Below are 115,343 nucleotides of genomic sequence, written 5' to 3'. Positions count from 1 at the left end.
CAAAACCCGCGCCTATGGCCGTTTCACCCACACCGGTTGCTATACCACCACCATCACCCGCCCGCATCTGTTCCGCCATTATCTGACCGAACAGTTGACCATGCTGGCCGGGGAGTACGATGCGCATATCGAAGTGCGGCCGTCACAGCAGGAAATACCTTTCCCTTACGTGATCGACGGTTCAAACCTGATGCTGGATCGGTCGATGAGCGCCAGCCTGGCGCAGCATTTCCCCACCACCGAGCTGGCGCAAATTGGCGATGAGACTGCCGATGGCCTGTTTCACGCCACCAGCACCTTCCCGCTTTCGCACTTCGACGCCCTGCGCGCCGACTTTTCGCTGGCGCGGCTGCGGCACTACACCGGCACCCCGGTGGAGCATTTTCAGCCCTTCGTGCTGTTCACCAACTACACCCGCTATGTGGATGAGTTTGTCCGCTGGGCCTGCGCCGAAATAGCCGATCCGGCCAGTCCTTATATTGCGCTGTCGAGCGCCGGCGGCATCTATATCACGCCGGAAACCACCGCACCGGATCAGGCGGTCTCCGACCTGGCGTGGAAAAACCACCAGATGCCGGCCTACCACCTGATCTCGCGCACCGGCCAGGGCATCACGCTGATCAATATCGGCGTCGGCCCCTCCAACGCCAAAACCATCTGCGACCATCTGGCGGTGCTGCGCCCCAGCGCCTGGCTGATGATCGGCCACTGCGGCGGCCTGCGCGAAAGCCAGTCGATTGGCGACTACGTGCTGGCGCACGCCTACCTGCGGGACGACCACGTGCTGGATTCGGTGCTGCCACCAGATATCCCGATCCCCAGCATTGCCGAAGTACAGCGTGCGCTGTATGACGCCACCAAAATGGTCAGCGGCATGCCCGGCGAAGAGGTAAAACAACGCCTGCGCACCGGCACCGTGGTCACCACCGACGATCGCAACTGGGAGCTGCGCTATTCCGCTTCGGCGCTGCGTTTTAACCTCAGCCGCGCCGTCGCGGTAGATATGGAAAGCGCCACCATCGCCGCTCAGGGCTACCGTTTCCGGGTGCCTTACGGCACGCTGTTGTGCGTATCCGACAAACCGCTGCACGGTGAAATCAAGCTGCCCGGCCAGGCCAACCGCTTTTATGAAGGGGCCATTTCGGAACACCTGCAGATCGGTATCTGCGCTATCGACCTGCTGCGCGCCGAGGGCGATCGCCTGCATTCCCGCAAGCTGCGTACCTTTAACGAGCCGCCGTTCCGCTGATGATGAAGGATCTGGGCCCGCTTCGGCGGGCTTTTTAACTTTTCATACTCAGATCGTTGATGTACCGACCGCAAATCTGTTACAACAGCGGCTCTCATTCCCCAGACATCACCACACATATGATTGTCAGACCTCAGCAACACTGGTTCAGGCGGCTCTTCGTCTGGCACGGTTCAGTGCTATCCAAAATTCTGTTTCGCCTCAGCCTTAACGTGGCGATGTCCATCGTCGCCGTGCTGTGTTTTCAATGGTACGAACATCTGGGGGTCAAACTGACCCTGGCACCTTTCAGCCTGCTGGGCGTGGCGATCGCTATCTTTCTCGGCTTCCGCAACAGCGTCAGCTATGCGCGTTTCACCGAGGCGCGGTTGCTGTGGGGCAGCCTGCTGATCGTTGAGCGCTCGCTGCTGCGCCAGATCAAGAGTCTGCTACCGCAGCAGGATCAGGCGGCGCGCGAGTTTGCCGCCCTGCTGATCGCGTTCAGCTACTGCCTGAAACACCAGCTGCGCGGCACCGATAGCAGCGCCGACCTGCAACGGCTGCTGCCCAACGTCGATCTGCGAGCGATAGAAAACAGCATGTCCCCCTGCAACCGGCTGCTGTTGATGATGGGCCAATGGCTGGGCGAAAAACGACAATCGGCACAGCTGTCGGACATGCTGTTTCACAGCATCGACCAAAACCTCAACCGGCTGTCGGAGATCCTCGGCGGCTGCGAACGCATCGCCAATACGCCGATCCCCTTTGCCTACAGCCTGATCGTTCATCGCACGGTCTACCTGTTCTGCACCCTGCTGCCTTTCGCGCTGGTGCCGGATCTGCATTACATGACGCCGCTGGTGTCGGTGTTTATCTCCTACACCTTCATCTCGCTGGACTCGCTGGCAGAGGAACTGGAAGATCCGTTCGGCACCGCCGCCAATGACCTGCCGCTCAATGCCATGTGCAACGCGATTGAGATCAACCTGCGCGAAATGAACGACGAAACGGATTTACCGGCGGCCGCACAGCCGGACAGCCGTTACCAGCTCAGCTAACCGGCAACCACGTCAGGCGCGGTGAAGGCCGCGCCTGTTGGCAAAGCCCTTACTCGCGCCACCCGCCGCCCAACGCACGGTAAAGATCGACGAGATTGGTCAATCGCGCCAGGCGCGTATCCACCAACACCTGCTGCGCCGCATACAGGGAACGCTGGGAATCCAGCACGGTCAGGTAGTTATCCACGCCCTGCTGAAAACGCTGCTGCGACAGGCTGTAAGCGCGTTGATTGGCCGCCACCAACTGCGTTTGCGCCCGGATTTGCTCATCCAGCGTGTCGCGACCGGCCAGCGCATCGGCGGTTTCGCGAAATCCCTGTTGTATCGCCTGCTCATAACGCGCCACCTCAATGCGTTTTTGCACCTCCGCCAGATCCAATCCCGCACGCAAAGAGCCGCCGGAGAAGATAGGCAGCGAGAGCTGCGGCACAAAACTCCAGGCACCGGAACCGGCAGAAAATAAACCGTCCAGGCCGGCGCTGGCCGTGCCGCCGAAACCGGTCAGGCTGAGGGACGGAAAGAACGCCGCCCGCGCCGCGCCGATATTGGCATTGGCGGCGCGTAGCTGATGCTCTGCCGCTCGGATATCCGGCCGCCGGGTCAGCAAATCTGCCGGCAGCCCGGCCGGAATGGTTTCCGGCAACAGATCGTCCGGCAAGGTGCTGGCCTGCGCCAGACGCGAACTCATCGCCGAGCCCAACGGCTGCCCAACCAACAGCGTCAGGGCATTGGTGTCCTGCCGAACCTGACGCCGATACTGAGCCAAATCACGCTGCGCCGTCCGTACCCCAACCTCCGCCTGGCTGCGATCCAGTTCGGTCGCCACACCGAGCTGGAAGCTTTGTTCCACCAGCCCAAAGGCCGCCTGCTGTGAGCTCAGCGTTTCCTGCGCCAGCGCCAGAAGTTCGCTATCGGCGCGTAGCGTAAGATAAGCGTTGGCGGTTTCGGCGATCAGCGCCAGTTGCGCGGCGGCCCGGGTTTCATCCTGTGCCAAATACAATTCCAACGCCTGCTGGTTGAGGCTGCGAAGCCGCCCGAACAGATCCAACTCCCACGACAGCGCTCCCCCGACCTGATAGCTGCGCCCCACCGCAGACTGCCCGCCTGCGGACAGACTGCCCGGGGTACGCTGTACCGAACCACTGCCCTGCGCCGCCAGGGTGGGCAGCGTATCTGCCCGTTGAATGCGGTAGTTGGCGCGAGCCGCCTCCACGTTCAGCGCCGCAATGCGCAAGTCACGGTTATTCGCCAGGGCCTGCGTAATCAGCGTTTGCAGCAGCGGATCGCGGTAAAACTCACGCCAACCGATAGCCGCTGCCGTTCCGTCGACCTGCGCGACGCCATAATCCGGATAGGCTGGCGCTACCGGCGCAGCGGGGCGTTGATAGTCCGGCGTCAACGAGCAGCCCGTCAGGGTGGCAGTGGCCAGCATGATAGCCAAAAGTTTTATCATGGCTCGGCTCCCGGCGCCGGGGCAGTTATCTCCGCTTCATCCTCCGCCCGGCGGCGTTCGCTGAGCCGTTTCACCCGAAACAGCCGCAGCATGATGACGAAGAATGCCGGTACGAAGAAAATGGCCAGGAAGGTGCTGGTCAGCATGCCGCCGATCACCCCGGTGCCGATGGCATTCTGACTGCCGGAGCCCGCCCCGCTGGCAATCACCAGCGGCACCACGCCGAGAATAAACGCCAGCGAGGTCATCAGGATCGGCCGCAGCCGCTGTCTGGCGGCCTGCACCGCCGCCTCTACCGGACTGGCGCCGGCTTCGAAGTGCGCCTTGGCGAACTCCACGATCAGAATGGCATTTTTGGCCGCCAGCCCGACGGTGGTCAGCAACCCCACCTGGAAATAAACGTCGTTGGCCAGCCCACGCAGCAACGTGGCCACCACCGCGCCAATCACCCCGAGCGGCACCACCAGCATCACCGCGCTGGGCACGCTCCAGCTTTCATACAGCGCCGCCAGACACAGGAAGACCACCAGCAGTGAAATCGCATAGAGTGCCGGTGCCTGGGCGCCGGACAACCGTTCTTCAAACGACAGTCCGGTCCAGTCGTAGCCCACGCCGGGCGGCATGGTGGCGGCAATGCGTTCCATTTCTGCCATCGCGTCGCCGGAGCTGAAGCCCGCCGCCGGTTCGCCCTGCAGGTTAAACGACGGTGCGCCGTTGTACCGATTGAGTTTCTGCGCACCGTAGGCCCATTCGGCGCTGGCAAAGGCGGAGAACGGCACCATATCGCCGTTGTCGTTACGCACAAACCACTGTTCCAGATCCTGCGGCAGCATGCGTGACGAGGCATCTCCCTGCACATAAACCCGCTTCACCCGACCGCGATCGATAAAGTCGTTCACATAACCCGAGCCCCAGGCCAGCGACAGCGTGCGGTTAATCTCCGTGATCGGCACGCTGAGCGCCCGCGCCTTCTCGCGGTCGATCAGCAGTTCATACTGGGGCGCATCCTCCAGACCGTTGGCACGCACGTTGTTCAACACCGGACTCTGCCGGGCAGCGGCAAGGAACCTGTCGCGCGCCGCCAGCAATGGCTGATGCCCAATGCCGCCACGATCCATCAGTTGGAAGTTAAAGCCCGCCACGTTGCCCAATTCACGTACGGCCGGGGGCGAGACCACAAAGATACGGGTATCGCGAAAGTCGCGTGCGAACATGGCGTTGAGGCGGGCGGCGACCGCGTCGGCCTTTTGCGAGGCGTCCGGCCGTTGGTCCCAGTCATGCAGGCGAATAAACAGGGTGCCGACGTTCTGCCCGCGCCCGCCGAAGTTAAACCCGGAGATAGCGAACACCGAACGCACACTGTCCTTCTCCATTTTCAACAGGTACTCCGTGGCACCGCGCAAGGTGGCCTGCGTCCGTTCTGCGGTGGCCCCGGCCGGTGCCTGTACCTGCGCGAACAACATGCCCTGATCTTCCTGCGGCAGGAACGAGGTCGGAATGCGGGTAAACAGCCAGCCGGTGGCAATGGCAATCACCAGATAAATCAGTATCAGCCGACGCGGGCGGCCCAGACCGCGCATTACCGAAGCCGCGTAATTGCGGTTGGCCCACTCGACGCGGCGGTTAAACCAGCCAAAGAAACCTTTGCGTGCGGCATGCTCTCCCGGCTTTACCGGCTTGAGCAGCGTAGCGCACAGCGCCGGGGTAAACACCACCGCCACCATCACCGACAGCACCATCGAGGAGACAATGGTGATGGAGAACTGCCGGTAGATCACGCCGGTTGAACCACCAAAAAACGCCATCGGCACAAATACCGCCGACAGCACCATGGCGATGCCTATCAAGGCACCGGTGATCTGGCTCATCGATTTACGGGTTGCCTGCTTCGGTGAAAGCCCCTCCTCATGCATCAGCCGCTCGACGTTTTCCACCACCACGATGGCGTCATCCACCAGCAGGCCAATCGCCAGCACCATGCCAAACATGGTCAACGTATTGATCGAGTAACCGAAGGCCGCCAGCACGCCAAAGGTCCCCAGTAGCACCACCGGCACCGCCAGTGTCGGGATCAGCGTGGCCCGGAAGTTCTGCAAAAACAGGTACATCACCGCAAACACCAGCACAACCGCTTCCACCAGCGTACGCACCACGTTTTCGATCGACAGGCTAATGAATGGAATGGTGTCATAGGCATCCACGGCTTCCATTCCCGGTGGGAAGAAGGGTTTCAGCTCCGCCAGCGTGGCACGCACCGCCTGCGCGGTTTGCAGCGCATTGGCACCGGTTGCCAGACGCACGCCCAGCCCGACCGCCGCATTGCCGTTGTAGTAGCTATCAATCGCGTAGTTCTGCGCGCCCAGCTCAATGCGCGCCACGTCGGCCAGGCGAACCCGCGAACCGTCCGGATCGGTTTTCAGCAGGATTTGACCGAACTCCTCCGGGGTCTGCAAGCGTGAGGGGCCAATTACCGTGGCATTCAGCTCCTGGCCGGGCAACGCCGGTTGTCCCCCCAACTGACCGGATGAAACCTCAACGTTCTGCTCCTGAATCGCATTGCTGACGTCGGTGGCGGTCAGGCTGTAGTTCACCAGCGCAGCAGGATCCAGCCAGATGCGCATCGCATAAGGCGCACCGAACAATTGGAAGTCTCCCACGCCGTTGGTGCGGCTGATCGGATCCTGTACATAGGAGGCGACGTAATCCGCCAGGTCCTGCCGGGTCATGCGACCATCCGTCGAGACAAATGCCATTACCATCATAAAGTTGGCGGTGGACTTGGTGACGCGGATCCCCTGCTGCTGTACCTCCAGCGGCAACAGCGGCTGTGCCAGCGCCAGCTTGTTTTGCACCTGTACCTGCGCGGTATCGGCATCGGTGCCCTGCGCAAAGGTCAACGCAATGCTCATGCTGCCGTCGGAATTACTTTCGGAGGAAATGTATTGCAGATTGTCGAGACCGTTCATCTGCTGTTCAATCACCTGCACCACCGTATCCTGCACCGTCTTCGCCGAGGCACCGGGATAGTTGACCTGAATGCTGACGGTGGGTGGCGCGATGCTTGGGTACTGCGCCACCGGCAGATTGGCAATCGACAGCAGGCCACACAGCATCATGATGATGGCCAGCACCCAGGCAAACACCGGGCGCTCGATAAAGAATTTAGCCATGCGCCGGCTCCTTACGAGTGCTGCTTAACAGCGTTGTGGCAGCCGGAGCCCACTCCACCGCATTGACCTGTGCGCCAGGCCTGACCTGCTGCACGCCTTCGACAATCACCCGATCGCCCGCCGCCAGCCCGGTCGACACCAGCCAACTGTCCCCCATCGCCCGTTCGGTGGTCAGTTCGCGCAGCTCAACCTTGCCCGCCTCGTTCACCACCAGGGCGGTCGCTTCACCGCGCGGGTTGCGGGTAATGCCCCGCTGCGGCACCAGCAGCCCACCTTGCGCGGCCATGCCCTCTAACAGCCGGGCTCGCACAAACATGCCCGGCAGCAGCTTGCGTTCCGGATTGGGGAATACCGCGCGCAGCACCACCGAGCCGGTGGAGCGATCCACCGTGATTTCTGAAAATTGCAATTTGCCGCCGTGGGCATAGCGAGAGCCGTCTTCCAGTGTCAGAGTGACCGCCGCAGAGTGAGGGCCGTCGGCCTGCGCAACCGCGCCGCTTTCCAGCGCATTTCTCAACCGCAAAAGTTGGACGCTGGACTGGGTCACGTCCACATAAATTGGATCTATCTGCTGCACCGCCGCCACCGCCTCGGCCTGCTGCGCCGTCACCAGCGCCCCTTCGGTCACCAGCGAACGTCCAATAATGCCGTCGATGGGTGACAGCACCCGGGTATAAACCAGATTGATACGTGCCGTTTCCAACTGCGCCTCCGCAGACTGCACGTCGGCCACCGCCTGCTGATGAGCGGCTACGGCGTCGTCATACACCTGACGACTGATGGCCCGGCTCTCTGCCAGCGGCCGGTAACGTTGAATCAACAACGCGGCGGTACGCAGCTGTGCCCGCGCTCGCGCCAAGGCCGCATTGCCGCGATCGTATTCCGCCTGAAACAGCCCCGGGTCGATTTGGTAAAGCGGTTGCTGCGCCTTGACCTGTTCCCCTTCGGTAAACAGGCGTTTTTGCACTATGCCCCCGACCTGTGGCCGCACTTCCGCATTGCGAAAGGCGGCAACCCGTCCCGGCAGTTCACTGGTCAGGGGTATAGGTTCGTTTTTCAACGTTACCACCCCGACCCGTGGCGGTGGCGGCGGTGCCGTTGGCGGCGTATCGCGAGCGGCCACCACCAGCCACAAAGAGAGCGAAGTAGCGGCCACCACCACGCCGACAGCAAGAGAGGCGATTTTGAGGCTCATGAGTCCGTATCCTTTTAGATGCTGGGTCAAGGGTTGCGCGGCGCGCCATAAAGCGGCCAAAGGTTACTGTACGAGCGGCAAACTGACCTCAACGTGACCCGCAGATAACATTCGTGTCAGTTAACGCGTTTTTTATCCGGCGGCGGCGTTAGCTGACAAAAATGTCAGCCAGCCGTCAGCTTCACGACCGCATGGCTGTCATAAACTCATCACTGAACATGATGTCTTGTGGCAAGGTGGCGGGTTTCATGATTAATTAATCATCAGGTGATAATGACGGGAGTGGCCATGCGATTACTGTTGGTTGAGGACGAAGAAAAAACCTCGTCCTACGTTAACCGCGCACTGAGCGAACTGGGCTACACCGTAGACGTCGCCGGCGATGGCATTGAGGGCTTGCACCTGGCGGTGCAGCAGGACTATGACGCGGTGATCCTGGATGTGATGCTGCCGGGCAAAGACGGCTATGCGGTATTGGAGGGCCTGCGCGCCAGCAAACAGACGCCGGTGTTGATGCTGTCTGCCCGCGGTTCGGTAGACGAACGCGTCAAGGGCCTGCGCCACGGCGCGGATGATTATCTGCCCAAGCCGTTCTCGCTGATTGAACTGGTCGCCCGCATCCAGGCGTTATTGCGCCGCCGCACCAGCGACGGCATTGACGTCACCCAACTGCAAATCGACGATCTGCACGTGGATCTGCTGGCGCGGCGAGTGACCCGCGGCGGGGAGCGTATCGATCTGACCGCCAAAGAATTTGCCCTGCTCAGCCTGTTGGCTCGCCATCAGGGGGAGATACTGTCCAAAATGATGATCGCCGAACAGGTTTGGGACATGAACTTCGACAGCGACGCCAACGTGGTTGAAGTGGCGATTAAGCGCCTGCGCGCCAAAATCGACTCCCCCTATCCGCAAAAGCTGCTGCACACGGTGCGAGGCATGGGCTACGTGCTGGAAAATCGTCCGCTGCATCGCGATACGCCACGGATAATCGCCTGATGAAAATTTCCATTTCCAGCCGGATGGCATTGATGTTCGCGCTGACCATGGCGCTGATCATGCTGGTGCTGGCGCTGTTTCTGCGCAGTTCGCTGCTGACCTCGTTGCAAAACCAGATGCACAACGAGCTGCACTTTCGCCATTCGCTGGTCTCCCCCTTTATCGAAGCCAAAGGGACCACTCGCGACTGGCCAATGGTGCAACAAAAGCTCAATACCCTGTCCAACAGCGAAGGCAGCCAGGTGAAATACTGGGTGATCAGCGAGGATCCGCGTTACCGCTTCGGCGGTGTTCCCCCGCCGGGAACCCACTGGTCAAAACTGGCGGACGGTTTCGCCACTGCCGCTAATCCTGACGGCGATTGCCCGCTGTATATGCTGATCGCGACGCTGCCGCCGCTGGGCGCTCGCCCAGAGGTGCGCTATGTGGTGGCGATTGATTCTGCCCCCTATATGGGCACGCTGAGGGAGTTCACTCAGGCGCTGGTGGTGATTTCGCTGCTGGGGATTGGGCTGGCGGCACTGCTGGGCTACGCCATCTCGCGCTTCGGTATGCGACCGGTGCTCAATCTCAGTGAACAGGCGCACCGCTTGGTGCCCGGCACTACCGGCCAGCGGCTGGACAGCGCCACCTTACCGGCCGAACTACGCAACCTGGCGGAGTCTTTCAATGGCGTGCTGGCGCGCCAGGAAGTGGCCTGGCGGCAGTTGGAGAGCTTTAACGCCGACGTGGCGCATGAGTTGCGCACCCCGCTCACCAATCTGATTGGTCAAACCCAGTTGGCGCTGGCTCGCGAACGCAGCGTACAGGAACTGGAAGAACTGCTGCAGTCGAACCTGGAAGAGCTGGAACGCATGACCTCGATCGTCAACGACATGCTGTTCCTGTCCCACGCTCAGGCCGGACAATACGCTACCCAACTGAGCGAAGTGTCGCTGCGGGAAGAATCTCTGAAAACGGCGGAATACGTCGAACCTTCGTTTATGGAAAACGATTTGACCATTGAGATTTCCGGAGAGGTGCGGGCGCAGGTTGACCGGCGGCTGTTCCATCGTGCGCTGGCTAACCTGCTTGAAAACAGTGCGCGCCACGCCGTCGCGGGCAGCGCCGTTTCGGTACTGCTGCAGGAGCAGCGGGGATTTGCCGTCGTCGCCGTTGCCAACCAGGGCGAAACCATCGCCCCCGAGCACCTGAGCCGGCTGTTTGAACGCTTCTACCGCGTCGACTCTTCGCGCGTTCGCAGTGACATGCACCACGGTCTGGGGCTGTCCATCGTCCGCGCCATTGCGCTGATGCACCAGGGGGAAGCCTTCGTCCACAGTCTCGACGGCGTCAACACCTTCGGTTTCTCGCTGGCGCTGTCGCGGCCAGAGGAAAACCCGGCGCCACCGGCGCCAAAACCGCTGCCGGCGGCTCCCGCCATCGCCGAGGTTAAGCGGGAAAGCCTGTCGTGATTTATTGTACCAACGCCAACACGCGTTTTTCCTGACTGCGACTGGCGGCGATCGACAGCAGGATCTCTTTCACGACCAACGCCGGCGCCGACAGGGAGTGCTGTGCGGAAATGCACAGCGACAGCGGCACGCTAAGCGACGGAGCGTTGATTCGAGCCATCCAGGCCTTGGCCGGGCCAATCATCGCCCGCGCCACCGACTCGGGTAAAATGGTGGCCCCCAGGCCGCTGGCGATGGCCGCGCTCAAGGTGCTGGAGGACTCGATTTCACCAATCACATTGGCGGCCAGCTTGCGCACCGCCATGGCTTCATCCACCTGGGTGCGTACCACATCACCTTCGCGCGGCAGGAACAGATTCAGGCGCGCAACGTCCAGCAGATCAACGCTGTTACCCGGGTTCGGCACCGCACGCGTCGCCACCAGATAGAGATCTTCTCGCATCAGCGCGGTGGCCTGAAGGCCCGCAGGCATTTTGGCACCGTAGATCACCGCCATATCCAGACTTTGACCGGCAACCTGTCCGGCGAGCGTAGAGCCGATGTTCTCATTCAAACTGAGTAAGATACCCGGATGCTGATCGCGTACCGCCTGCAACAGCGGCAGCGCCAACTGTGATGCCAGGCTACCCGGCGCCAGCCCGATGGACACCTGACCGCTCATCGCCTGGCCGGCGCTGTTGACCGCGCTCTGCGCCTGTTCGCACTGGCGCAAAATGGTCTGGGCATGGGCATACAGGATGTTTCCGGCCTCGGTCGGCATCACGCCGCGCTTGGTGCGGATCAGCAGTTGCTGTTTCAGTTCCCCTTCCAGGGTGGCCAACTGCTGGCTGAGCGCCGGCTGCGCAATATGCAGCACCTCCGCCGCCTGGGTCAGGCTGCCGATATCGACGATTTTCACAAAATACTTCAGACGTCTGAAATTCATATTGCCTCCGTCATGCCGCTGAACTGCGTTGACAGAACGGCAGCAAGATCCGGGCCAGACCGACGAAATAAGAGAAGCCGTTAACTAATCACAGGAAAAATAAGAAAAAATGATGCTGGTGCTCAATGCCTCCCTGCGTTGGGCGACCCAGAACGGAGAAGGTTTGCACCAGCGTGAAGCACGCGGAGTGCAGCCTGTGGTCGCTCCTGAACCATTGCGCAGCAGAGCATCAATAAAAGCCATAAAAAGCAGCAGGTTGAATAATCTTGCAGCAAACGAAACGGCAAGGCGTTTTCAGGCTTTACAAGCCCGCATCACCCCGCTATTATTCGCCCCGTTCACACGATTCCTCTGTAGTTCAGTCGGTAGAACGGCGGACTGTTAATCCGTATGTCACTGGTTCGAGTCCAGTCAGAGGAGCCAAATTCTTGTTTTCATGCCTCTTTGCGAATCCTTATGTGATTTAGATTCAATAAGTTAGCGCGAAAAATCTTCCCGATGCATTTTTAGTTTTTCCTCCGCATCGGGAGAATTTGGTGGTCAGATTTGGGGTCATGTTGGTTCGATGACGGAGTGACCCCCAAATGTCTCTTAACGACACAAAAATCCGCAACTTAAAACCATCCGCTAAACCCTTCAAAATTTCCGATTCCCATGGTCTGTACCTGTTGGTTAATCCAGGCGGTTCACGTCTCTGGTATCTCAAATATCGTATCAATAGAAAAGAATCTCGCCTTGGCTTAGGCGCCTACCCTGACGTGTCTTTAGCTAATGCTCGTCAACAGCGTGATGGTATCCGTAAACTCCTCGCGCAAAATATCAATCCAGCACAACAGCGCTCTGCTGAAAGAACCACTTCCACACCAGAAAAAACCTTCAAACATGTGGCACTGGAGTGGCATAACAGCAACCGAACATGGTCTGAGAACCACGCATCCCGCCTGCTTGCCAGCATGAACAATCATATATTCCCTGTGATTGGACACTTGCCGGTAGCTGAACTGAAACCTCGTCACTTTATCGACCTGCTGAAAAGCATTGAGAAAAAAGGTCTGCTGGAAGTCGCAGCACGTACCCGGCAGCATATGTGCAACATAATGCGTCATGCTGTGCATCAGGAGTTGATAGAGCACAATCCCGCGGCAAATCTGGAGGGTATCATCGCCCCGCCAGTTAAACGTCATTACCCCGCCCTTCAGTTGGAGCGACTACCGGAACTGTTGACTCGCATTGAGGACTACAAGCAAGGACGAGAGTTAACCCGCCTGGCTGTCTCACTCACCCTTCACCTATTCATCCGTTCCAGCGAACTGCGTTTCGCCCGTTGGTTTGAGATCGATTTCAAAAATAGAATCTGGACCATTCCTGCCACTCGCGAGTCCATCCCCGGCGTCCGCTACTCTGGCCGTGGTGCAAAAATGCGTACTCCACATATCGTTCCACTCTCCTGTCAGTCTATTGCTATTCTGAAACAGATACGGGAAATATCCGGACATCAGGAACTTATATTCCCCGGCGATCATAATCCGTATAAACCGATGTGCGAAAACACGGTCAATAAGGCGCTACGCCTGATGGGCTATGACACAAAAGATGAAATCTGCGGCCACGGATTTCGGGCAATGGCATGTAGTGCCCTGATGGAGTCTGGCCTATGGGCGCAGGATGCGGTTGAACGGCAGATGAGTCACCAGGAGCGTAACAGCGTTCGAGCGGCTTACATCCATAAAGCAGAATATCTCGATGCCCGTAAAGCGATGATGCAATGGTGGTCAGATTATTTGGACAGATGCAGAGAGGAATTCGTGCCACCCTATGTCAGGGGCCGCCAGTAGCAGATGGTATGAACCTTAGGATGTGACTAATTGGTAATTTTGAAAAAGGGTTCAGCTAATGGACCCTGTTTTAATTTGCATAAACAGCCATAGAAATGATCGGTCCACAGTCATTTCTCATAGCCAGATAGGCATTCTCACCACGCATTTTTTGCCGCAGGATATCTCGGTAACATCAGAAATGTGGAAACAAGATCTGGTTGAGGCGAAAAGTTCATTTAACTCAACAATCCCCCTGAGGTTATTATCATAGTGCCGTTTGATTTCGGATAAACCATGGCATACTGCCAATGTATGCGGGAAATTGCTTTTATTAACCGTCTCTTAAACATTGAGACCATTTATTATGAGCTTTCTGTATCACATCCCCAGCACGTTCATCTCACTTGATTATTTGCAAATAAAACCCCTTCAAATAACTGCCCTTGCCAAAATAAACAATCTTAAACTCCATACAGAAGATCAAGCTCAGAGCTAATTTCTACCAGACCGCAAAAAATCAAGGTTATTTCACTGTTCAAACGAACATACCATCAGAGCTGCCAGGTGAAACTAAAAGTGAGAGCTACGTAACGTTCCCTTAACACGACAATTGACGAATTTATTACGGTGGGTATTGTTTATATCTCACAAACGAGCAAACAAAACTGATCATATGAGCAAAAAACTGAGTATCTAAAACCATAACCCAGTTTGCTTGTCATTCAGTTATCGCTTTCAGCTCTGTCATTTCTTAACGATAGTTCAGAGGTAGTTCAATGAAACAGGACCTTGTTGCGGGTATAGATTCCTCCACCCAGTCTTGTACCGTCATGCTGCGTAGTCTTGAAAATGGCAAGGTGATCGCACAGGCTCGTAAGTTGCATCCACCGACCACACCGCCGTGTAGCGAGCAGGATCCGCAAGCCTGGTGGGATGCATTAGTCTCCGCGCTCACTGAATTAAAACAATGGTGGCCACGTATTGCAGGTCTGGCTGTCGGTGGCCAGGGGCACGGCCTCGTCATGCTTGATAATCACGATCGCCCGCTGCGTCCTGCGAAGCTGTGGAATGACACGGAGTCTGCACCGCAAGCGCGTGAATTGTGCGAGAAGATTGCTCCGGAAGAATGGGCACGCCTGACGGGCTCCGTTCCGGGGCCAGCAATGACCATTTCTAAACTGGCCTGGACAGAACAAAATTATCCGGGGCTGCTGGAAAAAGCCCACCGCATCATGCTGCCGTTTGATTATCTGGTTTACCGTCTGAGCGGTAGCTTTGTGTGCGAGCGCGGCGGGGCATCCGGTACGGGTTACTTCAACCCCTTCACCAATAGCTGGGAACCACAGCTGGCAGCGGTGGTTAACAGTCAAATTGACTGGATTTCCCGCTGGCCCACTATCATCCCGTCGCATCAACCTGCAGGCGTGGTGAAGTTGATGCCTGAGCTGGAGGAACTGGCGGGTGCAATCGTGGGTGTCGGGACCGGCGATAACATGTCTGCCGCACTGGGTATGAACCTGAAAACCGGTGATACCGGTATCTCTATCGGGACCAGCGGTACGTTATATGGCATCACCAGGAAAGGGATTACCGACAGCACCGGCACCATCAACGGTTATGCCGATGCGGCCGATCGCTTTATCCCCATGATTACTACACTGAACTCCGCCAAAGTCACCGATACATTTCGCAAAATGCTGCGCGTTACCCCTGACGAATTCGACGAGCTCGCGCTGAGTTCGCCACCCGGCGCCAACGGTCTTCAGCTTGTTCCGTGGCTGGACGGCGAGCGCACCCCCAACCTTCCTGACGCCACGGGACACATGCGCGGATTACGTACCACCACAACGATGCAGGATATGGCTCGCGCCACCGTGGAAGGCGTACTGTGCGGCCTTCTGGCGGGCGGTCTGGTACTGAAACAACATGGCTTCACTGACGACGGTCGCATTGTTGTCACCGGCGGCGGCGCAAAGTCACGAGCCTATCGTCAGATTCTGGCTGACCTGACGGGCAAGCCCGTTTGGATTTCTCCGGTGGGTGAAACGGCAGCCGCGGGTGCAGCCATTCAGGCTGCTGCTGCCGTGCTGGGATGCACAAATATTGAAATGGCCGATCGCTGGAGTGTGCCGCTTGAGAAAGTGGCCGAGCCACAACAAGATGCGCGCCATGTCCTGGACGCTTACGTTACCTATGCCAATGCATTATCAGGAGAGCTGCAATGAGTTCAATAACTACCCCTGCAAAAATCAAACCGCCTAAGCAGCCGCTCAAAGTCCCTGCAGAAGCGGGTATCGCCGTTGTTTTCTTACTGGTCATGCTGGGCGGGTTTATCGCCACGCCTAACTTCCTGACTGTTTCGAACATGATGGTGTTGCTTCTGAACGGCGCGGTCATCGGCTTCCTTTGCCTGGGACAATCCTTTGTCCTGCTGACCGGGGGTATCGACCTCTCCTGCGGTTCCATCGTGGCGATGACCTGCGTGGTTGCAGCTTTGCTGATGGAGAAATTTGGCATTCCGTGGCAGCTTGCCGTACCCATCGTTTTGGCGGTGGGTGCGCTGAGTGGGCTGGTAAATGGTCTGATAATCGAACGCACCGGCGTGCCGCCATTCATTGTCACTTTTGCGATGATGGGGGTTGCGGCATCCATACCACAAATTATCACCGGCGCCGAATCGATACGCGTGACGCAAATTGGTTACAGCCTCATCGGTCAGTCAAAACCGCTGGGTATTCCGTTCCCTGTCATAGCGCTGCTGCTGGCCATTGTTATTGGTGTCATCTTCCTGCGCCGCACCATCACCGGGACTCACATCTATGCGGTAGGCGGTAACGCAGATGCTGCACGCTTATCGGGGATCAGCATTCCACGCATCACCCTGTTGGTGTATGCAATTTCCGGGCTTTGTGCGGCATGCGGCGGCCTGATTTATGGATCGCGTCTGATGACAGGCTATCCGACGGCGGGCCGTGGTGACGAACTGTTCTTCTCAATAGCGGGTGCGGTGGTAGGTGGCGTCAGTCTGTTTGGCGGCACTGGCAGCCTTATCGGCGCGATGATTGGCGCCATGCTTATTGCCTCAATATCGAATCTGATGAACGTGCTGAACGTCAGTGCCTACTGGCAGCCGCTGGTCATCGGCCTGATCATCCTGTTCGGCGTCACTTTCGATACCTTACGTACCTCGAAAAAAATCGTGATCCCCTGGCTCAAAGTCAGGAAGTCACGCAAAACACAACAATAACGCTTCTTAAACCCTGACCTACATATATCCAGGAGATAAACATGAAACTCCGTACCACAATCACCGCAGGTGCAGCGATAGTCGCACTGTCCTGCATGCTCGCCGGCTGTAACCGTGAGGATACTGAAAGCACCGTGGGTGCCGGCAAAAAAACATTGGGCGTTACGCTGCCGAACCTCACCAACCCTTATTACGTTGCCATGAAAAAAAGCTTTGAAGACAATGCAGCGGCACAGGGCTTGAACGTAAAAATTTCGATTGCTGATAATGACGACGCCAAGCAACTTTCGCAGGTGCAGAACTTCATTGAACAGAAGGTGGATGCGGTCGCAGTGAACTGCGTCTCCTCAGGCCCGTGCGTGTCGATCATAAACCAGCTTAATCAGGCAAAAATTCCGGCGTTTGCCATCAACATCCTTCCGGATACCGAGGGGATGAAGCAGCAAAACGTCACGCTGGTTCAAGGTGTTCAGACCGATCAGCGTGAAGGCGGCAAGCTCATTGGCCAGCAGCTGTTGAAAGACATTGGTGAAAATGGCACTGCAACAGTGGGTATCGTGGGAGAACCAACATCCATTGCCGCAAATGCACGTGATGAAGGCTTCAAGGAAGCCGTGGCATCCAACAAAAACATTAAGTTCGTCGCGCTGGTCAATGGCAAAGTAGAAGAAACAACCTCCCTGAAAGTCACCACTGAAATGCTGCAGGGCAGGCCAGAAATTAACGTCGTGTACTCAGACACCGAACCTTCCGCGCTCGGGTCACTGGCGGCAATCCAGCAACTGGGGGTCAGTGACAAAGTGAAGCTGTATGCGTTTGTGGATAAAGAAGGCGTCAAAGCCGTTCAGAACAACAGCATATTGAAAGCCGGTGCGATTCAGGAGCCGGTTAAACTGGCTCAGTTGCTGGTTGAAAATGCCAGGAAGAGTCTGAACGGTGAACAGGTTCCAGCCATGATCAACAACCCACCGCTGCTGGTCACCAAAGACAACGCAGCATCGGTAATGGGTTCAGCATACTGACTTAAGTGAAAGGCGAAGAATGATGAATTATGTGGCGAAGCAGGTCAAAATCGGTTTTTCGGGTGTGCAGGTTCTCCACGGTGTGGATTTCAGCGTAAAGCCTGGCGAGATCCACGGCCTCTTTGGCCATAATGGAGCGGGTAAATCAACGCTACTGAAAATCCTGGCGGGCGTTAACACGCAGGATAGTGGAGAGCTGATGATCGGCGAAACGCCGGTGCACCTTGCTTCGCCACGGGATGCACTCAACAAAGGTATTGCTTGTGTGTATCAGGAACTCCGTCTCATTCCCGGCATGAGCGTCTGGCAAAACCTTTTTCTCGGACGTGAATGTCGTAAAGGCAGTGGCTTTATAGATGATGCAAGTATGATCGCGCATACCGAGAAAGTACTAAATGATTACCATCTGAGTTTCAGCGCTACCGCGCTGGTCAAAAATCTGTCACATCCTGAAAAGCAGATGCTGGAAGTGGTTTCTAACCTTGATCGCGACGCCCGTTTTCTTTTCCTCGATGAACCGACGACCGCGCTGGAAGGTGCGCAGGCAGAAGAACTGCTACAGGCAGTACAACGTATCGCACGCGAAAAGCAGATTGGCGTAGTACTGGTCTCTCATAAATTAGACGAAGTGTTGGGTGTTTGTGATGAAGCAACCGTAATGTGCGGCGGCCGAGTGATTTATAACGAAGGCAAAAAGACGCTGAGCAAAAGCGCCATCATTGACGCTATTGTGGGCGATGCAAATGCTTATCAGGCGCCGTCTAACAGCCGTAGTCTGATCCGCGGCGCGATGGGCAAACCCTGGCTCTCGGTCACAAACCTGCAGACTGATCGCCTGAAAGGCATCAACCTTGAGGCATATCGCGGGGAAATTTTGGGTATATACGGGCTGGCTGGTGCAGGCCGAACGCGCTTGTGCCAGACGCTGTTTGGGTTGGAAACCGTTACCGGTGGTGACATCCGGCTGGGTCACAAAGAATACCATCCTTCTTCACCGGCAAAAGCCATTGATAAGGGGATTGCTTACCTGACAGAAGAACGTAAAAAAGATGGCTTCATTCCTCAGATGTCGAGCTATGCCAACGCCATGCTGCCGGTTCTGAAAAAATTCCGTTCTGGCGGATTTGTCAGTCACAGCGCTGCGCGGCAGGCCGCCGCTGAGTTGCTGAGCAAGATGAATACGCTGGGAACGCTGAGCGGACCGATTAAATCGCTTTCCGGAGGCAATCAGCAAAAAGTTCTGCTCGCCAGGGTCATTGCGCAAAACGCCAATCTGGTATTGCTGGATGAGCCGACCAAAGGCGTCGACATTGGGGCAAAAGCGGATATTTATCGCATCATCCATCAGTTGGCAGATAAAGGCTGCTGCGTCATCGTGGTATCGAGTGAGGAAGAGGAATTGCTGGACGTGGCAGATACCATTACGGTGTTCCGACAGGGTAAATGCGATGGTGTGATCATTCCTGCACGCGACCTTAAACCCGCAGATCTTCGCAAAGCCGCATGGGAGCATGCTGAAGCCCAGGCTTAGGGCACTCATTCCGAACAGAACGCATCCAACGGCCAGCTAAGCTGGCCGTTTTTGTTTCAGCATTTGATTAACGTTATAGTTGCCCTCCTGCAGAAGACCCAAACAAATTGCATCAAGTGAGTTACCCCGCATACAGGCTCTGAGCGCTGGCGCAAAATGAGTGGAAAAATTGTGCAATCTGTCATTGGCATATTTGCAACAGGGCAGATATTAAGTTGTGCAAAGTGGCTATACGGCATAGCGCAGAAGGGGCAAGAGAAATGGCAGACTTTTACATCTCGGGTATACGCAGAGACAATGCAGGGCAACACATTCAGTACGTTAAAATCATCAAAGCCGGTAATGGGGAGAAGGACGTATCAATTAACTCGCGTCAGTTTGTCGCTGAGTTGATAAATGCCGGTAAGACAAGCTTTCAAACAATTACCTACGTGAATGACAAGTGGGTTTATGGGGCAATGGTTCATGTTATTGATGGGATTTATCTCACGACTGATCCTAATGATACCAAACGCGATAACTTGGGTAATTTGCTCACTTTTTAATGATGCGATGTTATAAGCGAATGAGCGCTTCCAGCGAAGCGCTCATTGTCATTACTCAAAATCAGCGTGTCGTTTAAACATGGTTTCACTGGTTTCACGCAGTTGGTCCATGAGTTCCAGCACGATGGCATCGTAGGTGATAAAGCAGAGTTGCTCGAAAGAGGAACCCATTGGCTGCGAAAACTGGCCCGGAGTGCGATCGTTTTCAGTTTTGACCGTTCCCGGTAATACCAGCACGCAGTTGGCCAACTGGCCAATCGCAGAGTCTTTCTTCATGGTGACCAGCGCCACGTCGACACCACACTCAACGGCTTTCTGCGCAAGGCTCTTGAGACTGCCTGTTTCGCCACTGCCTGAACCAATAATTAACAAATCACCCGCTTTCGTATGAGGTGATGAAATTTCCCCGACTACGCTGACCGAAAAGCCTAAATGCAATAAACGGTTAGCGAACGCGCGGATGGCAATACCGCTGCGCCCTGCACCTTGCAGGAAAATATGCTTCGCATTACGGATCTTCCCGATAAAATGCTGTGCCTGATCATTGTCGATATTGAGCGCGTTTTGTTCTAGTTCCCTGAGAATACTGACAGTATTTTCTTGAACACCCATTTTCTTTTCCTCCGGTCAGGCAATTGTACGGCCACCATCCATGAGGATCGTCTGTCCCTGGATGTAAGAATTTGACTTATCAGCAAGGAAGATGGCCAGGTTTGCGACATCATCGATTGTGCCCAGACGACGGACCGGAATTTTCTCCAGTACTGCGTCTAAATCTGCCTGCGTCGGGTAATTAACACGCATCATTTCGCCGGTGTCGATAAGACGCGGCGCGATAGCGTTGACGTTAACACCTTTTGGACCCAACTCCTTTGCCAGACCACGAATAAGGCCTTCCCCCCCGCTTTACTGGCTGGATAGCTCACCCCCCCGCCGGTACCTGACAGCGCAGAACCGGAGGAGATGTAAACGATTGAACCCTGGTTAGTTAAGAAGTCATCGTAGAAGGCTTTGACCGTATTGAATAAACCCGTCAGGTTGATTGAGAGTGTTTTGTTCCACTCTTCGAAAGTAATGTCTTTGACTTTATTAGCAAAAGCGACACCTGCGTTCAAAACCAGAATGTCGATACGGCCATAAGCCTCGATAACTTCTCTGCGCACTTCAGCCAGTGCCTGCGGATCAGATACGTCCGTTTTGACAAAGAGCGATTTAACATTGCCAAAGGTCAGTTCTTCCGCAGTTTTGATGCCATTAGCCTCGTTATAATCGACAATGACGGTATGCGCACCGCGTTCGGCGAATTGTTTTGCAATTCCTTTACCAATCCCATGCGCACCACCGGTAATTAGCGCAACTTTACCTTCAAAATGACTCATCGGTTGTTCTCCTGAATCTTTGTACTTAACGTGAGAGAAATCCCCACGTCTGCGGTCTACATAATGATTACGCGCTCAATTAAGAGCGCGTGAATGTATGTTGGATACTTAATGCATGACAGACTTTAATGCCTGATAGCTTGCTTTAGGGTTGTCATTAAATAATGCGCCACCGACAACAATTAAATCAGCACCCGCCTCCTGTACTTTTTTTGCTATTTCCAGATTAACGCCCCCGTCGACTTCAATTTGAATGTGCCGGCCAGCAATCATTTCTCTGGTTTTCTTAATTTTCTCGAGGCTTTTCTCGATGAAAATCTGCCCGGGTTTCCCCGGGTTAATGGTCATAATCAGGATGTAATCAATATCGTCCAACAAATATTCCAGAACGCTTTCAGGCGTACCCGGATTGATGACCACACCGGCTTTTCGCCCGGCCTTTTTTATTTTCTGTAAAATAAAATGCACATGCGGCGTTGATTCATAATGCACTGAGATCATTTCTGCACCAGTATTGATAACATCATCAATATGTCTTTCAGGATTAGCCAGCATCATATGTACGTCGAAAGTCATTTTGCTGGCTTTTTTCATTGCAGAAATTTGATTCGGCCCAAAGGCAATATTATTTACAAAGGTTCCATCCATTAAATCAACATGCAATATTTCAGTGTTCTCTTCTTCTAAAAAACGGAGCTCATCTTGTAGACTTAAGATATTCGCGCCAAAAATTGATGGTAAAATCTGTGCCATGGTAAGCAAACCTCATTTTTAAAATCAATGGAATACAGTGCTCAACCAATACGTCAATACTTCCCACGGGCCAGTCAGTACAAAGTCCGTACCCTGCCCCTGCAAGCCGACGCCTGCGCCATGCAGGAATTGGGTTGCACCCGGAGCCACATACCCTCCTAAATACATCACGACAATACTGAACAGTAAGGTTGAAATAATTGAGCGGATGACGTTTCCGTTGCTGGCCATTACGGTCATGGTTGTCATATAGATGATTGACATCAGAACGCCGATTGGGAAAATCATGATCCCCGGTAAAATCAGTGCGCAAAGCATGGTCAACGGAATGGTGATAACGGTGACGGTGATGGTCGCTGGGTCGCCCAGTGCCAGTGCACAGTCCATACCGATGTTCAGTTCGGCGTCTTTACCCATCTGCTTTTGCATAATCTCTTTGGCACTTTTCCCAATTGGAGACAGTCCTTCCATCAGGACACCCACCACTTTAGGCAGGAGCACCATTACCGCAGCCACCCCCATTGCCATCGGGACAATAGTGGTCACAGGCTGTTTAGTCAGCAGTCCAAGCAGACAACCTACAATGACACCGATGATAGCGGGTTCACCAAAAACACCCAGACGTTTCTGTACGCTCTCCAAATCAACGTCGAGCTTGTTCAGGCCGGGGATCAGGTCGATAATTTTATTGACCAGCAGTGCAAAAGGTAATGTCCAGCCTATATGGATCATGGTGGTACAGGTCGTCCCTTCCAGGCCATAATATTTCTGCCAACGGGGAGCAATTAAATCGCCAATAAACAGAGCGATAACGCTAAGTGCGACTGCCACGCCAAAACCGATAAAGAAGCTGTCAAACACGAAATAGGCCAGCGCGCCGGGAACCAGGAAGTGCATATAATTCCAGATATCAACGTTCAGCGTTTTGGTTAATTTAAGCCGAACAAGTAGCAAATTAAGAATAATACCCACTGGAACAACTAAAGCGGCAAAGGGTGCCACCCATGCGGCCGCTCCCACCGCAGGCCATCCGATATCAGCCACAGTGAATCCGCTTCCCAGTTTTGAATAGTAGGCAATTGCCGGCTGCAGGGATGTACTCAACAGATTAACAACCAAACCTAAACCAATGAAACCGATACCCACGGTGATGCCAGACTTAATGGCAGCACCGACTTTCATGCGGAAAACCAAACCCAAAATGAAGATGACAAGTGGTAGGATTGCCGTTGCCCCCATGCTTGTTATCGTTAGCATTATGTTTTTTAACATGTCCATCTTGTCATCCCCTGTGTTTTCTTATTAGTTTTTAGCCAGCTCTGTTAATAAATCCCCTAGTTTTTTTCGTAACACAGCTTCATTAATCCCGGTGATAAACCCGGCCACACTCATATGCGGTTTTCCGATATCACCTTTGTAGTTATTCGTGGTTAAAATCACATCAGCATTCTGTAATTCAGAAGGAAGTTCTGACATGCTGCATTTATTTATTTTGAACTGAGTAATGCCATATTCTGTACACACGGATTTCACTTCATCAGCAGCGATAGTTGACGTTGCGACACCGCTCCCGCAGGCTACGAGGATATTAATCATCATTATGCTCCTGAACTCTTATTGCATGACGGTGGAAATAAAAAGTGCCTGCGCTTTCTCGGAAGGAAGCTCAAGTAAATTTTGATAAAAGTCTTCCATTTGAAGATTACTAAAAAGGGCCTTCAGCAGTTGCAACTGATTAGCCGGATCGGTAACGACCAAATTGATAATGAGTTTGACCCACAATTTATCGTCGCCATCAGCCTGATCAACCTGAACCGGTTCAGGTAAGCGAATAATATAAATCGACGGGCTGTTGGCTTGGTTGCTGTCGCAATGTGGGATCGCCACAGAATAACCATCAAGCAAAATACCGGTTGGATACATGGCTTCGCGTTCGCGCAGTGCTGCCAAATAGGTCTTTTTCACTATCCCTTCTGAATACAGCTTTTCATGGATGTGCTGCAGCACCTCATCGTAATTTTTGAATGCTGCACCATCTGCAACATTAATAGCGACTGTACTCACCTTTTCACCTCGCTTTTTGCTCATTGGAGCAAACACTATCGATCACATGAGCAGTTATAGCATGCCAATTTTGCGCGCAAACAGAAAACATGCAAAAGTTGTAAGCTGATCACAAAATAAATGCATAAGTGCACGCAAATAATTGCTCATATGAGCAATATCGAGTAATTCATCTTTTAGATCAATCAAGTCAACCGGAGAGGGGAAGTAAAATTTTTATTATAAATCAGACGGATAATAGATTTTTTGAAGGTTTATATATGCGAACTGACCTATGTCAGAGGATTTGGCCATGCTCTGATCTAAGTCATGAGGGTTTACAGAATGACTGATAGCAGTGCCTAATGCATGCCTGAGAGGAAGGTGATCAAGGGCGCGGGCTACGCCCCTGTTGCTGATGTTCCGGGATCTATTTCAATCAGGAATTGACAAGCTTCACCGCAGTATCGAAGTCAGTGATTAACACATCTAAAAGGCCTGACTTCAGGGAAGCGACGATGCCTTCATACTTCTGTTCTCCCCCCGCCACACCAATCACGGTTTTCGTGTTACGCAATTGTTCGGTTGAAATACCAAACCCAAGACGGCTCATCGGGCTATCAAGGATCTCGCCTTTACTGTTAACGAGAGTAATGCAGACATCCGCAGCGATATCTTTCTCAAACAGATTTTTTTGCCACGACTCGGGAAAAATATCACACAAACTGGATGAGCCCGTTTTCCAGGCGCCAATACCGGTGATGACAACATCCAGCTGAGAATAATATTGTTGGGTATCCACCACAGCCGGATCACTGGCCAGTTTTTGGGCCAGGCTTTCATCATCCACCCACATCGGCACATACATAGGATGTGCCTTGCCCTGAGAGATAGTCGACAGTCTGTGGATAAGGTCGATCGGGCCCTGGCTAAATTCAATGCCCGGATGAACGCCAGATAGCTGCACAACATCTAATGCCGGCAAGCTGGTGAGTTGACTCACTGTGCTGGATAAAACGCGTCCCCAGGCAATACCAACCTTCATTCCCTCAGCGAGATTATTGTTGAGATAACTTGCAGTGATACCCCCCAGCTTCTCATTCAGTTCTTCCTGATTGGACCAGGATTCTGACACGGAAAGCACGATTGCCTTCTGCAGACCATACTTTCCGCAGAGATTAAGTGCGATCTCTTCGTCAAGCAGTTGCTGCTTTGGAAAGAGAAACTTCACATACTCTTCCTTTATTGCCTCATCGATAAGACGCGCCGCTTTAAATCTCGAAATCTCGAGTTCTTCAGCAATCTCAGTTTTGGTCTTCATCTCAACAAAGTAACGTCGGACGACGAGAGAATAGATATAGCGGGGATCGTAACCTGACCAGCGGCTGTTTTTTATACGTTTAGGCATAGAGCATTCCATCTTCATCCAAAGACAATATCAGCTGAGTTAAACTGTTACCCCTGCAATTTACTCATAAGAGTACACTTTTACCTGCTCTTTTGACATGAGCAAATGAGTCTTATCTTTTGGCGGTGTGATAGCTGACACATCTGATGATAATGGGTGAAGAGACCAGCGTTTTTTAGACGGTGGCAAGGCTTTACATTATGTGCTCTCAATCAGTGACGCTGTGGCCTGTGATTTCTGTTTTTTGGCGTGAAACGGGTTACATTGCTCATGTGTTCCTCGCAGATAAAAATGCCCATCGGGTGCGGCCTGAGTTCCACCGGGACAACCATTCATCCCAGATTTTCCGTTTTTTCCATTAAGACCAGCCCCACCGTTTTGATTACCGATTACCACGGATCCCCCTTTTCCTCCAGTTCCGCCTTTCCCGCCTTCACCTCCCTGACAGGCAAACGCTATAACGGAAAATCCCGTTAAAAAAAGATAAGAAAACAATTGAGCTCTGTTCATGTCTTTTCTCCAGGTTGCATCGGGTTTCGTTAGTTAGGGTAGCTGATTTACATTTCAATCCGTTCACTTTGCGCTGCGCCATTCTAAAGCAGTACAAAACACATAGCGAAAAGATCTGATAGCCACATAAACACAAGATAAAAATAGGATTTTAAGGGGTGTACTCATAAAATCCCCACATCCATGTGTGAATTTACCCATTTCGTAGCCAGTGACTAAGAAACTATTTACACGCTATAAGATTGGCCATCTGTTGCTGGTCCGGCAGACCGACGATCTGTTGAAGCATGTTGGCGTGGTTAAGATAATAAATTGCTGGCGTACCGCTTGCCCCCACATCCTCCATCAATTTCTGGTTGTATTGGATCTGCGAGAAAATCGGCTGCGGCGTTTTCTCCAAAAGTGCAGGCTTGTTTTTGCCACCCGACAACTCGAAATCCTGCCAGACCTTCGCGGGGTTTTCAGAAGACAATATCGCAGCCGCGTAACGGCCACTGTCGGGCTGCATGACACCCACTAACTGCGTTTTCATAGCGATTTTATTGTCCTTAATATAGGGCTGCACGTCCTGTCTGAATTTTGTACAGTAAGGACAGAAAGGATCGGCAAACACGACAATCTGACAATTTGCATTATTACTGCCTTCCGTGATACCGGCAGCTTTGGACAGTGTTTTCCACATCTCGCGGCCAGCAGGGATGTAAATCTCCTCTTTTATGACCTGTTCGCTGAGGTTACTTCCATTCTCATCGTACATATAACCTGATATGGCATGTTTTTTATCGGGGGTCAGATAAATTGTCACCCCCGTTCCCTGATATTTTCCCAACCAGCCCTGGACCCCGCCGGGAGCCGTGAAGGGTTTGATTATTTCTATACCTTGTTTTTCCAACTGCTTGATCGGTGCGGGAAGCGCTGCGGGCGTTGCTGCCTGAACCTGCGAGCCGATAAGTGCAGCAGATAACGCGAGGATGTATTTGTTCATTCTTATCTCCATATAATACGGCCCTGTTACGAACCGTTGTAGGTACTGCTGCTTTCAAAATTCAGGTAGCATCGCCAGAACTGGCACTCAATGCCTTGCTTATGCGGTTGAGCCCCTCAGCAAGCATAGCGCGTGGACAAGCCAGATTAAGGCGGATGTGCCCGTCGCCGTTACTGACAAACATTTGCCCCCCTTCAAGCAATACACCCGCATGTCTGGCGAAAAAGAGGGTTACCTCTTCCTGATTACTGACATCTACCAGACGAGAGATATCAATCCAGGCAAGATAAGTCCCTTCAGGAATGATAAAACGGGCCAGCGGATGATATGTCCCCAGGTAGTCCTGCAGAAAACGGAAGTTCTCGTCAATGTAGTGCCTGACCTGAGTCAACCACTCATCGCACTCGGACCAGGCGGCCTTGTTAGCCACCAGGCTCAGCGGAGAGATAAAATCATCATGCAGGCGAAGCCATTCGGCTCTCACTGAGGCATCAGGGATCATGATGTTTGCCAGCAGGTTACCCGCCAGGTTGAACGTTTTGCTGGTCGACATGCAGGTGATAATTTTATGATTTTCAGGAAAAATTGACGCGGCGGGAATATGCGTGACGCCCGAGCGGGATAAATCACAGTGGATTTCATCAGAAATAACCCACACATCATGTTTAAGGCATAACGCTATCATTTTCTGCAACTCATCACGTCGCCAAACTCGCCCGGTGGGATTATGCGGGTTACAGAGAAAGAAGGCTTTAATTCGCTGCTGGTCATCGCTCAGGGCTTGTTCCATTGCCTCAAAATCTACCGCCCAGTGGCCTTCGTTATTTCTAAGCGGGCAATCGACGACGCGACGACCGCTATAGTCTCCGGCTTTTTTAAACGGTGCGTAAGAAGGGGTCAGGATGAGGATGCTGTCTTCTTCGTGGGTCAGTAACGGCACCAATCGGTTAAGCGCAGGGATAATACCCGGGGAGAAAACAATGCTTTCTTCCTGAAACCGGTATCCGTAATTCCTTTCACACCAGGCCCCAAAAATCTCATAGTAATCCCTGTCATAAATGCGGGTGTAGCCAAGAATTTTTTTATCTAACCGGGAACGTATGGCTTCAAGCACCGGCTCGGGGGTGGAAAAAGCCATGTCTGCTACCCAGAGGTTTATAAAACCATTGGCCGGTACTTCCGGCGCGGGGCCTTCATGGGCACCAAACATATATTCACGCCAGCCGTCGATGGTTAAGCTGTCTGTCCCTGCCCTGTCCACTGCTTCATCAAAATCGTATTTCATAGAGGTTACCCGATTAGTTTATCCAAAGAGGTCACAGCGTCACTGATTATGCTAACGATTAGATATTCCATTGCTTTAAAACCTAAAAAACCATTTGTAGAGTGATCAAGTCATGACTGGCACGTTGATATCACTGCCGTATTTTCTGACCCGGTGCCTTGATCACCAACAGAATGCCCGCAAGGACTGCCAGCGTTGAAAATGCCATTCTGAGGCTCAATGACTCGCCCAAAAATGTTACGCCTCCCAGCATCGCCAGACAGGGCACACTCAACTGAACCGTACTGGCTGCAACAGACTCAAGACGAGGTAAAAGTGAATACCACAGCACATAGGTTCCTGCAGAAGCACCCGCACCAGAGAGCACTGCCAGGAGAATTCCGATACCGTCGAAGTGCGCTCCCTGGCTAATGAACGGCGACAACACCAGGGCAAAAGGTACAGCAAGGATGAAATTTGCCGCAGTGGCCTGCGCTGCATTGGGAGAGCGCTTTCCGCAAAGGGTATAAGCCGCCCAGGCAAGGCCTGAAAGCGCCATCAGAACAGCGCTGCCCAAGGGGGGCATTTTGGCACCAGGTAAGAGAAGAGCAGCCATGCCGGCTACAGCCAGCCCAAGCCCCGTTGCTCTGGAAAAAGACAGCCTTTCCCCATGGAAAAGGCCATGAGCCACCATCGCCAGTTGCACAACGCCAAACAAGAGCAAAGCACCTGTTCCTGTATCCAAATGGATATAGGCAAGGGAGAAACACAGGGCGTAGGCCATAAGAAAGAACCCGCTTTTCAAGCTCCAGACGCCCTGCTTTTTCCCCTCACGTCTCAACAACAGTGGTAACAAGACCACCGCCCCGCTCATCAGGCGAAGGTCACTGAACGTCACCGGGTCAATATGTTCGCCTTTCAACGCAATCCGACAGAGCACAGAATTGGCTGCGAATGCCATCATTGCTATCACTATCTTGAATCCAACAGACCGCCCCATCAGCGTGACGCCTCAAAATTAACAAATTACGTGATAATCTATCAATTAGTAGGTAGGATGGCAATGTCTACTTATGGCAGCCAGACACTAAAATGGTACGCCTTTTCAGGTCATGCCTGGAGCATTGGCCTTTATCATTGCCAGATTTATGTGAAGCCGTAGACCTGTTACTAATAAAGGAGAACATATGCAAGATTTCAACGTACTGCTCGAAGCAGCATCAGATTATAACGAATTTGTTGGCAGCGGAGCAGAAGAAGACCGCAATGCATTACGGCATTTTGAGGGGCTTGCCAACGAGGCATTACCTGACGATGTCATCAGTAAGCTCTCGCAACTTCCGGGTTCGTACAGCATTCTGGTAGCTGCTGAAATGTGGTGCCCCGACTGCCATAAAAACTTGCCTGTAATCCATGCCATTGCCGCGTCAGCGCCGGCAATACGTCTGGGTATTATCACCCGCGACAAGGCTGAAGCCGTCTTTAAGGCACACTTTGGTGTCGATAAAGTCAAAATTCCGTTTGCCGTGGTACTGGATGAGAACGCGACTCCGCTGGGGCAGTTTATTGAACGACCTGAAAATGCTACCGGCAACAATGGAGAAGTGAGCGAGAGGTACAAAATCGGTGAGCTTCTGGTCGATACCGCCCGCGAAGTGACTTCAATTTTTCCAGGAAAATAAGAGAGCGTTAAAGTTAAATTAATTGAATCTCAACTTGAAGGTAATAAACCTGGAAGTTGAGCAATGCCAGGGAAATAATAAAAATAAACCATAGCAACAATGCCCTTAGCCCTGCATCTAAGCAGGGCTTTTTTCGCGTAAAGAAAGCATGCTACGCAGTTTTGTATGTGCAATCAAAATGCTACACCCGTTTATTCAGTGGCCAACGACAGCACCAGCAGCTTCGCGAAGCTTTACACGCCCTCTAAATGTAAGCAGAACTCCAGGCAACGATAATCCCGGCAACATATTCCGCATCCTGAGGATGCGTCAGAAGATGATCTGCTTCACCCAGTGAGATAAAGCTTTTGGGGTGTCTGGCGGCTTTAAAAATTTTCTCTGCCTGTTCAATCAGCACGGTATCATCATTGGGAGCATGAAAAATCAGCAGCGGCTTATTCATGGTAAATACCTTCTCCGCTATTTTATGCTCCTGAATGTTATCCAGCATTTGCTTTTTGAGCGTGAATACCCGGCCTGCAAGCTCTACCGGGAAAGCGCCATGGTTCCTGATATCTTCGATATTGTCTTTGAACAACCGCTGTACATGCGTCAATTCGCCTGGCGAACCTATGGTTACGACCGCTCTGGCTTCAGGCACTTTGGCTGCAATAGAGAGGATTGCCGAACCGCCAAGGCTGTGACCGATCAGCAGCGAAGGAGCCTCGTATTCCCGACGAAGATAATCGACCGCGCACAGCAGGTCAGAAATATTCGAGGAAAAATTGGTATTGGAAAAATCGCCTTCGCTGTTGCCTAACCCGGTGAAATCAAAGCGAAGCACCGCAATTGAATTTTCTGTCAGTTTCCTGGCAATGCGTGCAGCACCTTTCAGATCCTTCCCGCAGGTAAAGCAGTGCGCCAACAGGGCAAAGGCTTTTGGATTTTCTGGCAATTCAAGCAACCCGGCAAGTTCCTCACCTTCTGCATTTTTGAAGGTAAATTTCAATTTTTTCATTATGTTAACTTTAAGAATGGTTGAATTACAAGCAAGATGCCTATCAGCCGCCCCATCATGGGGCGGCTTTGCGAGGTTACGACGAGCTTATCTGCGAACGGCCATGATACCGGCATCGACATCCCAGATTGCGCCAGTCACCCAAGAGGCTTTGTCGGACAACAGGAAGAAGATGGTATTGGCCACATCTTCCGGCGTGCCGACACGCCCCAGCGGATGGAAAGCGTTCAGCGATTGCATTGCGCCGGCAATGTCTTCTTTCGCCATGAAGCCTTCATAAATCGGGGTATGCACGATCCCTGGCGAGACCGCGTTCACGCGGATACCCGCACTGGCCAGCTCAATGGCCAGGTTGCGTGTCAAGGCGTGGAGACCGGCTTTGGCCATGGAGTACGCGGAAGCCGGTGAGTCGCCGAGTGCGGCTTGCGCGCCAATGGAGCCCACGTTCACAATCGCCCCTTCACGGCCGTCGGCCAGCATGTTCTTCACCACGTCCTGCGTGATGAAGAAGGTTGCCCGGTTCAACATCAGGTACATGTCGTAATCGGCTTCCAAATGCTCGGTAAAGCCTTTCGGCATGAAGATCCCGGCCGCATTGACCATCAGGCTAATATCGCGATGATTAGCATTAATCTCCTGACGAATGGCGTTCATGCCCTCTTCGGTCATCAGGTTTGCCGCAATCACGGACACGGAACCCAGTGGGCTCAGCTCTTTCTGAACCGCTTCTGCCTTGTCTTTTTTATTGCCCGTCAGTACCACGCTGCCACCGGCTTTCAGCACCATACGCGCCGTTTCCAGACCCATGCCGCTGGTGCCACCCACGACAAGCATTTTTTTGCCTTTAAAGTAATCGCTCATTTTGAACTCCGTTATTTGCAGGGTAGATTTGCCGGCAGTCATGCAGCCGGCTCGTTCAGGTTTCAGATGCTGCAACCGTCAGCGCCGCAGGTCTGGCCGTCGGTTTTTGCCAATTCAGCCGCTTTTTCTTCCCAGACTTGCTTCAACGCGTTCAGGAAGTTGTCCGCAGATTGCGCGCCGCTGATGGCATATTTTTCATTGAGCAGGAACAGCGGGACACCGCTGACCCCGATCGACCGGGCATGGGCTTCATCTTCAGCCACCGATGCACGGAAGGCCTCATTGGCAAGGGCACTTTCAGCGTCGGCTCTGGACATGCCCACTTCTGTAGCTAACGCAATGAGCTCCTGCGGATCGAAAATGGAACGCCCCTCAGTCACACTGGCCCGATAAAACCGTTCTGCCATGGCGTCGCCCATATTGGCGTGACGTGCAGCCGCGAGCAGCGTATGGGCATCTTCGGTATCGCCAAAGAGCATGGTGTCAAAGTTATACTGGAGCCCTTCTGCCTTCCCGGCCGTGCCCACCTGATTCATCATCAGTTCCGCCCCATGTTCCCCGCCAAACTTCTTGTAAAGGGCTTTGCGGAACGGCACGGCAGGCCGGTCGCCGGAAATACGGAAACTGTGGTGGCGGACCACGACCTGTTCCTTGTGTTCAAAGGCGGCAAGGCCCTGTTCGAAACGCTTTTTGGCAATCCAACACCAGGGGCAGACCAGATCTGACCAGATATCTATCGTAATAATCGGCTTAAGGGTTTGCATATTGGCTCCTGAATACCCCATTAATGTCGTCTGGCGGTGCCTCTTTATGTGAGCACCGCAAATACCACCGGCTTCGTGGCGTTAGTTGGCTTCCCAGGTGGGATAATCGGTGTAGCCTTTTTCCGGCGACCCCGTCACGCCGTAATACGTCGTGCGATCGCTTTCAGCCAGCGGCCAGCCGTTCTGCATTCTTTCGACCAAATCAGGGTTGGCGATGTACGGCACGCCAAACGCAACAAGATCCAGTTCGTCTGCCTCAAGTGCGGTTTCGGCAATCTCGCGGGTGAAGCCGCCGGCGGCAATAACGGTGCCCCCCAGAGTTTTACGGAACGCGGCTTTGAAACCGGCAGGTACCGGTGCCTGGGTATAAACAGGTTGATAATAGAGGTGCACATAAGCCAGCTCACGTTGGCCGAGGGCCGCAGCGATACTGGCCCAAATCTCTTCTTCACCTTCATAAGGCGCCAGGTCGTAAATCCGCCCGAACGGTGAAATGCGCAAGCCCACCTTATTGCTACCAATAGCCGCAGAGATGGCATCAACCGTTTCCAGCAGGAACCGCTGACGGTTTTCCACAGAGCCACCGTATTCATCAGTGCGAGGGTTCAGTTCACTGCTGAGGAACTGGTCGAAAATGAAGCCGTTCGCCGCCATGATTTCCACGCCGTCAAACCCGGCCTCCATTGCCAGACGCGCTGAATGGACAAAGTCAGCGGTAACGCGTCGAACTTCTGCGGTTTCCAGCGCACGCGGCTGGCTTGGAACGACAGGCCCCGGTTCGCCAGAATCGGTCAGTGCAAAGACGGTGGTGTTAACCGCTTGTACGGTACCGGCGGAAACTGGCGCGATGTTGCCCGGCTGAATAGAGGTATGAGACATCCGCCCCACATGCCACAACTGAGCAAAAATACGACCGCCCTTCGCATGTACCGCATCGGTCACTTTGCGCCAGCCCTGAACGTGTGCAGCGTTGTAGATCCCCGGGGTATACAGATAGCCGCGCCCTTCTTCAGAAACAGGCATGCCTTCGGTGATAAGCAGCCCCGCAGAGGCGCGCTGGGCGTAGTAAAGTGCAACGACGTCATCCGGCACGTCGTTCATTGTGCGGGTGCGGGTCATCGGGGCCATGACCACGCGGTTTTTTAACTGCATGCCTGACAGATTGTAGGGGGTGAACAACTTACTCATCGTATACCTCGCAAGGCGAAAGAGAGAAAAGCCCCGCTGGGGCCGGAGTTAATACTTAGCGGGCCGGGGAGCTGACGATCGCTTCCTGATGCCGGTTAAGCGTATGGCTGCACTATACCTACCTACTAGTTGATTGGTCAATAGATAAAAGAACAAATCATGCTGTCCTTTTGTCACCGGATACAGGCACAGGGAATGCTGTGTAAGGTGAGCTCCCGTCGGTGAGATGGTCGTCATCCTGTGAAATCAGGGAATTACAAATATCATTATTGGGCGTTATGGAGCTAAGACTGGCCGGTTCAGGGCGGCGAGGAGTCTTTCTCTCCCCTTATCATTGGGATATTAATCACCCCGATGGAGAAGAGTAAATGTCCAAACTTCACCTTACTGTTATCAGTACATTATGCTTGGCGTTGTCGAGCCAGGTCGCTTTTTCAGCCAGTTTTACGCTGACAAGTCATGAGCTTGAAAAAAACCGTTTCCCCGCAGCTCAGACCCTGAGTTCACCTTATGGATTTGGGTGCAGCGGTGGAAACCTTGCCCCCTCTTTTAACTGGAGTGGCGCGCCGGCAGGAACTCAAAGCTTCGCTCTCAAAATTTATGATAGGGATGCGCCGACAGGCCTCGGTTGGATCCACTGGCAGGTGGTGAATATTCCCTCATCTCTTCACTCGTTACCGGCTGGGATAACGGCGGATAACAAAAATCTCCCGCAAGGGGCTCTTCAGACCCGGACTGATTTCGGTATCCCGGGTTATGGCGGCCCTTGCCCGCCGAAGGGTGAAACGCACCGTTATGAGATCACGCTGACGGCACTTCGTGTCGACAAACTTCCGGGAATAACGGCGGACTCGACGCCCGCCCTGGTCGGCTTTATGGCAAAAGCGAACTCACTGGGCGAAGCGCATCTTCAGATTACGCAGGGCCGCTAACCGCAGCCAGGTTGCCGATAGCCTGGCCGGAAACCCGGACCAGGCTGGGGCTGAATCCGAAGCGAGTTCGAAATCTGGCGGCGAACTTAGACGGATTTTCATAGCCGACTTCCAGGGATATGCGGGTGACTGAAAGATCGGTCACCTGCAAAAGTGTCAGGGCGCGGCACATGCGAATGTCAGTCACCAGATGGGTAAATGACGTATTTTCGGCATGCAGATGGCGTCTCAGGGTGGTGGCCGACATACCCAATTCAGCCGCTACCTGCGCAGTATTCCAGTCTTGTGATATGTCTGCTGCAACGAGTTTGCGGATTTTTATCGCCAGTCCGGTATGTTGTTTCAGCGCGAAGAAAATGCGGTATTCATCCAGCCAACTCAGCATCTCTTCCATACGCCTGGCCACGATACTTTCAGGTATGTTTTCAGTATCTGTAATGGCCTCCGCGGTGTGATAAAAGGCCCGGCGAAAACTGTTGCCTGGCTCCGCCATTTTATTTGCTTCGTGCATGCTCATACGTGGGGCATGCATGAAGCAGTAGTTTTGGACGAAATCGGCACAAAAACTCAGCCATGATGCTTCGTACGTACCCGTTAAAGGTGATGGTGTATTGATGATATCAAAAGAGTGCCCCTCCCCGATGACCACCGCGTCCCCCGCTTCCAGCGTTATCTCCTCTTGCGCCCAGCGGATTATTTTCCTGCCATGGCGGACCAGGATGATTGTGGGTTCATCTATAGTGATATGGCGCATCATCAGGGGCTGCGTATGCAGTACATGCGCTGTACTCCCCACATTAATACGACTGGATAATGTTCTTTCCATCATCGCCTTACGAAAAGGAATAGGCCTGCCCTGTAGGCCGACACTTTATGGATGGGCTTGCTTTTTTATAAAGTAATCCCGATTTTACAATACGTCAGTGTTCTTATTCAGATGGAGTGAAATATCATAATCCTCAGCACGCCGTCCACATAAGATGACGCTTAGCCAATGATAAAACATGGCATTGTCTTCGCTTAAGCACCTTTATATCGATGATAGCTTTTTATGTTAATTAAACCTACCAACTGGTAGGTAGTATCACTGCAAAGTTACATCCTGCAGGAGTGAATGATGCGTGAATTAACCCTTTACAATGAAGATAATTTTAGAGAAATCGAGAGGCATGAAGGAGTTGCTGTGGTGCGCTTCTCTGCCCCCTGGTGCCCACCTTGCCAGATGAGTGAAGACATTTTTAACCATTTTGCCGAGCAGATTGAAAGCGACGTCAAAGTCGGCAAAGTGAATGTGGATCTGGCACCGGTGCTGACCACCAAATATGAAATTTGGGGCCTGCCGTCCGTACTGATGTTCAAGGATGGGCAGTTGGTCCAGCGTATACCGGGTGTTAAATCGGCAGGGTTTTATCAGCAAGCATTGTCAGAGCTGAAAAAAGGGCAGTAATGCCCTTTTATCTATGTTTAAAAAAGTCTCTTAGCGGTCTGATGCCTCATCGGCAAGCGGTTACCCCTCGTTCAGAGTGATAACCGCTTTGTTATAAAATAACCGACCAGTCTGCTTAGCGTTATTTATTGCGTTGGAAGGCCGGCATCAACGCTTTGTTATGTTCGATCACTTCATCCAATGCATTTTCAAGCAGTTGGCCGCTTTTGACCAGGGGATTAATAACCAGAGCGCGCCATGCCGTATACCGATTGCCACTGATGGCCGCCTCAATGGTTAATTGCTCAAAGCTTTTCATCAATTGAATCAGACGAAGTACATCTTCCGGGAAAGGTTCGACATTCAGTGGTATCGGTCCTGAACGGGTGATCATTGAACTGACCTCAACCGCACAGTCATCCGGCAGGCCCGCAATCGCACCATCGTTTCGCGTATTGACATGCATGATGATGCGTTTGTCGTTATATATTGCGCTCATCAATTCACATGCCGCATCCGAATAGTACTGCCCTCCCCGACCTTCCAGCGCTTTCGGTTTCTCGGCGAGTTCCGGGTTTCGATAAATTTCGAATAGTTCTCTTTCGAGCTCCTTTACGATCTCACCACGAGTCCCTTCCCCTTGTGCTTCGCCAAGCTCCTGACGGTACATGTCGTCGCTCATGTAGTAATAACGCAGGTAGGGGCAAGGTATCATTCCCATATTCGCCAACAACCGATCCGGCCATTTGAAAGGAGGAATATTTTTAGGCACCAAAGGATCATTCCCCTCTGAAATCAGCTCAATAACCTGAGGCAGCTTATCCTTACCTTCATGAAAAATATGGCGCGCAAAAATGAAGTGATTAAGTCCCGCGACCTGTATGATAAATTCATTGATGTCACTGACACCTAAAGCACTGGCAATACCTTTTTGCATGATAACAGGCACATTGCACAGCCCTACGGTTTTGACTTTGCTGTATTTCAGTATCGCTTCAGTGACCATTCCCGACGGGTTGGTAAAGTTCAGCAACCAGGCATCCGGGCACAGTTGTTCCATTTCTTTCGCTATAGCCAATGCAATCGGGATAGTGCGGCATGCATTGGCAAACCCACCCAGCCCATTGGTTTCCTGACCGATCATGTCGTATTTCAGCGATATCCTTTCGTCGCTGATCCGTGCTTCCAGGCAGCCGGCCCTGAACTGAGAACAAACAAAATCGGCACCGAGCAGTGCTTCTGTGCGGTCAAGGGTTTCATAAACCGGTATATCCAGCCCATTTTTTTCCAGCATCCGTCGGGTGAGGCCAGCAATGATCGCCATTTTTTCACGGCCATCCTCAATATCAACCAGCCATAACTCGCGGATCGGAAATTCATTTTGACGCTTGATAATGCCTTCCATCAGTTCAGGTGTGTAGCTTGAACCCGCTCCAATAACCACTAACTTAAGACCCTTCATTAGATATTCCCCTCATCGTTGTTGTCAGGACGTCTGTTGGGCCAATTAAAGAGGACAAGGGGCTTAGTGGACAAACGATCAATTCTGGGGTATGCATTACTGTAAATAATGCATAAGAAAAATTAAGAAGGAAAATGATGAATGCTCGCTCAACAGAACATACTGGCACTATTGCATACGTTTGAAACGGCAGCACTGCATATGAGCTTTACTAAGGCGGCGACTACCCTCAATCTGACGCAAGGGGCCGTTAGCCAACGCATTCGTTCTCTTGAATCCATGCTCGGATTCAGACTATTTATCAGAATGACCAGAAAGCTTCAGTTGACCGATGAAGGGGAGCGTTTACTTGGCGTACTCGCGTTTTCACTTAAACGCATCAGTGATGAAATAGAAGATATTCGCGTGCAGGGGCTGAGAGGAACCTTGTCTGTCGGCCTTCCACCTACCTTCGCTTTTCTCTGGCTGATGCCGCGCTTACCGGTATTTACCGAACGGTGGCCGGGGCTGAATATCAATTTCAGAGTGAGAGCCGGTCTGGTAGATTTTAATCTTGAACGGGTAGATGTCGCTATCTACTACAGTAATCTGAAATACCCCGATCTCTACTGCGAACGGTTATCTGAAGAGACGCTGGTTCCCGTCTGTATTCCATCTCTTGCAAAAAAAATCAGGCAAGCAAACCATTGGTTAGCTGAAGTCCCATTCATTCATACGTCTGAATCCGTTGACTCCCAGAATGTTTTTTCCGAATGGCGAGAATGGTGCAGGGAGTCTGGCAAAAACCTGCCTGTTGAAGATAATTTTTTGAGCTTCAACAATTGTCAGATGTCTATTGAAGCGGCACTCAATGGCGGCGGTATCATCATGGGCAGAAAACGACTCATTCGACATTACCTCGATGAGGGCCGACTGATTGCCCCTTTTGAAATAGAAATACCCGCCGGGCGAGGATATGACCTCATTATGCCACGAGAAAACCTTAACCGACCGGGCGTTCAGGCTTTGGCCGAATGGGTAAGAAATGTGTTTAACGAGGAATAAAGTCTGTTTTCGTTCTGATAAAGGGCAATGTAAGCCATATCAGACCTAATGCCAGAGAGCATGATGAAAATGTATGTCAGAGCTGAAAAAAGGGCAGTAATGCCCTTTTATATTTTCAACGCGATAACTATTGCGCTTTCAGTTGCTTAATCGCATCCAGCGTACGTGCGGAATAGACAACGGCAGCGCCTGCATTCAGGTTGATTGCCACACCCAGGGCTTCAGCAATTTCTTCTTCTGTGGCGCCAGCTTTAACGGCAGCTTCGGCATGGACGGCGATGCAACCATCACAGCGAGTCGTCACCGCACAAGCCAGTGCAATCAGTTCACGCACTTTCGCGCCCAGGAGGTTGGTCTTATTGCCGGCGTTGCCCAAAGCCATGACGCCTTTTAGTGTTTCCGGGGTCAACTTACCCAGATCACCAACACGTTGCATCACTTCTGAGCGGTATTCATTCCAATCTAACATGGGGTCATCTCCAGAATTATTTTCTTTTAACAATCATTAGGATCTGTTCAAGCGTATCGTTGAAAAGCTCAGGCTTATTAATCGCCCGGGAAACAACGCTAGCGCCCTCGCATAAATTCAAAATAAGCAGAGCCATTTTTGATGGCAGCAGGTCAGCAGTCAGCTCCCCTGCATCAACACCACGGCTGACAATCTTGGTCAACCAGGCAATCTGCATATCGAAATATTCGGTCGCCTGTACTCTGATATTCGGTGGCAGATTGGCCATTTCCGAAGACAAAGCACAGCACAGCGGCATACGCGACGTGCGATAGCTTTCGATGAAAAGCTCTACATAGGCGGTAAGCATCTGCGCAACCGTATTCTCCGTCGCTTCAATCTGTTCAAATCGGTTTTTGGTATCGGTATGGGCCTGAATCACCACTTGTTCGCCCAAAACGTCTTTTGTTGGGAAGTGGTGATGAATACTGGCCTTGGTGATACCAATGCTCTTTGACAAATCAGCATAGCTGAATGCAGAGTAACCCCGTTCGCGCATCAGATGGTCCGCTTCATTCAGAAGCCTTTCTCGTGTCATGACTGACATATAATCCTCACAATTATAATCTACTAGTTGGTAGATATTATCTGCGCCTGTTGTTCCCTGCAAGGGGACATCAGTTCACAACAGCGATTTAACCTTCTCTGATAACGCGTTTTGGTCGGGGTTAATAGCCATCAGGCATTTCCCTCTCTGAGGTTTACCTACACCAACCGGGTATCAATACTGACCGGGTTCGCCAACGTATCGTGGATCGGCGAGCTTTCTGGCAGTGCACGAACCATTTCTTCAAGCTGTTCACGGCTGGCGGTCGGACTGGAGAGCTTAACGCCAACACGGATCGCTTTCGCCCCGTTGCGAACTTTTTCGTCAAGACCCAGGAAACCGTTCAGATTAATGTCGAAGTTCAGGTCAAGTTCAATACCATCAAGCTCAATGCCCTTTTCTGCCGCCATCACAGTCAGAGTCGCGGTATAACAGCCGGCAAGTGCCTGCAAAATGTACTCAGCTGGGCCCATACCGCTATCAGTACCCGATAAATCAGCAGGTTCATCGCCAACATTAGCAAATTTTCCGGAGCGACTGGTATCAACCTGGCCGTTCTGGATAGTCGCATGAGTTTCCACACGGACGGATACCCCACCGTTGGATTTACTCTTCATGTTAAAGGTGAGATTGCCCAGCTCTGGCTGCTGGCGAATAGCTTCTCGTGTACCGCGAATAACATTAGCGTCAGCAAAAGGTTTTTTTGAATTAGTCATGACAACTCCTGAAGTGTCGAGTGATCTCAAAGATAAGGTTGGTGCCAAACGCAATCAACCTACTAGATGGTAGATTACTTTAAGATTGAGGTGTTGTCTACCACTATGGGGGCAACTTCTTAAGATAGAGCTACAAACAGGGACGTAAACGCTGCGATATCTACATTATGCGATGTATCGTGCTGACGTCCGAGTTCGGCATCTTGCTAAGCATCTTAATCGCTTGTGAGCTATGACCTCCTGACGGCATAGAATCTATGCATCTTTAACAGTACCCAAGTATAGAAGCATAGTTTTCAGTAATTATTGAGTATGAAGGACTGATCAAAAGAAACAATATAGGCAATCATCATAAAAGTTATTTCTCTCGTACTAAATAACCGTTATAGACTGAAATCACAGAACGATTGACCGAAGTGAAATCAACATTCAGCAATTCAATTAGCGGGGGAGCGACCATATGGAAATCCACAACCGGACTCCAAATGTATATGACTTGCTTGAAATAAACAAAATTCTACTTTCAACTTCAAATAATGGTGAGTCATTTGAGAAAGACTTACATCTCAATGGATTCATAGAAAAACCATGGGGATATGAGTATAGAGTTTATTGTGATTCTATTTTTGATGTATGGCGCCTTCATATATCAAAGAATCAATCCACGTCAATGCATTGTCATATACTCAAAGACACCGTCCTTATATGCCTACATGGTGATGGCGAGACCAGATTTCTTGATGGTACACATCAGGCGTTAAAATCTGGGGACAGCATATATATTGCAAAAGGTGTATTCCATCAGACTATTTCGGGAAAATCAGGCATCGAATTAATCGAAGTTGAAAATCCAAGAAACAAATTCGACTTACTCAGACTTAAAGATAATTATGGCCGGCAAAATATGGCATATGAAAAGAAATCACAGGAACATGATCTTTTACCTCCTTTGCAACAGATAGCTGCAGGCACATTGATCAGAGAACATGACCTACACAAATTAGCATACTTTTCCGTCAAAAATCTTGATAGAAAAATGTTGAATGACGAGGATGATTTTATTTTTATTTCATTAGATGTAAAAAGCCATCTAATGGGAAAGATCCATATCCTACGAGCTAAAGATGCCATCTCAGAAATGTACTGTGGTCAGAATGTATTTTTAATTAACGTCCCGTAACGCAATAAGAAGGAAAATAACATGTCTAATCCGACACGAGTAGTGATAATCACTGGTCCAGGTTTTCAGGATCACGATGTAGTTTATACTTACTATCGTTCTAAAGAGGAAGGATACGATATATCTATTGCAACAAAGGATGGAAGTGCAGTGACAGGGAAATATGGCATCACTGTTCCTATGGATAAAAGATCCAAAGACAATATTAATTTTGATCAACTCAACGCCACTGATTTTGATGCTGTTATTCTCACTGGCGGTCATGAAGCGCCTGATAGAGTTCGCCAAGATCAGAGAGTTAAAGATTTTCTAAAGCAGATGGTAATACAGGGGAAAGTTGTGGCTGGGCTCTGCCATGGTCCCTGGATTATGATTTCTGCCGGTATTCTAAGAGACAAACTCACCTGCGCTTATGTTGGTCTGAAAGACGATATGGTTAATTCCGGCGCCAATGTAATTGAAGCAGATGTAGTTGTCGACGGGAATATCATAACTTGCTCCTATTATGCTGAATGTGGAAAATTTATGCGTCAGACATTCGATGCAATAGATAGATGGAAGCGCGGCGAAACTCTTAAAGAACCGCTGGTGGTATAATTCGATGTTAATAGCAATGGATTTCGACGGGGTCGTGGTTGATGGAGTAGACGAATGCATGCTAATTACATGGAATGTATTACATGACAGACCTCTCAGTGATTTTAACCAAGATGTACTTCAAAACATCCCACGCCTGATGGCTAAACGATTCAGGAAATTAAGGAATTTTGTGCGCCATGACGGTCACTTTATTGCCTCATTCACTGAATTTGGTAATGAAGCTATAGATAATGACAGATTCACTGCTATATATGAATCAATTCCAACTGAAGATAAGAAAATATTCAGGGATAAGTTCATCCATTATAGGAAGCTGGCAAGAAGTCTCTACCCTGATTTTTGGGCTGAACTACACCGTCCGCTATTGGATGTTTCAAATTTATTTGAAACAGCTAATGATATCTATATTGTATCAGGAAAGGATGAAGAGTCTATATTATACATTCTAAGTAAATATGGTTTAAACATACCCGCGAATAAAATATATGGGAGGATGACTGACAAAAACAAGACTCTTACCTTGCTAAAATCAATAGCCTTCGATAAAAACGAGGATATTCTATTTATTGATGACAATATCCAAAATGTTATTGATGCATTAGATCATGGCATTCAATCATTTTGGGCTAATTGGGGATACAACATCCCTGAGCATAAATTAATGGCACTTCAAAAAGGAATTAATGAATTAGATACCGAGGATCTCTTGAAATTAGTCAAGAAACCCTCTTAACGCAATATTATTTCAATTTTTTCTGTATGAGGAGTAATAACTCATGGCGAAAGAAATACTATGTGGTTTTGGAGTGGGTGTAGATGCCGTTGCAGGCTGGCTATCTTCTTATGGGGGAGAAGATTCTCCAAGCGATATATCTCGCGGTATGTTCGCTGGCGAAGTAGGTACTCCACGTCTTCTGAATCTATTTGACCAGTTTAATATCCCCACCACCTGGTTTATGCCTGGTCATTCCATCGAAACCTTTCCTCGGCAAATGGAAGCAGTTGTCAATGCTGGACATGAGGTAGGGGTTCATAATTACAGTCATGAAAACCCAATATCTATGTCGCCTGACCAAGAAAGAGAAGTCCTTCTAAAAGGCATTGACATGGTCACAAAATTAACAGGGAAGAGACCTACTGGGTATGTCGCTCCATGGTGGGAATTTTCTCCTGTAACCACAGATCTTCTATTAGAAAATGGCATCAAATATGACCATTCACTAATGCATCATGATCATCAGCCTTATTATGTCAGGAAAGGTGATTCCTGGACCAAGATAGATTATTCCAAGACACCGACCGAATGGATGAAACCGCTGGTACGCGGAGAAGAGACGGACCTTATTGAATTACCCGCCAGTTGGACAATCGACGATATTCCTCCTTTCATGTTCATGAAAACAAAACCCAACAGCCAAGGTTTCATGAATCCCAGGGACATCGAACAGTTGTGGAGAGATCAATTCGATTGGGTCTACCGTGAGCATGAATATGCGATCTTTACTTTTACGATTCACCCGGACGTATCTGGACGCCCGCACGTGTTAATGATGCTCGAACGCCTCTTAACTCATATGCTTGGTCATCCAGGGGTGAAATTCCTAAAATTGAATGACATTGCAGATGACTTTGCCAAGCGATCTCCACGGATAAAATAATGACACGGCAGCCGATAAGGCTGCCTGTTTTATGTATCTCAAACCATAAATCCGCTATTTTTTGATAGTTCGAGAATTCTGTCTCTTATTCCTGAAACGAGTGGGTTACGTAATGAGCTATCAATCCATACCAAATAAATTGAATTTATAGGGAGTCTCTCATGGACATTCACTTCAACGATCTGACCTCCTGCTATGCTTTGGGCGCATAAATACTCAGGCATCACAGTCCAACCAATATTTTCTCGGATCATTCTTTCTAAAATCCGCAAATCCGGTACAGTAATAGACGGACGAAGCAGTGCAAAAAATCGCGAAGAATCCTGGAAAACTTCCCTTATCAAGGGTAACTGTTCATCGTAAGCTATTAGAGGAAGCTTCAACAGCGTATCAATCACGTCCTCATTTTCTTTGAAGTTGTCTGCTATGAGTGACGCTACCACAACTATTAACTTTTCCATTCCAATTTCAGCATATCCAAATTTTTGTTTATCCGGCATAGAAGTTGTGAAACCTAGTTGACAACTTCCGTCCAGAAGACAGCTGTATATGCGCTTCCTATTTCCTGTCAAAACTTTAAATTTAATACCTTCATTGAATAATATTTTCACCAAGTACGGTAATTTTGACCACATTAATTCTGCTGGCCCGATGAAAGATACTGTCCCCGAGGACTTTCTTGTACGTGATCTAAGCATCGACAACTTCAGTTCAATCGTTTCTAAATCTGAAGCCACCAATCTCGCCAATTCCTCCCCATCCACTGTAGCCACCACACCATGTGAACGACGAGTAAAGAGAACACACCCGGTAAAAGCCTCAAGTGAATGAATGTGGGCAGACATTGCAGGCTGGCTTATGCCCAACCGCATTGCCGCTTTTGAAATCGAACCAGCTTTGTATACTTCAACAAAACTTCGTAACTGAACCAGATAGCTCATACTGCGCATCCTTAAGAGCCTGAAGCTCTCCGATTACGACATAAAATCGAAAGCCTGCACAGTATTATGTTATAAACATGTTCCGTTAATGCTTCTATACATATTAACTTATTTTAACAATTAAAGGATTTTATAGGGCAAGGATAGAACATATCAAGATAACCCATTGATATACCTATATTTTACGTGCGTTATACTGGTTGGCATTAAGGTTTCAAGCATGCCATGAGATTCGGATTGGCGTGTTGTCTTCTATTACATTCTCTGGGGAGTGATAGTCGCTAAACCTTTAAATTGACTAAACAATCATTGTATTTTTATCTATTAACGTTGACGACCTCAACTCAAATCGAGTTATCACAAATTCCGTTGGTCAGCGAAGCGGTTAGCTTCTTTTAGACCGGTTCGGACTACCTCTCGGAACATTAATCATCATCCCATGGTGCCCGTTTCCATTTTTCAGTCATGAAATCAATAAATACACTTAGCCTACGGGGTATTGGTTCTCGCCGCGCCCGGACAACACTGATCTGAGATGTGTTTGCTTCCCAATCAGGCAGAACTCGGCAAAGTTTCCCAGCTCTCAATTCATCATGAATATCCCAAGTTTCTCGAAGAGATATGCCAAGCCCCGCCAAACTCCAGGCATGCAATACGTCTCCGTTGTCACTGATAAGGTTGCCAGTAACGCTGATGCTTCTTTCATGACCGGCTTTACGTAACGTCCATGAATTGTGTAAAAAACCCGGGTAAGCGAATACTAAGCAGTTGTGATTTAAAAGATCTTCTGGTCGCTCAATGGGTGGATGATTCTTCAGATATTCGGACGATGCGATGAGAATACGTCTATTATTTGCTATTTTTCTGGCCAGAAGGCGAGAATCAGCCAGATCCCCCATACGAATAGCCAGATCGAAATCACCACTGTAAAGATCCTGGATTTGGTCAGATAACCTTAAATCAAAGCCCACCCTCGGATGTACTTGGCAGAATGCAGCGATCGCAGGAGCAACATATTTTCGGCCAAACGGTGCGGGCGCAGTCAAACGAATATTTCCGCTTAACTCCTCACTATCCCCTCGGGAAAGTTCCTTCATCTCATCCAGAACGGCCAACGCTACGCGAGCCCTCTCAGCTATAGCTCTGCCCTCGTCTGTAATACGTAGATTACGGGTGTTTCTTTCAAAAAGTGTAGTGCCAAGTGCAGTTTCCAGCCTGGCTATCTGCTTGCTCACCATCTTGGGGAGTATCTGTAGGTCTCGTGCTGCGGCAGAGAAATTGTTTCTGTCGACGACGTGTAAAAACACTTCAAGGTCGTCATTTCTCAAGTTTATTTTGTTCATTTTGGGGTAAGTGTTTGTCCGTTTAGGTCTATTTAAAGGATAAATAGATTGTTCCACAATAAGACTCAATATGACAAGTCTGTTATGTCGCATGCAGTCAGAAGAATTTTGCTTTAAGTCCCCCCATATAGAGGAAGTTAAAATGCCCAAACGTATCCTGTTTGTATTGACCAGCCATGACCGTAAAGGTCAAGCCGAGAGTAAAGATGCCGCACCCAGTGGTTTCTATCTTTCTGAGGTGTCTCACCCCTACGATGTACTCACAAAAGAAGGATATGAAATTGATTTCGTGAGTCCCAAGGGAGGCAAGACACATGTTGACGGTTTAGACCTCAGCGATCCGGTTAACGCCTCCTTTTGGAATAATGATTCCTTACGCGAGGCAACTAAAACCACATTAAAACCCTCGCAGATTGATCCTGACGTCTATGACGCCGTCTACTATGCAGGAGGGCATGCGACGATGTGGGATCTCCCTGACAATATAGAATTGGCGGGTGTTTCATCACGAATTTATGAAAAGGGTGGCGTTGTCGCTGCGGTTTGTCATGGCCCCGCCGGATTGGTGAATATTCGGCTTTCCGATAATGAATATCTGGTTGCGGGCAAAAAGGTGTCAGCTTTTACCAACGATGAAGAACGTGCTGTAGGGTTGTACGCCATTGTTCCATTCTTACTTGAAGACACGCTGAAGCAAAGAGGTGCTGAGCATCTTGCAGCCGCAAATTTTCAGCCACAGGTGATTGTCAGCGAGAGATTAGTGACCGGACAGAATCCCGCTTCCGCAAAAGGAGTCGCTGAGGCAATGCTGCCTTTGTTGGCTTCTATTGAAAATAGAAGAGCCTGAGTTATGAAAGAACGCATGCCTTTTGTTATATATGTCTTTGCACTCTGCGCTTTTGCTTTGGGATTCACTGAATTTGTCACGATCGGCTTAGTTTCCAGGATATCAGCTGATCTAAACGTCAGTGTCAGTCATGTAGGTACAGCGGTGACAGCCTACGCCCTCGGTGCCGTAATTGGTGCTCCGGGATTAACTGCGTTGGCAACACGATGGCCTCGTAAAAGATTATTACTTGTTGCTATGGGCCTGTTTACAGTTGGCAATGGTATCGTCGGTGCGTCTGAGTCCCTAACGCCTATGTTGATTGCACGATTTGCTTCCGGTTTAGGGCACGGAGTGTTTCTTGCTGTTGCTTCAAGTGTGGCAACCCAACTGGCTGGGCGACATCGTGCTGGCGCCGCTGTTTCGGTCGTTTTTGGCGGTCTTACAATTGCGTTGGCATTAGGCGTACCACTTGGTACCTACATCGGTAGTCTGTTGAGTTGGCAGTCTATATTCATGGCAGTAACGGCAAGTGGAGCGATCGGTTTCATTGGATTGGCAATGCTGATGCCCACGGATCAAAATGATCCCTCCTTGCAAGCAAATGCCATGGACGGTTTAAAAGCCATGTTCAACCCACTACTGCTTGCGGGAGCAGGAATTACAGTTTTGGCCTATGCAGGATCTTTTGCCCTGTATACGTATATTTCCCCGATTCTACTTCAGGTAACGCATGTAGACGAGCGTACGAGTAGTTTGCTTATGTTGGTCTACGGCGTGATGGCCGCTATCGGGAATGTCTGGGGTGGTCGCCTGACTGACAAGCAAGGTGCAGATCGTGCCGTGATGACAATTCTTATTGGTCTGGCGATCGTCCTCTTTGCTATGTGGTTCTCTGTCTCATCCTTAATGTTAATGGCACTGTTTATTGGGTTGCTTGGAGCATTGACATACGCAGCGGTCCCCTCAATGCAAGCAAGAGTGATAGGGCTATCTCACATACATGCACCTGAAGCTCCAGCTGTGGCAGCAGGACTGAATATTGCCGGTTTTAACGGAGGAATTGCATTAGGGTCGCTATTGGGGGGGGTAGCACTGGATGTTACTGGTCTTACAAGCCCTACTTGGGTTGGAGGCGGAGTAGTAGTCGTTGGTATTTTATGGATGTTATTACAAATAAATTCTAATAAAAGACGCACCACCTCCGATTACTCCTGATAGTACACATAGCATTTAAAATGGCTCAGTGAACACCAAATCACTGAGCCATTTTATTTTACCTCTTTGAAAAATGTCACAACCAAACATAGGTTATTTTTTATTTTATAAAATCAGCCCATGTCATTCTGATCTATTTCATATCAATCAGAATTTTAAACATCTTTCAAAAACACAGCGAAATTCATCAGCAATATCATTGTGTGAAAGGAGATGTATTATGTCAGACAATCCAACTTGCCTAAACATTAGAGATGGAATTCCAGACTGGATAACTATAAGGGAGGCGGTAAGACTTCTCAATGCATTGAATGGGTGTAAAATAAGAAAAAGTGATTTTTATCGATTTGCTCTGCAAGGGAAAATTCGGTTTTCAATATATTTTCAATCCCCAGTAATATTGAGGAAAATTAAATCACGAAATCATAAATTAAAGCTAAGACCAATAAAAAATTCGTCAACGATGAAATCATTCATGCCTGCCGAAAGTTCCTTTGTCAACGAGAACAATTTAACTTTCAGTACTGAAGGAAGATATATCCACCCTGTACAAAGAGTCATTGACACAACATTACTCGGCTATGAATATGTCCTTATACAGCGTTTACTTGCACATTCATTAAAGATACCATCACCTGTAACAGGAGCAAAGTCGAATAATTATGGTATTACCGTCTGTTTATTGGGGGAATCGTTTCAACTTTTCGAAAAGATGACATGGCATGAAAGAATCGAACGACACGTAAAAAGGCTACCTAAAGATATTTCATCAGATGATTACGAAGATATAATACTAAACGCTACAAAGAAAGATTCGCATAAATATTATTTTCCTATGCATGAATTACCGAGTGATGCCTGCTTTGTCCTCAGAAAAAGTGAACTTGATAAGTTGATCAACAAACCGATCGAAAAAGAAATACTTCAACCGTCTCCAACTCGGATATCCACCCCTCTATCACGCCTCTTCTGGCTTGCCTGCAAAAATAATGAAACTATCAGTCCGTTAATCATGCAACCGTATAAACTACTGTCCATTTTTGAACAATGGGCATCTGAGGAAGGCATTACCGATCGATTCAGTGGCGACACGCTCAAGACTGCGCTTGAGCGCGGCTCGCCCCCTTCCCTGCCAACACAAAAGTAAGATGATGCCCTTCGCTATGAAAACCCGTATTAAGGATTGTATTTCCCGTAATACGGGCTAATCAACTTTCTCCACACCACGACTTTGTGTTGTCGTGTTATCTCCCGGCTAGCGCTATATCTGCCACAGGAGAATACCGTGACATCTCATCAGTTATTACGTCTGAAACAGGTTGAGGAAAAAACGGGCCTGAAGCGCTCTCAAATCTATCTGTATATGAAAGACGGCACCTTCCCCCGCTCAATCAAGATTGGCCCGGCCAGTGTCGCCTGGCTCGAATCGGAAATTGACGAATGGATCAATATTAAATTAGTCCGCCGCTCAATAGGCTGAAGGGAGAAAATACCATGATTATCCCATCACTTAATTACGCCGTATTAACCGATGCCCTGCATGCATTGAAGGATGGCAACATTCGTTACTGTGAATCGCTCGGATTCACTTTCGATGAAATGAATGCCCTCAACCAATTATCACTGGACGAGCTGTTTATCATCAGTCGGGAGTCTGCGCAGTTTTTGGCTGTGACGGTTCATCACGACGCATTACACCTGCTTCTGGCTAAATCCCGTGAGGAGGTTCTGCAGCAGCAACGTATCAATCATGCCATCCGGCTCGGCGGGTCAATTGCGCTCCTCAATAAGTATTTTGGCCTCACCTCCAACGAAGTTTGCCTTCGTCGCCGGTTACTGGGCGTCCGTGTGCCTTATGGCCGGACGCCAGAACCGGACGAAGAGACGGATGCGGCCATCTGGCGGCAATGGCAACAATGCCGGGTGGCCAACCTGGAATCGACCGATGCGTTGGCCGCCATGATGCAGGTAACGCAAACCCTGCTGCCGAAAGTCGAAGGGTTATCACTGACCATCGTCTGGAAGCGTATCGCACTTTGCGAACAGGAGGCGTCAGACCGGAGGGCCACACATGCCGGATGAGATCGACCGCGATCAGGAATTTAATGAGCAACGACTGGAAGAGATGATTGAACAGAGTCGTTTTAAGCCAGGGTCTACACCATCATTATTCAATTGCCGTGTGTGCGGAAAGCCCATTCCTGAAAAGCGACGGCAGGCACTGCCGGGCATAACCACCTGCACGGAATGTCAGGAAAAACTTGAACGCCGAAGACGTTAATAATGGTCACAGAGACATGCAGGAATATTTCCCCTGCATGTCTCTATCATTAACTATAAATCCACAGTCGTCTTTATTAACTATTTCACTTCCTTTTATTCCTCGCAGAGTTTTAGCCTCTCCACCGTTAATTTATCTCTCATTTTAAATTTGAATTTATCGTTTATATACCGCCCCGGATATCTGATCATGAAGACGTCATTACATAATAGTTACCCGTATTGACGTTAATTCGCTTGGAACGGGTATTGTTCTTTAAAAATAAGGTTCGGGCTGTCACATAACCACAATTCAGGGTGCCGCTGAATGTTCTCGCTGACCCGTTAAAACCGGAATGCAGAATTGGGATGTGACATTTATTTAACTCATCGTTGTTTTTATTAGAGGAGGCGTCATGCGAAAACCCATTTATCACGTATTTGTCACCCAGGAAAGTCAACCCGATGCACAGGGCGAAATAAACACGTATTGGACCAGGGTTGGCGTGGCGTTCGCTCATAACGGTAAGTCTGGCCTGAATATCATGCTGACACCCGGTATTGCTGTCTCCGGCAAGCTGGTGCTGCTTGAACCCAGAGAAGATAGCGGCATTTCGCAGGATACCGCCTCTGCTTAATCCGCTTTTGACCTTCCTCCGGCAGGGGCTTGGTATACACCCGCCGGGCTGACTGTTAAGAGACCACCATGCTATCCACCACAGCCTTTCTTACGCTGTCGATGCAGTGCGCCGCCAGCGTTCACCCGTCGACGGCACTTGATGTGGCGCGGGTCGAATCCGGTTTGAATCCGTATGCCATCGCTGAAATTCTGCCCGGTGGCAAAGGCGTGATTTCACATTTCCCCACGAGCAGGGATGAGGCCATCAGCCTCACCGGACGGCTGGCAGCACAGGGCCGACGCTATTCGGTCGGGCTGATGCAAATCACCAGCACCAATTTCCGTCATTACGGCGTGAACGCCCGTGACCTTCTTGACCCCTGTACCAACCTGTCCGTCTTTGAGCACATCCTCACCGACTGCTACCGCCGCGGCGGTTCCCTCAAGCGTGCGCTCAGCTGCTACTACTCGGGAAATTTCACGACCGGCCAACAGCCGGAATCCGCGTTTAACCAGACCAGCTACATCCAGCGCATCGGCTACGCCGTACCGTCAACGCGGGAAGACCGGCAGCGACCTCCCGCCGAAAAGCTTGTGCCTGAAATCCGTTACCCCACCGCCGTCATGCGTGGCGAGCTTACCGATAACGCCACGTCAGTTCTGACATCCCTGCGCTACCCCAATGCCGTGATACGCGGCGCGTTACCCATCCCCGGCCCCCAGGAGGAACAATGATGAAACGAAAACAGACTGACTGGCCCGTCCTCTCTTCCTTGTTAATGGCAAGCCCGGTGCTGGCAGCAGACAGCGGATTTAATAAAGCCAATGAGACGCTGAGCAACACCTCTACCGGCCTGCTCGGACTGGCCGCCGTCACCATCACGCTGGCCACCATGTGGGTGGGATACAAAGTCTTGTTTGACGGCAAGAGCCTCCATGACATGCGCAACGTCATCATTGGCGCCATCCTTATCGTCGGTGCGTCAGGTTTCGGTGCCTACTGGGCGTCATAAGGGAGGTAACGATGGCTACGCTGAACAAAGCGCTGACGCGGCCTGCCGCCATAGCTGGCATTCCCCTCGTGCCGTTCGTGATGGTCAGCGGGGCCATCGTCCTGCTGGCGGTCTATGTCAGCTATTACCTGATATTACTGCTTATTCCCGCCTGGCTGGAGATGAAGGGAAAGGCCAGAACCGATATTCACTATTTCGGGCTGCTCTGGCTGGCCTTTAAAACCCGTGGCCGGTTTGGCACCAATAAACATTTTGGTGCCAATGCCCTGCTGGCAAACCGCTATGACGCTGTCGACGTTTCGGAGTTTATTGAAAAAATGAAGTTAAACGAGCGCGTTACGCTGGATAAATACATTCCGTATTCCTCCCATATTCACCCGCACGTCATCAGAAACCGCCAGGGTGATTTGGTTGCCAGCTGGGAGCTGGAGGGCACCGTTTTTGAATGCGAGGACGAACACCACCTGACGTTAATGGCGACGCATCTCAATAACGTGATTCGTGCATATGAAGGCCTGCCGGTCACTTTCTATCTTCACCGTATCCGGGAAAAGTACCACGATGTCTTTGACGCGAACTCAGGCATTCCCTTTTCTGATGAAGTGACCCGGCTGTATTACCAGCCGATCAGCGAAAAACCGTTCTGGCGGCACCGGCTGTTTTTCACCCTCTGCTACGCGCCCTTCTCTCCGCTGGAGAAAAAGGCCATGAAGGCGCAGCCGTCCGGTAAACGCAAAGCGGCGCTGGATGATGCTCTGAAAGTGATGCTGGAATACCGGGAGGCACTGGCTTCCGCGCTGTCCCGCTATACGGCGACGCCGCAGGGGATGTATGAAGACAACGGGCGGGTGTATTCCGCCCAGTTGTCCTTTTATCACCGCCTGCTCACCGGCCAGTGGCAAAAGGTGGCGGTCACGCCTGCGCCGTTTTATGAAACGTTAAGCACGCCGGATGTCTTTTTTACCACCGACACCGCCGAGTGCCAGACCGTCGGCGGCTCCCGCTTTTTTCGCAGTCTGGAAATCAAAGATTACTCGCCTGAAACCGTGACCGGCCTGCTGGACGCGCTCCTGTATGCCGAAAGCGAGTACGTGCTGACGCAGTCCTTCACCTGCATGGCCCGCGATGAGGCGCAGAAGCATATTCGTCTGGCGGAAAAGCGCCTGACTTCGGCGGATGACGACGCCATTTCGCAGCGTGAAGAGCTGATTGTCCTGCGTGACCTGCTCCAGTCCGGGCATGTGTCCTGCGGAAAATACCACTTTTCCCTGCTGGTATCTTCAGACAGCGCCGAGCAGGTGGTGAAGGATGCCAACGCGCTGGCGCAACCCTTCGCCGACCTCGGCATCATGACGACGCTGTCCACGCTGTCGCTGCCCGCCGCGTACCTGGCGCAACTGCCGGGGGTGTATACGTTGCGCCCCCGTCTGGTGGCCGTCAGCAGCCAGAACTTTGCCGACTTGGCGAGCCTGCATAACTTTCATTCCCACAAGCGGAGCGGCAATCCCTGGGGTGACGCCATCGCCATCCTCAAATCACCGGGTGGTGGCGGGTATTACCTGAACCTGCACGACAGCCAGAGCGGGCGGGATGACTTCAACGAAAAAACGCCGGGTAATACGGCGATTATCGGTAAAACCGGCTCAGGGAAAACGATGCTGATGACCATGATGCAGCAACTGATGCAGAAGTACCGCAATCCGGCGACGTTCTCTGAATCAGCCCCCCTCAAGCAGCTGACCACCGTGTATTTCGACAAGGACCGGGCGGCGGAGATGGCGATACGCCAGATGGGCGGACGCTACTTCCGTATCCGTACCGGCACACCCACCGGGTTTAACCCGTTTAAGCTTGCGCCGACCCGGCGGAATATCAGCTTTATCAAACGACTGGTGCGCATGCTGTGCGGCCGCAACGGCAAGCCGCTCGATCCGCGCGATGAGGAGCGGATCAGTGCCGCCGTGGATACCATCATGCTCGACTACCCGCCCGAATACCGCAAGTTCGGTATCACCCGGCTGCTGGAAGTCCTGCCGGAGCCGCCCACCACCGATGCCCGCATCAACGGGTTACGTATTCGCCTTAAACAGTGGGCGCAGGGCGGCGAGTTCGGCTGGGTATTCGACAATGAGGAGGACACCTTCAACATCAGCCACGTTGATAACCTGGGTATCGACGGTACGGAATTTCTCGATGATGACGATATTCGCGGCCCCATCACGTTTTATCTGCTGTACCGCGTCACCAGCCTGCTGGATGGTCGCCGGCTGGTGATGTTCATGGACGAGTTCTGGAAATGGCTGGCCGATATCGAATTCTCCCGCTTCTCGCTCAATATGCTGAAAGTGATCCGCAAGCTGAACGGCATCTTCGTCCCCGCCACGCAGTCGCCTGACGAAATCGTCAAACATCCAATTGCCCCGGCGATTATCGAACAGTGCAGCACGCAGATATTTCTTGCCAACCCGAAGGCCAGCCGGGCGGATTACGTGGAAAAGATGAAAGTGCCGGAAAGCGTGTACGACATCGTCAGAAACCTCGATCCGGGGGAGCGCTCTATGGTGGTCCTGAAAACGCCGTTACGCGCGGGTGAAACCCGGCCTTTTGTGGCGATGGCGAAAATGGATTTAGCAGGCCTCGGGAAACTCACCAAAATGCTGAGCGGCAGCGAAGACAACCTGAAACTGTTCGACACCCTGTATCAGGAAGGAATGCAGCCTGAGGACTGGAAAGCCGCCTTCCTTGAACAAGCCCTGTAATATTCATGACGGAGGTAATGAGAATGCGGTTCAGAGATATCATACTGGCGTTATCGCTGTTGATTTCCACCCAGGCGATGAGCGCCGGAATACCGGTATTCGACGCCGTACAGAATACCGAATCCATGAATCAGTGGATCCAGAAACTCCAGCAGTGGCAGGAAACCGTCACCCATTACAGAAGCGAACTTGATGCCTACAAGCAGCAATTAGCCACCGCGACGGGCGTGCGGGACGTTCAGGCATTTCTCCGCGAGGCCAAAAGTCTGAAAACCGATATTGAAAATCTTCGTCAGAACGGTATTTCACTGGATGACCTGCTGAGCAACCAAAGCGGGTCATATTCGTCTGAACTGAATAGTTTGTATAACAAATATAAATCGTTCGATACCTGTAACCCGTCCAGCGCTTCACAACGCTATCTGGACAGCTGCAAACAGATGATCCTGAATCAGGCTGTAGCAATAGAAAATACCTCCGAGGTTGAAAATAAGATCGCGGGCACGCTCGACGATATATCAGATTTATCAGACCGTATTGCTAATGCGCAGGATTCGAAAGAGTCACAGGACCTGGCTAACGCCATCGCGGCGAAAAGCGTACAATTGAATGCGCTGACCAGTCAGTGGGAGATGTCAGTCAAACAGACTGAACAGCGAACAACGCTGCTGGAACAGCAAAAACAGAAGGCCTTTGAGCAACAGCAATTAACTGCGCCCGTTGCTGATCTGAACTCTCTATGGGGAGGTTAACATGTTGAAACCCGTATTAACCTTGTGCGTCATGTCAGGCATTCTCGTCTTATCCGGTTGTAAAGAGACGAAATCAGAAGCCTGGTACAAAGAACATCCCGATGAAACCTATAAGGTCTATACGCAATGCCTCACGGATGGTGAGGCAAGCGACAACTGCGAGTTTGCGCACCGGGCAGCATTAATGTTTGCCCAGACAGGGAAACCCGGCATCAGGGAAAAATTCGAGACCCTGTTTCAGCAGGAAGCCCAAAAAAGAAAATCCGTCACTCAGTAAGATCCCTGCCAACAAAAACAGGGATCCCTCCCTGTTTTTATCCCCTGTCTGTTCCTGACTAATGAGAGGCACCATGTCCGGTGGTATTTTTGTTGGTATGGACAAAAACATCATGGATGGACTCAATGCCGTGTTAGAAGGTCAGTCTTCGACCTACGGCACCCTAATCAGTGTGATTATCGTCAGTTCCTTCACCCTGTTTATTACGTATCGCGGGTATCAGACGCTTGGCGGCAAACTCCAGACACCGGTTGAAGATGTTGTCTGGGATGTGGGGCGCATGTTGCTGATCACCACCTTTGTTTTAAACCGCGATGGCTGGCTGGATGCCATCATTGCGGCCATTGAAGGGCTTAAGGACGGCATCAGTGGCGATGATAATGTCTGGGCGCTGCTCGACACGGTGTGGGAAAAGGCACAAGCTCTGGGGCAAACGCTGTTTAATCTCGATACCTCCACCTACGTTAAAGTGAATGGCGGCTTTGCCGAGGTGCTGGTTTGGGCCGGTGCAATCGTTCTGTTACTGGCTGCAACCTTTGTCAACCTGCTCGCCGAAATCACCATTTTGTTAATGACCACCACCGCCCCACTCTTTATTTTCTGCCTGCTGTACGGTTTTCTTAAACCCATGTTTAATAATTGGCTGAAAACACTATTTACCGCAATCTTAACGATCATGTTCTCTGCCCTGTCTGTCCGGATCGCCATCAACTACCTGAATAAAGTACTGGATGCCGCCACAGCAACGTCTGCAGAAAGCAATATGGTGACCCTGGCGGCGCAATGTTTGCTGGCCGGGATTGCCGCAGGCGTCGTGGTGTATTTTTCAGCGAAAATAGCCACTGCGCTGAGCGGTGCCGCCGTACAGGCCGTGTTACAGGGTGCAGCCATGAGCGGACTGCGTGGGCTGGTGAGCAGATCTGCCGACGTCGCCAGACCCGGCATAAAGGCCGGGGGCCGACTGACCGCCAAAGGTGGCATGGCAGCAGCCGCGACAACCGGCAGGTTCATTGCCGCAGGTGCGGGCAAAGCCGTGAACGCCTGGCAGAAACGTGCCACCGCCATCGAAAGCATGAAACGCCAGAATCAGCAGCGTCACCGTTAATCCTCCCGACCGCTAATTTCTTTTCTCCGTCACGCCGTGGCCTCTGCCAGCGGTGCGGCCTTCCTGCATTAATCCGATAAGAGGCTTCCATGAAATTCAGCATCTTGCTTCTGGTGCTGTGCGCGCTTACTGGCTGCGCGCAGCATCAGGGCGACCTCCCGCCGGTGTCCGGCGATCCCCAGCCGGTTAATTCCCCCGCCATGATCCAGGAGCTGACTCACCATGTCTGATATTCAGAACATCATCAATGTCTCGCGCTCTTTTGAATCCATCCTGCTGGAAAAGGAAGAGCGTTCCCGCAAAACCGCCTGGCGGGTGGCCGCTGCCGGGCTGATTCTGGCTGCGCTGGCAATTACGGCCATTATTATTCTGCTGCCGCTGAAAACCACTGACATTGAATTGTGGTCGGTGGATAAACAGACCGGTCGTTATGAGTATATGACCCGCATTAAAGAGAGGGATATTGCGTCTGAAAAAGCGCTGGCCCATTCACTGGCGGCACACTATGTCAGACTCCGCGAAGGGTATAATTATTTCTCCCTCCAACGTGATTACGACGACATACAGTTATTTAACAGCGACAGCGTGAACCGGGATTATCTGGACGGGTTTAACGGCGACCAGGCTCCGGACGTTATTTTTAATAAAGCCGAATATGTCGTCTATATCGACATTATTTCTAATGTGCATGCGCCTGCCACCGGACCGGATAACCTGGCAACACTGCGTATTAAGCGCACCCTTCGCCGTATTACTGATAATTCAGTGAAAACGGATTTCTGGAATATCCGCCTCACTTACCGTTATGTCCCGCATCAGCAACTGACAGACAGCCAGCGTGAAGTGAACCCGCTGGGCTTTATCGTCACCAGCTACCAGCGCGATAAAGAACTGAGGAGCGAATGATGCTGAAAAACACCCTGCTCCTGACAGGCTTACTCGCGTCATGCGCGGCATGGAGCGCCGCCACCCCGCGCGGCAGCGGCTATGACAGCCGGATGCAGAACGTATCGTATAACAGCCAGAACGCCACCGTGGTGAACACCCGCCCCGGCTACGTCACCACGCTGCTGTTTGACGACGATGAAACTGTGATTGACGCGCAAGCGGGCTTTCCCAAAGGCTGGACGGTGACGAAAAGTGATAACCGGGTGGGCGTCAGCCCGAACCCCATCACCCAGCCGGTGACGGACGCCAGCGGCAACAACGTCAGCCAGGTATTTTTGCCCACGGCGAAGGACTGGAAGACCAACCTCTTCGTGGTGACCTCAAAGCGTGATTACAGTCTGGAGCTGAACGTGTTGGATCACGATTCCCCCGCACAGGCGTTCGTTATCCGTTACCACTATCCGACCGAGGCTCGCCAGCAATCCGCCGCCGCCAGCGCCGCGCGTCAGGCGCAGCAGCGTGAAAGACAGGAGAAGCAGAAGATAGCAGCGGCATTCGGACAGGCCAGCACGCCACGCAACTGGCGCTACACCAAACGGGTCGCCGCCGGTTCGATCTCCATCGCACCAGATTTTGCCTGGGACGATGGCCGCTTCACCTGGCTCGGATTCTCGCATCTCAGAACCCTGCCTTCCTTTTTCCGGGTGGTTAACGGACGGGAGCAGGCGCTCACGCCCCGGACAGTTAAGCAGGGTAATTACACCGTGATGGTGGTGCCGGCAGCGCCACAACTGGTGCTGCGTTACGGCACCTCGGTGGTGGGGATCGAAAACGACGGATTCGGGCGCATCCCGATAACCCGCAGCGACACTGTTTCACCGTCCGTTACGCTGGAGGCGAAATGACCGATAAACCTGTCCCGGACGAACCGGAAAAAACCACCGCAGAGCGGGAAGCGGAAGCCCGCGAACGCGCCCGGGCGGCAATGGCGTATCAGGAGCCGGAGCAGAAAACACCCCCCGGCCAGCCGGAAGTGACCCGTTTTCGTAAGGTATCCGGTCGCCGCACGCTGATCGTCAGCCTGCTGAGTCTGACTCTGGTGATCGTCCTGGCATCCGGCGGCGATCGTCTTTTCAGTGCATTGAAAGGGGGTAATGAGAAAGAAGCCGACACCGCGCCGCCGCCCTCCGCCGGGAAGACGCTGCAGGAGCGTCAAAATCTGGGCATGGACAGTAACCCGTTTGGCCTGTTCGGGCCGCACACACAGGACGAAACAGACCCTGCCCGCCAGGCCGTCACTCCCGCACCCACCCTGCCACCAGCCCCACCCGCCCTGAACAAGGCAGCCGCACTGGCTGACGGGCTGAACAACGCCCGAACAATGCCGGGTGATACTGCACGCACGTCCCCGGGTGAAACGCGTAGCCACGCAGAAACGTCCAACAGTCCGTCATCATCCACGACATACACATCCTGTCCATCAGTACTGACCAGGGGAAAGGATGGCAACCTGCGCTGCCCGGAGACTGCCGCGCCGGAAACGGGTAACAACGACAATCCGGGCGTCGCCCGTGTCACCGGCGTCAGACGGCTGGGCCTCGATCCTGATCTCTATATCCCGGTGGACCGCTATATCCCGTGTTCGATGATGTGGCGCTTCGTGTCCGATGTCGCGGGGCATATTTCCTGCATGGTCAGTGAAGATGTTTACAGCGCCAGCAACCATGTGACGCTGATCCCGGCGGGAACGGTCGCACGTGGCATCTACCGCACCGGGGCGCTGCAACACGGACGCAGCCGGATGTTTGTGCTGTGGACGGAGCTGCGTACGCCTGAGCCCGGCAGCCTGCAAATCCCGCTCAGCAATACGCAGGCCAGCGGCCCGCTTGGCGAGGCGGGGATCTCAGGTTGGATCGACAATCACTTCTGGGAGCGCTTCGGCAATGCCCTGATGCTCAGTGCGGTGCAGGACGTGGCAGCGGCAGCGTCAGATGCTGCCCCGGGTAAAGACCGCAATACCGACTACACCGAAAACACCCGCGCCGCCACGGCGGAAATGGCCAAAACGACGCTGGACAACAGCATCAATATCCCGCCCACCCTGTACCTGAATCAGGGTGATGTCATCGGCATCATGACCGGCACCGATATTGATTTCTCATCCGTCTGGCAGCTACGACTGAAAAAGAGGTGGTATGAACGCTGAAAACCTGTCGCTGGATTTTATGAAAAACCAGCTGTTTGGTGAGTTTATTGCGCAGGACGGCCTGACGGAAATTGCCGTTAACCGGCCGGGTGAACTGCATACCAAAATCCGGGGGAAATGGCGAAGACATGAAGCCCCGATTACGCTGCGTCAGTGTTACGCCTTTGCCAGAGCGCTGGCGTCGTGGCAGGACGATAATATCGACGACACCTCGCCGATCCTTTCCGCCACGCTCGAGTCAGGCGAGCGCATTCAGGCCATTATTCCCCCGGCCTGTGAGCGTAATACCGTATCCATTACGCTGCGCAAGCCCTCATTCGGGCAGAAAACGCATCAGTCATGGATTGATGCGGGATTTTATAACCGGGTGACCGGTAAGGAGCGAACGGAAGGCAAAGATGTTGAACTGACCCGCTACTATCAGAGTGAGGATATTCCCCGCTTTATGGAAAAAGCGGTGGAATACGGCAAGACGATTTTTATCGTCGGTGAAACCGGCTCCGGTAAAACCACCTATATGAAAACGCTGCTGCACTCTATTCCACGGCACCTCAGGCTGACCACCATCGAGGATAATCCCGAAATCCGGTTCTATCACCACACCAACTATGTCCATCTCTTTTATCCGGCGGATGCCGGGGATAATGCCATTGTCACGCCCGGCAGACTGATACGCGCCAATTATCGTATGAACCCTGACCGGATATTACTGGCTGAAATTCGCGGACAAGAAGCCTGGGATGCGCTGAAAATCGTCGGTTCCGGGCATGAGGGATTAATGACTTCCCTGCATGCGGGCAGCCCGGAAGAATGCATTGAAGGGTTAATTGACCGCTGCTATGAAAACCCTGACTGCCGGAACATGCCTTTCGACGTGCTGTTACGCAAGGTGCTTAAGAGCATTGATGTGATAGTCAGCATTGATATTCACGGTGACATACGCCGCATGAGTGATATTTATTTTAAACCCCTTCATCTCAAAGACATGAGAGGTGTATTCAGTAAAGGGCTTCAATAAATAACTTATCGAATTACGCAACCCTCGTTTAAATATGAAGGTAACCGAAATGAAAAAAACAATATCTTCCGCATTATTGCTCTGCATTATGGCGTCATATTCCACCTCCGTCATGGCCGCTGACGCCTGTGAAGTGGTGTTATGCATGTACGGTAAAGCCACCGGGAACGGCGGCGGCAATGAATGCCATTCTGCTGAACGTGCATTCTTTAATATCGTCAAAAAGAACAAGCACGGTTTTCTGCCGGACCATACTGCCGATGCCAGAAAATCATTTTTACTTGAATGTAAATCTGCAGACCCGGCAATTATCAGCCAGATAATCAGTAAATTTGGCCGCGTGCGTAGTTAATTAGCGGAGGTTATCTTTATGACCAAACTGGGTTTTATTCAGCATCCCTGGACACATCAGCGCGGGGATTCCATGCGCGCAGCCTGCGTTATTGATCACCTTGAGAATGAGGCGATGCACGGATGCGGCCTTTATTATGAAATTTATCACTACCGGGTTATATGCCGGTTATTGCAATTACTGCAAACACTGAACGCCACTGACAGAATAACGCTGACAGAGGAAGCTAACCGGCGTGGGTTTACACTGGATGAAACCAGCATTAAAGAAAGTCGTCAGTGTTATTCCAACATCATCAGGGAAGTCCGTGAGAGCCACTATTAATCCCTGCCTTAGTTTTATTCGCAGGTCTCCTATAGTGCCCAAATATTTTAGCCGAGTCCGGCTAAAGGCGTGGCGGTTTTCAGGTTTTTACGGCCCGGCACATTTTTCGCGGATTAAGGCGTGAAGAAATGGGGCCGTAAAAATGAGGCAGCGGACAGAATTATTTTCGCGGGTTAAGGAGCGAAAATAGTTCAGGCACCGCGCCTCACCGGCAAACAGCCGCGCCCACGCGGATTTTGCCGGCCGGGGGGAGCCGAATAAATTTCGCCGCCCCAGCGAGCGAAAAGCTGTCGCCCACGACAGCGGTTTATTTGGGGGGCACAGCCCCGCACACCGTCGCGGCTAAGTCTCCGGCCAAAAGCCGGTAGCGTGGCGCGACCACCCTCTTTAAAGGTCAGCTTCCCTTTTATTCCCGCTGCGAGGCACGAGCAAAGGGAAGAAAAAGGCGAAAGCGACCGTCTTAAAGGGGGTGGTCGCGCGTAGCGGGCGACGGTGTGCCGCCGTTGACGTTGGGGGTTTTGGCGCGGCGTCCAGCCACGACATTACCCCCATGCGACATATCATAAGGGCATCCAGCCCGCATGTACTGGCGCATGCCGTGTCGTGCAGGGAAGCATGCTTTCCTGCACATGGCCGCACAGCGGCCACCTTCTTCGTCCCTGACGTTCGCCCCGCCTTTTCGCCCGACCCCGTGGGGCGAACTGATGGGGCGATGTCATGGGGCGAACTGCTGACGAAGGAGGCATCGTGATTTTGAATAAGCTGGCCGTTTCACTGTCGCCGATAGCGAATGGCGCGCTGAGCTTCATTGCTTGTATGCAACAGCACCAGATGATGCTGGCGCTGTTATCGGGGCTGACGATGCCGTTTTTCGCGTCGATGAAAAGCGATGAACGGCAAAAAGCCCCGTTGTGGCAAAAGCTGATGATTGCTTTTTCCCTGCTGTGTTTTCTTTCCGGTACGATGGCCCCGGTTGTTATCTGGATTTTCCAGTGGTTTTATCAAGGGCGGGTCATCGCCAGCGTCCCCGTGTTAACCTGGCCGGTGCTTATTTCCTTTACTATTGCCGGCTTTATTTTTCATATTCTGCTGCGCAGAGCATTAACCCCCGAACTGGATAAAATAAAGAAGCGCCTCGTCAGAAAAACCGCGCTTGAGCGGGAATTACGCACGGATGTCCGTACAGTGAAATCCCTGCTGCCGGAAACATTGCATTATGACCCGCTGGATTATATCGACCTGAACAAAGGGTTATTTATTGGCATGGACCGCGATATTCAGCCGATGTACCTGCCGTTAAAGGACTGGCAAAAACAACACGCGGATATTATCGGCACCACCGGAGCTGGTAAAGGGGTGGCCACCGGCATATTACTATATCAAAGCATTCTGGCCGGCGAAGGCGTTTTTGTTATGGACCCCAAGGATGATGAATGGGCCCCCCACCTTTACCGCAAGGCCTGCGAGGATGCAGGCAAACCCTTTGCCTTAATTGATCTAAGGAAACAGGCATACCAGTTAAACCTGATTGAAGAGATTAATGCAGATGAACTGGAAGAGCTTTTTGTTGCCGGTTTCAGTCTGGCAGAGAAAGGTCAGGAGTCGGACTTTTATCGCATTGACGACCGGAAAGCCGCCCGGATAGCCGCGCAGTTTGTCAACCGTAATACTTCCTCAACCATTCGGGATGTGTATAACGGCGACTACGTTCAGGGTATTGCCGATAAGATAAAAGCCTTCTTCGGGAAAATTGAAGAACTTGCCTTACTCAATGCCATCAATGCGCCCACCGGATTTTCGCTTAATACGATATTTGAGGAAGGCGGTTGCTGTTATGTGATTGGCTCAATGCGCAACAGCAAAATCATTACCGCGCAGCGCATGCTGCTGGTTCGCCTGTACCAGCTGGCAGAAAGGCGCGAGAGAGTGAAAGACGTGCCCCGCCCCATTGCTATTTATCTTTCCGAACTGAAATACCATTTATCCAGGCCCGCGCTGGAGGGTTTAGGCGCGGCGCGGGATAAAGGCGTGCATATTATTATGGACCATCAGTCGATTGCCGATTTAAAAGACTGCCCGGCAGATTTGAAAGGTGACGCCGTTGTCGGCGCGGTCGTTGAGAACGCCAAATTCAAACTGGTTTATCGTGTCATGGATCCGGACACTGCTGAATGGGTGGCAAGGATGTCAGGCACTATATTAGTCGATGATGAGGTCCGCAAAGCCAAAACCGATGCCGTGCTGACAGAGACTATCGACAGTGAACGCACCATCAGGCAGGCAGAGCGTTTCTTTACCGACAGCAATATGATCCTGAACCTACCCGATTTTGTCAGCTTCATCTTCACGACAAAAACACTCCCGGCTGCTTCGCTGATTTCGCCCATCAGGGTGAAAAAACGCGAACTGGAGATCTGCGCCGTGTCGCCCGCGATTGCCGCCACCGCCGCAACGGTAAATATCACCCTGAATTTTAACGAGGAGGAAACTTCCCCCGGACCCGCATCAAAGACGGATATCACCACAACGCGACCCGATCTTTTTTTTGATAATACGGACGAAGAAGACACAACAACACCGAACACCGATAAAGAGGAAAACCCATCATTGCTGGATTTTTAAAGGGGGAATGATGCTGATCACCGCATATAGCGAACGCCAGACGCGACACCGCGAAAAAATACAACGACTACTGAATTTCCTGAAAGAAGAAACGTACAGTGATTTTAAAACGCTGATGCTGCTGTTTGGCTTCAGGGATCATAAATCGCTGTATTCCCTGCTTTCAAAAGTCGAGGGAATGGGCTTAATACAAAAGCACGTCCTGGTATCGCGCACCATGAAAATTTCATTGTGGGGAATAACCAGTGACGGGATAGCCGTTGTGTTAACACCTGATGACGTGCTTTTCCCGGCACGGTTTGAGCCGTCAAAAATTACCGGCTGGACGCTGGAGCACCACCTAGATAATCAGGCAGCCCGCATCATCCTTGAGCAAAAAGGCGCATACGGGTGGATAAACGGCGATCGCACGACCTTCCTCAGCCGTTATCAGGTCAGTCACCGGCCCGACGGGCTGATCACCCTCCCCGGTGGCCCCGTGATCGCCATAGAGACCGAGCGCCGCCTGAAAACCAAAGCCCGCTACCAGTCGATCATCGCCAGCCATTTACTGGCCCGGACCCGTAAAGACTGGATTTACGTTTTTTATATCGTGCCGGACCCGCAGAAAAAACGCGGCCTTGAAAGGCTGTTTGACAGCATCAGGCACGTCATCGTTAACCATCAGCACATCCCGCTGGAAACCCGCCACCGGAATGTGTTCCGCATCTACACGCTCGACGAGCTGCAACGGCTCGATATAGGCCACTGCCTATAGTTTTTCTGTATCACTGACAGTCTCAACCCGCCCACCAACAGCGCAATGACCTGAAATCATGCCCTCCCGAAATACTCACCCAACATCAGAACAGACAGGACACCAGAATGAACAGAGAAACTGACCGACTTTCGGACGTACTGACTGAAATGAGCGCAAAAGCGCTGGTGACATGGATGACGCATTTGGCATTGCACGACATACCGCGCGAAGCATTACTGGAACGCGGCCACGATTTTGTGTACGCCCTGAACGCAAATTTTGTGCTGCTACGCGATGTTCTGTCAGAAACGCTGGAAGATATTGAGCAGCAGAGTCATGATATTGAAGAAAGACTAGATAGCCTGGAACAGCGCCTTCAGACGCTTCAGAAAGATACCGATAATTTGTATTAGCTCGCCTTTGACCTGTCACAACTACGACATAGAGCCAAACCTAATCTGACAGGCAGCTTTGTGCCAAGAGCGGAAATTGATGACCAAGTTTAAGTACCTCATCGGTGTGAATGAAAATGGAAATTATCTGGCTGCCGGTGAACGTGATAATTTCATAGAAATCCCGCTGCATTCAGGTTAGAGGAAAATTCTACTTATTCCTGCATTGTTCTTTCGGGGGGGGTACCCCTGCACCAGAAAATTAACAAATATAGCTAATTCAATCGGTGACAGGATAATGCCCCTCCCTCCGTATATTCTAACAATTAATAAACTTACAATCTGTTTTTATGTTCAGCAAGTCTAAAAAATCTTCCTCTGATATTTTTCGTCTCAATCCAATTTTAAAAGTAGAATTGCTACCATAAAATAAGTCGTAGTGATGCAAGGGATGTATGTCTTTTTTACCATGTTTTTCATAGTTAATCCTATCATAGTCATACCTTAAATATCCATCTTCCATCATGAGTAACTCTCTCAAAAAACTCCAATAATTCTCATTACAACTATCCTCTTGATATAAGGATATTTTCTCAATAAATTCCAAGCTACAGCCACTATAAAAACTCGGCTCATTTATTAATGATATAACCTCAGATGTAATTCGATTATCAACTTCCATCTCGTTTCTAAATTTGAATGAGTAGCCTTCATTTTTCTTAATGTAAAATGGGAACATAATTGAGAAATATTTATCAGATTTCACAAAAAATATTCTACTCATTTTATCAATTCTAACTATAATCTTACCCTTAGCGTTGCTTTCTTTAATTGTCGGATTGATAAGCATATACTTAATACTATTCATCAATAGTTCTATTATCTGGATTTTATTTTTAATCGGCTTAAAAAATCTATCCATATAAGATTCATCTATATCAAATGAGTACTCAATCATCTGCAGTAGTACTTTTTGTTATCGTTAATAAATTCAACAATCCCATCCTCATCAAAATCGTCTTTATAACTTTCAGGTAAAGACTGGATGAATTTCTTCCAATATTTCTTTTCAATCCCTTCTCTTGTTAAAATATCATTAATAAAATCATAGAAGGAGACGTTAGATTGACTTTTAACCTTAACAATACGCTTCTGTATTCTTTCTTTTTCTTCCCTACTTGGCTCTTTTGTTTTAATTACATCTTGTGTATTAATTATATCTAAACCATCAAGTTGGCATTGGATTTTTTCATACTTTTCAACCAACAAGTAAGACTGAAGAAATGAACGGGTTAACATTGTGTAAAGACTATTTCTATATGTATAATTATCTTTAATTTCCTTTGTCACACAAATAACAAAAGGGAATTCCAATCCTTTGACATTATTAACATTTGAAATAAACAATTGATTGGGTATTTTTTTCTTAGTCTCTACTGCTTTATTAACATCCCATTTAAGCTCAGTTCTAATTTTAAACTCTAAACGATCTATATAATCATAGATGTAATTATCTTTATCTAACATGATTATAGCAATATCATTTGATTCTACCGTCGGATTATCATTTTTAATATGCTTTAAAATATCAATAACTTGTGACTCATTTATATGTTTCATGATATTCATGTTCGATATTTTTGTCTCTTCTAAATCCTCAAACCTCCGAATAGAATCACGAGAGAGTGTCACTTCTTTGTTTGCTTTATTGATAGTATAACCACTACTTTCCCACTCACTATCTTCTAACCAATTGAGTTTGTTTTCCTCAAAAAGCCCCATTCCAATAGCATGTGCAAACATTAAAATCCGAGGTGCCGTTCGGTAACATTTGTTAAGTACATAGTCGACATTTTCAACTTCTTTCTTGATGTTATTTTCAAAAATATCCTGAAAAATATCACCAGCTACGTATACCTTGTGTCTAGTAATCTTTTCACACAACTCAAAAAATACTTCAGGAAAGTCTTGTTTTTCATCAATTAAAATATAATCAAATGCATATTCTAAGTCTTCAATTTTATTAATTTCAATTAATGCCTTAGAAAAAATCTCATGGTAACTAGTGTTTTTGCTCCACCTTGAAAAAGAAATTCCATAAAAATCACAGATATAACTATATAACCCAGAGTCTTTATCTTGCTTAGAACCCCACGCCCTATCAACCCACAACTCATTATTCCATTTGATTTGTTTTTCGACTTTCATAAAGTCAAAAAACGTTGGAATCCTATCTTTCAGTGTATGAGATAATGCTTTATTATGACACGTAAAGAAAATTTTAATCTTATCTTCCGATGCATATATTTCTTTTAGTTTATGCATTAAAAGCTCGGTTTTACCAGTGCCAGACAAACCTTGGATTGATATTCTTTTATTTGGTAGTTGCTTGTATATAAATCGAGTTTGCTCACCATCAAATAAAATTATATTATGCTTTACTTTTTCAAGAAGCGTTGTTGGAGTTTCAACTCCGACCTTATCTATATTATTTATACTACCCGTAATTAATGATATCAAAAGCTCACACTTTCTATAGTCAGCCTCATCAAGTTGATTCTCTTTCAAAATTTCTGAGCAATCAAAGTCGTTATCTAGCGTAACCTGGCTCGTGAAACCTTCTTTTAATTTTCGAGCTCTTCCTATATGTTTTTGATATCTATATTTATCAGATATAGAGTTAACATCCTCCATAAAATCTTCGTAATATTCATCAAATTCATCTTCATCATTTTTTAAATCAATGAATATTATTTTGTGCTTTGGTGAAAGTATTACTATAGTATTTTCTGAATAAGAGTAACTATATTTGTTTTCACCTAATGGAGCTGTTATTAAGTATAACTGTTCAGTTGGGTTTTGTTCAGCATACTCCTCGATATTTTGAATAACATTTGTATTCAATTCACTCTTTTCTATATGATTATAAAATAAACTATTTGGCATGCTGCTAGTCACCTGATAATGTTAATAGTAACCACCGTAAGTGGTGGATAAACCTATAAGTTATTATCTAACAATTTTAGGGAACTTCCAACCAAGTATATGCAGAAAGATGGGCATTTCTGAGGCCACCTTTTACAACTGGAAGAAGAAATTTTCCGGTCTGGGTGTGACAGAATTGCGCCGTCTGCGGCAACTGGAAGATGAAAATCAGCGGCTGAAGAAACTGGTGGCCGCTCTGAGTCTGGACAAGGAGATGCTGCAGGAGGTGCTGAAGCAAAAGTTCTGAGGCCGGCTCAGAAGCGCCAGGCGGTACATTTTCTGCGTGAGGCTTATCGCATCAGTGTCCGTCGGGGATGCGGGTTGCTGATACTGAGCAGAACTGTCTATCACTGGCAGAGTCGGCGTGATGATCGGGCAATAACCCTGCGCATCAGGGAAATTGCGGAAACACGAATACGCTACGTCCGCGCATTCATGTCCTGCTGCGACGGGAAGGCTGGCTGATAAACTATAAGAAAACACACCGGATTTACTATCTGGAAGGCCTGAATCTGCGCAGGAAACGTCCCCACAGACATATCAGTGCGGCACACCGTCCGCAGCGTCCGCCCCTGACGCACATCGATAAGTACTGGAGTATGGACTTCGTGTCGGATCGTCTGTTTAACGGACGGCACTTCCGGGCGCTGACTGTAGTGGATAATTTTAGTCGGGAATGTCTGGCGATCCATGACGGAAAATCACTGAAGGGTGAGGTTGTGGTCAGTGTAATGGAAGCGCTGCGGGTGCTGGATAAGCGCCTGCCGGTACGTATTCAGACGTATAACGGCAGTGAGTTTATCTCGAAAAGTCTGGATAAATGGACGTATGAACACGGTGTCACGATGGACTTCTCCCGACCCGGCAAGCCGACAGATAACCCGTATATTGAGTCATTTAACGGAAGTCTGCGGGATGAGTGTCTGAACATTCACTGGTTTTTGTCACTGGAAGATGCACAGGACAAACTCGACAACTGGCGCAGGGAATATAATCATGAGAGAACCCATTCATCATTAAATGACATGACTCCGGCGGAATTTATCCGAAGTATCCAGAAAGATGAAGATCTCTGATTTAGCACTGTACTGATTTTGGACCAGGGTCATACCCGAGCTCGTTACAGCTTGGCGTTTGTCGTTGAGGAGGAACATCTTAAAAATATAAAGCTGCCGCCTTGGGTTGGGCTTGTGTAAGTCGATGCTAACGTCTAACCATTTAACTTCCGCTTCTCGCTGTGGGTTCAACGGGCCGATGCAACACTAGGTTTACTTTCAGAGTGGGCTGGAATCAATGATTTCGTCAGGTCTGCTTTTCGCTCAAAGCTGTCCTTGATGTCACCGAGACTGTCCGCCCCGTGCCAAAAGCAGACAGTAGGAGTAATCATTTAACCTGCATCGACTCATAGCTTATCTTATACGTACAGACCATAACTTACGCATACTTCATCCGAATTGCGGTCTCAATTTTCTTGTGCATCGGACTATTGGACATATCATATTTATCAGCGGAAGAATTGTGTAACTCAGGACACGATAGCATATTAAGAACCTTGAATATAAAAATGCTTGCATTTACCGAGGACATCTGGATGTACTCAATGCATTCCTTATAACGTTCACATAAACATAGTATAAACGCTAGATCATCCGGTCTCTGAATCTTGAAATACTGCTCTTCAACACCGACCAACCACGCAGTAGACTGGTGAGCAGGGTGTACAACTTGACAAAGTTCAGCATATAGATTTTTGAGGGGAAGGCCCTCGCTATCCAACGGAGCAATATAATCGCTAGCTGTTTTTGCTTTGTGACTCTTAGGTGCATCTTCGTGCTTTGTTAACTTACGTGCAAAAGCGAAATGAATCAGGCTATCTTCCAACTCCTTGCTCTCTACTCGATTCAGTGTTGGACGACGCAGAAGCGCATCTTCAATATGGCTTGATGCTTGCGCCATAGTGAGGGGCACACTGGCTAAGGCATCGTATGTATCGGTCGCACACTCAAGGATACCTCTGAGGCCAGAACAAAAAGCAATGTAATTTGGGTTGATGACCGAGCTGTTATGGCAAAGTTCGAACCATTTATCATGCCTGATGAGATTGGAGGTCGCTGCCCAATGTGAGCGATACAATATCTCAATCCAATACACATAGTTTGAATCAATCTCGCTCAATAACTTAAAGTCATTGGAGGTTAAAAACTGATAGTTTTTATTATAAGAACCCTCAAGTAGATCTTGAATTATTGGGGGGTATATTTCTCCGGGCAGACCAAAAATATCTTTTACCGAATTTTTCACATTAATTCCTTTTTTCGAATTTAGTTGAGTGGTATTTTTGTGTCTAATATTAAATTAATAGGCTAAATAATACTATCTCCTCAAGTCTTTTACCATCATTGCTCACTAATACCTTTTGTAGTGATGTTATGGACGCCCCTCCCTGAAGTAGCCAGTGCCATACTCTATTGACTGCAATTAATTCAGGAGTGATATCACATGAACACAATCAGAGTTGTTGGTATCGACATTGCCAAATCTGTTTTTCAGGTATGCGTCTGGATGGTTGATGGTTCAATTGCATATAACAAGAAGATCTCCCGTTCAAAATTGCTGGATTGCGTTCGACACTTCGAGCCCGGAACGCTTATCGCGATGGAGGCATGCTCTACTTCGCACTTCTGGGGCAGAACCTTCAGAACGATGGGATACAGCGTCAGACTGATACCTGCCCAGCACGTTAAAGCCTTTGTCAGAAGCCAGAAAAACGATGCTAATGATGCGCTGGCGATTTGTGAAACAGCACTCCGCCCTGGCATCCACTTTGTTCCGGTCAAAACTGCTGAGCAGCAGGATATCAAAGCGCTGCGAAATACTCGTCAGCTCATGGTTGAGCAAAGAACGGCGCTGGCTAACCAGCTTCGTTCTCTGCTCGCTGAATATGGTCTCATTATCCCTGTCGGGATCCAGTGCCTCCAGCAGCACCTGCCTGAACTGATGGAAGACGCGTCGAATGAGTTAACGTTCACTGTCCGCCGTTTACTTTCTACATTGCGGGAAGACATGCAGGCGCTGAATGAACGCGTCTCCGGACTGGATAAGGAAATTGCTGCATTGTCTTCACAACAAGCTGCCTATCGCCATTTGTTAACTATTCCGGGAGTCGGCCCGGTCATCGCGGCAGCGTTTATCAGTGAAGTGGATGCAGGGCAATTTTCCAGCGGCAGAGAGTTATCAGCCTTGTGTGGCCTGGTTCCCCGGCAGCACAGTTCGGGAGGCAAGCAACGATTATCCTCCGTGACAAAAAATGGCAATCGTAGTCTCAGAACATTAATCATCCATGGAGCACGGTCTGTAATGCGCTGTATGAAAAAGCGCGATGACAGTCTGGGCCTTTGGCTGCAAAGGCTTGAAGCTCGTCGGGGGTTCCTGAAAACCACGGTTGCACTGGCGAATAAACTGACGAGAATTATCTGGCGTGTGCTGACCGATGGGGTTGATTTTAATATGCAGAAGGCCGTTGCGATGAATTAGCTAAAAACAGCAATTTACAGAAACTTATTTAACTGAGTTTGCAGGCACTGATGAGAAAACGGCTACCGTCCCTGTAACAGCCTGAAGTTGACCTGGGTAATCATATACCGGTGTAGTGATAAGGAAACAGGGCTCGGATAACATCATGGCGCGGGTAAATTAACCCACTAACGACGCCGGATATATGGTCGCAAACCGTATCGAACCAGTACTTGTAACACCCGGGGCGTCCATATATGGTCAGCAAAAACTGGCCACCACTTTAGATGTTTCCCTGAATTATGCTGGCCTAACATATTCAGCCAGCATGAGGTTTACTGGCAAACTGCCAGAATTTTAGCACTTTTATGATCATGTGAGCGATATCGAAATGACTTCTGCATCGTATAACCGAGCGCTGTTTATCGGGACCGCCGTTGGCTCTCTCAAGGCACATCGATTGTATCTTGAAGTGTGTAGTAGGTAGTTTAGCTAGCTGACCAGTTATCCGCAGATCAACACCTGTCAATGTTAGCCATGCCTTTATTATCTATGCGAGAATTTCCGCTATTCGCTCTTAACTGACTGCCATATATGGCTGTGTGCAGTACGAGAAAGCCAAACGGCGATATGAGCTAATGCAGTTAACCACATGGAGTAATTACACATCAATCCCTCCTCGGGGTTGTCTTAATTCCACTGCAGGAACATGACTGTTCGGTGCTCGCCCTGCCTGCGCTCCGCCTCACTCATGTTCCTACAGCGTTACTGTTTTAAAAGCCCCGTTCACGCAAAGCCCCATTCCTTTGCAGTGCATTCCCACTCAAAGCTTATCCATTAAATAACGATGCGCTTTCGATGCTGCACTAGCGGCCTTGAAAATATAGCGTTTGTCGTTCTTCAGTTCTTTCAGCCAGGAAGCGATATAGCTTTCATGCTGAACCTCTCCAGTAATCCCCAAATCTGCCGTCAGGAACGCGCTTCCCAACTCGGCGATCAACTCTTCAAACGCATACCCCTCACTGCCAAACTTCCCTTTCATTTCACGATTCAGGCGAATTTTTCCCCCGCTCCAGTGAATCAGCTCATGCAGGCCCGTAGCGTAGAAATTGGCGGCATCGCTAAAAAGACGACGGTCCGGTAAATGGATTTCGTCGGTTGATGGTGCGAAAAAGGCGTTCTGTCCCTTCTCAATGATGGTTGCACCACTGTTACGGAAAAGCGCTTCCGCCTGCGGTATCGGCTCAAAGGTCTCTGCCGGGAAAACTGCTTCGTCACTCAGAGGCAACCCATCAATTTGCTCAACATTAAACACGGTGAACGTCTTCAGCATCGGGATATAGTCAGTTTCTCCGTCGTCATTTTCCTTTTCCAGTGTGGTATAGAAAATGGCGGTAGTGCCGTGTTCTCCCATACGTACCTGACCGCCTTCCGCTTTTGCCTGTTTGTAGGTCATCCACCGCGAATCATTGAATCCCTGTTCTGACGCACTGATCCACAACAACATGATATTCATTCCACCGTATGCCATGCCAGTTGCGTAATTGGACGGCAAACCAGACATACCGGGGGTACGCTGCCACGGACACGCCCAGGGTTTAACACCAGTTTCCAGTGCCGCAATGATGCTGTCAGTGACGGTTTGATAAATATCAGTTTTGGTTTTGGAAAATTTCGTTTTTGGGCAGCCTGACGGGTCCAGCGGGGATACGCTGGTCACCGCTGCGGTGTTAGGGGCGCTAGCCTGGGTATGCAAGGAAATAGTCATTGTTTTTCTCCGTCAGTGGTGTGATTTTCGTCTTCGTATCGCCTGACGGTTCGCTTTCCCGGCATCGTTCCGGCCTGCAAGGGCGCAGAATGCGTGCCATTTACCCTTGCGGGACGGGTTGTGTTGGGAAACGATTAACCGGAAGCAGATACGGGAACGAAAAGCGCACAGGAGAAAAAATCTGACCCTGCATAGCCGGACGTAGAGCCCTTTACTCAGCGGGGGGAAATGAAGTTTTCAATGATTCTATCTATTGAGATTCCTCTATTTCATCCAAATCTTATGGTTTTTTGTTAAGCACGCTTCAATCGTTCTCGTAACCACAAGACATTTTTGGCAAAATATGCTTATCTTCAAAAGAACTCTAGGGAGGGTGTATGAGTGATAAGCAAACCAAAAACGCAGCACTTACAACCGCTTTAGCATTTCATTACCAAGTTTTAATAGGACTTGACAAATGTTTTTCTCTAAAAGATGAGCAATCCATTTGGTTTGAAAAAGATGGCGATGTCAGTCTTGTTAGCAATAAGATTGATAAATCTTCACAAACAGAGGTGAAGAACTACGCTGCCACTCTGACCGATCATCATGAAAACCTATGGAATACATTGAAGAACTGGCTTGATGTTAATTTCAAGCATGAAAATTATAGTGTTTTGATCCTACATACTACTCAAGCTTTCGGCTCAACAACTCGACTAGAGAAATGGAATTCTTTACCGCCTGAAGGCCGTCTTCAAATCCTTAAAGATATATTTGCTGAGAGATCTAAGGAAGAATTAGAAGCGGAGAATCCTAAAAATATTGTCAAATTACAAAAAAAAGTAATGGCGTCTCAGAATGAAAAATTGCTAGATATAATCACAAAGGTGACACTTTTTACTGAGGCTGACGATCTGGAAACTTTAAGAGAAAAAATCTTAATGAAGCCTATTGGTATACCTAAATATAATTTAGAACGCTACCTAGAAGGCCTAGTTGGATTTGTTTATGAGCAAGCTAGTAATTGCACGTGGGAGATTAGCAGAAAGTTATTTAATGCCAAATGTGAAGAGCTCACTGCATTTTTTCATAAAAGAGAATTTACTTTTCCGCCATTTAATGGTTATGATCCAACCAATCTGGAGATAGAAAAATATCAGGATAAGCTCTTCGTTAAAAAAATCATAGATATCGATCATCACGCAATGATTTCTGATGCTATAGGTAATTGGGTAGAGTTACAAAACTCATTAATTGAAGAGCTAGATGAATACCCTTTATATGCAAAAAAAACAAAAGCATATCAAAAACAGATTATAAAACGTTTTATTATTAATTACTCTTCAGCACAATTAACTGTAAATGATCCATTGAAAGATTCAAAAATCTTGTATAACAATACAATTAACGAGATGCCATTCAACATGGGAAATGACATTCCACCAATTGAATACAAAAACGGACTCATTCATGATGCTATGGACGATGACGAAAAAATATAAAATGGAAGGTTGAACCATGAGCGGCATTATCGATTCATTATACCAATTAAAGTACAATCCCTTCAAATTTAGTGAGTATTTTGTTTCGTTTTACTCATCTCTAAATAAAGTGGAAAATAATTTAATCCTAGCACCATTGGTCATTCCACTTTGTACTCATTCAATTTTTCAAACTAAACTTCAAGGTGCTGTTTTTGGAGATAGCAAAAAAAGCACTATGTGGTCAATATTCAATGACAGAGCTAAATTCTATGATCTACAAGAACGGCTGGAAGAGTTTAAACATATTACAGCACAAAGTATTCAGCATTGCTTAATTAACGACTGGCTAATAATTGATACCGAGAGCCTTACATTATATAGCGAAGATAGTTCAAAAAAATCAATTATATCGCATAAAAGTGCAATAAGCTTAGCAAAATTATTTAGTAATCATTCAGTAATTGAAATATTTGATTTCTTTGGAGTAAAACCACAATGAAGACATTTATCTATGAAATGGGCGTTATTGATAAAATAGGCAATAAGCACCCTGTTTATTTCAAAGAAGGGCTTAATGTCGTAACAGGTAAATCATCTACAGGGAAAAGTGCATTAATAGAGATTTTTGATTATTGCTTCGGTAGCGATGAATATACCGTTCCTAAAGGGGTGATTACGGATAGTGCAGCACTATACTACTTGTTTATAAAAATAGATGGGCAAAATATGGTGATAGCTAGGCGCCCTGACATTAACAATAAAGCATTTTTTCGCAGGGAAGAATCGTACTCCGCCGATACAATTAATGCTAATTACTTTGACAAGAATCTTTATATCGACATAGAAAGTTATAAAAAATTTATCACTGGATTTTTTTTGGATATGGATGATGTTGATGTCTCCTTATCGGCTAAGTCTAACCGGAAATTTAATAGTAAGGCCCCTACTCCATCTATTCGAAGTTTTACCTCATTTATGCTGCAACATCAAAACCTTGTAGCAAACAAACATGCATTGTTCTATCGGTTTGATGAAAAAGAAAAAAGAGATCAGGTCATAGAACATACAAAAATATTTCTCGGTTTAGTCGATCAAGAATTTTTTATTCTATCGCAAGAAAAAGAGAGGTTATCCCTAGAGTTTAATAAATTGCATCGGGAAAAAGAAAACAATGCACGTGTCGCTTCCAAACAAAAACAGAGACTTGCTCCTGTGCTCAATCAATTGTATGCCATGATGGGTTTCAAAAACGAACCTATTCCGCTAAATATAATTCTAATAAATCCCCGCGATGCCAAAGAAAGATTGGACAAAATAATCATTCCTGAAAAAATAAACTACAACTCTAATGCAGCAGTTGAATATTATAACCACCTAAAAACACAACTCAACTTAAAAGTTTCAGCATTAAGAAAACTCCAAAGACAAGCTTCATCCATTAGTAAAAACATTGAAGAAGAAAGACGTTTATTTTCTAATGGTAGCAAAATGAAATGGGAAGAGAAAATACAAGTAGCTTCTTCTGTATGTCCATTCTGCCATACCCAAAATAATGAATTATTACACAGCGCAAAAAGATTACAAGATGCTATTACTAAAGTGGTTCATAATCTTTCACACATTAAACCCATGAAAGCAAAATTTGAATCATCACTGATTGATGTAAAGCGTAAAATCGGAGAATTAAAAAATGAAATCACACCTCTAAATGAACAAATCTTAGTTATAGAAACATCAGAAAAACAAATATCTGAACAAAAAAGCTTATATGAGACGATACTTGTAGTAAAGGCAAGATTATTTATGTTATTGGAAGGAATTAGTTTAGGGGATGATATTGAACTGGATAGGAACATTGAATTTATAAAAAATGATATTTATAAAATTGATAAAAAACTAGCAAAATATGATATTAAAAAAGGCATTGAAAATGCCAACTTAAAAATAAATGCATATATGGCTGATATAGGAAAACACTTTGAGTTTGAGGAAAGCTACAAGCCAATTAATTTGCATTTCTCCTTCGAAACATTCGATCTCTACCATTTGACTGATAAAAAAGAAAAAATTTATTTAAGGTCCATGGGTAGTGGCGCCAATTGGCTTTATAGTCATATTAGCCTATTCCTGGCCTTGCATCGCTATTTCGCAGAGCTAGGAAAAAAATGTTCAATACCCTCCATATTATTTTTAGACCAACCAACTCAAGTATATTTTCCTAACTTTAGAAGAGATGAATCGGTAACATTCAATGATGTTAAAGTAGCAGAAAGAAGCGACAGAGGTAAAAGTGAACGCGATCTTGATGATGACATCAAAGCTGTAGAAAATTTATTCAGCCAATTATCTTCATATTGTGATGAAATTAAGATTTCTACTGGTTTCGCACCTCAAATAATTGTCACTGACCATGCAGATGACCTCATACTATCCAACGGCATTGAATTCGAATCGTTAGTCAATGGAAATCGATGGAGGAATAGAGGTTTAATCAATCCAGTTCCAAATATGGGGTTATCGTAGAATAACCGTGACAACATTTTACAAGGATGGTAAGCAAAAGGCTGAAGTCGCAACAACTTGATGGCTACGACTAGACCATATAGGGAAAATGATGGAAACTTTTCACAATCCAGATCGGTTCATGTCCGACCTACGACAGGTTCTTTCGCAGGGTCGTAAAAGGATAGGTTTGCTCATCGGTGCAGGAGCACCACTTGCTGTACGTGTAAATGAAAATAATCAAATCGACCCGCAGGGCAATTCCTTAATACCAGGTGTTGAGGAGCTGACCATCCGGGCAATTTCTGGCCTTTCTGGCAACCAAGCTGCTGCAGTTGATGCAATTAAAAAAAGCTTGGGTGATAAAGCAAATATTGAATCTATCCTCTCACGCATTCGTTTATTGCAGCAGGCATTAGGCGATACAGAAGTTCAAGGGTTAGATTCGGATGGTTATAAAGAGTTAGGAAAGGAAATATGCAAAAGAATTGGTGAAATTGTTGGTGTCAGTTTGCCAAAAGAGCGTACCCCCTATTCTGAGCTGATAGCTTGGATCACGGGAACAGTCCGTTCAAATTCTGTTGAAATATTTACAACAAATTATGATTTTCTTTTTGAAGAAGCATTCGAGAGAGTAAGAAGTCCTTATTTTGATGGGTTTTCAGGAGGTAGCAAACCCTTCTTCGATCCTGTATCCGTAGCCGGTGATGACTTACCTGCACGTTGGGCAAAATTATGGAAAATGCATGGTTCTCTGGGCTGGGCACTAGAAGAAGGAGCGGTGGTTAGAGGACATGGAAAAGAAGCCACCGAACTCGTCTACCCTGACCATTTGAAGTATGACCTTACTCAAAAGCAGCCGTATTCAGCACTTTTCGAAAGATTGAAGCGATTTTTACTTACTCCAGACTCGCTTTTGTTGGCAATTGGATTTTCGTTTCGAGATGCTCATATTTGCGCAATTCTAGATGAAAGTCTGGCTATGAATGCTAATACTGCTGTATTGGCATTCCAATATCAGTTATTAGAAAAAGAAGATGCGGCTGTTAAATTAGCGAGCGATCGTCCTAATCTAAGTGTCTATGCAGCGGATGGTGCAGTAATTGGAGGTATTCCAGGAAATTGGCGCCCTGGAGAATTACCTAAAAACTGGGGAAGCATTCGTGAAAGCTTTTGGGCTGCTCGTTGGCCAAAGACCCCTCCGGTGTTTCTTTTGGGAGACTTTGCCGCTTTTTCCCGTTTTTGCGCTTTAGCCCAAGCAAATGATCTGATTCTGCAATCACTCAAAAGAGATGAACCAGATACCACTGCTGATAAAAGCGATGACAACACAAGTCATGGTAATGAAACTGAGGAAACTAAGGAATGAACAGCAATGATCCAACTTATTTAGGTATTGTTAGTGCCGTATCGGGAGCAACACTTACGGTGAAACTAGCTGAGTCCTTAGATTCTGGCTTTGCTTTAATTAGCGGGCATACATACCGTGTTGGTCAAGTTGGAAGTTTTGTTCGGATTCCTCAGGGATACCAAGATTTATTTGGAATTGTGTCCGATGTTGGAGCAACAGCAGCACCAGTACCATCAGATGTTTCCGGCATCGACTCTGGAAGATGGATGAAAGTGCAGCTTGCGGGTGAAACCATTGGTGGTCAATTTGAGCGAGGTCTGAGCCAGCATCCCAATATCAATGACGCTGTACATTTAGTCACTGAATCTGATCTTCGGCGTATATATGGATCAATAGGCGATGACCAAGTCGTCATAGGACATCTAGCAAGTGCTGAAAATATAGAGGTACGACTATCGCTAGACGCACTAGTCACTCGCCACTCCGCAATTCTTGGATCAACAGGGTCCGGTAAATCTACTACCGTTGCAAGCCTCATAAGATCTATTATTCGAAAAGATGAAAATCCTGGTTCTCCTGGCGCACGTATTCTCATGCTAGATATCCATGGGGAATATACTAAAGCGCTAGCAGATGTAGCAAAAGTTTATAGCGCAACACCTGGGCCAGGGCAAGAATCCTTATTTGTTCCTTATTGGGCCTTAGAGGCAGGAGAACTACTCGACTTTATCGCGGGAGGGCTTTCAGAAGCAAACGAGATCGCATTTACTGATAAAATATCAGAATTGAAAGAAAAAAGTATTGCAAATTATCCTAAGGCAGGAGTTGATGCAAAAACTCTAACTGTCGATAGTCCGGTTCCTTTTAGCCTGAAGACGCTTTGGTATGAATTAATTGATATCGAAACCACAACTTATGTCGGAAAAAATAGAGATGAACCTGCATTAGAAGAGGCAGGTGATGCTGAGACACTCATTGCACCAAAATACCAGCCACACGGCAATGGCTCTGCGCCTCCCTTCATAAATAATAGAGCCAAAGGTATACGGCGGCCCTTAAATTTGCTTCGTTCTCGTTTGCTTGATCGACGATATGACTTTCTTTTACATCCAGGAAATTGGGAACCTCGCCTTGATGGCGGAGTTGATAATGATCTTGACATACTCTTACAAGGGTGGCTTGGGCACGATAAGCAAATTACAATTTTGGACCTTTCTGGAGTACCAAGTACTGTCCTCACGCGCCTCATTGGATCTATCCTCAGGATCGTTTATGAAGCATTATTTTGGAGTAGAGAAAAATCAGAAGGTGGGGTTGAACGCCCATTGCTAATTGTAATGGAAGAAGCTCATCGCTATTTGAGCCCCGATGCGGGAACCGTCGCCTCTGAGGTCGTGAAGCGTATCGCCAAAGAAGGCCGAAAGTATGGTGTCGGTGCTATGATAGTCTCCCAGCGCCCGGCAGAAGTTGACGAGACAGTATTGTCCCAGTGCGGAACAATCATTGCGCTGCGGTTGTCGAACCCCGCAGACCGTGCACGTGTCAAAGGAACTCTGCCAGATAACCTCGCTGGGCTGATGGATCTTCTACCGGTGCTTCGAACTGGTGAAGCAATTATCACTGGGGAGGCAGCTAGGCTTCCTGTGCGCTGTAGAGTTGCCTTGCCTCGCCGTGAGCATCTACCCCGAAGCAACGACCCCAAAGTAACTGAGGCTTGGTCGAGGCGACGCGTGGCAGAAGGATATGATCGAGTAGTAGCATCTTGGCGTAGTCAAGAAACAACCGCTGTAATCCAAGAACTTGATATTACTCGTTCACCAATTGAAGATGACCCTGAGGAGGGCTGAGAATGGAGCGTGATCTTGTATCTTCATCAAATATAATGTCTGCGGGATATGACCCTGACAATGAAACCCTAGAGATAGAGTTTAAAGGTGGTACTGTCTATCAATACTACAACGTGAATGCCCACCTATATGAGCAGTTCTCCGGTGCCGCCTCTAAGGGACAGTTCTTCAATGCTAACATAAAGAACTCTTTCCCATTTTCAAGAGTTGGATGATTTCAAACGTGTTGCCCAACTAGCAACACGTACTCTATTGCGTTAAAAATTTTTATATTAATTTAATTCATAAAAATCAACCCACTGGAGTGTTTATCATGCCTTATGCACGACGACCGACTAAGTGGGAATAATCAGTATGTCGGAAGAACTCTAAAAGTGAATGGTTCGGTTTAGCGGAATACTTACAAGTCAGTTTAGGGATCGGAAATTTTTGTACGTTAAGCACATTTTTCAACCAATCCAGATACGTAAGGGATTGATTTAGCGTCAGTGGCTATCGCTTTTAGGTTATCCGATTAAGACAAAATCCCCTGAAAACGCTGTATAGCGCGGGAGTACACTCTATTGCTACAGGTAAGCCTGTTCAAAAAACAGGCTTACCGTACAATAATTATACATATCCAAACTAACCCCTAGTAATAATACCACCCCATTGGCGCTTAAACTCACTGCAAGCCCGGACAACACTCCCACATCTGAAAAGTCTATGGGTACGGTACAGATGAGTGTTAATTGTTGTTTTGAGGCTGACATCCCTGACGTTGTTTCTCTAATAAATTATGAATAGTCTTGGTAAAGCCACTTCTGAATGCCGGAGTATATAACTCTCTTGCTTCTGAATTAAGTAATTCAAGATTATGAAAATCAATTTCTCTTTTTAATTCAGTTTCATGATAAAAAGATATATGCGGGATCGCCGGGACATCGAGCCTTGGAGAATGAATGAGTAACGGGCCAAGGTTCTTGGATGCTTTTACCACATCATCAACATTCCCTCTCAAGAAGCGATTGACAGCTGAAACAATTACATCAGCAGCTTGTAATCCTGATGATTTCGATGAATTACCGAAAATACTATACTGTTTTAGAATCTTACCAAACTGAAAGGGAAAAGAAGCATCTGCAACAGAAGAATGGTTTACACCAAATACTTTCATGCGTCGTTCCACTTCATCTTCAGGCATTCCAATACCAGAATCACTCACGCCAAAGTTTCTCTTGAACACCTCCATTTCTTCTGGCAAGTGTGGAATACCACGTGGCTCTCTGTAATAATCCAACTCAACAGTTTCAGGCATAAACTTTGAATAAAGCCATTCAAAGCTCAGAGGTGCGTTGTTTTTCCTGTCAAAAACCCACTCAAAGCGGGATAATTCTCGCGGATTACGGCGCAGATAAAAGGTAATGGTTTTATCCAGCATATGTGAAATCAAATACGACTGAATAACAACCTGATTATATTCCTGAATGCTTAAAGAATTGATGAGATTTCTTGTTTCTTCAAAAGAATGGTTAACCTCGGAAAACTCATCAGGCGTAAGGCCATCCCTGATTTTTTCAATATATCTAAGTCTGCCATCAATCTGTTGTTTCATGTGGCGACGGGTTAACTCATCATCTAATGATGTACGATTGACGGTCATCGCATGAAACGTGCAATCCAGTTTCAGTAAAGCGGTGATAAAATCGGCAAAGCAATCATGAGAAGGGTCTGGCCTTTTGAGATTTTTAATCTCCTCAGAAGAAGGCACGTTCAGTTTCGACTTAAGCTCCATTAATGCAGCACTGACTTTTTTTTCATTCTTATGGGGTACAGTTAACGCTCCAACTGTACCCCATGCTTTATCAATGGTGGCTAGATCGTTACTTGAACTGAATATCCCTGACTCATCAATATATATTTTCATTATATATCCCTTTTAAATAACGTTATAAGACAGGAAAAAAATATGATAGTTACAGTCATTCTTACTTACCGAGTGACTTTAGCATCTCATTCTTTTTGTTCAGCAGTTCTTGACAGAAAACTTCATACTTTTCATCATCTAAGAACTCATCTATTACCTGAATGATTCTCTCATTATTAGTTGAGTTTAAATGTTTCTTGATGACTGCCTGCTCGAAATCCCGCCACCACCTACCCTCATCAGACATCGCAGCCTGATCGGGCAAGCCATTAAACCGTTCTTTATTCTGATAAATTTTATCAATATCGAGCAGCGCAACAAAGTTAGGCTTTAAATGCAGAATATGTGAGTTCTTATAAAATTCAAAACGCTGGATTGCTCTTTTGGTGTGATCATCATTTTCAACTATAAAAATTGCTTGCTTCTTACTTTCAGTAAGTAACTCCATTAATCTCTCAGACTGGTACAGACCTCCTAACGCAATGGCCTTCAAATCCGCGACATTAATTTTTTCCTGCAAAGCTTTATTGCTAATGAAGCAGTCGATAAAAAGCTCATCTACCTTCCCCTCAACAAACAACGTTATTTCATCTGATGTAACGCTGTTCTTTCTTTCTTCATTGGCACTTTTCAGTATTTTTGCGACGCCAGGAATAGATGTGGCCCGTGGGAAAAGAGGAAGCCACCCTTTACTGTTGCTCCAGATGACTGGAAGCGTTGTATTTGGGGTGTTATGGTCAAACGCCAGTAAGCCACCCAGCTGAGAAAATCCCAGTGTGGATGTTGATACGACCCTGTTATATTTTTTTATGATTTCCAGTGATGCATTACGCTCCGATACCGGCATATCTTTATAAAATACGCCGTCAAGATTAGCCACAGTATCTTTTGAACAATATTCCAGAGCCGTAACAACGGTGGCGCCTGTTTCTTCAATTACATGTTTTATTCCATCTTCGTAACCTGCAACCGTCAGAACAAATAAATTACGGGATTTTGTTAATGAATACACCTCTTCAGCAACCCGCTTAACTTCATGAGCAATGGTTTTTCCTGATCCAATGACATCATCGACCAATACAATATTTTCAATCTTGGACAGGTCTAGTTTATCTTCATCATCATTTGACACGAAATCCTTTTCTGATAAACCTACCGTTGTCCTGTAATGATAAGCTATCAATGAGCCACTTTTGGCCGTGTTTCCTATTGCTGCAAAAAGGGTATTATATTTCTCCATCGGAGAACCTTTTTCCGATATTTTCCTTATTAATTTTGTGTGTGCAACTTCCAAAGCCGACCTAATGCTGTAGGAATCAAGAATATCAATATTGTTGAGAATTCTGACAGCTAGGGGATAATGTTCAGCATCGAACTGCATAACCCATTTGATTGCATGATCCAGTGAAACCTTGACGGGCCATGAATCTATTATTTTTTCGATTTGTCCGACTAAAACGTTTAAGTTATTAGGCAATGCGTTGATCATTATAATTCCTGTATTTTTATTGAATGTACCAGGCTACAAAGCTCATTATATATCAGGCCTGCTGCGCAGAGTTAAGCACTCACTTCAGCGGGCATGGATACCCTGCCCACCTTAACTTTTCGTCCGCCGCCGCCTCCCACTCTTTAAACAGCAGGTCGATTGTGCTCCGTACTATCGTGCTTACTATAACGTCGTCCTCTGCATCCCGGAAGTATTCATCCCTTATTTCAATCTCGGCCTTGAGTCGGGCTATTTCAGCGGCCAGCTCGTCGTCAGTCATCCCTGCATATTTTGCCATCTGTGCTCCTTTTCCTTTCGTATGTATCGTCACACACCATTAATTCTTCAGCGCGTGGCGATCAGCGCCCGCGCGTCCTCCGGCGTCATCGAGAACCGCACGCCGAGCTGGCGCGTCACGTCCAGCGCCATCACCCGGCAGTACCACTCGGTGCTTTTCTCATCCTTATGGCCCATCAGCGCCTGGATCACCTTCTTTGGCACGCCGTGCTGCACCAAGTGCATCGCAAACGAATCCCTGAACGTTCTCGTGCACAATGAGGTAACGATCACCACCTATGGTAGAGCGCTCAAATTAGTTTTGCGAACCCCGCAACTATTGGTGGTCATTTTGGTGGTCTTGACAGAAAGGGAATTCAGGTTTAGCTTACTTATTAGCCAGTTAATGGCAAAGGCGATCCCAGTCAGAGGAGCCATATTAAAGACGCCCGCTTAAGGAAACTTAAGCGGGCGTTTTGCTTTTGTTTTTCTATTTAATTTAAAGCTTCAGCTCAGAATAGCTTCCAGCCTGCCCAGCACCTCATTCATGATACTGTCAGGTATACGTTCCAGTCGTTTGCCGCTACGAGCCCCCCAGATCAATGGTTCTGGGCTGGTCGCTATTTTTAGTCGGACTCCTATGGCATTTGCCTTAACGTGACGAGGCGTACGATAGAAAATTATTCTCATCATTCAAATGATTATGACAATCAGATAAACAAAATGCGGCGCAGATTCCGGATCATGCTGCGCCGGGAATATCTCAGCGATAACGCGAAGGCCTGATTTGCTCTGGTGCGATACCGAGCGCTTCGGCAATCAGCACCCTCACCTCGCCTTTATCCCCTTTCCATTGGCCTGTTCAGTTGCCCGTTTCTGCCCGCAGGATGCCGCTGCGGATCGGTAAGCCCAGGGGGTTGGCAACTCTGCCGATACCCGCCGCTGTCGGATCATGAAGATAGCTCATGTGGTAATGAAATTTAGTCGCTTTCACTCATCCGATGGCTCTGGCATAAAATATGCAACATTAACTTATTGACAACATGAAGACTGATGAGTGAACAAACCAGTAACTTCTACGAAATCAAGAAGCCAATTCAGTTTTCATCTCAGAACTTAGGGTGCAACATCGCGATGAGCAGAGACTTTACATTTACGATTAAGCGCAGCCTTTTCGATGAGGATTATAACCCCTCTGAGAGTACGCGTATCACCACCAATTTTGCCAATTTGGCCAGAGGGAAAAATCGCCGGGAGAATCTGCGCAACACATTGGTAATGATTGATAATCGTTTCAATACGTTAGCGCATTGGGACAACCCAAAAGGCGATCGTTACTCTGTCGAGCTTGAAATTATTTCTGTCGAGATGAGTGTTGAAGGCAATGGCAATACCTTCCCAGTGATTGAAATATTAAAAACCAACATTATTGATAAAAAAACTCACCAGCGGATTGAAGGCATTGTCGGGAATAACTTCTCTTCTTATGTGCGAGATTATGACTTCAGTGTATTGCTGCTGGAACACAACAAAAACCAACCTGGGTTTAGCATACCAGATGATTTTGGCGGCCTGCACGGCAACATATTTAAGTATTTCGTCAACTCAACGGAGTACAAACAGAATTTTAAAAAGTCACCGGTAATCTGCTTAAGCGTCTCAAGTAAAGACACTTATCAGCGGACGGGTAACCAACACCCTGTATTGGGCATAGAATATCAGCAAAACGACTCCTCTTTGACTGAGAAGTATTTCGAAAAAATGGGATTACAGGTTCGCTACTTTATGCCGCAAAATAGCGTTGCGCCTTTGGCCTTTTATTTCTCCGGCGATTTGTTGAGTGATTACACTGATATTGAGCTTATCAGTACCATCAGCACGATGGAGACTTTCCAAAAAATTTATCGGCCTGAGATTTACAATGCGAACTCTGCCGCAGGGCAATATTATCAGCCAAGCCTGAATCAGCAGGATCATTCATTGACAAAAATTGTTTATGACCGAGAAGAACGCAGCCAGTTGGCTATTGAGCAGGGGAAATTTACTGAAGAGCATTTCATCAAACCCTACAAGAATATTCTTGAGCAATGGTCTGCTCACTACGCTCTTTGATTAATCGAAAATAAAAGGTCATTTATTATGAAAATTTTGCTCCCAACTTCTACTGCCGGCAGTTTGCCGAAACCTTCCTGGCTTGCACAACCTGAGACACTTTGGTCACCGTGGAAACTGCAAAATGAGGAATTAATTGAGGGAAAACAAGATGCCCTGCGCTTGTCCCTGGAAGATCAACTGCGTGCAGGCATTGATATTGTCAGCGATGGCGAGCAAACGCGCCAACACTTTGTCACTACGTTTATCGAACACCTGAGCGGCGTTGATTTCGAGAAGCGTGAGGTGGTTAAAATCCGTAATCGCTACGATGCGAGCGTACCAACCGTGGTTGACGCTGTGGCGCGTCAAAAACCCGTTTTTGTGGAAGATGCCAAGTTTTTACGTCAGCTGACCAAGCAACCTATCAAATGGGCCCTGCCAGGCCCGATGACCATGATCGATACGCTTTATGATAACCACTATAAGAGCCGCGAAAAACTGGCCTGGGAATTTGCCAAGATCCTCAATCAGGAAGCCAAAGAATTAGAGGCTGCGGGCGTCGATATTATCCAGTTTGATGAACCCGCCTTTAACGTTTTTTTTGATGAGGTGAATGATTGGGGGATCGCCGCACTGGAAAGAGCCATTGAAGGGCTTAAATGTGAAACAGCGGTACACATCTGCTACGGCTATGGCATCAAGGCTAATACGGATTGGAAGAAGACGCTGGGATCAGAGTGGAGACAATACGAAGAAGCGTTCCCCAAACTGCAAACGTCGAATATCGATATCATCTCGCTGGAATGTCATAACTCGCATGTTCCTATGGATCTGCTTGAACTGATCCGCGGTAAAAAAGTGATGGTCGGGGCCATTGACGTGGCGACCAACAGCATAGAAACTCCGGAGGAAGTGGCCAATACATTGCGGAAAGCCCTTCAGTTTGTCGATGCCGACAAACTCTACCCTTCGACCAACTGCGGCATGGCGCCTTTATCGCGTCGGGTAGCCACAGGCAAACTCAATGCCTTAAGCGCAGGTGCAGAGATCATCCGTAGAGAGCTCTCAGTAAAGTAACTTCGCCCAATACCCTGCTTTCGGCGGATAAATGTGCGAAGTGGTAAACCCTATTTGAGCCCGCTCAGGGAAACTTGAGCGGGCTTCTCGCATTTTTATCCGCCAACGTTGCTACGCGTTGCATCAGTTTGCGCAGTGCTGCGCCTTTTAGTCTTTTCTCAACGCGACACACGTTCATCACTTAACTTCCCCCTCACTATCGCCAGTAGAGTAAGCGCTATGAAATTTTTCAGACACCTTGTGCGTACGCCAAATTTCGTACAAGATACGGAGATAAGATGGGATTCAGGGACGTAAAAAAGCTCGCTATACACTGTCTTCAGCAAGGCGCGTATGACCATGAGGTACGTGGCAACATCGATGTCAAGAATCTGTTCGCCACTGGTCAGGTTGATAAAAACGAGGTAATCGAACTTATCAGGAAAACTTCCGGAGACGCATATCAGTGCCGTCCACATCATCAGGATGCCGCTACTGACGTTCACATTCTTCAACCCTGGAAGTCCGGTTGCTACTGGTACGTAAAATTTTATTTTATGGAACCCGACGTCATCTTTATCAGCGTGCACCAATAAATCGACAAGGAGTTCAAAGTGAAAATTGTTAAAGAAGGCGATACGCGTGCCGTTCTGTGTCACCACTGCGGGAAATCTATCGCGACTTATCGTTTACGCGATGTGGACTTCAGCGATCGGCGTGGCACGGTGAAGAATATTCTGGCCGCGGTCTGTAACCAATGCGACGCCGTGGTCAGTGTCCCTGCTCAATCCACACCGCAAATTAAAAGCGAGTTTGAACAAAGCAAGTCGGCGCTGGAAGTCCGGGTTCCGGCGCACTATCTCGATATTCTTAACGTCGCCACGCAGAAAATAGATGCTTCACTGGGCGAAGATTTTCATAAGACGCTGATCCTGTATTACCTTCATGCGCTGACCACCGGCTACTATCATCAGGAAGGACTGAAAGCGCTGTTAGGCAGCGAGCTGGCAAATGCCAAGGCATCCAAACGGCTGTCGATGAAAGTCACTAAAAAACAGCTGGCTGAAGTCAATAGCCTAATGGAACAACAGAACCTGATGCGAAGCTCCGACGTAGTCAAAGCGGTGATCCTGAAAGTTTGTCAGGATATCGTGCAAGAGAAAAATCTGGGCGTGTTGCCGGAATTGCGCAACCTCGCCGCCGCCATTTCCTGAGAATTTTTCTGTCGCTGAAGTGCCTAACGAACCTCAGGTGCGCTCTGTCATGCTGCCATCGGGCCCCAGGTTGTCAGTCAGGATCTTCAATAACGCGCGAACTTTCGGCAGCGCCTGCCGGCTCTTGAGCCAGGCCAGATTAATCGGTAATCCATCGGTTGCCAGATGAGGCAATACCTCCACCAGCGAACCCTCTGCAAGCTGCCGTTTCACCAACCAGGTAGGCAACTGCGCTATGCCGTGCCCGGCCAAAACGGCGGTAAGCTGCCCTTCTGCATCGCCGATAGCCACCCGCGCCGGTAGCACCCTTTTCTCGCTGTTATTCGCCTGCACGCCGGCAAAATGCCAGGGGGTGAGCATACCGTTGCCTTCGCCGTAAACCACGCAGCTGTGATTATCCAAATCCTGTTCGTTGTTCGGCACGCCGCGCTTTTTCACATAGGCCGGTGAAGCGCAAAAAATATGCCGCTGCGCCCCCAGATAACAGTGTCCTAAAGTATTCGGCCAAATATCCGCGCCGCCGATACGCACAATAATATCGATCCCCTCTATCGCAGGATCGACAAAGCGGTCGGAAAACGAAATATGCGGCATTAACAGCGGATGATGCTCAATCAGCTTGAGGATCACCGGTAAAGCATGCAGACGACCATAGGCGGCAGGAAGATCGATACGCACCCTTCCCCGTGGCTCGGCATTTTCAGCCTGCATGGCAAGCTCCGCCTCTTCCAGCTCGCCCAATACGCTGGTGCAGGTGCGGTAAAAGGTTTCCCCCGCGTCGGTCAGTGAGAGACGCCGCGTGGTCCGGTTAAACAAGCGAACCTGCAGCCGGCTTTCAAGACGGGCAATGCCTTTGCTGATGGCGGAACCGGTCAAATTCAGGCGTTCTGCGGCGGCCGTAAAGCTGCCCAGATCGGCTACGCAGACAAACAGATCGATACCTTTGAGTCGTTCGGAAGAAAACATAGTCCGTCACCATTAATGAATTTAATTCCATAAACTCGGTAATTTATAGCCTAAATAGGAAATTTATTCCCCGTAAACTCGATCTGGTAATACATCCTCAGGGCCAGGCCCGATTCAACCACAGACCATGACAAGAGTTTATTGATGAGCATAAACAAACCAAGGGTGCTGATTACCGGCGCCACCGGCCAGATAGGCGGCGATACTTTGCGTAACCTGCAGGCAGACACCACCATTGCGCTGGTGGCGGCGGTACGCTCCCCGAAAAAAGCCGAACCTTTTACCGCTCAGGGCATCAACACCGTCATTATGGATTTTGATCAAGAAGAAACGCTGGCGCCGGCGCTGCAGGGTATTGACCGCGCCTTTCTGGCGACCGGCTATACCGTCGACATGCTGCGCCAGAGCAAGGTGTTTCTCGATAAGGCGAAACAGGCCGGGGTGCAGCATATTGTGCACCTCGGTGCCTGCGGCCGCGACGACACCACCATTGCTCACTGGGCCTGGCATCAATTGATCGAACGTTATATTGAGGCATTGGGTTTCAGCTTTACGCATTTGCGGCCGGAGTGCTTTATGCAAAATCTGATCGGCTACGGTGGCATTCCCGCGGTGGTCAACGGCGTCATTCAGCAATACACCGGTGATGCTCCCTTCAGTTGGGTCGACGGCGAAGACGTCGCGCTGGCGGCAGCCTGTTCACTGCTGCACCCTGAACAGCATGCGGGCAAAACCTATCGACTGGGTTATGACGCCAAATCCTATGGCGAGATTGCGGCCATGTTGACGGAAATACTGGGCCAGCCATTTCGCTATGAAGCGCTCGATTACCGGATTTTCCTGGAGAACATGCGGCAATCTGGCGCCGAAATGGCTTATATGAACTGCGTTGGCGACAATCTGCGCCGCATTGCCGAACGCGATATTCCCGGCGTTGAAGAAACCTTTGACAACTTCCCGACAATTGCCGGCAAAGAGCCGGTTCGTTGGCCAGAGTTTATCCGCAAACACCGGGCCGCTTTCGCCTATTAATTCCTTTTTTATCTGGCCCGTTTGGGGAAAACCAGGCGGGCTTTAGCTTTACATCTGCCCTGCGCCACTTAGGCTCACCATCAGAAAAATTTTTTAAATATAAATTTATCAATCAGATAAAAAAACACCCCGCCCGAAACGACATTGTGGAGATATTGTGAATTTGCACTTTCCTTACAATAAATGAGAATAGTTATCGTTATCATAATCATTCAATAATATTTGCACATACTTTCAGGGATAAGATGCATGATTTACACACACTCTTTCAAATTGAAACCAGGCGCGATTTTGCTGGCGGGATTAATTAGCGGGAGCGGCTATGCTGCCGATGATTTGGCAGCGGAAAGTGAGGAAATAGTAGTTTTGGCGCCGGCGGAAGAACAATTAAAACAGCAGCCTGGCGTTTCCATTATTACCGCCGAGGACATCGCCAAGGATCCGCCGGTCAACGATTTATCCGACATCATCCGCAAAATGCCCGGCGTGAACCTGACCGGCAACAGCGCCAGCGGCAGCCGAGGCAATAACCGCCAGATCGATATACGCGGCATGGGGCCGGAAAATACGCTGATTTTAATCGACGGCGTCCCCACCACGTCGCGCAATTCGGTTCGCTATAGCTGGCGCGGCGAAAGGGACACCCGCGGCGATACCAACTGGGTGCCGGCGGAAATGGTTGAGCGCATCGAAGTGCTGCGCGGGCCTGCGGCGGCGCGTTACGGTTCCGGTGCCGCCGGCGGCGTGATTAATATCATCACCAAACGCCCCACCAATGACTGGCATGGCAGCCTGTCGCTGTTTACCAATCAGCCTGAAAACGACAAGGAAGGCGCAACGAAACGCACCAACTTTAGCCTCAGCGGCCCGTTGGCCGGCGACGCGCTCACCATGCGCCTGTACGGCAACTTTAACAAGACCGACGCCGATGCGGCGGATATCAACACCGCGCAAAACGGTTCCTATGCTGCCGGTAGCGAAGGCGTACGCAACAAAGACGTCAACGCCCTGTTCTCGTGGAAAATGACCCCGACGCAGATCCTCGATTTTGAGCTGGGCTATAGCCGCCAAGGCAATATCTACGCCGGCGATACCCAGTACAGCAACGGTAATCTCAGCCCGAACGATCTGGTTTCGTCGCTGTACGGACAAGAAACCAACCGCCTGTATCGCCAGACTTACGGCATCACCCATAACGGCATCTGGGATTGGGGCCAGTCACGCGTCGGCGTTTACTACGAAAAAACCAACAATACCCGTCTTCAGGAAGGCTCTACCGGGCGTGTCGAAGGGATGATCAACAGCGACCAATTCAACACCAGTCGGCTGAAAAATGTCAGAACCACCGGTGAAGTGACGCTGCCGCTCAACCTGTGGTTCGAACAAACCATGACCCTGGGGGCCGAGTGGAACCGTGAGCAGCTCGACGATCCGGCCTCTATGCAGGTCACCGATGCCAGCGGCGTCACCATCGGCGATATCTCCGGCGATCCTTCCGGACGCAGCGCCAAAAACAGCGCAGAACTCAGCGCCCTGTACTTCGAAGATAATATCGAAGTCCTGCCCGGCACCCTGCTGATCCCCGGCATGCGTTTTGATTATCACAGCAAATTCGGCAGCAACTGGAGCCCAAGCCTGAATGCCTCGCAGGAACTTGGCGACCATTTCAAACTGAAAGCCGGGATCGCCCGCGTCTTCAAAGCCCCAAACCTGTATCAGTCCAGCGAAGGCTACCTGCTGGCCACCCGCGGCAACGGCTGCCCGGACAACATTGCGACGGGGAGCTGCTACCTGATGGGCAATGCCGACTTGGATCCGGAAGTCAGCATCAACAAAGAAGTCGGCCTGGAGTTCACCTATGAAGGGTTCAACGCCGGTATTACCTATTTCCGTAACGATTATAAAAACAAAATCGTTTCCGGGACCGATCTGGTGGGCTACGCCTCTAACGGCTACAACATTCTGCGTTGGGAAAATGGCGGCAAGGCGGTGGTGGAAGGGCTTGAAGGCAACCTGGTGATCCCGGTAGTGAAAGATCGGCTGAACTGGCGCACCAACGCCACCTATATGATCACATCGGAAAATAAGGATACCGGGAACCCGCTTTCCGTGATCCCGAAATACACCGTTAACACCATGCTGGATTATCAGGTAACCGACAAACTCTCGACCAACCTCACCTGGACATTCTATGGCCGTCAGAAACCCCGCGAATATGCCGAGATACGTAATGAAGTCGGTTCGCTGGCGACCAATGAAGTGGGAGCTTACACCGTGGCTGCGATTGGCGTGAATTACGATCTGACCAAGGATCTGCGCCTGAATGCCGGTATCAGTAACCTGTTCGATAAACAGCTGTACCGCGAGAACCAAGGGGCATCAACTTACAACGAACCTGGGCGCGCGTATTACGCCGGTATGACCCTGTCATTCTGATCGAATAAATAAGCAGGCCCGTTCGGGGAAAACCGGGCGGGCTCTTTAGGCTTTAAAAACTTCTTCTGGCCACCAGAAAAGCACCAATCACCAGCAACACAGCCCCCAGCAGCGCGGGCAAGTTTTCACGCATTGCCGCCGGCCCAGCCTTATAAATATCGGCCATCAATCCCGCCACCAACTGGCTGGCAACCAGTACGGCAATGGTGGTTGCCGCCCCCAGCTTCTGGTAACCCAAAATACCGGAAAACACAAAAAACGATCCCAATAAACCAGGTAACAACATCCACAACCGCAGGGAACCCGTGACTTCGGCCAGAGCCGTGACACCGTTTTTGGCAAACAGCAGGCCCATCAACAACACCAGGCCAACACTGGAGTTGATCACCAGCGTAATCAGCACCGTCGACACGCTCTCTGTAATGCGCACCATCAACAGGTTCTGAATGACCAGGCTGACCCCGGCCGCAACCAGCAGCAATAGCATGATATTCATAGAGATCTCGGTTTTCGCTGTGCCATTAGCGCTTTGGTGGGGCGCTGGCGTCGTCGAGCTTCAGCTGCAGGAAGGTCAAATCCAGCCATTTGCCAAACTTGGCACCCACTTCGCTCATGCGACCTACCATTTCGAAGCCCAGATTAATGTGCAATTGCACAGACGCGTGGTTGCCGGACTCAATCCCCGCCACCATCACGTGTTTGCCGATCGCCCGCGCCTGCTCAATCAGCGCAATCAACAGCGTTTTACCTACCCCGCCGCCGCGGCTGTCTCGCCGAACATACACCGAATGCTCGACGGTGTGTCGATAGCCGTCCCACGCCCGCCAATCGCCAAATGAGGCATAGCCCATCACCTCACCCGCTGCGTCAATCGCTACCAGCACCGGGTAGCCCATCCCCTGCCGTTCTGTTATCCACGCGGCGCGGTTTGCCTCGTCGACGCTAAGTTCATTCCAGATTGCCGTGGTGTTCAGCACGGCGTCGTTATAGATAGCGGCAATGCCTGCGCTATCGGTTATAGTCGCGTTACGGATAAGCATGTTGACCTCTTGGTTGACCGTCTACTATCATACTACGATATGGATAATAAATTAGACAACCTAAATCAGCGCATCGGCGCGAGGATCCGCATCGAACGTGAGGCGCGCCATTGGTCGCTGTCAGATCTGGCGGAACGGGCCGGCGTTTCACGCGCGATGGTGCACAAAATTGAACGCGGCGACAGTAGCCCAACGGCGATGTTGCTGGGGCGGCTTTCCGGCGCATTCGGTCTGAGCATGTCCAAACTGATCGCCCGGGCGGAAACGCAGGAAGGCCGGTTGATGCGTAAGCAGGACCAACCGCTGTGGGTCGATCCCGACAGCGGCTACGTGCGCCGCCATGTGTCGCCGCAGTCGGATATGCCGCTCGATCTGGTGCGCATTGAACTGCCCGCCGGGGCCGCGATCCCCATGCCGGCTTCGGCCTATGCCTTTATGCGACAATTGATCTGGGTTTTGTCCGGCTCGCTGGTGTTTCAGGAAGGCGAAACCCGCCATGAAATGGACCAGGGCGATTGCCTGGAACTTGGCCCACCGACCGACTGCGTGTTCAAGAATGAAAGCGCTGAACTCTGCATCTATTTGGTGGTGGTGATGAACAAGGCCTGAGTCGCTCAGGCCAAAGCGTGGCGGTGCTTAAGGTTATCCTTCCCGGTTGTACCCCGCGCAGAAAAACTTTTCGGCCAGGCGGTTGCTGCCGCCGCTGAAGAACTCACTCATCATCTCGCCGTTAAGATCGTAAGCTCGGCAGAGCAAGCCGGCCTCGAACGCAGCCTGATTTTCGTCACCCAGGCTTTCCGCCAGGTGGTGCGCATAGCCCAATACAAAGCCACGTTTGTAGTCACAACAGAAACGGGACAGTTGCGCAGCAGGCTTGGCGTCCCGCGCGGCTAACCCGGCCATCAGCCCCTTACCGAAGTGATTGTCCATGTACCCTCTCCTAATTTTCAACAATCGCTATATAAAATATTATATAGCGATCATCGCACTCATGGACATACTCACAAAGTTTTACCTCATCTACACAAGGCAATAAAAAAGCCCGCAGAGGGAACCCTGCGGGCCGATCAGTCTCAGAAAAAGCGATTACAGGGTAAAGTTCAGCCCTTCCACCACCGTCTGCTCCAGCGGCAAACGCCCTGAAGGGATCTCTTTTTGCTGCAGGAATTCAGGCAGCAGGGATTTGTCGCCCGCCTTGCCGATCGCCACCATGCCATGCACCTGATAGTTATCCGGCAGGTTGAGCGCAGCCTTGATTTTATCGTGGTGAACGCCGCCCATGCAGTGGGTCAGCCAGCCTTTCAGATGCGCCTGCAGCGCCAGATTGGCCCAGGCAGCACCGGTATCAAAGGAATGACTTGGGTTATCCACTTCCTTCTCGCCGTTCAGGCTGGTCGTTTTCGAAATGATCACCACCAACGCCGAAGCGTGCTGCGCCCAGCCGCGGTTGAATTCAATCAGGAAGTCCAGGTAGCTGTCCCAACTGGCCGAACCGTGCTTGCTATAAGCGAAGCGCCACGGCTGGATGTTATACGCCGAAGGCGACCAGCGTGCCGCTTCGAAGAAGCTCAACAGGGTCGTATCGTCGATAGGATCATTCGCCAGCGCGCGCGGCGACCAGCGTTCAATAAACTGCGCATCAATCGGGTGATCGGAAACTCTTGGCTGGCTCATGGACATCTCTCTCATGGGAATGGAATACCAAATTTATCCAATATTCCCATGCCGCACGCCAGAAAAACTTTTATTTTGTGCTGTTCATCAGCCGCCAAGTTCCTGCTGTAGCCAGTCGAGGAATGCCCGTACCGGCGGGTGCCGTTCACGCCCGGGTACACACAACGCGGTGTAGGCCGCTCCCGGCACGCGAATATCCGGCCGATAGGGTACCAGCAAGCCATTACGCACCTGATCGGACACCATTACCGAACTGGCCAGCACCAACCCCTGCCCGGCTACCGCCGCTTGCAGCGCATAATGCTCTTCATCATAGGCCCGTAGCGTCGTGTGGCGCTGCCACCAATCGACCCCGGCAGCCAGGCACCAATCGCGCCAGCGGGTTTCGTAGAGGGTGGAATCCCGCCAGCGCACGGTGATCAAGGTTGGCGCAGGTTGCTCCGCCGCACAAAACCCCGGGGCGCCGTAAACGCCAAAACTCTCTTCCAGCCGCGCCGCCTGATACAACTGCGGGTAGTTTGCACTGCTGTAACGAATAGCGATGTCTACGCTGGCGTCCTGCTGCAGATCAATCACCTCAGCGCAGGCCTCCAGGCGTACCAAATAGTGCGGATAGGCCTGATAAAAACGCCCCAGGCGCGGTACCAACCACAGCGCCGCGAAGGAATGGGTAACGGAAACGCACAGCGACCCCGCGCTCGGCGTCGGTCGCAGGGCATCCAGCACCGTTGCCACGTCGAGCAATGCGCCGTGCACTCCGGCGAACAAACGCTCGCCCTTTGGCGTCAACCGCACGCCCCGCGGTATCCGATCGAATAATGCAAAACCCAGTTGCTGCTCAAGCGCTTTTATCTGATGCGATACCGCCGTCGGCGTCACCGCCAACTCCAAAGCCGCCTGTTTAAAACTACGCAGCCGGGCGGCGGATTCAAAGGTGCGCAATGCGGTAACCGGCAGCGAGGCAAACATGGTCAGGGCTCCCTGCAGATGAATTGAACTCATCCTGAAAGAATAGCCGTCATTTGTCACCACAGCTTTATTCACCCTAAATTGATTCTCGTGTTCTACACCCCCATCAATGGAGAACGACATGAATTCATCTCATCAGTCAAAACGACTTATCGTCCTGGTTGGCAGCCCACGTCGCGACGGCAACAGTGCAACCCTGGCGCAGGCCATCATGGCGGGTGCCGCCGAGGCCGGCACCGACGCCAGCCTGTTTTTTTTAGACGATTACATCAACGGTTTTTTGGTGGATGAGCGCCACGCCACCCCGCCTGCCGACCGTTATGGCGAACTGTTCCTTGAGCATTTTCTGCCGGCGGACGCTGCGGTGTTCTGCACCCCACTTTACTGGTACGGCATGTCGGCGCAAACCAAAGCCTTTTTCGACCGCTCTTTCAGCTACTACTCCAGCGCCTACCCCGATGCGGAACAGGTGCATCAGCGTATGAGCGGCAAACGCATCGGGCTGGCGGTAGCCTCGGAGGAAACCTATCCCGGTGCCGCGATGGGGATTGTGCATCAAATTCAGGAGTTCAGCCGCTATTCGCATTCCGAATTCGTCGGGCTGGTTCATGGCGCGGGCAACAGCCGGGGCGAAATCAGCCGCGATCCGCGTAACCCGCTGCAAGCCGCCCGCGAGCTGGGGCGCGAGATATTCACTCGTCCCTATTCAGACTACCGAATGGATACGCCGCGCAGCCCGCAGGTTTGGCAAAACTGACGCTGCCCAGGGGTAGCCTTGCTGCCCCTTTATCAAGGTTGCGCAAGCATATGTAGCAAGATATTGCCGCCCATTGGCCCACCACAACAAACGTCATATGATGCCAGGGTTCAGATCGGCATGCCCATCAACCCAAAGCGGAACAAGATGTCAAAACAGTGGAAAATAGCGGCGGCCAACCTTGGCCTGCGGATGTATACCCGGCTGGGTGGCAACTTTAAGGATAAGACCCATTTTCAGCCTGAGCAGGTTTTTGAACGCATCGTGATTTTTTCCACCAGCGCCCTCGGCGACCTGATGTTTAACACGCCGGCGATCCGCGCGGTGCGTGAACGCTACCCGGCAGCAAACATCACCCTGATTTCCAGCCACAAGAACAAACAGTTGGTCGCGACCAGCCGCTGCTTTAATCAGGTTATTTATTGGGATCATAAAGCGAAAGACATGCTCGGTGTTATTCGCCAACTGCGCCAACACCGGCCTCAGTTGGCGATTATCCTGCACTCCAAATCCCCTTATGATGTGATGGTCGCCATTATTGCCGGTTGCCAATATGTCTTCAAAGACGCTTACGGTAATAAAGCCACCGGCATGGAGCCCTGGCTGTGTGGCGTGAGCCGCAGCACCGGCGGCCATCTGATTCAACGCAAGCTGGATCTGGTGGCTCAGTTGGGCTGCCAAAGCGACAACACCGAGATGTTTATTCCTGTCGAGTTTTCGCCAGTGGCTAAAGCCGCAGGAAAAATTTCGATCGGCTTGCAAATGGGCGCTTCTGAAACGCTGCGCTGCTGGCCGGTCGCGCAGTTTATTCGTCTGGCGAAACTGCTGCTGGCATCTTCGCCGCACCACCAGATTGAATTAATCGGCAGCCCCAAAGAACTGTCTATTGAACGGGCGTTTATGGCGGGGCTGACGGCAGCCGAGCAGTTGCGCGTGGTCAGCCATATTGGCAAAACCACCCTGCCGCAACTGCTGGCGGTGATGTCGAACATGCAGGTGCTGGTCACCGGCGACACCGGCCCACTGCACCTGGCCATCGCCCTGAAAACACCGACCGTCAGCCTGTTTGTTACCGCCAATCCACAGCACACCGGCCCCTATCAAAACAGTGAATTGCATCAGGTGATGTACGTCCCGGTGGATGAACAAAAGCTCAATGCCGCGCAACGCCAACAGCCGCTCAGCATCATCACTGAAAATGAGGTGTTTGAAAAAGTGACGAACGCGCTGAAAATTAGCGCGCCGGTGGGCTAATCAGCGGAGGCTGGGCAAAGACCATCGCCAGCGGGAACCAAAACAGGTACCAAAACTCGGCTGGGTTCGCGATGACAAACATGCCCTGTGAACAGTAGAAAATCAGCATAAACAGGTACAAAGCCGCTTCCAGGCGGCGACCGGCCCGGATATGACGCACGGCCAGCTGTGCGCCAAACGTCAATAAAGCGGCAAACAGGCAAAACCCCACCAACCCGCCTTTGAGCAACGCTCCCAAATACAGGCTATGGGTAGTATGAATAAACTCGCCGGTGTAATTGGTAAAGGTCAGCTGCTTATCAAAGCCATAGCCAAAGAACGGTGCCTGTTCGACCAGCAACAGGCTGTGCCGCCAAATGCTCATCCGCACAAAGCTCTGTTGATACAGCTCTTCAAAACGCGTAATCAACATTTCACCGATTGGTGAAAACAGCACTGCACCCACGGCAAATAACACCGCGGCCGCAATGGCCAGCAGCGATTTTTTATTCAGCGCCAGATAGGAGGTGGTTAACGCCAACGCCGCCAATAAGGCCATCAGGGGTCCGCGACTTTGGGTGAACACCATAAAAGCGAACAACGGCGGGATCGCTGACAGCGCCCTTTTCTTCCCGGTATCACGGAACACCATCAGGCTTAGAATGATGCCCAACGCCGCATAGCCGGCCAGGTCGATCACGTTGCGCGGGCCAGGGTTGGCTCCGGAAGTTTCTCGGAGAGAATAAATTTCCCGGAAATCAACGCACGCCAGATACAAACACAGCAGCGTGATGCCGGCGATCACGGCGCAAAGCAGCAGGTTGCGCTCCGGACTTTCCAATACGGTGACCAGCAAGGCCAGATAGAGCAGGATATAAACGCCGTGCGTCAGGGTAGATGCCGTATCATCCGGCGTGCCGCCCCAAAGATTGCTGACGGCATAATAGGCAAGAAAGCAGGCTACCAGCGCCATTCCCGCGCTTGCGGCACGCCGGTTAAGCCAGGCCGAGCGAACTCCGGGGCGTGTGGCCAGCGTCAGCAGAAAAAAGAATGCCGCGAGGTGGAATAAATTATTGACCCGGGTAAAACCGCAAAAAATGGCGCTAAAAAAAGAAAAGGCCAGCATGGCGTAAAAAGAGAGTCGTTCGGTGAACTCAATTATTTTTGAAAAAATCATTACTATCAACCTTTTCAAAAATACCGGTATCTATTGCGCTGTTTAATGAAAAGTTTCTAATCACCATTTTTCTCATCTTCATTCTCTCACCGGCATGGCTAAATGCCGGAATAATCAGGTCATCGACCTTCTCCGGCAAAAATGTCGGCAGCTTGTTTTCATGAGTTTCATAAAAACGCGGCAAATTAAAGTTATTCATATCCAGCCCGGCAATAAATAGCTGTTTAAACCCAAGAAAGGCAATGATCTGAAAAGCCCAATACACTACCGTGCCGGCATCAAAAACTCCGTGTCGAATATCGTGGCTGAAGGCGATGGTTTTGTTGCCAGGCGAGAAAAAAACGCTGCGGTCTTTGTGATAATGGTCCCACAATGCCGAGAGAGGAATTTGGGGGCTGTAAATTTTGCAGCTCGCGTCCTCAACCACTGAAAACCGGCATTTCACGCCTGCCAGGGTGAAGCAATCAATAATTTTCGCCACGCCGTGAACCGTGGTGAAAAGGATTAAATCCGGCGCCTGAATAATGTTTTCGATAATATCCGGCCGCCGATCGATAAACCCCATATCGACAATCACATAAAACCGAAAGTTAACCTTTTGGCTTAGACTAAAAGCCCCATTGACCCCGATGGCCGGCATCTCAGGCAGTTCACTAAAGCGAATGGCATTCACCGACGGCCCCGTAGCGGTCAATAATATGGGCCCCTTGCAGCTGTCTTTAACAGCTGACAGCGTCACTATAGGAACAGTCTGCTTTTTATAATGTAATTCGGCAATCTCGCCGCTGTCTGCACGTTCGATTTTTACGTAGGGCCAGAGATTTTCATTGTGCCGATAAGGCCGTGAATGAGAATAACGATACACCTGCTTAAGAAAACTGCCCATCGTATCCCTGCCCTGTAAAAATGTATTTGCGCCGAACAGAACTGTCCTGACCGCATTAGATTTATTGTAGGGCTGAGTATCTGAGCATTAATGAACATGGGCAATTATTGCATTTTGAATTCTTCGTAATGTTAACGAAAAGAGGTGTGTGGATTTGTTAACCGAGTTAAAAACCTGTAGGGAACGGTAATAATTATTCTTTAATTGCCTAGGGGCGCATACTTTCGCCCCATTAACGTGGATTGTGCTAAGGGTTATTTATAGATCGTCGAAAGGCTCGCCGAGCGTCAGCATCAGCCGATTGGCCCAGGCGAAGAACGCGGTCGATTGCACCAGATCCAGCAACGCCAGTTCGTCCAACCCTTGCTCGCGCAATGCCGCCAGATGCCCGGCATTGACCTGTGGCGGCGTGGCGGACAGCGCAGCGGCGAAGTCTATCTGAGTCCGCCACGGCTCCCCTTGCCCCTCGCTCAAAATGCCGCCCGGGGCCACATCCAGCAGCCGCTGTACCTCATCCGTTTGCTTGGACAACTGCGCCGCCTTGCGGGCATGCACCGAAGCGCAATAGATGCAGCCATTCACCTTACTGGCCACCGTTGCCGCCAGCTCGCGATCCTTACGTTCCAACCCACCCGGCGTGTAGAAAATGGCGCGATCCGCCAACGTTCTCTGCTCCAGCACCGGATGGTTACGCGCCAGCAGGCGGAAATAATCCGAGTCGCTGTGCCCGAAGCGCGTCAAAAGCGCCTGGCCTTGCTCATCAAACTCTGCCAGCGGCTTGGCGGCAATCCAGGGCTCCCAACCCAGTTCCTGGCGGGTAAACACCGGTGGTGCGTGGCGGCCGCCAAGAGTCACGGATTCGGTACGCCACCCGCCAGCCCTGACGGGTGCTCCGCCGGAGCTTTCGAGTGGTTTTCCTTCAAGCAGCCGATAACCCGTCAGCAAGCGGCTCTGAAAACTAACAAAGGCGATCAGCTGCGACAGGGTGACGATAGCGTCCAGCGTCCAGCCGGCCTGTTGCAATGCCTGCAAATGCTGCGCGTCGGCGCTGGCGGGTTTGAACGCCAGCCTTTCGGCGTGATCGAACGCTGCCTGCAAATGCGGGCCAGGCTGAACGCCCCTCTCCTGCTGCAACAAGGTGCCGTAGTGTGCAGCAAGCAGCTTGTCCGCATGCCATTCGCTGATGCGCTGCGCGAGCTGCAACCGTTGCGCGACGGGGAAATCGCCGGCATCAGCGGGGGAGAACAGCGCCAGATAGCTGGCCTGAATCGCATCTGTCGCCGCTTGTCGGGTAGCTCTGGCCTGAGCCAATGCAGAATTGGGGGCGATCTCTGCCAGCTCAGCCAGCAAATCTTTAGAGAGCAATGTTGCAGTCATACCTTTTCCTCAGCGTGATGTTCGTAGGAGACGGATGCGGGATTGCGGCGTTGCCAGCCCAGCTCCGGGGCAACGTGGCGGGCGATCAATTCAATAGAACGCAGGATGGTGGCGTGCGGCGGATCGATAGAGTGCACCTGGAATGCCAGATCGGTCACTCGCGCCAGCGCGCTGTCTTTTTGCAATGAAGCAATCACCTGCTCCGGGGTGCCAAGGTGCACGTCAAAGGCGCGGATCAGCCCATCAAGCGACTCGTCGGTCGGCCGGTGGCCACTGGCGCGCAGGCGATCAAGTCCACGGCTCAACCCTTTGGCGGCAAAGTCCCGCGCCTGTTGGCCATGGTCGGTTACCAATGCGGTGCGCGATCCCATGATGCGCGGCGCAATGCCGGGCGGCAGCGCCGCCAGATAAGCGTCGATAATCGGGTTCTGCAATTCGTCCAGCGGCAAATCCGGCGCATCTGCCGGGCGCGGCTGAGTACGCGACAGCATCAGGCCGTCACCGGCCCGCCCGGCGCGCTCGCCGCCTTCCACCGAAAAGGTCGCCTGCCAGACCCGTTCGGCCAACTGCGGTGCCGCCGGATACAGGCGGTTATCTTCGCCACCCAGGGCCTCACCGCGCCAGGCTCGCAGCAGGGTGCTGAAATTGTCGGCAAACACCGCGTGACGCTGTGTGGCGTCGAAACCGAAGGCGCTGAACGAAGAAGGCGTGCCGCCTGCAGCGATACCGACTTCCAACCTGCCGTCGGACAGCAGATCCAGCACCGCAGTGTCTTCGGCCACCCGAATCGCAGACTCCATCGGCAGCGTGATCACCCCGGTGCCGAGCCGGATATGGCGGGTTCGCGCCGCCACCTGCGCCAGAAACACCAGCGGTGAAGGCAGGCCGCCCTCGTCCTCATGAAAATGGTGCTGCGCCACCCAGGCGCTGTCAAAGCCGGCCCGTTCGGCATGCACGATCTGTTCGGTCGCCAGCCGATAACGCTGCTGCGCACTGCCCTGATCCAGCAGCCGGGTGAAAAAACCGAGTCTTTTACTGCTCATAGAATGCATCCTCAATCTGGGGCTGTTCGGCATAAAGCTGACGGCCGGGAATGGCTTCAATCAGCTGACGTGTGTAATCGCTGCCCGGCATGGCGAACAGCTCACCGGTCGCCCCGCTGTCCACCTGCACGCCGCGGTGCAACACCGAAACGCTGTGGGAAATCTGCCTGACCGTGGCCAGGTCGTGTGAGATAAATAAATAGGTCAGCCCCAATTCCTGCTGCAAATCCTGCAGCAACCGCAGGATCTGCGCCTGAACCGTGACATCCAATGCCGAAGTGGCTTCATCCAGCACCAGTACCCGCGGCTGCAGCACCAGCGCCCGGGCGATCGCCACCCGCTGTCGCTGGCCACCGGAAAGTTCGCGAGGTTTACGGCTCAGCAATTCGTTCGGTAGCGCCACGCGTTCAAACAAATCTCGCACCCGGCGATAGCGCTCGGCCTGGGTCAGCGGCTCGAAATTCAGCAGCGGCTCTTCAATCACCTGATACAACGTCTGGGACGGATCGAGCGAACCGAATGGGTTCTGATACACCAGCTGAATGCGGCGGCGGAACTGGCGCAGCGCTTCGCCCTTCAAGCGCGTAAAGTCGACGCCGTCGATAATGATTTGCCCGGCGTCCGGCCGTTGGAAACCGAGCAGGCAGCGCGCCAATGTGGTTTTACCGGAGCCGGACTCCCCCACCAGCGCATGGGTAGTGCCGCCAGGCACGCTGAACGACACCTGGTCCAGCGCCCGATAAGTTTTGCCACCGCTACCGGCCAGGGGGAAATCTTTCACCAGCCCATTGACCTGGATCGCCAGCTCCTGCGTGCGGTGACCGGGTTGCGGCGCCACTGCACGGCTCAATGAGGGCACGTCAGCAAACAGCCGGCGGGTATAGTCGCTGGCGGGGGCGCGCAGCACCTCGGCAGTCACTCCCTGCTCCTGTACCCGGCCATGGCGAAATACCAGCAGCCGATCGGCGCGTTCCGCCGCCACCGCCAGATCGTGGGTCACCAGCAGCACCGCAGTGCCAAACTCCTGCCGCAGTTCGTCGATCAGATCGAGAATGCGTTTTTGCACCGTGACATCCAGCGCACTGGTCGGCTCATCGGCGATAATCAACGCCGGTTGCAGCGCAATGGCAATGGCGATCAACACCCGCTGTTTCATGCCGCCGGAAAGCTCGTGCGGATACTGACGCGCCCGCAGCTCCGGATGCGTCAAACCGACGCGGGTCAACAACGCCACCACCCGCTGCTGCAGCTGCTTGCGCGGCAGCCGACGGTGAATGTTGATGATCTCTGCCACCTGATCGCCAATGGTTTTCACCGGATTGAGTGAGCTGGAAGGATCTTGTGGGATCAAACTGATTTGCGCCCCGCGTACCGCATCCAGACGCTTTGATGACCAGTGGCTGATGTCGGTGCCGTTCAGCCGTATTGCCCCCTGCTCCAGGCGACCGTTTTCCGTCAGCAAACCAATGATTGCCTGCGCGGTGGTGGTTTTGCCGGAACCGGACTCGCCGACCAGCGCCACCACTTCCCCAGGCTGAATGGCAAACGACACCTGATGCACCACCCGCTGATTGCCAGCCGCGCCCTGATAGGCGATCGAAACCTGTTCCAGCTCCAGTACCGGTGGTGTGGCGCTCGCCCGTTGTAATGCGCTCTGAATACTCATACTGGCGTTCTCCCCAATGCGCGGCTGATGCGGTTGGCCGCCAGAACCACCGCCACGACCGCCAGCCCCGGGAAGGTGGTTAGCCACCAGGCGGTGGAAATATAGTTGCGCCCTTCGGCGATCAGCAGCCCCCACTCTGGCGTCGGCGGTGGCGTGCCGTAACCCAGGAAGCTCAAGGTAGCAATCGCCAGAATCGCGCTGCCGAACTGCAATGCCGAGAAGGCAATTACCGAGGTTAACGAGTTCGGCAAAATGTGCCGCCACAGCACCGCCCAGAAGGTACCGCCGCTGCCATAGGCCGCCTCGACGTAATCGCTGTGGCGTACCCGTACCACCTCGGCGCGCGCCAGGCGGGCAAAGTTCGCTACCGAGGTAATCCCCACCGCGATGGCGGCATTTACCGTGCCGAAGCCCAGCAAAATAATGATGCTCAACGACAGCAGCAGACCGGGAATCGACAGCAACACGTCGACAAGGCGCATCACCGCGTCATCCGCGATGCCGCCCACCGCACCGGCAATCAGCCCCAGCGCGGTGCCCAACAGCAGGCCTAAAGCGACCGCCACCAGCGCGGCGGACAGCGTCTGCGAAGCGCCATAAACAATGCGCGCATAGAGATCGCGCCCCAGTTGATCGGTGCCCAACCAATGTTCGCCCCCCGGTGCCAAACGCTGCGCCCCGGCAATGCCTTCGGTGCCGCTGTAGGCCGTGAACAGCTGCGGTGCCAGCGCCCACAGCACCGCGATGGCAATCACCGCACAGGCCAGCAACAGCGTCAGCGGTACACGACGGCGGCGCGGACGGTGCGTTGGCAAAGTGCCTTCGCTTTCCACCGCGCCCAGATCGCGCTCCGGCACGCTGGATTTCTCAAAGGAGATACTGCTCATACGGCGGCTCCTGTATGGGTTTTCAATCGCGGATCCAGCAGCGGGAACAGCAGATCCACCAGCAGATTGAGGGTGACGAAAGCGGCGGCGGAAATCACCACGATCGCTTGCAGCACCGCGACGTCCTGATTCAGCACCGCCTGCAAGGTGAGTTGCCCCAGCCCGCTGCGGCCAAACACGGTTTCGGTAATCAACGCACCGGCGATCAGTTCGCCGAGTAAAATACCGGCGATGGTCAGCACCGGCAGCATGGCGTTACGCGCCACGTGCCGCCACAGCACCCGGCTGCGGCTGGCGCCTTTGGCACGGGCCACGGCGACAAAGGGTTGGGTTTGTACCTGGTCGATACTGCGGATCAAGATCTGCGCCAGCGGGGCGGAAATCGGTATTGCCAGCGTCACAATCGGCAGGATCAGCCCTTCCCACTCCCCCGGATTGATCACCGGGATCAGCTTGAGCCGAAAAGAAAACAGCTGGATCAGCACAATGCCCAACCAGAAAGTCGGCACCGAGACAAACAGCGATGGCAGCGACTGCAGCAATGACCTCAGCCAGCCAAAGCGGGTCAAATTGGAGATAAAGGCCAACGCCAACGCCAGGATCAGCGCCAGCGAAAACCCCAATAGCGCCAGTTGCAACGTGGCGGGCAAGTTGGTGGCCAACAGCTCCGTCACCGGCACGCCGGCCTGAATGGAATAGCCGAGGTCCCCGCGCAGCACGTTGCCCAGCGCATGCAGATACTGCTGCCACAGCGACACATCGGCGCCATAGGCCGCGCGCATATCGGCGATCTGCGCCGGGCTGAGGCCCATGTCCGGATTCTGAAACTTAATCAGAATGGCATCACCCGGCAGCACCTGCAGTAAGATAAACGACAGGCTAAAGGTCGCCCACAGCACCAGCAGCGCCTGCCCGATACGCCGTGCCAGATATCGGCTCATCATGGTCTCCTCAGCGTTTTTCCAGCCATGCGCCGTAGAAACTCGGGCGGCCGACCGCTTCAAAACTTACGCCCTTGAGATAAGGCGCTCCGGCAAATACCTGCGGCTCTTCGAAGAACGGGATCACGTAGGCCTGATCGAGCAGGTAGTTTTGCGCCTCGCCGGCAATCTGCAGGCGTTTTTGCGCGTCCACCTCTGAAGCGATGCCCAGCAGCAGCGCGTTCAGCTTGTCATCTTTAAATGCGCTGTTTTTGCCCGTCCCGCCTTGCTGTAACAGCGCATCGCGGTTGGTTGGGTAGAACTGACTTTTAATCACATCCGGATCGGCCCGTCCTACTTCCACCACCGCCGCCGGGGTTTTCTGCGGATCCAGGTTATCCGCCACCTTGCTGCCGGCGTCGCCCGCCAGAATGTTCAAGCGCGCGCCAACTTTGCCCCACTGCTGCGAAACCAGCTGCAGCACCGCCTTGTTCTGCGGTTGCGGCAGCGATTCATAAACGTTCAACAACAGTTTTTTGCCATCCTTCTCACGCAGACCGTCGCCGCCCTTCTTCCAGCCGGCTTCATCCAGCAGGCGGTTAGCCAGATCCGGGTCGAATTTCAGTTTGGCGGAAAGGTCGACAAAACCGGCGGCGGAAGAAGCAATCACCGATTTGGCCTGAGGATAGTTAACGGAGAACAGCGTCTCGACGATCTGCTTGCTGTCGGTGGCGTGCAGCAATGCCTGACGCACGCGCAGGTCGCTCACCAACGGGTTGTCCGGCCGGAAGGCCACGCTGTCATTGACGCCGCGCGTTGGGGCGGCGTAGATAGTGAAACCCTGATCCTGGGTTTGTTTCTCGTCATAGGCCTGGATCTGGCGAATAAAGTCCGCCTGCCCGGCCTGCAATGCGCCAATACGTACGCTGTCTTCGCCGGTCACGATCACCTTGATACCGTCCAGATTGGCGCGCCCCTGCTGCATCAGCCTGGCCGGGCCCCAGCGGTAATCTTTGCGCACGCTGAGATCCACTTCGCGCCCCAGCGTTTCGGCACTGACCACGAATGGGCCGGAGCCGATGATATGACGCGCGTCACCCAATTCGTCATAATTACGGTTTAAGGTGCTGAGAGAAACCAGCCCTGACCCTATGGTGGCAGTACCCTGCAGGAAACCCGGCGAAGAGCGCTTGAAGTAGAACTTCACGGTCAAGGGATCGATCACTTCACTGTGGTCATAGTTATTGATCACCTCGGAGACCGGCAGACGTTTCTCTTTGTTGCCCAGGCCATAGGTATCGAAGTTCTTCGCCACCGCGTTGGCGTCCAGCGGCGTACCGTCCGAGAAGGTCACGCCCGGCCGGAGCTTGAAGGTGTATTCGGTTTTGTCGGCGTTACTGCTCCAGGATTCGGCGATCCACGGCTCAATCTCCAGCGTTTTGGGGTTCTGGTAGGTCAGCTTGTCGGTGATCTGGTTGAGGATGCCGCCGTTGGGGTAGAAGCCGCCGGAAGGCGGATAAAGGTTGGTGTGCGCCTGCTGTTCCAGGTAGATCAGCGTGCCGCCCTGCATCGACGCCAGCGCCGGAGTAGCCGCCACCGTCAAGCCCAATGCCACTGTTATTCCGCTGGTTAATCTATTGAAAGAGAACTTAAACATAGTGTGCCACGCCTTCTTTATTTCGGAATGTTATGGATTAGATAACAAACCAAATCGGCGGGGAGTTGAACGAACTAATTTCGCTAACCTATGGCGGAAAATGCACAAGGCAGCGACGGTTGGCAGAATGGGTGTTTTGTTATAACGTATCAGAAATCACATCGGGGAGACGAAAATGAAAATTCAGCTTTCGCTGTTGTTCCTTGGCCTGTTGGCCGGTCGGGCCGCCGCGTTTCAGTCCAAGGTGCCCGAGCCAAGGCCTGAACAGGCGCGCGCAGCGGAAAACAGCCTGGAGAATATGTTTTACGGTTTTCACGCGATGGACGCGCAACCGGTCAATATCGGTACCTGCGCCGCGCTGCCGCAGGCGGGATGCCAGTGCGCGTTCTGCACCATGCTGCGGCAGGCCGGGCCGGCGAAATAGCCGCCCGGACGACGTTTTAATCTAGCGCGTACTGCACAATCAACTGGCCTTTTTTCACTTTGAGCGCCGTGATGTTTACCGCGCCCAGCTCAGCCAGCGAGGGCACATGGGTACCGCCGCAGCCATAGGTCGGGAGTTCGCCAAATCCCACCTGCCGCAGGCCGTCAACCGCCACCTGTCTGCGCGGAAGGTCTGCCGCAATCAGCCTTGCCAACTCCGCCTGAAGAAAATCCTGATCCAGCGTTTGTGGCTCCGCGCCCGGTGTGAAAGTGATCCGCCCTTCGCCCGGCCAGTGGTGCGCCTTCACCGGTTGCCAGCCGCGGGTTTCCCCCAGCCAGCCGATCAGATGCCCGGCGGAGTGCCAACGGGTATGCAACCGCCGCTGTTCACCATCAACCTGCACGCTCACCGGCCCGGCGGCCAACGGCTCGGCGGTGAAATGCAGCACCTTGTCGCCCTGCTGCGCCACGCGTAGCACCGGGATGCCACCAAGCTTACCGCCGTCGGCCGGTTGTCCGCCGCCCTGCGGGTGAAACAATGTGGCGTCCAGCTCTATCGCGTATCCACCCTCTTCCATCGGGGTACAGGCCAGCACCTGCGCTGCGCCCTGTAATTCGTCGCTGTAATAATAAAGCCGTTCGGTCATGGTTTTTCTCCTGATTAGAGAGCCCATTATATTCATGCCATAATCAAAGGATAATCCGTCAATAACACAATGGACCTTTGCGCTGTGAGCACAAATCTCTCTCATTCGCTGCTGGCCGAAATGGCCGTGTTTGTCCAGGTGGTGGAGAGCGGCAGTTTTTCCGCCGCCGCCCGTCGACTGGGCACATCCCCCTCTGCCGCCAGCCGCAGCGTGGCTAAACTGGAACAGGCGTTAGCATTGCAACTGCTACACCGCACCACGCGCAAATTGCGGCTAAGCGAACAGGGCGAAGAAGTATTTCAACGCTGCCGCAGCATGCTGGACGCCGCGCACTCGGTGATGGAGTTCAGCGGGCGCGGTGCAGTAGAGCCTGAAGGCTTGGTCAGCGTCAGCGTGCCCAAGGCGGTAGGGCGCTATGTACTGCACCCGCATATACCGGCGTTTTTACGCCGCTATCCCAAAGTAGACGTTCGCCTGCGGCTGGAAGACCGCTATATGGATTTGATTGATGATCGGGTCGATCTGGCGCTACGCATTACCGAACGCCCTTCCCCTGGGCTGATTGGCCGCCAACTGATGACCATCGACCACCTGCTGTGCGCCACACCGGCTTATCTGGCACAGCAGGGAACGCCGCAGCATCCGCAGGATTTGGCGCAGCATAGCTGCATTTATCTGGGTGAAACGCCGAACGACGCCCGTTGGAAATTCCGCCAGGCCGGGAAAACGGTGACGGTCAACGTACGTGGGCGCTACGCCGCCAACCATACCGGCGTGCGGCTGGATGCGGTGAAACAGCACATTGGCATTGGCAGCCTGCCGTACTTTACCGCCCGTCAGGCGCTGGACGACGGCGAAGTGGTGCAGGTGCTGCCGCAATGGGATTTCCTCAGCAGTTACCACGGCGGGCTGTGGTTGCTGTATGCCCCCAATCAGTACCTGCCTCCCAAGCTGCGGGTGTTTATCGACTATCTGGTGGCCTGCCTGGCGAAAGAGCCGCAGCTAAAGCGCCTTGCGTAAGGTGATATTGATACGGTGCGGCCCCACCAGCGAATGGTAGCCTTCCTTGATCGGCATAATGCCGTGAAAACACAGCCGCGACGGGCCGCCCCACACCACCACGTCGCCGTGCGCCAAAGGAATGCGCTGGGCCCGATCGCTACGTTGCATGCCGCCGAACTGGAATACCGCCGGCAGCCCGAGGGAAACGGAAACGATCGGCGAACCGAAATCATGCTCGTCTTTGTCCTGATGCAATGACAGCTTGCTGCCCGGATCGTAGCGGTTCATCAGGCAGGAATCCGGCACAAACGGGGCAAAGCCCGCCTGCTGTGCCGCTTCATCCGCCAGCGCCATCAGGATATCCGGGATCGGCGGCCAACGTTTGCCACTGCGCGAATCGCGCTCCGAATAGCGGTAACCGCGGCTGTCGCTGCTCCAGCCGTTACCGCACCAGCTCATCGCCACCGACATCACATGACCGCCCGGCGTAGTCATGTGCCGCCAGGGCACCTGAGCAATCACCCCATGCACCGCCGCCAGCAGTTCTGGGCCGTGATCGCGCACAAAACCGTGCATCACCACCGCGCCTGGCGCAATCTGTTCCCGCCACGGCGGCGGCACGGAGTCTTCAAAAAGATCGAGGGTCATGACAAAACACCTGTATTAATACACAGTATTTATTTTAACTTGCCGTTGGCGATTGTCCAGCCTGATGCGCCGCATTGTTGTTAGCGCTAAACTTCTCTAGAGTACCGGCAATAAAATCAATAACTTTTCAGGATCGCATGTGATTAAAGGGATCGTTCTTTCCGTCATCGCCTCGGTATTGTTCGGCGTGATGTATTACTACACCTCTACCCTGACCCCGCTTGACGGTGAGCAAGTCTTTGGCTGGCGTACCCTGCTGACGGTGCCGTTTTTGACGCTGTTTATGGTGCTTTCCGCCGACTGGCGCAAGGTCAGCGAGACCTTGAGTTGGATAAAACAGCGGCCGCGCCGCCTGCTGTTTCTGCCGCTGAGTTCGGCGCTGCTGGGGGTTCAGCTCTGGCTGTTTCTCTGGGCACCGCTGCACGGCAAGGCGTTGGAGGTATCCCTCGGCTATTTCCTGCTGCCGCTGACCATGGTGCTGGCAGGACGCCTGATCTTCCGCGATCGCCTTTCGCTGCTGCAAAAACTGGCGGTCAGCTGCGCCATTATCGGCGTCGGCAACGAGTTGTATCAGGTCGGCGGCGTGTCCTGGACCACCTTGCTGGTGGCGCTGGGCTACCCGGTGTACTTTATCCTGCGTCGCCGTTTCGGCACCGACAACCTGGGTGGCTTGTGGTGTGAGCTAACGCTGATGCTGCCGGTCGCCGCCTGGTTCGCTTTCGGGGGCAACGGGCCACTGGCGGCGTTGAGCATCAGCCCGGCACTTTATTGGCAAATCCCGCTGTTGGGGGTGATCAGCGCCGCTGCGCTGGTGTGCTATATCCTGGCCAGCCGTCTGCTGCCGTTCAGCCTGTTCGGCCTGCTGAGCTATGTGGAGCCGGTGCTGTTGGTGGTGGTGGCCTTGCTGCTTGGCGAGAGTATCGGCCGGGATGAATGGCTGACCTATATTCCTATCTGGCTGGCGGTGCTGCTGTTGGTGTCGGAAGGGGCCAGCCACCTGCTGCGCCGCAGGCGAATCCACCGGAAAATGTGACAGTGCAACGCCGAATTCTTGGCTTTATTTTATTGATTTATAAATAAATAAAAGTTGTGACATCGTCACCTTGTTGCCAGTAACGGCCGCAGAAACGGCGACCTGCATGGCACTGCGGCGTAAGGGTTTTGAGCAGTTCCAATTCGAACGTCTGTCGTTGCGTATCCAGCGTGACCAGGCGTGCGTCAAGAAAGTCAAAATAGCAGCGCACCTGCGGATATAGCGCTTTGAACAGGCTCTCTTTGGCGGAAAAGGCCAAGGTCAGCAGGTGGTTAAATGGCTGTAAATGAGCGTGCAGTTGGGCAGATTCCGCCTCGCTAACGATCGCTCGCTGCAGCTCCTCCGCACGCGCGGCGGGAATGAGCGTTTCAACGTCCAGCCCCACGCCGCCCACCCCGGTTTCCGGATGCACCGCGCAAAGCGCTGTGCCTGCATTATGACTGAGCGCACCGGCGATACCCTGCGGCCACTGCGGTGCCCGGTCTTCGCCGCGCAACAGCGTGAAATCCGCAAAACCCAGCGGTGCCAACAAGGTCCGCGCCAGATAACGCCCGGCCAGATATTCCGCCCGCCGCTTTGGCACCGCACGCGCCAGATGTTCGGGGAGCGCCATGCCAATGGCAGCGAAACAGTCATCCTGGTAGTGCGCCACAGAAAAGCGGCAACGGGCAACCTGCCCCGGGTAATCGTCCAGGTTCAACCGTTCAAAGGTGGGAATAAAAGAAGAGAACACGGGTTGTCCATATTGGGTGTGCAGAACGCTAATTTTAGACGCCGAGCTCCTGAGCAACAATGATTATTCCTCTCCCCCGTTACCGAGGGAGAGGCACGACAGGATTACAGAATCCCTTTCATGGTTTTTTCGAAGTCGCTCCAGGCGCAGTAGCCCTGCTTATCGATTGGACAGCCTTTTAACGCCATCGTCACGCGCTGTGGCGGGGTTTTCAGCGTCAGCGGAGTGGCATTGCGCAACTGGTCGGTGGATTGATACACGTACTCGATTTTCAGCAAATCGCGATCGTTTTTCTTATCGTGCCAGCGCTGGAACACCAGCTTGCCGCCAATCGGCGTTTTCTCATATTGATGCGGCAGTTGGTACGGCTTGAACTCCATCGCCGACAGCAGAGAGGCAATGTTGGAGTCGTGACCCACCAGCACCGTTACCTTCGGTGAATCCGGCTTGCGTTCGCCAATCAGTGCGCCGTTGATATACGTCAGCAGCGGTTTGGCCACGTTTTGCGCCACTACCGGCGAGGTAAACAGCGAATCCTGATAGCCGTCCTTCAGCTGCGCCAACTGTTTCCACTGCTGTGGCGTGGTGATTTTGCCCCAGGCCACGTCTTTCATCGGGAAGCCTTCGTAATATTGCAGCATAAAGGCGTCCACCAGCGAGTTCCCTACCCGCAGCGGCCCGGCCACACCCGGCTCTTTGCCCGGCACTGCGCTCATTTTGCTGGCTTCTTTGGTCAGATCGCAGTGTTTGTCGGTTTTACAGGCGCTGGAATCTTTGTAATCGATGATTTTTTCTAATTGCTTGTAGGAGGCGTCCAGCTTCAACGAGGCCAGTTCGGCGTTCATTGCCCCCAGAGCCTGCTGATTGAAAGCTTCGCTGTTGTCAGTGATGATCGGGTTGAAGGTGGGATCCATCTCCCCCATTTTGTCCTGATGATGCACGCTGACGTCACAACCGGGGAAAGCACCGTTGGTAAAGAACTGCGCGGTCGCCACCGTGCGTTGCAAACTGTTGGCATAGACGTAAACGCTGCCGGCGGTCGGGCAGCCTTCCTGCGGCAATACTCCGGTTTGCTTGAGCCACGCATTGAAGTAGTGGCCCATATACACTTCCAGCACCCCGCCCTTGGTGGTCAGCAGACCACCCGGCGTGTCCCAGGCCGGCCAGGCTTTAGGGGTGGACTGCGCCAATACGCTGCCGTTGTTGGCCAGCGGCGCACGCAGGTTATGGCGGCTCATCACCAGCACCTGATCCAATTGATAGTCGTTGGTTTCCGCCAAGGCAGTCCCGGTCATAAATAACGGCAAGCACAGCAATAAAGTTTTTCTTTTCATCCGCAGAGGCTCCAGGATTGTGATTATTTTTAATGTGTTAGCTATTGCTTCGCTATCATGGAGAGGTTAACGCCGAAAGTGTGTGATGAGCATCACAGGGAAAGGTCTGCTCAGCGGCCCTTCGCCGAGGGCCGCTGATAATTTAGAAAATCACATCCACAAACGCATGATCGGCCAGCCGATCAACAACAGCGCGGCGATGTACACCACGCCCAGAATACCGCCCATCCGCCAGTAGTCTTTCGACTTCACGTAGCCACAGCCGTAGATGATAACCCCAGGACCGGTGGCGTACGGCGTCAGCACGCCCATGATGCCGATCGACAGCACCAGCAGCATCGACAGCTGCTCCATAGGCACGCCCGGCAGGCCTTTACCGACGGCAAGGATCACCGGCAGCAGGGTTGCAGTGTGCGCCGACAGGCTGGCGAACAGGTAGTGAGCGAAGTAGAACACCAGGACCAGCGCCACGACCGTCATATCCGGCGAGAATCCGTCCAGATGGGTGCTCATGGTCAGCGCGAACCAGTCGATAAAACCGGAGCGCGTCAGGCCATTGGCCATCACTACCAGCGTCGCCAGGTTCACCAAGGTGTTCCAGGCGCTGGAATATTTAGTGATGTCCTTCCACGACACTACGTGCAAGGCCAGCATTAGCGATACCGCCAACAAACAGACCGTGGTGGCATCCAATATCTTGCCGCCAAACACCCACAGACACAGGCTGAGCAGCACCAGGCCAATCAGCGTGTACTCCTTGCGCGTCAGCTTGCCCATTTCCCCCAGCGCGCTATTGGCCCAGGAAGCGACTTCGCTGCTGTGCGTAACGCCCGGTTTGTACAGGTAATAGGAAATCAACGGCGCAATTACCAGCAGCAGCAGGCCGACCGGCAGGAAGGCCAGGAACCACTGCATCCAGCTGATATGCACGCCGGCGATTTTGCTGACGAACTCGATACCCAGCACGTTAGGCGCGGCGCCGGTGACAAACATCGAGGAGCTGATGCTGGTCCCGACCACCATCATCCACATCAGGTAACCGCCGATGCGCCGTGAGGAGGGATCGTTGGGGAAGGAATCAAACAGCGGCGGCAGATTTTTCACCACCGGGAACACGGTGCCGCCGGTACGGGCG

The 115,343-nt window shown here is 50.9% G+C and carries 111 protein-coding genes, 1 tRNA gene and 3 pseudogenes (2 of these 115 only partly in view); 61 read left to right on the top strand and 54 right to left on the bottom strand.

Features of this window, described 5'->3' with window-relative positions; genetic code table 11:
* Positions 1-1,249, top strand: the 3' portion of a protein-coding gene (locus ACMGG1_RS08105) for an AMP nucleosidase (protein ID WP_046373160.1). Its footprint begins 212 nt before the window's first position; the window shows 1,249 of its 1,461 coding nt (coding positions 213-1,461); its start codon lies beyond the left edge, outside the window; it ends in the stop codon at positions 1,247-1,249.
* A 119-nt stretch (positions 1,250-1,368) separates the two neighbouring features.
* Positions 1,369-2,286, top strand: coding sequence for a bestrophin family protein (locus ACMGG1_RS08100; protein WP_130016400.1), 918 nt, complete (start codon positions 1,369-1,371; stop codon positions 2,284-2,286).
* 49 nt (positions 2,287-2,335) lie between these two features.
* On the opposite strand, the gene ACMGG1_RS08095 is transcribed toward ACMGG1_RS08100, so the two are convergent.
* The 3 genes from ACMGG1_RS08095 to ACMGG1_RS08085 are packed head-to-tail and all read right to left on the bottom strand — an operon-like array spanning position 2,336 to position 8,104.
* Positions 2,336-3,739 carry an efflux transporter outer membrane subunit gene (locus ACMGG1_RS08095; RefSeq protein ID WP_262244005.1) on the bottom strand — a complete coding sequence of 468 codons (1,404 nt, stop codon included), beginning with the start codon at positions 3,737-3,739 and terminating at the stop codon, positions 2,336-2,338.
* Positions 3,736-6,909, bottom strand: a complete 3,174-nt coding sequence (locus ACMGG1_RS08090) for an efflux RND transporter permease subunit (RefSeq protein WP_400826093.1) — start codon at positions 6,907-6,909, stop codon at positions 3,736-3,738. The genes ACMGG1_RS08095 and ACMGG1_RS08090 overlap by 4 nt, the downstream gene beginning before the upstream one ends.
* Positions 6,902-8,104, bottom strand: a complete 1,203-nt coding sequence (locus ACMGG1_RS08085) for an efflux RND transporter periplasmic adaptor subunit (RefSeq protein ID WP_400826094.1) — start codon at positions 8,102-8,104, stop codon at positions 6,902-6,904. The genes ACMGG1_RS08090 and ACMGG1_RS08085 overlap by 8 nt, the downstream gene beginning before the upstream one ends.
* A 288-nt stretch (positions 8,105-8,392) precedes the next feature.
* Between ACMGG1_RS08085 and ACMGG1_RS08080 the strand changes: the two genes are divergently transcribed.
* Positions 8,393-9,100, top strand: coding sequence for a heavy metal response regulator transcription factor (locus tag ACMGG1_RS08080; protein WP_130016404.1), 708 nt, complete (start codon positions 8,393-8,395; stop codon positions 9,098-9,100).
* Positions 9,097-10,554, top strand: coding sequence for a heavy metal sensor histidine kinase (locus ACMGG1_RS08075; protein ID WP_400826310.1), 1,458 nt, complete (start codon positions 9,097-9,099; stop codon positions 10,552-10,554). Before ACMGG1_RS08080 ends, ACMGG1_RS08075 begins: the two co-directional genes overlap by 4 nt.
* A gap of 1 nt (position 10,555) precedes the next feature.
* Here the strand turns inward: ACMGG1_RS08075 and nac are convergent, their stop codons facing one another.
* A complete protein-coding gene (gene nac / locus ACMGG1_RS08070) occupies positions 10,556-11,479 on the bottom strand; it encodes a nitrogen assimilation transcriptional regulator NAC (protein ID WP_122079815.1) in 924 nt (307 codons plus the stop codon).
* A gap of 347 nt (positions 11,480-11,826) precedes the next feature.
* Between nac and ACMGG1_RS08065 the strand changes: the two genes are divergently transcribed.
* From ACMGG1_RS08065 to ACMGG1_RS08035, 7 genes are all read left to right on the top strand, one after another.
* Positions 11,827-11,902, top strand: a tRNA-Asn gene (locus ACMGG1_RS08065).
* Positions 11,903-12,063: 161 nt separating this feature from the next.
* Positions 12,064-13,314: a tyrosine-type recombinase/integrase gene (locus ACMGG1_RS08060; RefSeq protein ID WP_032693577.1), complete on the top strand. Its 1,251-nt coding sequence runs from the start codon at positions 12,064-12,066 to the stop codon at positions 13,312-13,314.
* A gap of 758 nt (positions 13,315-14,072) precedes the next feature.
* Positions 14,073-15,521, top strand: a complete 1,449-nt coding sequence (gene xylB / locus ACMGG1_RS08055; protein WP_072351807.1) for a xylulokinase — start codon at positions 14,073-14,075, stop codon at positions 15,519-15,521.
* The gene (locus ACMGG1_RS08050; protein WP_032693575.1) at positions 15,518-16,543 is read left to right on the top strand and encodes an ABC transporter permease; all 1,026 of its coding nucleotides are present in this window, start codon (positions 15,518-15,520) and stop codon (positions 16,541-16,543) included. Before xylB ends, ACMGG1_RS08050 begins: the two co-directional genes overlap by 4 nt.
* Positions 16,544-16,584: 41 nt before the next feature.
* On the top strand, positions 16,585-17,565 hold the full coding sequence (locus tag ACMGG1_RS08045) for a substrate-binding domain-containing protein (protein ID WP_024359909.1): 981 nt from the start codon (positions 16,585-16,587) through the stop codon (positions 17,563-17,565).
* A gap of 22 nt (positions 17,566-17,587) precedes the next feature.
* Positions 17,588-19,096 (top strand): sugar ABC transporter ATP-binding protein, encoded by a 1,509-nt coding sequence (locus ACMGG1_RS08040; RefSeq protein WP_020439335.1) that lies wholly within the window; start codon positions 17,588-17,590, stop codon positions 19,094-19,096.
* A 260-nt stretch (positions 19,097-19,356) separates the two neighbouring features.
* Complete coding sequence (locus ACMGG1_RS08035) at positions 19,357-19,641, top strand: DUF3892 domain-containing protein (RefSeq protein ID WP_032693573.1); 285 nt, start codon at positions 19,357-19,359, stop codon at positions 19,639-19,641.
* A gap of 51 nt (positions 19,642-19,692) precedes the next feature.
* On the opposite strand, the gene hxlB is transcribed toward ACMGG1_RS08035, so the two are convergent.
* The 11 genes and pseudogenes from hxlB to ACMGG1_RS07980 form a co-directional block, all read right to left on the bottom strand.
* Positions 19,693-20,253, bottom strand: a complete 561-nt coding sequence (gene hxlB, locus ACMGG1_RS08030) for a 6-phospho-3-hexuloisomerase (RefSeq protein WP_024359910.1) — start codon at positions 20,251-20,253, stop codon at positions 19,693-19,695.
* A gap of 15 nt (positions 20,254-20,268) precedes the next feature.
* Positions 20,269-21,020 (bottom strand): annotated as a pseudogene (locus ACMGG1_RS08025) (SDR family NAD(P)-dependent oxidoreductase).
* A gap of 108 nt (positions 21,021-21,128) precedes the next feature.
* A complete protein-coding gene (gene rpe, locus ACMGG1_RS08020) occupies positions 21,129-21,773 on the bottom strand; it encodes a ribulose-phosphate 3-epimerase (protein WP_120150979.1) in 645 nt (214 codons plus the stop codon).
* 24 nt (positions 21,774-21,797) lie between these two features.
* Positions 21,798-23,051: a PTS transporter subunit IIC gene (locus ACMGG1_RS08015; protein WP_020439340.1), complete on the bottom strand. Its 1,254-nt coding sequence runs from the start codon at positions 23,049-23,051 to the stop codon at positions 21,798-21,800.
* Between the two features lie 24 nt (positions 23,052-23,075).
* Positions 23,076-23,369 (bottom strand): PTS sugar transporter subunit IIB, encoded by a 294-nt coding sequence (locus ACMGG1_RS08010; RefSeq protein WP_024359913.1) that lies wholly within the window; start codon positions 23,367-23,369, stop codon positions 23,076-23,078.
* A gap of 18 nt (positions 23,370-23,387) precedes the next feature.
* Positions 23,388-23,837 carry a PTS galactitol transporter subunit IIA gene (gatA, locus tag ACMGG1_RS08005; protein WP_047611334.1) on the bottom strand — a complete coding sequence of 150 codons (450 nt, stop codon included), beginning with the start codon at positions 23,835-23,837 and terminating at the stop codon, positions 23,388-23,390.
* Between the two features lie 418 nt (positions 23,838-24,255).
* Positions 24,256-25,224, bottom strand: a complete 969-nt coding sequence (locus tag ACMGG1_RS08000; RefSeq protein ID WP_015697025.1) for a sugar-binding transcriptional regulator — start codon at positions 25,222-25,224, stop codon at positions 24,256-24,258.
* Between the two features lie 198 nt (positions 25,225-25,422).
* Positions 25,423-25,734, bottom strand: coding sequence for a hypothetical protein (locus ACMGG1_RS07995; RefSeq protein ID WP_071825604.1), 312 nt, complete (start codon positions 25,732-25,734; stop codon positions 25,423-25,425).
* Between the two features lie 223 nt (positions 25,735-25,957).
* Positions 25,958-26,719, bottom strand: coding sequence for a thiol:disulfide interchange protein DsbG (gene dsbG / locus ACMGG1_RS07990; protein WP_120150980.1), 762 nt, complete (start codon positions 26,717-26,719; stop codon positions 25,958-25,960).
* 61 nt (positions 26,720-26,780) lie between these two features.
* Positions 26,781-28,004, bottom strand: a complete 1,224-nt coding sequence (locus ACMGG1_RS07985) for a MalY/PatB family protein (RefSeq protein ID WP_015697022.1) — start codon at positions 28,002-28,004, stop codon at positions 26,781-26,783.
* Between the two features lie 130 nt (positions 28,005-28,134).
* Entirely contained in the window at positions 28,135-28,983 is an 849-nt protein-coding gene (locus ACMGG1_RS07980) for a DMT family transporter (protein ID WP_414161278.1), read from the bottom strand.
* 187 nt (positions 28,984-29,170) lie between these two features.
* Between ACMGG1_RS07980 and ACMGG1_RS07975 the strand changes: the two genes are divergently transcribed.
* The gene (locus tag ACMGG1_RS07975) at positions 29,171-29,665 is read left to right on the top strand and encodes a thioredoxin family protein (RefSeq protein ID WP_120150983.1); all 495 of its coding nucleotides are present in this window, start codon (positions 29,171-29,173) and stop codon (positions 29,663-29,665) included.
* A 244-nt stretch (positions 29,666-29,909) separates the two neighbouring features.
* Here the strand turns inward: ACMGG1_RS07975 and ACMGG1_RS07970 are convergent, their stop codons facing one another.
* From ACMGG1_RS07970 to ACMGG1_RS07955, 4 genes are all read right to left on the bottom strand, one after another.
* The gene (locus tag ACMGG1_RS07970; protein ID WP_007374395.1) at positions 29,910-30,662 is read right to left on the bottom strand and encodes an alpha/beta hydrolase family protein; all 753 of its coding nucleotides are present in this window, start codon (positions 30,660-30,662) and stop codon (positions 29,910-29,912) included.
* Between the two features lie 87 nt (positions 30,663-30,749).
* Entirely contained in the window at positions 30,750-31,523 is a 774-nt protein-coding gene (locus ACMGG1_RS07965; protein WP_032693564.1) for an SDR family NAD(P)-dependent oxidoreductase, read from the bottom strand.
* A 62-nt stretch (positions 31,524-31,585) separates the two neighbouring features.
* Positions 31,586-32,287 (bottom strand): DsbA family oxidoreductase, encoded by a 702-nt coding sequence (locus ACMGG1_RS07960; RefSeq protein WP_032693563.1) that lies wholly within the window; start codon positions 32,285-32,287, stop codon positions 31,586-31,588.
* An 81-nt stretch (positions 32,288-32,368) separates the two neighbouring features.
* Positions 32,369-33,475 carry an alkene reductase gene (locus ACMGG1_RS07955; protein ID WP_120150984.1) on the bottom strand — a complete coding sequence of 369 codons (1,107 nt, stop codon included), beginning with the start codon at positions 33,473-33,475 and terminating at the stop codon, positions 32,369-32,371.
* A gap of 368 nt (positions 33,476-33,843) precedes the next feature.
* On the opposite strand from ACMGG1_RS07955, the gene ACMGG1_RS07950 reads away from it, so the two are divergent.
* Positions 33,844-34,407, top strand: a complete 564-nt coding sequence (locus tag ACMGG1_RS07950; protein ID WP_032693561.1) for a YbhB/YbcL family Raf kinase inhibitor-like protein — start codon at positions 33,844-33,846, stop codon at positions 34,405-34,407.
* Here the strand turns inward: ACMGG1_RS07950 and ACMGG1_RS07945 are convergent.
* The gene (locus ACMGG1_RS07945; RefSeq protein WP_046373123.1) at positions 34,391-35,236 is read right to left on the bottom strand and encodes a helix-turn-helix transcriptional regulator; all 846 of its coding nucleotides are present in this window, start codon (positions 35,234-35,236) and stop codon (positions 34,391-34,393) included. The two genes, ACMGG1_RS07950 and ACMGG1_RS07945, sit on opposite strands and share 17 nt — an antisense overlap.
* A gap of 288 nt (positions 35,237-35,524) precedes the next feature.
* Here ACMGG1_RS07945 and ACMGG1_RS07940 point away from each other — a divergent pair, with 288 nt between their 5' ends.
* Positions 35,525-35,854, top strand: a complete 330-nt coding sequence (locus ACMGG1_RS07940; protein WP_015697014.1) for a thioredoxin family protein — start codon at positions 35,525-35,527, stop codon at positions 35,852-35,854.
* A gap of 121 nt (positions 35,855-35,975) precedes the next feature.
* On the opposite strand, the gene ACMGG1_RS07935 is transcribed toward ACMGG1_RS07940, so the two are convergent.
* The gene (locus ACMGG1_RS07935) at positions 35,976-37,295 is read right to left on the bottom strand and encodes a 6-phospho-beta-glucosidase (protein ID WP_120150985.1); all 1,320 of its coding nucleotides are present in this window, start codon (positions 37,293-37,295) and stop codon (positions 35,976-35,978) included.
* Between the two features lie 141 nt (positions 37,296-37,436).
* Between ACMGG1_RS07935 and ACMGG1_RS07930 the strand changes: the two genes are divergently transcribed.
* Entirely contained in the window at positions 37,437-38,339 is a 903-nt protein-coding gene (locus ACMGG1_RS07930) for a LysR substrate-binding domain-containing protein (RefSeq protein ID WP_032693559.1), read from the top strand.
* Positions 38,340-38,466: 127 nt separating this feature from the next.
* Here the strand turns inward: ACMGG1_RS07930 and ACMGG1_RS07925 are convergent, their stop codons facing one another.
* From ACMGG1_RS07925 to ACMGG1_RS07915, 3 genes are all read right to left on the bottom strand, one after another.
* On the bottom strand, positions 38,467-38,808 hold the full coding sequence (locus ACMGG1_RS07925) for a carboxymuconolactone decarboxylase family protein (RefSeq protein ID WP_032693558.1): 342 nt from the start codon (positions 38,806-38,808) through the stop codon (positions 38,467-38,469).
* A gap of 16 nt (positions 38,809-38,824) precedes the next feature.
* Positions 38,825-39,394, bottom strand: a complete 570-nt coding sequence (locus tag ACMGG1_RS07920; RefSeq protein ID WP_024359925.1) for a TetR/AcrR family transcriptional regulator — start codon at positions 39,392-39,394, stop codon at positions 38,825-38,827.
* Positions 39,395-39,552: 158 nt separating this feature from the next.
* Positions 39,553-40,110 carry an OsmC family protein gene (locus ACMGG1_RS07915; RefSeq protein ID WP_032693557.1) on the bottom strand — a complete coding sequence of 186 codons (558 nt, stop codon included), beginning with the start codon at positions 40,108-40,110 and terminating at the stop codon, positions 39,553-39,555.
* A 460-nt stretch (positions 40,111-40,570) separates the two neighbouring features.
* Between ACMGG1_RS07915 and ACMGG1_RS07910 the strand changes: the two genes are divergently transcribed.
* From ACMGG1_RS07910 to ACMGG1_RS07895, 4 genes are read left to right on the top strand one after another with little or no spacing between them, the layout of a single operon-like run.
* A complete protein-coding gene (locus ACMGG1_RS07910; protein ID WP_024359926.1) occupies positions 40,571-41,290 on the top strand; it encodes a cupin domain-containing protein in 720 nt (239 codons plus the stop codon).
* 21 nt (positions 41,291-41,311) lie between these two features.
* The gene (locus ACMGG1_RS07905) at positions 41,312-41,887 is read left to right on the top strand and encodes a DJ-1/PfpI family protein (RefSeq protein WP_024359927.1); all 576 of its coding nucleotides are present in this window, start codon (positions 41,312-41,314) and stop codon (positions 41,885-41,887) included.
* Between the two features lie 4 nt (positions 41,888-41,891).
* Entirely contained in the window at positions 41,892-42,623 is a 732-nt protein-coding gene (locus tag ACMGG1_RS07900; protein WP_024359928.1) for an HAD family hydrolase, read from the top strand.
* A gap of 43 nt (positions 42,624-42,666) precedes the next feature.
* Complete coding sequence (locus ACMGG1_RS07895; RefSeq protein WP_015689823.1) at positions 42,667-43,548, top strand: polysaccharide deacetylase family protein; 882 nt, start codon at positions 42,667-42,669, stop codon at positions 43,546-43,548.
* Between the two features lie 38 nt (positions 43,549-43,586).
* On the opposite strand, the gene ACMGG1_RS07890 is transcribed toward ACMGG1_RS07895, so the two are convergent.
* Both ACMGG1_RS07890 and ACMGG1_RS07885 read right to left on the bottom strand, forming a co-directional pair.
* Complete coding sequence (locus tag ACMGG1_RS07890; RefSeq protein ID WP_120150986.1) at positions 43,587-44,489, bottom strand: LysR family transcriptional regulator; 903 nt, start codon at positions 44,487-44,489, stop codon at positions 43,587-43,589.
* A 425-nt stretch (positions 44,490-44,914) separates the two neighbouring features.
* Positions 44,915-45,832, bottom strand: coding sequence for a LysR family transcriptional regulator (locus ACMGG1_RS07885; RefSeq protein WP_032693554.1), 918 nt, complete (start codon positions 45,830-45,832; stop codon positions 44,915-44,917).
* A gap of 142 nt (positions 45,833-45,974) precedes the next feature.
* Between ACMGG1_RS07885 and ACMGG1_RS07880 the strand changes: the two genes are divergently transcribed.
* The 23 genes from ACMGG1_RS07880 (at position 45,975) to ACMGG1_RS07770 (ending at position 65,222) form a co-directional block, all read left to right on the top strand.
* Positions 45,975-46,679: a type 1 glutamine amidotransferase domain-containing protein gene (locus ACMGG1_RS07880; RefSeq protein ID WP_120150987.1), complete on the top strand. Its 705-nt coding sequence runs from the start codon at positions 45,975-45,977 to the stop codon at positions 46,677-46,679.
* A gap of 3 nt (positions 46,680-46,682) precedes the next feature.
* Positions 46,683-47,876 (top strand): MFS transporter, encoded by a 1,194-nt coding sequence (locus tag ACMGG1_RS07875; RefSeq protein WP_120150988.1) that lies wholly within the window; start codon positions 46,683-46,685, stop codon positions 47,874-47,876.
* A gap of 220 nt (positions 47,877-48,096) precedes the next feature.
* On the top strand, positions 48,097-49,023 hold the full coding sequence (locus tag ACMGG1_RS07870; RefSeq protein ID WP_120150989.1) for a hypothetical protein: 927 nt from the start codon (positions 48,097-48,099) through the stop codon (positions 49,021-49,023).
* 138 nt (positions 49,024-49,161) lie between these two features.
* On the top strand, positions 49,162-49,356 hold the full coding sequence (locus ACMGG1_RS07865; protein ID WP_009635172.1) for an AlpA family transcriptional regulator: 195 nt from the start codon (positions 49,162-49,164) through the stop codon (positions 49,354-49,356).
* Between the two features lie 14 nt (positions 49,357-49,370).
* Positions 49,371-49,958: a DUF2857 domain-containing protein gene (locus ACMGG1_RS07860; protein WP_120150990.1), complete on the top strand. Its 588-nt coding sequence runs from the start codon at positions 49,371-49,373 to the stop codon at positions 49,956-49,958.
* The gene (locus ACMGG1_RS07855) at positions 49,948-50,157 is read left to right on the top strand and encodes a TraR/DksA family transcriptional regulator (RefSeq protein ID WP_120150991.1); all 210 of its coding nucleotides are present in this window, start codon (positions 49,948-49,950) and stop codon (positions 50,155-50,157) included. Before ACMGG1_RS07860 ends, ACMGG1_RS07855 begins: the two co-directional genes overlap by 11 nt.
* Positions 50,158-50,551: 394 nt before the next feature.
* Complete coding sequence (locus ACMGG1_RS07850; RefSeq protein ID WP_024359933.1) at positions 50,552-50,773, top strand: hypothetical protein; 222 nt, start codon at positions 50,552-50,554, stop codon at positions 50,771-50,773.
* 68 nt (positions 50,774-50,841) lie between these two features.
* Positions 50,842-51,489 carry a lytic transglycosylase domain-containing protein gene (locus ACMGG1_RS07845; RefSeq protein ID WP_120150992.1) on the top strand — a complete coding sequence of 216 codons (648 nt, stop codon included), beginning with the start codon at positions 50,842-50,844 and terminating at the stop codon, positions 51,487-51,489.
* Positions 51,489-51,767 carry a TrbC/VirB2 family protein gene (locus tag ACMGG1_RS07840; RefSeq protein WP_037038866.1) on the top strand — a complete coding sequence of 93 codons (279 nt, stop codon included), beginning with the start codon at positions 51,489-51,491 and terminating at the stop codon, positions 51,765-51,767. The genes ACMGG1_RS07845 and ACMGG1_RS07840 overlap by 1 nt, the downstream gene beginning before the upstream one ends.
* 11 nt (positions 51,768-51,778) lie before the next feature.
* A complete protein-coding gene (locus ACMGG1_RS07835) occupies positions 51,779-54,526 on the top strand; it encodes a VirB3 family type IV secretion system protein (protein WP_120150993.1) in 2,748 nt (915 codons plus the stop codon).
* Between the two features lie 23 nt (positions 54,527-54,549).
* Positions 54,550-55,278 carry a type IV secretion system protein gene (locus ACMGG1_RS07830; protein WP_120151019.1) on the top strand — a complete coding sequence of 243 codons (729 nt, stop codon included), beginning with the start codon at positions 54,550-54,552 and terminating at the stop codon, positions 55,276-55,278.
* A gap of 1 nt (position 55,279) precedes the next feature.
* Positions 55,280-55,555, top strand: coding sequence for an EexN family lipoprotein (locus tag ACMGG1_RS07825; protein WP_064375571.1), 276 nt, complete (start codon positions 55,280-55,282; stop codon positions 55,553-55,555).
* A gap of 73 nt (positions 55,556-55,628) precedes the next feature.
* A complete protein-coding gene (locus tag ACMGG1_RS07820; protein ID WP_120150994.1) occupies positions 55,629-56,660 on the top strand; it encodes a type IV secretion system protein in 1,032 nt (343 codons plus the stop codon).
* 89 nt (positions 56,661-56,749) lie between these two features.
* Complete coding sequence (locus ACMGG1_RS07815; RefSeq protein ID WP_009635182.1) at positions 56,750-56,890, top strand: hypothetical protein; 141 nt, start codon at positions 56,750-56,752, stop codon at positions 56,888-56,890.
* Entirely contained in the window at positions 56,883-57,566 is a 684-nt protein-coding gene (locus ACMGG1_RS07810; RefSeq protein WP_120150995.1) for a virB8 family protein, read from the top strand. The genes ACMGG1_RS07815 and ACMGG1_RS07810 overlap by 8 nt, the downstream gene beginning before the upstream one ends.
* Entirely contained in the window at positions 57,566-58,453 is an 888-nt protein-coding gene (virB9, locus tag ACMGG1_RS07805; RefSeq protein ID WP_414161450.1) for a P-type conjugative transfer protein VirB9, read from the top strand. The genes ACMGG1_RS07810 and virB9 overlap by 1 nt, the downstream gene beginning before the upstream one ends.
* Entirely contained in the window at positions 58,450-59,754 is a 1,305-nt protein-coding gene (virB10, locus tag ACMGG1_RS07800; RefSeq protein ID WP_120150997.1) for a VirB10/TraB/TrbI family type IV secretion system protein, read from the top strand. The genes virB9 and virB10 overlap by 4 nt, the downstream gene beginning before the upstream one ends.
* Positions 59,744-60,772: a P-type DNA transfer ATPase VirB11 gene (gene virB11, locus ACMGG1_RS07795; protein WP_120150998.1), complete on the top strand. Its 1,029-nt coding sequence runs from the start codon at positions 59,744-59,746 to the stop codon at positions 60,770-60,772. The genes virB10 and virB11 overlap by 11 nt, the downstream gene beginning before the upstream one ends.
* A gap of 49 nt (positions 60,773-60,821) precedes the next feature.
* A complete protein-coding gene (locus ACMGG1_RS07790) occupies positions 60,822-61,124 on the top strand; it encodes a TrbM/KikA/MpfK family conjugal transfer protein (RefSeq protein ID WP_120151020.1) in 303 nt (100 codons plus the stop codon).
* 18 nt (positions 61,125-61,142) lie between these two features.
* Positions 61,143-61,448 carry a hypothetical protein gene (locus ACMGG1_RS07785; protein ID WP_120150999.1) on the top strand — a complete coding sequence of 102 codons (306 nt, stop codon included), beginning with the start codon at positions 61,143-61,145 and terminating at the stop codon, positions 61,446-61,448.
* A gap of 747 nt (positions 61,449-62,195) precedes the next feature.
* On the top strand, positions 62,196-64,070 hold the full coding sequence (locus ACMGG1_RS07780) for a type IV secretory system conjugative DNA transfer family protein (protein WP_120151001.1): 1,875 nt from the start codon (positions 62,196-62,198) through the stop codon (positions 64,068-64,070).
* Between the two features lie 10 nt (positions 64,071-64,080).
* The gene (mobC, locus tag ACMGG1_RS07775; protein ID WP_120151021.1) at positions 64,081-64,827 is read left to right on the top strand and encodes a MobC family replication-relaxation protein; all 747 of its coding nucleotides are present in this window, start codon (positions 64,081-64,083) and stop codon (positions 64,825-64,827) included.
* A gap of 107 nt (positions 64,828-64,934) precedes the next feature.
* The gene (locus tag ACMGG1_RS07770; protein ID WP_120151002.1) at positions 64,935-65,222 is read left to right on the top strand and encodes a hypothetical protein; all 288 of its coding nucleotides are present in this window, start codon (positions 64,935-64,937) and stop codon (positions 65,220-65,222) included.
* Between the two features lie 298 nt (positions 65,223-65,520).
* On the opposite strand, the gene ACMGG1_RS07765 is transcribed toward ACMGG1_RS07770, so the two are convergent.
* Entirely contained in the window at positions 65,521-66,123 is a 603-nt protein-coding gene (locus tag ACMGG1_RS07765) for a hypothetical protein (protein ID WP_147419255.1), read from the bottom strand.
* Positions 66,124-66,155: 32 nt separating this feature from the next.
* Positions 66,156-68,147 (bottom strand): DEAD/DEAH box helicase, encoded by a 1,992-nt coding sequence (locus ACMGG1_RS07760; RefSeq protein ID WP_120151004.1) that lies wholly within the window; start codon positions 68,145-68,147, stop codon positions 66,156-66,158.
* Positions 68,148-68,187: 40 nt separating this feature from the next.
* Here ACMGG1_RS07760 and ACMGG1_RS07755 point away from each other — a divergent pair.
* Positions 68,188-69,262, top strand: a pseudogene (locus tag ACMGG1_RS07755) (IS3 family transposase).
* 358 nt (positions 69,263-69,620) lie between these two features.
* On the opposite strand, the gene ACMGG1_RS07750 reads toward ACMGG1_RS07755, so the two are convergent.
* Positions 69,621-70,487 (bottom strand): hypothetical protein, encoded by an 867-nt coding sequence (locus tag ACMGG1_RS07750; protein ID WP_120151005.1) that lies wholly within the window; start codon positions 70,485-70,487, stop codon positions 69,621-69,623.
* A 198-nt stretch (positions 70,488-70,685) separates the two neighbouring features.
* Between ACMGG1_RS07750 and ACMGG1_RS07745 the strand changes: the two genes are divergently transcribed.
* The gene (locus ACMGG1_RS07745) at positions 70,686-71,720 is read left to right on the top strand and encodes an IS110 family transposase (protein WP_120151006.1); all 1,035 of its coding nucleotides are present in this window, start codon (positions 70,686-70,688) and stop codon (positions 71,718-71,720) included.
* 802 nt (positions 71,721-72,522) lie between these two features.
* Here the strand turns inward: ACMGG1_RS07745 and ACMGG1_RS07740 are convergent.
* Positions 72,523-73,467 (bottom strand): ArdC family protein, encoded by a 945-nt coding sequence (locus ACMGG1_RS07740; protein ID WP_120151007.1) that lies wholly within the window; start codon positions 73,465-73,467, stop codon positions 72,523-72,525.
* Between the two features lie 377 nt (positions 73,468-73,844).
* Here ACMGG1_RS07740 and ACMGG1_RS07735 point away from each other — a divergent pair, with 377 nt between their 5' ends.
* The 6 genes from ACMGG1_RS07735 (at position 73,845) to ACMGG1_RS07710 (ending at position 80,848) form a co-directional block, all read left to right on the top strand.
* Positions 73,845-74,951, top strand: a complete 1,107-nt coding sequence (locus ACMGG1_RS07735) for a hypothetical protein (protein ID WP_414161277.1) — start codon at positions 73,845-73,847, stop codon at positions 74,949-74,951.
* 16 nt (positions 74,952-74,967) lie between these two features.
* Entirely contained in the window at positions 74,968-75,432 is a 465-nt protein-coding gene (locus ACMGG1_RS07730; protein WP_009635194.1) for a three component ABC system middle component, read from the top strand.
* Positions 75,429-77,456 carry a DUF3732 domain-containing protein gene (locus tag ACMGG1_RS07725; protein ID WP_414161276.1) on the top strand — a complete coding sequence of 676 codons (2,028 nt, stop codon included), beginning with the start codon at positions 75,429-75,431 and terminating at the stop codon, positions 77,454-77,456. The genes ACMGG1_RS07730 and ACMGG1_RS07725 overlap by 4 nt, the downstream gene beginning before the upstream one ends.
* A gap of 121 nt (positions 77,457-77,577) precedes the next feature.
* Positions 77,578-78,804 carry an SIR2 family protein gene (locus ACMGG1_RS07720; protein WP_325984450.1) on the top strand — a complete coding sequence of 409 codons (1,227 nt, stop codon included), beginning with the start codon at positions 77,578-77,580 and terminating at the stop codon, positions 78,802-78,804.
* Positions 78,801-80,633 carry an ATP-binding protein gene (locus tag ACMGG1_RS07715; RefSeq protein WP_120151010.1) on the top strand — a complete coding sequence of 611 codons (1,833 nt, stop codon included), beginning with the start codon at positions 78,801-78,803 and terminating at the stop codon, positions 80,631-80,633. The genes ACMGG1_RS07720 and ACMGG1_RS07715 overlap by 4 nt, the downstream gene beginning before the upstream one ends.
* A gap of 2 nt (positions 80,634-80,635) precedes the next feature.
* Positions 80,636-80,848 (top strand): KTSC domain-containing protein, encoded by a 213-nt coding sequence (locus ACMGG1_RS07710; RefSeq protein ID WP_009635198.1) that lies wholly within the window; start codon positions 80,636-80,638, stop codon positions 80,846-80,848.
* Between the two features lie 512 nt (positions 80,849-81,360).
* Here the strand turns inward: ACMGG1_RS07710 and ACMGG1_RS07705 are convergent.
* The 5 genes and pseudogenes from ACMGG1_RS07705 to ACMGG1_RS07685 all read right to left on the bottom strand — a co-directional run.
* Positions 81,361-82,539: a DUF3800 domain-containing protein gene (locus ACMGG1_RS07705; protein ID WP_120151011.1), complete on the bottom strand. Its 1,179-nt coding sequence runs from the start codon at positions 82,537-82,539 to the stop codon at positions 81,361-81,363.
* 61 nt (positions 82,540-82,600) lie between these two features.
* Positions 82,601-84,028, bottom strand: coding sequence for a hypothetical protein (locus ACMGG1_RS07700; protein ID WP_107759087.1), 1,428 nt, complete (start codon positions 84,026-84,028; stop codon positions 82,601-82,603).
* Between the two features lie 79 nt (positions 84,029-84,107).
* On the bottom strand, positions 84,108-84,326 hold the full coding sequence (locus ACMGG1_RS07695; RefSeq protein ID WP_306124953.1) for a hypothetical protein: 219 nt from the start codon (positions 84,324-84,326) through the stop codon (positions 84,108-84,110).
* Positions 84,327-84,373: 47 nt separating this feature from the next.
* Complete coding sequence (locus tag ACMGG1_RS07690; RefSeq protein ID WP_414161275.1) at positions 84,374-84,583, bottom strand: tyrosine-type recombinase/integrase; 210 nt, start codon at positions 84,581-84,583, stop codon at positions 84,374-84,376.
* Between the two features lie 228 nt (positions 84,584-84,811).
* Positions 84,812-84,923, bottom strand: a pseudogene (locus ACMGG1_RS07685) (type II toxin-antitoxin system PemK/MazF family toxin); the annotation flags it as partial.
* Between the two features lie 515 nt (positions 84,924-85,438).
* On the opposite strand from ACMGG1_RS07685, the gene ACMGG1_RS07680 reads away from it, so the two are divergent.
* The 3 genes from ACMGG1_RS07680 (at position 85,439) to ACMGG1_RS07670 (ending at position 88,668) form a co-directional block, all read left to right on the top strand.
* Entirely contained in the window at positions 85,439-86,416 is a 978-nt protein-coding gene (locus ACMGG1_RS07680) for a DUF1852 domain-containing protein (protein ID WP_414161449.1), read from the top strand.
* A gap of 27 nt (positions 86,417-86,443) precedes the next feature.
* Positions 86,444-87,475 carry a methionine synthase gene (locus ACMGG1_RS07675; RefSeq protein WP_400826097.1) on the top strand — a complete coding sequence of 344 codons (1,032 nt, stop codon included), beginning with the start codon at positions 86,444-86,446 and terminating at the stop codon, positions 87,473-87,475.
* A gap of 593 nt (positions 87,476-88,068) precedes the next feature.
* Positions 88,069-88,668: a hypothetical protein gene (locus ACMGG1_RS07670; protein WP_046373148.1), complete on the top strand. Its 600-nt coding sequence runs from the start codon at positions 88,069-88,071 to the stop codon at positions 88,666-88,668.
* 33 nt (positions 88,669-88,701) lie between these two features.
* On the opposite strand, the gene ACMGG1_RS07665 is transcribed toward ACMGG1_RS07670, so the two are convergent.
* The gene (locus ACMGG1_RS07665) at positions 88,702-89,634 is read right to left on the bottom strand and encodes a LysR family transcriptional regulator (RefSeq protein WP_115058490.1); all 933 of its coding nucleotides are present in this window, start codon (positions 89,632-89,634) and stop codon (positions 88,702-88,704) included.
* A gap of 144 nt (positions 89,635-89,778) precedes the next feature.
* Between ACMGG1_RS07665 and ACMGG1_RS07660 the strand changes: the two genes are divergently transcribed.
* Positions 89,779-90,666 (top strand): SDR family oxidoreductase, encoded by an 888-nt coding sequence (locus tag ACMGG1_RS07660; protein WP_129982406.1) that lies wholly within the window; start codon positions 89,779-89,781, stop codon positions 90,664-90,666.
* Between the two features lie 249 nt (positions 90,667-90,915).
* Positions 90,916-93,102, top strand: coding sequence for a TonB-dependent siderophore receptor (locus ACMGG1_RS07655; protein ID WP_400826100.1), 2,187 nt, complete (start codon positions 90,916-90,918; stop codon positions 93,100-93,102).
* A gap of 52 nt (positions 93,103-93,154) precedes the next feature.
* Here ACMGG1_RS07655 and ACMGG1_RS07650 read toward each other — a convergent pair whose 3' ends face one another.
* Both ACMGG1_RS07650 and ACMGG1_RS07645 read right to left on the bottom strand, forming a co-directional pair.
* Positions 93,155-93,598 (bottom strand): DMT family transporter, encoded by a 444-nt coding sequence (locus ACMGG1_RS07650; protein ID WP_048762557.1) that lies wholly within the window; start codon positions 93,596-93,598, stop codon positions 93,155-93,157.
* 25 nt (positions 93,599-93,623) lie between these two features.
* Positions 93,624-94,142: a GNAT family N-acetyltransferase gene (locus tag ACMGG1_RS07645; protein ID WP_048762556.1), complete on the bottom strand. Its 519-nt coding sequence runs from the start codon at positions 94,140-94,142 to the stop codon at positions 93,624-93,626.
* Between the two features lie 39 nt (positions 94,143-94,181).
* Here ACMGG1_RS07645 and ACMGG1_RS07640 point away from each other — a divergent pair, with 39 nt between their 5' ends.
* Entirely contained in the window at positions 94,182-94,751 is a 570-nt protein-coding gene (locus ACMGG1_RS07640; protein WP_116690177.1) for a helix-turn-helix domain-containing protein, read from the top strand.
* Between the two features lie 33 nt (positions 94,752-94,784).
* Here the strand turns inward: ACMGG1_RS07640 and ACMGG1_RS07635 are convergent, their stop codons facing one another.
* From ACMGG1_RS07635 to ACMGG1_RS07625, 3 genes are all read right to left on the bottom strand, one after another.
* Positions 94,785-95,072: a DUF2623 family protein gene (locus ACMGG1_RS07635; RefSeq protein ID WP_116690176.1), complete on the bottom strand. Its 288-nt coding sequence runs from the start codon at positions 95,070-95,072 to the stop codon at positions 94,785-94,787.
* A 156-nt stretch (positions 95,073-95,228) separates the two neighbouring features.
* Positions 95,229-95,816: a nitroreductase family protein gene (locus ACMGG1_RS07630; protein ID WP_020827689.1), complete on the bottom strand. Its 588-nt coding sequence runs from the start codon at positions 95,814-95,816 to the stop codon at positions 95,229-95,231.
* A gap of 87 nt (positions 95,817-95,903) precedes the next feature.
* Positions 95,904-96,785 (bottom strand): LysR substrate-binding domain-containing protein, encoded by an 882-nt coding sequence (locus ACMGG1_RS07625; RefSeq protein WP_201896449.1) that lies wholly within the window; start codon positions 96,783-96,785, stop codon positions 95,904-95,906.
* Positions 96,786-96,906: 121 nt separating this feature from the next.
* Here ACMGG1_RS07625 and ACMGG1_RS07620 point away from each other — a divergent pair, with 121 nt between their 5' ends.
* Both ACMGG1_RS07620 and ACMGG1_RS07615 read left to right on the top strand, forming a co-directional pair.
* The gene (locus ACMGG1_RS07620) at positions 96,907-97,542 is read left to right on the top strand and encodes a flavodoxin family protein (RefSeq protein WP_020827691.1); all 636 of its coding nucleotides are present in this window, start codon (positions 96,907-96,909) and stop codon (positions 97,540-97,542) included.
* A gap of 147 nt (positions 97,543-97,689) precedes the next feature.
* On the top strand, positions 97,690-98,796 hold the full coding sequence (locus ACMGG1_RS07615) for a glycosyltransferase family 9 protein (RefSeq protein WP_259217823.1): 1,107 nt from the start codon (positions 97,690-97,692) through the stop codon (positions 98,794-98,796).
* Here ACMGG1_RS07615 and ACMGG1_RS07610 read toward each other — a convergent pair.
* The 8 genes from ACMGG1_RS07610 to ACMGG1_RS07575 all read right to left on the bottom strand — a co-directional run bounded on the left by ACMGG1_RS07610 (position 98,777) and on the right by ACMGG1_RS07575 (position 108,388).
* Positions 98,777-99,952 carry an O-antigen ligase family protein gene (locus ACMGG1_RS07610; protein WP_414161274.1) on the bottom strand — a complete coding sequence of 392 codons (1,176 nt, stop codon included), beginning with the start codon at positions 99,950-99,952 and terminating at the stop codon, positions 98,777-98,779. The genes ACMGG1_RS07615 and ACMGG1_RS07610 overlap by 20 nt on opposite strands.
* Positions 99,930-100,838, bottom strand: a complete 909-nt coding sequence (locus tag ACMGG1_RS07605; protein WP_122079831.1) for a sugar glycosyltransferase — start codon at positions 100,836-100,838, stop codon at positions 99,930-99,932. Before ACMGG1_RS07605 ends, ACMGG1_RS07610 begins: the two co-directional genes overlap by 23 nt.
* A 258-nt stretch (positions 100,839-101,096) precedes the next feature.
* Positions 101,097-102,215, bottom strand: coding sequence for an alkylhydroperoxidase domain protein (locus tag ACMGG1_RS07600; protein ID WP_414161273.1), 1,119 nt, complete (start codon positions 102,213-102,215; stop codon positions 101,097-101,099).
* A complete protein-coding gene (locus ACMGG1_RS07595) occupies positions 102,212-103,258 on the bottom strand; it encodes a putative FMN-dependent luciferase-like monooxygenase (RefSeq protein WP_414161272.1) in 1,047 nt (348 codons plus the stop codon). Before ACMGG1_RS07595 ends, ACMGG1_RS07600 begins: the two co-directional genes overlap by 4 nt.
* Positions 103,248-104,924 carry a dipeptide ABC transporter ATP-binding protein gene (locus ACMGG1_RS07590; protein WP_414161271.1) on the bottom strand — a complete coding sequence of 559 codons (1,677 nt, stop codon included), beginning with the start codon at positions 104,922-104,924 and terminating at the stop codon, positions 103,248-103,250. Before ACMGG1_RS07590 ends, ACMGG1_RS07595 begins: the two co-directional genes overlap by 11 nt.
* Positions 104,921-105,811, bottom strand: coding sequence for an ABC transporter permease (locus tag ACMGG1_RS07585; RefSeq protein WP_414161270.1), 891 nt, complete (start codon positions 105,809-105,811; stop codon positions 104,921-104,923). Before ACMGG1_RS07585 ends, ACMGG1_RS07590 begins: the two co-directional genes overlap by 4 nt.
* A complete protein-coding gene (locus tag ACMGG1_RS07580) occupies positions 105,808-106,752 on the bottom strand; it encodes an ABC transporter permease (protein WP_046373137.1) in 945 nt (314 codons plus the stop codon). Before ACMGG1_RS07580 ends, ACMGG1_RS07585 begins: the two co-directional genes overlap by 4 nt.
* 10 nt (positions 106,753-106,762) lie before the next feature.
* The gene (locus tag ACMGG1_RS07575) at positions 106,763-108,388 is read right to left on the bottom strand and encodes a TIGR04028 family ABC transporter substrate-binding protein (RefSeq protein WP_414161269.1); all 1,626 of its coding nucleotides are present in this window, start codon (positions 108,386-108,388) and stop codon (positions 106,763-106,765) included.
* A 175-nt stretch (positions 108,389-108,563) separates the two neighbouring features.
* Here ACMGG1_RS07575 and ACMGG1_RS07570 point away from each other — a divergent pair, with 175 nt between their 5' ends.
* On the top strand, positions 108,564-108,812 hold the full coding sequence (locus ACMGG1_RS07570; protein ID WP_048762549.1) for a hypothetical protein: 249 nt from the start codon (positions 108,564-108,566) through the stop codon (positions 108,810-108,812).
* A gap of 16 nt (positions 108,813-108,828) precedes the next feature.
* Here the strand turns inward: ACMGG1_RS07570 and ACMGG1_RS07565 are convergent, their stop codons facing one another.
* Positions 108,829-109,458 carry a serine-tRNA(Ala) deacylase AlaX gene (locus tag ACMGG1_RS07565; RefSeq protein ID WP_048762548.1) on the bottom strand — a complete coding sequence of 210 codons (630 nt, stop codon included), beginning with the start codon at positions 109,456-109,458 and terminating at the stop codon, positions 108,829-108,831.
* An 84-nt stretch (positions 109,459-109,542) separates the two neighbouring features.
* On the opposite strand from ACMGG1_RS07565, the gene ACMGG1_RS07560 reads away from it, so the two are divergent.
* Entirely contained in the window at positions 109,543-110,478 is a 936-nt protein-coding gene (locus ACMGG1_RS07560) for a LysR family transcriptional regulator (protein WP_201896224.1), read from the top strand.
* Here ACMGG1_RS07560 and alkB read toward each other — a convergent pair.
* A complete protein-coding gene (gene alkB, locus ACMGG1_RS07555; RefSeq protein ID WP_020827704.1) occupies positions 110,461-111,108 on the bottom strand; it encodes a DNA oxidative demethylase AlkB in 648 nt (215 codons plus the stop codon). The two genes, ACMGG1_RS07560 and alkB, sit on opposite strands and share 18 nt — an antisense overlap.
* A 139-nt stretch (positions 111,109-111,247) precedes the next feature.
* Between alkB and rarD the strand changes: the two genes are divergently transcribed.
* The gene (rarD, locus tag ACMGG1_RS07550) at positions 111,248-112,141 is read left to right on the top strand and encodes an EamA family transporter RarD (RefSeq protein ID WP_122079838.1); all 894 of its coding nucleotides are present in this window, start codon (positions 111,248-111,250) and stop codon (positions 112,139-112,141) included.
* A gap of 37 nt (positions 112,142-112,178) precedes the next feature.
* Here the strand turns inward: rarD and ACMGG1_RS07545 are convergent, their stop codons facing one another.
* The 3 genes from ACMGG1_RS07545 to ACMGG1_RS07535 all read right to left on the bottom strand — a co-directional run.
* Positions 112,179-112,874: a 4'-phosphopantetheinyl transferase family protein gene (locus ACMGG1_RS07545; protein WP_273854377.1), complete on the bottom strand. Its 696-nt coding sequence runs from the start codon at positions 112,872-112,874 to the stop codon at positions 112,179-112,181.
* 104 nt (positions 112,875-112,978) lie between these two features.
* Positions 112,979-114,208, bottom strand: a complete 1,230-nt coding sequence (gene agp / locus ACMGG1_RS07540; protein ID WP_048762545.1) for a bifunctional glucose-1-phosphatase/inositol phosphatase — start codon at positions 114,206-114,208, stop codon at positions 112,979-112,981.
* A gap of 150 nt (positions 114,209-114,358) precedes the next feature.
* Positions 114,359-115,343: the 3' portion of an anion permease gene (locus ACMGG1_RS07535; RefSeq protein ID WP_414161268.1), read on the bottom strand. It continues 479 nt past the right edge of the window; the window shows 985 of its 1,464 coding nt (coding positions 480-1,464); its start codon lies off the right edge, out of view; it ends in the stop codon at positions 114,359-114,361.

This window comes from Serratia sp. BNK-12, from assembly GCF_047456085.1.
GTDB classification, from domain to species: domain Bacteria; phylum Pseudomonadota; class Gammaproteobacteria; order Enterobacterales; family Enterobacteriaceae; genus Serratia; species Serratia liquefaciens.
The sequence above is the reverse complement of the archived record's forward strand: the minus strand, read 5'-3'. Positions and strand labels throughout refer to the sequence as shown.

Coding starts and splice junctions, on each gene's coding strand:
- ACMGG1_RS07565 (WP_048762548.1), bottom strand. CDS start 109,458: ATGACCGAACGGCTTTATTATTACAGCGACGAATTACAGGGCGCAGCG.
- ACMGG1_RS07940 (WP_015697014.1), top strand. CDS start 35,525: ATGCGTGAATTAACCCTTTACAATGAAGATAATTTTAGAGAAATCGAG.
- ACMGG1_RS07970 (WP_007374395.1), bottom strand. CDS start 30,662: ATGAAAAAATTGAAATTTACCTTCAAAAATGCAGAAGGTGAGGAACTT.
- rpe (WP_120150979.1), bottom strand. CDS start 21,773: ATGGCACAGATTTTACCATCAATTTTTGGCGCGAATATCTTAAGTCTA.
- ACMGG1_RS07620 (WP_020827691.1), top strand. CDS start 96,907: ATGAATTCATCTCATCAGTCAAAACGACTTATCGTCCTGGTTGGCAGC.
- ACMGG1_RS07600 (WP_414161273.1), bottom strand. CDS start 102,215: ATGACTGCAACATTGCTCTCTAAAGATTTGCTGGCTGAGCTGGCAGAG.
- ACMGG1_RS07975 (WP_120150983.1), top strand. CDS start 29,171: ATGCAAGATTTCAACGTACTGCTCGAAGCAGCATCAGATTATAACGAA.
- ACMGG1_RS07980 (WP_414161278.1), bottom strand. CDS start 28,983: ATGGGGCGGTCTGTTGGATTCAAGATAGTGATAGCAATGATGGCATTC.
- ACMGG1_RS07830 (WP_120151019.1), top strand. CDS start 54,550: ATGCGGTTCAGAGATATCATACTGGCGTTATCGCTGTTGATTTCCACC.
- ACMGG1_RS08010 (WP_024359913.1), bottom strand. CDS start 23,369: ATGATTAATATCCTCGTAGCCTGCGGGAGCGGTGTCGCAACGTCAACT.
- ACMGG1_RS07820 (WP_120150994.1), top strand. CDS start 55,629: ATGTCCGGTGGTATTTTTGTTGGTATGGACAAAAACATCATGGATGGA.
- ACMGG1_RS07570 (WP_048762549.1), top strand. CDS start 108,564: ATGAAAATTCAGCTTTCGCTGTTGTTCCTTGGCCTGTTGGCCGGTCGG.
- virB9 (WP_414161450.1), top strand. CDS start 57,566: ATGCTGAAAAACACCCTGCTCCTGACAGGCTTACTCGCGTCATGCGCG.
- ACMGG1_RS07770 (WP_120151002.1), top strand. CDS start 64,935: ATGAACAGAGAAACTGACCGACTTTCGGACGTACTGACTGAAATGAGC.
- ACMGG1_RS07930 (WP_032693559.1), top strand. CDS start 37,437: ATGCTCGCTCAACAGAACATACTGGCACTATTGCATACGTTTGAAACG.
- ACMGG1_RS07635 (WP_116690176.1), bottom strand. CDS start 95,072: ATGGACAATCACTTCGGTAAGGGGCTGATGGCCGGGTTAGCCGCGCGG.
- ACMGG1_RS08100 (WP_130016400.1), top strand. CDS start 1,369: ATGATTGTCAGACCTCAGCAACACTGGTTCAGGCGGCTCTTCGTCTGG.
- ACMGG1_RS07590 (WP_414161271.1), bottom strand. CDS start 104,924: ATGAGTATTCAGAGCGCATTACAACGGGCGAGCGCCACACCACCGGTA.
- ACMGG1_RS07790 (WP_120151020.1), top strand. CDS start 60,822: ATGAAAAAAACAATATCTTCCGCATTATTGCTCTGCATTATGGCGTCA.
- ACMGG1_RS07905 (WP_024359927.1), top strand. CDS start 41,312: ATGTCTAATCCGACACGAGTAGTGATAATCACTGGTCCAGGTTTTCAG.
- ACMGG1_RS08050 (WP_032693575.1), top strand. CDS start 15,518: ATGAGTTCAATAACTACCCCTGCAAAAATCAAACCGCCTAAGCAGCCG.
- ACMGG1_RS07595 (WP_414161272.1), bottom strand. CDS start 103,258: ATGAGCAGTAAAAGACTCGGTTTTTTCACCCGGCTGCTGGATCAGGGC.
- ACMGG1_RS07870 (WP_120150989.1), top strand. CDS start 48,097: ATGTCAGACAATCCAACTTGCCTAAACATTAGAGATGGAATTCCAGAC.
- ACMGG1_RS07730 (WP_009635194.1), top strand. CDS start 74,968: ATGAGCGGCATTATCGATTCATTATACCAATTAAAGTACAATCCCTTC.
- ACMGG1_RS07860 (WP_120150990.1), top strand. CDS start 49,371: ATGATTATCCCATCACTTAATTACGCCGTATTAACCGATGCCCTGCAT.
- ACMGG1_RS07610 (WP_414161274.1), bottom strand. CDS start 99,952: ATGATTTTTTCAAAAATAATTGAGTTCACCGAACGACTCTCTTTTTAC.
- ACMGG1_RS07700 (WP_107759087.1), bottom strand. CDS start 84,028: ATGATCAACGCATTGCCTAATAACTTAAACGTTTTAGTCGGACAAATC.
- ACMGG1_RS07885 (WP_032693554.1), bottom strand. CDS start 45,832: ATGAACAAAATAAACTTGAGAAATGACGACCTTGAAGTGTTTTTACAC.
- ACMGG1_RS07710 (WP_009635198.1), top strand. CDS start 80,636: ATGGAGCGTGATCTTGTATCTTCATCAAATATAATGTCTGCGGGATAT.
- ACMGG1_RS08080 (WP_130016404.1), top strand. CDS start 8,393: ATGCGATTACTGTTGGTTGAGGACGAAGAAAAAACCTCGTCCTACGTT.
- ACMGG1_RS07880 (WP_120150987.1), top strand. CDS start 45,975: ATGCCCAAACGTATCCTGTTTGTATTGACCAGCCATGACCGTAAAGGT.
- ACMGG1_RS07855 (WP_120150991.1), top strand. CDS start 49,948: ATGCCGGATGAGATCGACCGCGATCAGGAATTTAATGAGCAACGACTG.
- ACMGG1_RS07895 (WP_015689823.1), top strand. CDS start 42,667: ATGGCGAAAGAAATACTATGTGGTTTTGGAGTGGGTGTAGATGCCGTT.
- ACMGG1_RS08090 (WP_400826093.1), bottom strand. CDS start 6,909: ATGGCTAAATTCTTTATCGAGCGCCCGGTGTTTGCCTGGGTGCTGGCC.
- ACMGG1_RS07725 (WP_414161276.1), top strand. CDS start 75,429: ATGAAGACATTTATCTATGAAATGGGCGTTATTGATAAAATAGGCAAT.
- mobC (WP_120151021.1), top strand. CDS start 64,081: ATGCTGATCACCGCATATAGCGAACGCCAGACGCGACACCGCGAAAAA.
- ACMGG1_RS07645 (WP_048762556.1), bottom strand. CDS start 94,142: ATGCTTATCCGTAACGCGACTATAACCGATAGCGCAGGCATTGCCGCT.
- ACMGG1_RS07625 (WP_201896449.1), bottom strand. CDS start 96,785: ATGTTTGCCTCGCTGCCGGTTACCGCATTGCGCACCTTTGAATCCGCC.
- ACMGG1_RS07675 (WP_400826097.1), top strand. CDS start 86,444: ATGAAAATTTTGCTCCCAACTTCTACTGCCGGCAGTTTGCCGAAACCT.
- ACMGG1_RS07605 (WP_122079831.1), bottom strand. CDS start 100,838: ATGGGCAGTTTTCTTAAGCAGGTGTATCGTTATTCTCATTCACGGCCT.
- ACMGG1_RS07840 (WP_037038866.1), top strand. CDS start 51,489: ATGAAACGAAAACAGACTGACTGGCCCGTCCTCTCTTCCTTGTTAATG.
- ACMGG1_RS07665 (WP_115058490.1), bottom strand. CDS start 89,634: ATGTTTTCTTCCGAACGACTCAAAGGTATCGATCTGTTTGTCTGCGTA.
- ACMGG1_RS08095 (WP_262244005.1), bottom strand. CDS start 3,739: ATGATAAAACTTTTGGCTATCATGCTGGCCACTGCCACCCTGACGGGC.
- ACMGG1_RS07660 (WP_129982406.1), top strand. CDS start 89,779: ATGAGCATAAACAAACCAAGGGTGCTGATTACCGGCGCCACCGGCCAG.
- ACMGG1_RS07835 (WP_120150993.1), top strand. CDS start 51,779: ATGGCTACGCTGAACAAAGCGCTGACGCGGCCTGCCGCCATAGCTGGC.
- ACMGG1_RS07580 (WP_046373137.1), bottom strand. CDS start 106,752: ATGAGCCGATATCTGGCACGGCGTATCGGGCAGGCGCTGCTGGTGCTG.
- ACMGG1_RS07955 (WP_120150984.1), bottom strand. CDS start 33,475: ATGAGTAAGTTGTTCACCCCCTACAATCTGTCAGGCATGCAGTTAAAA.
- ACMGG1_RS07615 (WP_259217823.1), top strand. CDS start 97,690: ATGTCAAAACAGTGGAAAATAGCGGCGGCCAACCTTGGCCTGCGGATG.
- ACMGG1_RS07945 (WP_046373123.1), bottom strand. CDS start 35,236: ATGATGGAAAGAACATTATCCAGTCGTATTAATGTGGGGAGTACAGCG.
- ACMGG1_RS07760 (WP_120151004.1), bottom strand. CDS start 68,147: ATGCCAAATAGTTTATTTTATAATCATATAGAAAAGAGTGAATTGAAT.
- ACMGG1_RS07695 (WP_306124953.1), bottom strand. CDS start 84,326: ATGGCAAAATATGCAGGGATGACTGACGACGAGCTGGCCGCTGAAATA.
- ACMGG1_RS07825 (WP_064375571.1), top strand. CDS start 55,280: ATGTTGAAACCCGTATTAACCTTGTGCGTCATGTCAGGCATTCTCGTC.
- ACMGG1_RS08085 (WP_400826094.1), bottom strand. CDS start 8,104: ATGAGCCTCAAAATCGCCTCTCTTGCTGTCGGCGTGGTGGTGGCCGCT.
- ACMGG1_RS07715 (WP_120151010.1), top strand. CDS start 78,801: ATGAACAGCAATGATCCAACTTATTTAGGTATTGTTAGTGCCGTATCG.
- ACMGG1_RS07950 (WP_032693561.1), top strand. CDS start 33,844: ATGTCCAAACTTCACCTTACTGTTATCAGTACATTATGCTTGGCGTTG.
- agp (WP_048762545.1), bottom strand. CDS start 114,208: ATGAAAAGAAAAACTTTATTGCTGTGCTTGCCGTTATTTATGACCGGG.
- ACMGG1_RS07890 (WP_120150986.1), bottom strand. CDS start 44,489: ATGAGCTATCTGGTTCAGTTACGAAGTTTTGTTGAAGTATACAAAGCT.
- ACMGG1_RS07960 (WP_032693563.1), bottom strand. CDS start 32,287: ATGCAAACCCTTAAGCCGATTATTACGATAGATATCTGGTCAGATCTG.
- ACMGG1_RS07810 (WP_120150995.1), top strand. CDS start 56,883: ATGTCTGATATTCAGAACATCATCAATGTCTCGCGCTCTTTTGAATCC.
- ACMGG1_RS07845 (WP_120150992.1), top strand. CDS start 50,842: ATGCTATCCACCACAGCCTTTCTTACGCTGTCGATGCAGTGCGCCGCC.
- ACMGG1_RS07575 (WP_414161269.1), bottom strand. CDS start 108,388: ATGTTTAAGTTCTCTTTCAATAGATTAACCAGCGGAATAACAGTGGCA.
- ACMGG1_RS07585 (WP_414161270.1), bottom strand. CDS start 105,811: ATGAGCAGTATCTCCTTTGAGAAATCCAGCGTGCCGGAGCGCGATCTG.
- ACMGG1_RS08015 (WP_020439340.1), bottom strand. CDS start 23,051: ATGGACATGTTAAAAAACATAATGCTAACGATAACAAGCATGGGGGCA.
- virB10 (WP_120150997.1), top strand. CDS start 58,450: ATGACCGATAAACCTGTCCCGGACGAACCGGAAAAAACCACCGCAGAG.
- ACMGG1_RS07965 (WP_032693564.1), bottom strand. CDS start 31,523: ATGAGCGATTACTTTAAAGGCAAAAAAATGCTTGTCGTGGGTGGCACC.
- virB11 (WP_120150998.1), top strand. CDS start 59,744: ATGAACGCTGAAAACCTGTCGCTGGATTTTATGAAAAACCAGCTGTTT.
- ACMGG1_RS08000 (WP_015697025.1), bottom strand. CDS start 25,224: ATGCCTAAACGTATAAAAAACAGCCGCTGGTCAGGTTACGATCCCCGC.
- ACMGG1_RS07680 (WP_414161449.1), top strand. CDS start 85,439: ATGAGCAGAGACTTTACATTTACGATTAAGCGCAGCCTTTTCGATGAG.
- ACMGG1_RS07720 (WP_325984450.1), top strand. CDS start 77,578: ATGTCCGACCTACGACAGGTTCTTTCGCAGGGTCGTAAAAGGATAGGT.
- ACMGG1_RS07910 (WP_024359926.1), top strand. CDS start 40,571: ATGGAAATCCACAACCGGACTCCAAATGTATATGACTTGCTTGAAATA.
- ACMGG1_RS07630 (WP_020827689.1), bottom strand. CDS start 95,816: ATGAGCCAGCCAAGAGTTTCCGATCACCCGATTGATGCGCAGTTTATT.
- ACMGG1_RS07995 (WP_071825604.1), bottom strand. CDS start 25,734: ATGAACAGAGCTCAATTGTTTTCTTATCTTTTTTTAACGGGATTTTCC.
- ACMGG1_RS07920 (WP_024359925.1), bottom strand. CDS start 39,394: ATGTCAGTCATGACACGAGAAAGGCTTCTGAATGAAGCGGACCATCTG.
- alkB (WP_020827704.1), bottom strand. CDS start 111,108: ATGACCCTCGATCTTTTTGAAGACTCCGTGCCGCCGCCGTGGCGGGAA.
- ACMGG1_RS08035 (WP_032693573.1), top strand. CDS start 19,357: ATGGCAGACTTTTACATCTCGGGTATACGCAGAGACAATGCAGGGCAA.
- ACMGG1_RS07915 (WP_032693557.1), bottom strand. CDS start 40,110: ATGACTAATTCAAAAAAACCTTTTGCTGACGCTAATGTTATTCGCGGT.
- ACMGG1_RS07785 (WP_120150999.1), top strand. CDS start 61,143: ATGACCAAACTGGGTTTTATTCAGCATCCCTGGACACATCAGCGCGGG.
- ACMGG1_RS08060 (WP_032693577.1), top strand. CDS start 12,064: ATGTCTCTTAACGACACAAAAATCCGCAACTTAAAACCATCCGCTAAA.
- ACMGG1_RS07735 (WP_414161277.1), top strand. CDS start 73,845: ATGAGTGATAAGCAAACCAAAAACGCAGCACTTACAACCGCTTTAGCA.
- ACMGG1_RS07985 (WP_015697022.1), bottom strand. CDS start 28,004: ATGAAATACGATTTTGATGAAGCAGTGGACAGGGCAGGGACAGACAGC.
- ACMGG1_RS07815 (WP_009635182.1), top strand. CDS start 56,750: ATGAAATTCAGCATCTTGCTTCTGGTGCTGTGCGCGCTTACTGGCTGC.
- ACMGG1_RS07765 (WP_147419255.1), bottom strand. CDS start 66,123: ATGGATAGATTTTTTAAGCCGATTAAAAATAAAATCCAGATAATAGAA.
- ACMGG1_RS08040 (WP_020439335.1), top strand. CDS start 17,588: ATGAATTATGTGGCGAAGCAGGTCAAAATCGGTTTTTCGGGTGTGCAG.
- ACMGG1_RS07745 (WP_120151006.1), top strand. CDS start 70,686: ATGAACACAATCAGAGTTGTTGGTATCGACATTGCCAAATCTGTTTTT.
- ACMGG1_RS07705 (WP_120151011.1), bottom strand. CDS start 82,539: ATGAAAATATATATTGATGAGTCAGGGATATTCAGTTCAAGTAACGAT.
- ACMGG1_RS07935 (WP_120150985.1), bottom strand. CDS start 37,295: ATGAAGGGTCTTAAGTTAGTGGTTATTGGAGCGGGTTCAAGCTACACA.
- ACMGG1_RS07640 (WP_116690177.1), top strand. CDS start 94,182: ATGGATAATAAATTAGACAACCTAAATCAGCGCATCGGCGCGAGGATC.
- ACMGG1_RS07925 (WP_032693558.1), bottom strand. CDS start 38,808: ATGTTAGATTGGAATGAATACCGCTCAGAAGTGATGCAACGTGTTGGT.
- nac (WP_122079815.1), bottom strand. CDS start 11,479: ATGAATTTCAGACGTCTGAAGTATTTTGTGAAAATCGTCGATATCGGC.
- ACMGG1_RS07655 (WP_400826100.1), top strand. CDS start 90,916: ATGATTTACACACACTCTTTCAAATTGAAACCAGGCGCGATTTTGCTG.
- ACMGG1_RS07850 (WP_024359933.1), top strand. CDS start 50,552: ATGCGAAAACCCATTTATCACGTATTTGTCACCCAGGAAAGTCAACCC.
- ACMGG1_RS07740 (WP_120151007.1), bottom strand. CDS start 73,467: ATGACTATTTCCTTGCATACCCAGGCTAGCGCCCCTAACACCGCAGCG.
- dsbG (WP_120150980.1), bottom strand. CDS start 26,719: ATGAACAAATACATCCTCGCGTTATCTGCTGCACTTATCGGCTCGCAG.
- ACMGG1_RS08045 (WP_024359909.1), top strand. CDS start 16,585: ATGAAACTCCGTACCACAATCACCGCAGGTGCAGCGATAGTCGCACTG.
- ACMGG1_RS07650 (WP_048762557.1), bottom strand. CDS start 93,598: ATGAATATCATGCTATTGCTGCTGGTTGCGGCCGGGGTCAGCCTGGTC.
- ACMGG1_RS07900 (WP_024359928.1), top strand. CDS start 41,892: ATGTTAATAGCAATGGATTTCGACGGGGTCGTGGTTGATGGAGTAGAC.
- ACMGG1_RS07875 (WP_120150988.1), top strand. CDS start 46,683: ATGAAAGAACGCATGCCTTTTGTTATATATGTCTTTGCACTCTGCGCT.
- hxlB (WP_024359910.1), bottom strand. CDS start 20,253: ATGGGTGTTCAAGAAAATACTGTCAGTATTCTCAGGGAACTAGAACAA.
- xylB (WP_072351807.1), top strand. CDS start 14,073: ATGAAACAGGACCTTGTTGCGGGTATAGATTCCTCCACCCAGTCTTGT.